The organism is Thermomonas fusca, assembly GCF_005862345.1.
Lineage (GTDB): Bacteria > Pseudomonadota > Gammaproteobacteria > Xanthomonadales > Xanthomonadaceae > Thermomonas > Thermomonas fusca.
In genome coordinates, this window is the sequence record NZ_SROY01000003.1 from 55,341 (window position 1) to 166,389 (window position 111,049).

Annotated in this window: 111 protein-coding genes, 5 tRNA genes, 1 pseudogene and 1 riboswitch (2 of these 118 only partly in view); of the genes and pseudogenes, 48 read left to right on the top strand and 69 right to left on the bottom strand. The window is 68.4% G+C overall.

All coding sequences use genetic code 11. The annotated features are described in order from the left end of the window. Window positions 1-350 carry the start of a DNA repair protein RadA gene (gene radA / locus E5S66_RS08105; RefSeq protein WP_138348771.1) on the bottom strand. It extends 1,057 nt beyond the left edge of the window, so only the first 350 of its 1,407 coding nucleotides appear in the window; the start codon lies at window positions 348-350; the stop codon falls past the left edge of the window. A gap of 126 nt (window positions 351-476) precedes the next feature. On the opposite strand from radA, the gene E5S66_RS08110 reads away from it, so the two are divergent. Then, entirely contained in the window at window positions 477-1,601 is a 1,125-nt protein-coding gene (locus E5S66_RS08110) for a hypothetical protein (protein WP_138348772.1), read from the top strand. A 63-nt stretch (window positions 1,602-1,664) separates the two neighbouring features. Here the strand turns inward: E5S66_RS08110 and E5S66_RS08115 are convergent. The 6 genes from E5S66_RS08115 to murJ all read right to left on the bottom strand — a co-directional run bounded on the left by E5S66_RS08115 (window position 1,665) and on the right by murJ (window position 8,755). Further along, window positions 1,665-1,740, bottom strand: a tRNA-Thr gene (locus tag E5S66_RS08115). 28 nt (window positions 1,741-1,768) lie between these two features. Next, window positions 1,769-2,719 carry a 4-hydroxy-3-methylbut-2-enyl diphosphate reductase gene (ispH, locus tag E5S66_RS08120; protein WP_138348773.1) on the bottom strand — a complete coding sequence of 317 codons (951 nt, stop codon included), beginning with the start codon at window positions 2,717-2,719 and terminating at the stop codon, window positions 1,769-1,771. A 9-nt stretch (window positions 2,720-2,728) separates the two neighbouring features. Beyond that, window positions 2,729-3,226 carry a signal peptidase II gene (lspA, locus tag E5S66_RS08125; RefSeq protein ID WP_138348774.1) on the bottom strand — a complete coding sequence of 166 codons (498 nt, stop codon included), beginning with the start codon at window positions 3,224-3,226 and terminating at the stop codon, window positions 2,729-2,731. Then, window positions 3,226-6,015, bottom strand: coding sequence for an isoleucine--tRNA ligase (gene ileS / locus E5S66_RS08130; protein WP_212745341.1), 2,790 nt, complete (start codon window positions 6,013-6,015; stop codon window positions 3,226-3,228). The genes lspA and ileS overlap by 1 nt, the downstream gene beginning before the upstream one ends. A gap of 105 nt (window positions 6,016-6,120) precedes the next feature. Further along, window positions 6,121-7,110 (bottom strand): bifunctional riboflavin kinase/FAD synthetase, encoded by a 990-nt coding sequence (locus tag E5S66_RS13645; protein ID WP_138348776.1) that lies wholly within the window; start codon window positions 7,108-7,110, stop codon window positions 6,121-6,123. Between the two features lie 55 nt (window positions 7,111-7,165). Continuing rightward, window positions 7,166-8,755 (bottom strand): murein biosynthesis integral membrane protein MurJ, encoded by a 1,590-nt coding sequence (gene murJ, locus E5S66_RS08140; protein WP_138348982.1) that lies wholly within the window; start codon window positions 8,753-8,755, stop codon window positions 7,166-7,168. A gap of 188 nt (window positions 8,756-8,943) precedes the next feature. Here murJ and rpsT point away from each other — a divergent pair, with 188 nt between their 5' ends. Next, window positions 8,944-9,213, top strand: coding sequence for a 30S ribosomal protein S20 (rpsT, locus tag E5S66_RS08145; protein ID WP_138348777.1), 270 nt, complete (start codon window positions 8,944-8,946; stop codon window positions 9,211-9,213). A gap of 148 nt (window positions 9,214-9,361) precedes the next feature. On the opposite strand, the gene obgE is transcribed toward rpsT, so the two are convergent. The 3 genes from obgE to rplU form a co-directional block, all read right to left on the bottom strand. Further along, window positions 9,362-10,420, bottom strand: a complete 1,059-nt coding sequence (gene obgE / locus E5S66_RS08150; protein ID WP_138348778.1) for a GTPase ObgE — start codon at window positions 10,418-10,420, stop codon at window positions 9,362-9,364. 127 nt (window positions 10,421-10,547) lie between these two features. Beyond that, a complete protein-coding gene (rpmA, locus tag E5S66_RS08155; protein WP_028839735.1) occupies window positions 10,548-10,808 on the bottom strand; it encodes a 50S ribosomal protein L27 in 261 nt (86 codons plus the stop codon). 23 nt (window positions 10,809-10,831) lie between these two features. Then, the gene (gene rplU / locus E5S66_RS08160; RefSeq protein ID WP_028839734.1) at window positions 10,832-11,140 is read right to left on the bottom strand and encodes a 50S ribosomal protein L21; all 309 of its coding nucleotides are present in this window, start codon (window positions 11,138-11,140) and stop codon (window positions 10,832-10,834) included. 235 nt (window positions 11,141-11,375) lie between these two features. Here rplU and E5S66_RS08165 point away from each other — a divergent pair, with 235 nt between their 5' ends. The 4 genes from E5S66_RS08165 (at window position 11,376) to E5S66_RS08180 (ending at window position 16,223) form a co-directional block, all read left to right on the top strand. Beyond that, window positions 11,376-11,972, top strand: a complete 597-nt coding sequence (locus E5S66_RS08165) for a hypothetical protein (protein ID WP_138348779.1) — start codon at window positions 11,376-11,378, stop codon at window positions 11,970-11,972. A gap of 118 nt (window positions 11,973-12,090) precedes the next feature. After that, window positions 12,091-14,991 carry an excinuclease ABC subunit UvrA gene (uvrA, locus tag E5S66_RS08170; RefSeq protein ID WP_138348780.1) on the top strand — a complete coding sequence of 967 codons (2,901 nt, stop codon included), beginning with the start codon at window positions 12,091-12,093 and terminating at the stop codon, window positions 14,989-14,991. Then, window positions 14,988-15,407 carry an acyl-CoA thioesterase gene (locus E5S66_RS08175; RefSeq protein WP_138348781.1) on the top strand — a complete coding sequence of 140 codons (420 nt, stop codon included), beginning with the start codon at window positions 14,988-14,990 and terminating at the stop codon, window positions 15,405-15,407. Before uvrA ends, E5S66_RS08175 begins: the two co-directional genes overlap by 4 nt. Before the next feature lie 57 nt (window positions 15,408-15,464). Then, window positions 15,465-16,223, top strand: a complete 759-nt coding sequence (locus E5S66_RS08180; protein WP_138348782.1) for an enoyl-CoA hydratase/isomerase family protein — start codon at window positions 15,465-15,467, stop codon at window positions 16,221-16,223. A 4-nt stretch (window positions 16,224-16,227) separates the two neighbouring features. Here E5S66_RS08180 and arsC read toward each other — a convergent pair whose 3' ends face one another. The 4 genes and pseudogenes from arsC to E5S66_RS08205 all read right to left on the bottom strand — a co-directional run bounded on the left by arsC (window position 16,228) and on the right by E5S66_RS08205 (window position 19,072). After that, entirely contained in the window at window positions 16,228-16,584 is a 357-nt protein-coding gene (gene arsC, locus E5S66_RS08185; RefSeq protein WP_138348783.1) for an arsenate reductase (glutaredoxin), read from the bottom strand. Between the two features lie 2 nt (window positions 16,585-16,586). After that, entirely contained in the window at window positions 16,587-17,444 is an 858-nt protein-coding gene (locus tag E5S66_RS08190) for a sulfurtransferase (protein ID WP_138348784.1), read from the bottom strand. Beyond that, window positions 17,432-18,249: pseudogene (locus E5S66_RS08195) on the bottom strand (CoA pyrophosphatase). Before E5S66_RS08195 ends, E5S66_RS08190 begins: the two are co-directional and overlap by 13 nt. A 94-nt stretch (window positions 18,250-18,343) precedes the next feature. Beyond that, entirely contained in the window at window positions 18,344-19,072 is a 729-nt protein-coding gene (locus E5S66_RS08205) for an FKBP-type peptidyl-prolyl cis-trans isomerase N-terminal domain-containing protein (protein WP_038053697.1), read from the bottom strand. Between the two features lie 209 nt (window positions 19,073-19,281). Here E5S66_RS08205 and E5S66_RS08210 point away from each other — a divergent pair, with 209 nt between their 5' ends. From E5S66_RS08210 to nth, 3 genes are read left to right on the top strand one after another with little or no spacing between them, the layout of a single operon-like run. Beyond that, the gene (locus E5S66_RS08210; RefSeq protein WP_138348787.1) at window positions 19,282-20,064 is read left to right on the top strand and encodes an enoyl-CoA hydratase/isomerase family protein; all 783 of its coding nucleotides are present in this window, start codon (window positions 19,282-19,284) and stop codon (window positions 20,062-20,064) included. Window positions 20,065-20,104: 40 nt separating this feature from the next. Next, window positions 20,105-20,476, top strand: coding sequence for a hypothetical protein (locus tag E5S66_RS13870; protein WP_138348788.1), 372 nt, complete (start codon window positions 20,105-20,107; stop codon window positions 20,474-20,476). Beyond that, window positions 20,473-21,168, top strand: coding sequence for an endonuclease III (nth, locus tag E5S66_RS08220; protein ID WP_138348789.1), 696 nt, complete (start codon window positions 20,473-20,475; stop codon window positions 21,166-21,168). Before E5S66_RS13870 ends, nth begins: the two co-directional genes overlap by 4 nt. 55 nt (window positions 21,169-21,223) lie before the next feature. Here nth and E5S66_RS08225 read toward each other — a convergent pair whose 3' ends face one another. Next, window positions 21,224-22,417 (bottom strand): porin, encoded by a 1,194-nt coding sequence (locus tag E5S66_RS08225; RefSeq protein ID WP_138348790.1) that lies wholly within the window; start codon window positions 22,415-22,417, stop codon window positions 21,224-21,226. A gap of 272 nt (window positions 22,418-22,689) precedes the next feature. On the opposite strand from E5S66_RS08225, the gene pstS (E5S66_RS08230) reads away from it, so the two are divergent. The 10 genes from pstS (E5S66_RS08230) to rnt all read left to right on the top strand — a co-directional run bounded on the left by pstS (E5S66_RS08230) (window position 22,690) and on the right by rnt (window position 31,317). Next, a complete protein-coding gene (gene pstS, locus E5S66_RS08230) occupies window positions 22,690-23,712 on the top strand; it encodes a phosphate ABC transporter substrate-binding protein PstS (RefSeq protein WP_138348791.1) in 1,023 nt (340 codons plus the stop codon). A gap of 157 nt (window positions 23,713-23,869) precedes the next feature. Beyond that, on the top strand, window positions 23,870-24,937 hold the full coding sequence (gene pstS, locus E5S66_RS08235; protein WP_138348792.1) for a phosphate ABC transporter substrate-binding protein PstS: 1,068 nt from the start codon (window positions 23,870-23,872) through the stop codon (window positions 24,935-24,937). A gap of 67 nt (window positions 24,938-25,004) precedes the next feature. Continuing rightward, the gene (pstC, locus tag E5S66_RS08240; RefSeq protein WP_138348793.1) at window positions 25,005-25,976 is read left to right on the top strand and encodes a phosphate ABC transporter permease subunit PstC; all 972 of its coding nucleotides are present in this window, start codon (window positions 25,005-25,007) and stop codon (window positions 25,974-25,976) included. Continuing rightward, a complete protein-coding gene (pstA, locus tag E5S66_RS08245) occupies window positions 25,973-26,836 on the top strand; it encodes a phosphate ABC transporter permease PstA (protein WP_138348794.1) in 864 nt (287 codons plus the stop codon). Before pstC ends, pstA begins: the two co-directional genes overlap by 4 nt. After that, complete coding sequence (gene pstB, locus E5S66_RS08250; RefSeq protein WP_138348795.1) at window positions 26,829-27,665, top strand: phosphate ABC transporter ATP-binding protein PstB; 837 nt, start codon at window positions 26,829-26,831, stop codon at window positions 27,663-27,665. Before pstA ends, pstB begins: the two co-directional genes overlap by 8 nt. Before the next feature lie 82 nt (window positions 27,666-27,747). After that, window positions 27,748-28,452 carry a phosphate signaling complex protein PhoU gene (phoU, locus tag E5S66_RS08255; RefSeq protein ID WP_138348796.1) on the top strand — a complete coding sequence of 235 codons (705 nt, stop codon included), beginning with the start codon at window positions 27,748-27,750 and terminating at the stop codon, window positions 28,450-28,452. 95 nt (window positions 28,453-28,547) lie between these two features. Beyond that, on the top strand, window positions 28,548-29,012 hold the full coding sequence (locus E5S66_RS08260; RefSeq protein ID WP_138348797.1) for an EF-hand domain-containing protein: 465 nt from the start codon (window positions 28,548-28,550) through the stop codon (window positions 29,010-29,012). A gap of 3 nt (window positions 29,013-29,015) precedes the next feature. After that, window positions 29,016-29,837 (top strand): HvfB family MNIO-type RiPP peptide maturase, encoded by an 822-nt coding sequence (locus E5S66_RS08265; RefSeq protein ID WP_138348798.1) that lies wholly within the window; start codon window positions 29,016-29,018, stop codon window positions 29,835-29,837. After that, the gene (locus tag E5S66_RS08270) at window positions 29,834-30,583 is read left to right on the top strand and encodes an HvfC family RiPP maturation protein (protein ID WP_138348799.1); all 750 of its coding nucleotides are present in this window, start codon (window positions 29,834-29,836) and stop codon (window positions 30,581-30,583) included. The genes E5S66_RS08265 and E5S66_RS08270 overlap by 4 nt, the downstream gene beginning before the upstream one ends. Before the next feature lie 41 nt (window positions 30,584-30,624). Continuing rightward, window positions 30,625-31,317, top strand: coding sequence for a ribonuclease T (gene rnt, locus E5S66_RS08275; protein WP_246037186.1), 693 nt, complete (start codon window positions 30,625-30,627; stop codon window positions 31,315-31,317). A 66-nt stretch (window positions 31,318-31,383) separates the two neighbouring features. Here the strand turns inward: rnt and E5S66_RS08280 are convergent, their stop codons facing one another. The 3 genes from E5S66_RS08280 to rnr all read right to left on the bottom strand — a co-directional run bounded on the left by E5S66_RS08280 (window position 31,384) and on the right by rnr (window position 34,941). Then, window positions 31,384-31,653: a CBU_0592 family membrane protein gene (locus tag E5S66_RS08280; protein WP_138348800.1), complete on the bottom strand. Its 270-nt coding sequence runs from the start codon at window positions 31,651-31,653 to the stop codon at window positions 31,384-31,386. After that, the gene (rlmB, locus tag E5S66_RS08285; RefSeq protein WP_138348801.1) at window positions 31,653-32,399 is read right to left on the bottom strand and encodes a 23S rRNA (guanosine(2251)-2'-O)-methyltransferase RlmB; all 747 of its coding nucleotides are present in this window, start codon (window positions 32,397-32,399) and stop codon (window positions 31,653-31,655) included. Before rlmB ends, E5S66_RS08280 begins: the two co-directional genes overlap by 1 nt. Before the next feature lie 130 nt (window positions 32,400-32,529). After that, window positions 32,530-34,941: a ribonuclease R gene (gene rnr / locus E5S66_RS08290; RefSeq protein ID WP_138348802.1), complete on the bottom strand. Its 2,412-nt coding sequence runs from the start codon at window positions 34,939-34,941 to the stop codon at window positions 32,530-32,532. Window positions 34,942-35,038: 97 nt separating this feature from the next. On the opposite strand from rnr, the gene E5S66_RS08295 reads away from it, so the two are divergent. Then, window positions 35,039-35,123 (top strand) — tRNA-Leu (locus tag E5S66_RS08295). A 106-nt stretch (window positions 35,124-35,229) separates the two neighbouring features. On the opposite strand, the gene E5S66_RS08300 is transcribed toward E5S66_RS08295, so the two are convergent. The 4 genes from E5S66_RS08300 to lexA are packed head-to-tail and all read right to left on the bottom strand — an operon-like array spanning window position 35,230 to window position 40,974. Further along, entirely contained in the window at window positions 35,230-38,337 is a 3,108-nt protein-coding gene (locus E5S66_RS08300; protein ID WP_212745342.1) for an error-prone DNA polymerase, read from the bottom strand. Further along, entirely contained in the window at window positions 38,313-39,746 is a 1,434-nt protein-coding gene (locus E5S66_RS08305) for a Y-family DNA polymerase (protein WP_138348804.1), read from the bottom strand. Before E5S66_RS08305 ends, E5S66_RS08300 begins: the two co-directional genes overlap by 25 nt. 3 nt (window positions 39,747-39,749) lie before the next feature. Beyond that, entirely contained in the window at window positions 39,750-40,364 is a 615-nt protein-coding gene (gene imuA / locus E5S66_RS08310; protein WP_138348805.1) for a translesion DNA synthesis-associated protein ImuA, read from the bottom strand. A 1-nt stretch (window position 40,365) separates the two neighbouring features. Beyond that, a complete protein-coding gene (gene lexA, locus E5S66_RS08315) occupies window positions 40,366-40,974 on the bottom strand; it encodes a transcriptional repressor LexA (RefSeq protein ID WP_212745336.1) in 609 nt (202 codons plus the stop codon). Between the two features lie 263 nt (window positions 40,975-41,237). Here lexA and E5S66_RS08320 point away from each other — a divergent pair, with 263 nt between their 5' ends. The 3 genes from E5S66_RS08320 (at window position 41,238) to pnuC (ending at window position 45,323) form a co-directional block, all read left to right on the top strand. Next, window positions 41,238-42,374, top strand: coding sequence for a phosphotransferase enzyme family protein (locus tag E5S66_RS08320; protein ID WP_138348807.1), 1,137 nt, complete (start codon window positions 41,238-41,240; stop codon window positions 42,372-42,374). A 40-nt stretch (window positions 42,375-42,414) separates the two neighbouring features. Next, window positions 42,415-42,510: riboswitch (TPP riboswitch) on the top strand. Window positions 42,511-42,567: 57 nt separating this feature from the next. Continuing rightward, window positions 42,568-44,730: a TonB-dependent siderophore receptor gene (locus E5S66_RS08325; protein ID WP_138348808.1), complete on the top strand. Its 2,163-nt coding sequence runs from the start codon at window positions 42,568-42,570 to the stop codon at window positions 44,728-44,730. Then, window positions 44,727-45,323 carry a nicotinamide riboside transporter PnuC gene (pnuC, locus tag E5S66_RS08330; RefSeq protein WP_342777286.1) on the top strand — a complete coding sequence of 199 codons (597 nt, stop codon included), beginning with the start codon at window positions 44,727-44,729 and terminating at the stop codon, window positions 45,321-45,323. The genes E5S66_RS08325 and pnuC overlap by 4 nt, the downstream gene beginning before the upstream one ends. Before the next feature lie 3 nt (window positions 45,324-45,326). Here pnuC and E5S66_RS08335 read toward each other — a convergent pair whose 3' ends face one another. The 16 genes from E5S66_RS08335 to prmB all read right to left on the bottom strand — a co-directional run bounded on the left by E5S66_RS08335 (window position 45,327) and on the right by prmB (window position 60,011). Next, entirely contained in the window at window positions 45,327-45,563 is a 237-nt protein-coding gene (locus E5S66_RS08335; protein WP_138348809.1) for a hypothetical protein, read from the bottom strand. 100 nt (window positions 45,564-45,663) lie between these two features. Continuing rightward, window positions 45,664-45,748 (bottom strand) — tRNA-Leu (locus E5S66_RS08340). Window positions 45,749-45,804: 56 nt separating this feature from the next. Further along, complete coding sequence (gene secG / locus E5S66_RS08345) at window positions 45,805-46,224, bottom strand: preprotein translocase subunit SecG (protein ID WP_138348810.1); 420 nt, start codon at window positions 46,222-46,224, stop codon at window positions 45,805-45,807. 21 nt (window positions 46,225-46,245) lie between these two features. Continuing rightward, the gene (gene tpiA / locus E5S66_RS08350; RefSeq protein ID WP_138348811.1) at window positions 46,246-46,992 is read right to left on the bottom strand and encodes a triose-phosphate isomerase; all 747 of its coding nucleotides are present in this window, start codon (window positions 46,990-46,992) and stop codon (window positions 46,246-46,248) included. 10 nt (window positions 46,993-47,002) lie between these two features. Next, window positions 47,003-47,956, bottom strand: a complete 954-nt coding sequence (locus E5S66_RS08355) for an isopenicillin N synthase family dioxygenase (RefSeq protein ID WP_138348812.1) — start codon at window positions 47,954-47,956, stop codon at window positions 47,003-47,005. 43 nt (window positions 47,957-47,999) lie between these two features. Next, window positions 48,000-49,358, bottom strand: coding sequence for a phosphoglucosamine mutase (glmM, locus tag E5S66_RS08360; RefSeq protein ID WP_138348813.1), 1,359 nt, complete (start codon window positions 49,356-49,358; stop codon window positions 48,000-48,002). Further along, the gene (gene accD, locus E5S66_RS08365) at window positions 49,355-50,245 is read right to left on the bottom strand and encodes an acetyl-CoA carboxylase, carboxyltransferase subunit beta (protein WP_028839071.1); all 891 of its coding nucleotides are present in this window, start codon (window positions 50,243-50,245) and stop codon (window positions 49,355-49,357) included. Before accD ends, glmM begins: the two co-directional genes overlap by 4 nt. Window positions 50,246-50,330: 85 nt before the next feature. Continuing rightward, entirely contained in the window at window positions 50,331-51,146 is an 816-nt protein-coding gene (trpA, locus tag E5S66_RS08370; protein ID WP_138348814.1) for a tryptophan synthase subunit alpha, read from the bottom strand. After that, window positions 51,143-51,559: a DUF3144 domain-containing protein gene (locus E5S66_RS08375; RefSeq protein WP_171033510.1), complete on the bottom strand. Its 417-nt coding sequence runs from the start codon at window positions 51,557-51,559 to the stop codon at window positions 51,143-51,145. The genes trpA and E5S66_RS08375 overlap by 4 nt, the downstream gene beginning before the upstream one ends. A 156-nt stretch (window positions 51,560-51,715) precedes the next feature. Then, complete coding sequence (trpB, locus tag E5S66_RS08380; protein WP_138348816.1) at window positions 51,716-52,954, bottom strand: tryptophan synthase subunit beta; 1,239 nt, start codon at window positions 52,952-52,954, stop codon at window positions 51,716-51,718. A gap of 202 nt (window positions 52,955-53,156) precedes the next feature. Beyond that, the gene (locus tag E5S66_RS08385; RefSeq protein ID WP_138348817.1) at window positions 53,157-53,822 is read right to left on the bottom strand and encodes a phosphoribosylanthranilate isomerase; all 666 of its coding nucleotides are present in this window, start codon (window positions 53,820-53,822) and stop codon (window positions 53,157-53,159) included. Between the two features lie 3 nt (window positions 53,823-53,825). Continuing rightward, window positions 53,826-54,620, bottom strand: coding sequence for a tRNA pseudouridine(38-40) synthase TruA (truA, locus tag E5S66_RS08390; RefSeq protein WP_138348818.1), 795 nt, complete (start codon window positions 54,618-54,620; stop codon window positions 53,826-53,828). Window positions 54,621-54,643: 23 nt separating this feature from the next. Then, window positions 54,644-56,758: a type IV pilus assembly protein FimV gene (locus E5S66_RS08395; protein ID WP_138348819.1), complete on the bottom strand. Its 2,115-nt coding sequence runs from the start codon at window positions 56,756-56,758 to the stop codon at window positions 54,644-54,646. Window positions 56,759-56,791: 33 nt separating this feature from the next. Next, window positions 56,792-57,832 (bottom strand): aspartate-semialdehyde dehydrogenase, encoded by a 1,041-nt coding sequence (locus E5S66_RS08400; protein WP_138348820.1) that lies wholly within the window; start codon window positions 57,830-57,832, stop codon window positions 56,792-56,794. A gap of 120 nt (window positions 57,833-57,952) precedes the next feature. After that, a complete protein-coding gene (gene aroC / locus E5S66_RS08405) occupies window positions 57,953-59,062 on the bottom strand; it encodes a chorismate synthase (protein ID WP_138348821.1) in 1,110 nt (369 codons plus the stop codon). A 4-nt stretch (window positions 59,063-59,066) separates the two neighbouring features. After that, the gene (gene prmB, locus E5S66_RS08410) at window positions 59,067-60,011 is read right to left on the bottom strand and encodes a 50S ribosomal protein L3 N(5)-glutamine methyltransferase (RefSeq protein ID WP_246037187.1); all 945 of its coding nucleotides are present in this window, start codon (window positions 60,009-60,011) and stop codon (window positions 59,067-59,069) included. A gap of 81 nt (window positions 60,012-60,092) precedes the next feature. Here prmB and E5S66_RS08415 point away from each other — a divergent pair, with 81 nt between their 5' ends. Both E5S66_RS08415 and asd read left to right on the top strand, forming a co-directional pair. Further along, the gene (locus E5S66_RS08415) at window positions 60,093-60,731 is read left to right on the top strand and encodes an SCO family protein (RefSeq protein WP_138348823.1); all 639 of its coding nucleotides are present in this window, start codon (window positions 60,093-60,095) and stop codon (window positions 60,729-60,731) included. Then, complete coding sequence (gene asd / locus E5S66_RS08420; RefSeq protein ID WP_138348824.1) at window positions 60,728-61,570, top strand: archaetidylserine decarboxylase; 843 nt, start codon at window positions 60,728-60,730, stop codon at window positions 61,568-61,570. Before E5S66_RS08415 ends, asd begins: the two co-directional genes overlap by 4 nt. 6 nt (window positions 61,571-61,576) lie before the next feature. Here the strand turns inward: asd and E5S66_RS08425 are convergent, their stop codons facing one another. Further along, window positions 61,577-62,791: an NAD(P)/FAD-dependent oxidoreductase gene (locus tag E5S66_RS08425; protein WP_138348825.1), complete on the bottom strand. Its 1,215-nt coding sequence runs from the start codon at window positions 62,789-62,791 to the stop codon at window positions 61,577-61,579. Between the two features lie 139 nt (window positions 62,792-62,930). Between E5S66_RS08425 and E5S66_RS08430 the strand changes: the two genes are divergently transcribed. Next, a complete protein-coding gene (locus E5S66_RS08430; RefSeq protein ID WP_138348826.1) occupies window positions 62,931-65,036 on the top strand; it encodes a catalase in 2,106 nt (701 codons plus the stop codon). Window positions 65,037-65,221: 185 nt separating this feature from the next. On the opposite strand, the gene E5S66_RS08435 is transcribed toward E5S66_RS08430, so the two are convergent. The 4 genes from E5S66_RS08435 to E5S66_RS08450 all read right to left on the bottom strand — a co-directional run bounded on the left by E5S66_RS08435 (window position 65,222) and on the right by E5S66_RS08450 (window position 68,247). Then, entirely contained in the window at window positions 65,222-66,970 is a 1,749-nt protein-coding gene (locus E5S66_RS08435; RefSeq protein ID WP_138348827.1) for an ABC1 kinase family protein, read from the bottom strand. A gap of 123 nt (window positions 66,971-67,093) precedes the next feature. Continuing rightward, window positions 67,094-67,432 carry a hypothetical protein gene (locus tag E5S66_RS08440; RefSeq protein ID WP_138348828.1) on the bottom strand — a complete coding sequence of 113 codons (339 nt, stop codon included), beginning with the start codon at window positions 67,430-67,432 and terminating at the stop codon, window positions 67,094-67,096. 101 nt (window positions 67,433-67,533) lie between these two features. Next, entirely contained in the window at window positions 67,534-67,758 is a 225-nt protein-coding gene (locus E5S66_RS08445; RefSeq protein ID WP_028839055.1) for a hypothetical protein, read from the bottom strand. Window positions 67,759-67,869: 111 nt separating this feature from the next. After that, complete coding sequence (locus tag E5S66_RS08450) at window positions 67,870-68,247, bottom strand: nuclear transport factor 2 family protein (protein ID WP_138348829.1); 378 nt, start codon at window positions 68,245-68,247, stop codon at window positions 67,870-67,872. Window positions 68,248-68,408: 161 nt separating this feature from the next. On the opposite strand from E5S66_RS08450, the gene E5S66_RS08455 reads away from it, so the two are divergent. Further along, window positions 68,409-69,074 carry a dienelactone hydrolase family protein gene (locus E5S66_RS08455; RefSeq protein ID WP_138348830.1) on the top strand — a complete coding sequence of 222 codons (666 nt, stop codon included), beginning with the start codon at window positions 68,409-68,411 and terminating at the stop codon, window positions 69,072-69,074. Between the two features lie 261 nt (window positions 69,075-69,335). Here E5S66_RS08455 and E5S66_RS08460 read toward each other — a convergent pair whose 3' ends face one another. After that, window positions 69,336-70,328: a DUF4062 domain-containing protein gene (locus E5S66_RS08460; protein WP_138348831.1), complete on the bottom strand. Its 993-nt coding sequence runs from the start codon at window positions 70,326-70,328 to the stop codon at window positions 69,336-69,338. Between the two features lie 123 nt (window positions 70,329-70,451). Continuing rightward, the gene (locus tag E5S66_RS08465; RefSeq protein ID WP_138348832.1) at window positions 70,452-71,564 is read right to left on the bottom strand and encodes an FRG domain-containing protein; all 1,113 of its coding nucleotides are present in this window, start codon (window positions 71,562-71,564) and stop codon (window positions 70,452-70,454) included. A 188-nt stretch (window positions 71,565-71,752) separates the two neighbouring features. On the opposite strand from E5S66_RS08465, the gene E5S66_RS08470 reads away from it, so the two are divergent. Beyond that, the gene (locus tag E5S66_RS08470) at window positions 71,753-72,727 is read left to right on the top strand and encodes an IS110 family transposase (protein ID WP_281278272.1); all 975 of its coding nucleotides are present in this window, start codon (window positions 71,753-71,755) and stop codon (window positions 72,725-72,727) included. Window positions 72,728-72,865: 138 nt separating this feature from the next. On the opposite strand, the gene E5S66_RS08475 is transcribed toward E5S66_RS08470, so the two are convergent. The 4 genes from E5S66_RS08475 to E5S66_RS08490 form a co-directional block, all read right to left on the bottom strand. Continuing rightward, complete coding sequence (locus E5S66_RS08475; RefSeq protein WP_138348834.1) at window positions 72,866-73,138, bottom strand: hypothetical protein; 273 nt, start codon at window positions 73,136-73,138, stop codon at window positions 72,866-72,868. Window positions 73,139-73,279: 141 nt separating this feature from the next. After that, a complete protein-coding gene (locus E5S66_RS08480) occupies window positions 73,280-73,711 on the bottom strand; it encodes a hypothetical protein (protein ID WP_138348835.1) in 432 nt (143 codons plus the stop codon). A gap of 229 nt (window positions 73,712-73,940) precedes the next feature. Next, a complete protein-coding gene (locus E5S66_RS08485; protein ID WP_138348836.1) occupies window positions 73,941-74,288 on the bottom strand; it encodes a TfoX/Sxy family protein in 348 nt (115 codons plus the stop codon). Window positions 74,289-74,373: 85 nt separating this feature from the next. Next, on the bottom strand, window positions 74,374-75,873 hold the full coding sequence (locus E5S66_RS08490; protein ID WP_138348837.1) for a lytic transglycosylase domain-containing protein: 1,500 nt from the start codon (window positions 75,871-75,873) through the stop codon (window positions 74,374-74,376). 125 nt (window positions 75,874-75,998) lie between these two features. Between E5S66_RS08490 and E5S66_RS08495 the strand changes: the two genes are divergently transcribed. Both E5S66_RS08495 and greB read left to right on the top strand, forming a co-directional pair. Beyond that, window positions 75,999-77,504, top strand: coding sequence for a helicase HerA-like domain-containing protein (locus E5S66_RS08495; protein WP_138348838.1), 1,506 nt, complete (start codon window positions 75,999-76,001; stop codon window positions 77,502-77,504). A gap of 7 nt (window positions 77,505-77,511) precedes the next feature. Further along, window positions 77,512-78,018 (top strand): transcription elongation factor GreB, encoded by a 507-nt coding sequence (gene greB, locus E5S66_RS08500; RefSeq protein WP_138348839.1) that lies wholly within the window; start codon window positions 77,512-77,514, stop codon window positions 78,016-78,018. 36 nt (window positions 78,019-78,054) lie between these two features. Here the strand turns inward: greB and E5S66_RS08505 are convergent, their stop codons facing one another. Beyond that, window positions 78,055-78,402: a hypothetical protein gene (locus tag E5S66_RS08505; protein ID WP_138348840.1), complete on the bottom strand. Its 348-nt coding sequence runs from the start codon at window positions 78,400-78,402 to the stop codon at window positions 78,055-78,057. Window positions 78,403-78,712: 310 nt separating this feature from the next. On the opposite strand from E5S66_RS08505, the gene E5S66_RS08510 reads away from it, so the two are divergent. The 6 genes from E5S66_RS08510 (at window position 78,713) to E5S66_RS13650 (ending at window position 84,564) form a co-directional block, all read left to right on the top strand. Continuing rightward, on the top strand, window positions 78,713-80,035 hold the full coding sequence (locus E5S66_RS08510) for a DEAD/DEAH box helicase (RefSeq protein WP_138348841.1): 1,323 nt from the start codon (window positions 78,713-78,715) through the stop codon (window positions 80,033-80,035). A gap of 108 nt (window positions 80,036-80,143) precedes the next feature. Further along, a complete protein-coding gene (locus E5S66_RS08515; protein ID WP_028839047.1) occupies window positions 80,144-80,332 on the top strand; it encodes a hypothetical protein in 189 nt (62 codons plus the stop codon). Between the two features lie 52 nt (window positions 80,333-80,384). Beyond that, on the top strand, window positions 80,385-80,855 hold the full coding sequence (locus tag E5S66_RS08520) for a hypothetical protein (RefSeq protein WP_138348842.1): 471 nt from the start codon (window positions 80,385-80,387) through the stop codon (window positions 80,853-80,855). Window positions 80,856-80,953: 98 nt separating this feature from the next. After that, window positions 80,954-82,747 (top strand): acyl-CoA dehydrogenase C-terminal domain-containing protein, encoded by a 1,794-nt coding sequence (locus E5S66_RS08525; protein WP_138348843.1) that lies wholly within the window; start codon window positions 80,954-80,956, stop codon window positions 82,745-82,747. 77 nt (window positions 82,748-82,824) lie between these two features. Then, a complete protein-coding gene (locus E5S66_RS08530) occupies window positions 82,825-83,496 on the top strand; it encodes an HNH endonuclease (protein WP_138348844.1) in 672 nt (223 codons plus the stop codon). Window positions 83,497-83,592: 96 nt separating this feature from the next. After that, window positions 83,593-84,564: a hypothetical protein gene (locus E5S66_RS13650; RefSeq protein ID WP_212745337.1), complete on the top strand. Its 972-nt coding sequence runs from the start codon at window positions 83,593-83,595 to the stop codon at window positions 84,562-84,564. Window positions 84,565-84,673: 109 nt separating this feature from the next. On the opposite strand, the gene rlmKL is transcribed toward E5S66_RS13650, so the two are convergent. After that, window positions 84,674-86,809: a bifunctional 23S rRNA (guanine(2069)-N(7))-methyltransferase RlmK/23S rRNA (guanine(2445)-N(2))-methyltransferase RlmL gene (rlmKL, locus tag E5S66_RS08540; RefSeq protein ID WP_138348845.1), complete on the bottom strand. Its 2,136-nt coding sequence runs from the start codon at window positions 86,807-86,809 to the stop codon at window positions 84,674-84,676. Window positions 86,810-86,813: 4 nt separating this feature from the next. Continuing rightward, the gene (locus tag E5S66_RS08545) at window positions 86,814-87,338 is read right to left on the bottom strand and encodes a hypothetical protein (protein WP_138348846.1); all 525 of its coding nucleotides are present in this window, start codon (window positions 87,336-87,338) and stop codon (window positions 86,814-86,816) included. A 22-nt stretch (window positions 87,339-87,360) separates the two neighbouring features. On the opposite strand from E5S66_RS08545, the gene E5S66_RS08550 reads away from it, so the two are divergent. The 3 genes from E5S66_RS08550 to E5S66_RS08560 are packed head-to-tail and all read left to right on the top strand — an operon-like array spanning window position 87,361 to window position 89,640. Continuing rightward, a complete protein-coding gene (locus E5S66_RS08550) occupies window positions 87,361-87,918 on the top strand; it encodes an N-acetylmuramoyl-L-alanine amidase (RefSeq protein ID WP_138348847.1) in 558 nt (185 codons plus the stop codon). A gap of 58 nt (window positions 87,919-87,976) precedes the next feature. After that, window positions 87,977-88,840, top strand: a complete 864-nt coding sequence (gene tesB, locus E5S66_RS08555) for an acyl-CoA thioesterase II (protein ID WP_038053097.1) — start codon at window positions 87,977-87,979, stop codon at window positions 88,838-88,840. Then, complete coding sequence (locus E5S66_RS08560; protein WP_051246812.1) at window positions 88,837-89,640, top strand: hypothetical protein; 804 nt, start codon at window positions 88,837-88,839, stop codon at window positions 89,638-89,640. Before tesB ends, E5S66_RS08560 begins: the two co-directional genes overlap by 4 nt. Window positions 89,641-89,712: 72 nt before the next feature. Here E5S66_RS08560 and E5S66_RS08565 read toward each other — a convergent pair whose 3' ends face one another. Next, the gene (locus tag E5S66_RS08565) at window positions 89,713-90,297 is read right to left on the bottom strand and encodes an EF-hand domain-containing protein (RefSeq protein WP_138348848.1); all 585 of its coding nucleotides are present in this window, start codon (window positions 90,295-90,297) and stop codon (window positions 89,713-89,715) included. A 111-nt stretch (window positions 90,298-90,408) separates the two neighbouring features. Here E5S66_RS08565 and E5S66_RS08570 point away from each other — a divergent pair, with 111 nt between their 5' ends. Beyond that, a complete protein-coding gene (locus E5S66_RS08570) occupies window positions 90,409-91,128 on the top strand; it encodes an arginyltransferase (protein WP_138348849.1) in 720 nt (239 codons plus the stop codon). A gap of 1 nt (window position 91,129) precedes the next feature. Here E5S66_RS08570 and E5S66_RS08575 read toward each other — a convergent pair whose 3' ends face one another. Then, a complete protein-coding gene (locus E5S66_RS08575; RefSeq protein WP_138348850.1) occupies window positions 91,130-91,474 on the bottom strand; it encodes a hypothetical protein in 345 nt (114 codons plus the stop codon). 75 nt (window positions 91,475-91,549) lie between these two features. On the opposite strand from E5S66_RS08575, the gene E5S66_RS08580 reads away from it, so the two are divergent. The 7 genes from E5S66_RS08580 to E5S66_RS08610 all read left to right on the top strand — a co-directional run bounded on the left by E5S66_RS08580 (window position 91,550) and on the right by E5S66_RS08610 (window position 96,597). Further along, complete coding sequence (locus tag E5S66_RS08580; protein ID WP_138348851.1) at window positions 91,550-92,461, top strand: SdiA-regulated/phytase-like domain-containing protein; 912 nt, start codon at window positions 91,550-91,552, stop codon at window positions 92,459-92,461. Between the two features lie 92 nt (window positions 92,462-92,553). Beyond that, the gene (locus E5S66_RS08585; protein ID WP_138348852.1) at window positions 92,554-93,438 is read left to right on the top strand and encodes an SPFH domain-containing protein; all 885 of its coding nucleotides are present in this window, start codon (window positions 92,554-92,556) and stop codon (window positions 93,436-93,438) included. Between the two features lie 3 nt (window positions 93,439-93,441). Continuing rightward, window positions 93,442-93,621 carry a type II toxin-antitoxin system antitoxin gene (locus tag E5S66_RS08590; RefSeq protein WP_028839033.1) on the top strand — a complete coding sequence of 60 codons (180 nt, stop codon included), beginning with the start codon at window positions 93,442-93,444 and terminating at the stop codon, window positions 93,619-93,621. Next, a complete protein-coding gene (locus E5S66_RS08595) occupies window positions 93,618-93,788 on the top strand; it encodes a DUF4177 domain-containing protein (protein WP_138348853.1) in 171 nt (56 codons plus the stop codon). Before E5S66_RS08590 ends, E5S66_RS08595 begins: the two co-directional genes overlap by 4 nt. Window positions 93,789-93,801: 13 nt before the next feature. Then, the gene (locus tag E5S66_RS08600; protein ID WP_138348854.1) at window positions 93,802-95,118 is read left to right on the top strand and encodes an alpha/beta hydrolase; all 1,317 of its coding nucleotides are present in this window, start codon (window positions 93,802-93,804) and stop codon (window positions 95,116-95,118) included. A gap of 2 nt (window positions 95,119-95,120) precedes the next feature. Beyond that, entirely contained in the window at window positions 95,121-95,666 is a 546-nt protein-coding gene (locus E5S66_RS08605) for a hypothetical protein (RefSeq protein ID WP_138348855.1), read from the top strand. A gap of 97 nt (window positions 95,667-95,763) precedes the next feature. Further along, window positions 95,764-96,597: a M15 family metallopeptidase gene (locus E5S66_RS08610; RefSeq protein WP_138348856.1), complete on the top strand. Its 834-nt coding sequence runs from the start codon at window positions 95,764-95,766 to the stop codon at window positions 96,595-96,597. Here E5S66_RS08610 and rfbD read toward each other — a convergent pair. From rfbD to uvrB, 15 genes are all read right to left on the bottom strand, one after another. After that, window positions 96,585-97,487, bottom strand: coding sequence for a dTDP-4-dehydrorhamnose reductase (gene rfbD / locus E5S66_RS08615; protein ID WP_138348857.1), 903 nt, complete (start codon window positions 97,485-97,487; stop codon window positions 96,585-96,587). The genes E5S66_RS08610 and rfbD overlap by 13 nt on opposite strands. After that, the gene (gene rfbC, locus E5S66_RS08620; protein ID WP_138348858.1) at window positions 97,484-98,044 is read right to left on the bottom strand and encodes a dTDP-4-dehydrorhamnose 3,5-epimerase; all 561 of its coding nucleotides are present in this window, start codon (window positions 98,042-98,044) and stop codon (window positions 97,484-97,486) included. The genes rfbD and rfbC overlap by 4 nt, the downstream gene beginning before the upstream one ends. Continuing rightward, complete coding sequence (rfbA, locus tag E5S66_RS08625; RefSeq protein WP_138348859.1) at window positions 98,041-98,958, bottom strand: glucose-1-phosphate thymidylyltransferase RfbA; 918 nt, start codon at window positions 98,956-98,958, stop codon at window positions 98,041-98,043. Before rfbA ends, rfbC begins: the two co-directional genes overlap by 4 nt. Then, a complete protein-coding gene (gene rfbB, locus E5S66_RS08630; protein WP_138348860.1) occupies window positions 98,955-100,010 on the bottom strand; it encodes a dTDP-glucose 4,6-dehydratase in 1,056 nt (351 codons plus the stop codon). Before rfbB ends, rfbA begins: the two co-directional genes overlap by 4 nt. 107 nt (window positions 100,011-100,117) lie before the next feature. After that, window positions 100,118-100,194: transfer RNA gene (locus tag E5S66_RS08635), tRNA-Pro, on the bottom strand. Window positions 100,195-100,245: 51 nt separating this feature from the next. Then, window positions 100,246-100,602: a MerR family transcriptional regulator gene (locus E5S66_RS08640; RefSeq protein WP_138348861.1), complete on the bottom strand. Its 357-nt coding sequence runs from the start codon at window positions 100,600-100,602 to the stop codon at window positions 100,246-100,248. Continuing rightward, window positions 100,595-100,897 (bottom strand): integration host factor subunit alpha, encoded by a 303-nt coding sequence (locus E5S66_RS08645; RefSeq protein ID WP_028839024.1) that lies wholly within the window; start codon window positions 100,895-100,897, stop codon window positions 100,595-100,597. Before E5S66_RS08645 ends, E5S66_RS08640 begins: the two co-directional genes overlap by 8 nt. 12 nt (window positions 100,898-100,909) lie before the next feature. Further along, a complete protein-coding gene (gene pheT / locus E5S66_RS08650) occupies window positions 100,910-103,294 on the bottom strand; it encodes a phenylalanine--tRNA ligase subunit beta (RefSeq protein WP_138348862.1) in 2,385 nt (794 codons plus the stop codon). A 9-nt stretch (window positions 103,295-103,303) separates the two neighbouring features. Then, window positions 103,304-104,314: a phenylalanine--tRNA ligase subunit alpha gene (pheS, locus tag E5S66_RS08655; protein WP_138348863.1), complete on the bottom strand. Its 1,011-nt coding sequence runs from the start codon at window positions 104,312-104,314 to the stop codon at window positions 103,304-103,306. A gap of 158 nt (window positions 104,315-104,472) precedes the next feature. Beyond that, on the bottom strand, window positions 104,473-104,832 hold the full coding sequence (gene rplT, locus E5S66_RS08660) for a 50S ribosomal protein L20 (RefSeq protein ID WP_028839021.1): 360 nt from the start codon (window positions 104,830-104,832) through the stop codon (window positions 104,473-104,475). Between the two features lie 11 nt (window positions 104,833-104,843). Continuing rightward, window positions 104,844-105,041, bottom strand: coding sequence for a 50S ribosomal protein L35 (gene rpmI, locus E5S66_RS08665; protein ID WP_027083463.1), 198 nt, complete (start codon window positions 105,039-105,041; stop codon window positions 104,844-104,846). Window positions 105,042-105,403: 362 nt separating this feature from the next. Further along, on the bottom strand, window positions 105,404-105,928 hold the full coding sequence (gene infC, locus E5S66_RS08670) for a translation initiation factor IF-3 (RefSeq protein WP_246037199.1): 525 nt from the start codon (window positions 105,926-105,928) through the stop codon (window positions 105,404-105,406). 90 nt (window positions 105,929-106,018) lie between these two features. Beyond that, entirely contained in the window at window positions 106,019-107,920 is a 1,902-nt protein-coding gene (gene thrS / locus E5S66_RS08675) for a threonine--tRNA ligase (protein WP_138348864.1), read from the bottom strand. Between the two features lie 244 nt (window positions 107,921-108,164). Next, window positions 108,165-108,239: transfer RNA gene (locus tag E5S66_RS08680), tRNA-Val, on the bottom strand. A 133-nt stretch (window positions 108,240-108,372) separates the two neighbouring features. Further along, window positions 108,373-110,421, bottom strand: a complete 2,049-nt coding sequence (gene uvrB, locus E5S66_RS08685) for an excinuclease ABC subunit UvrB (protein ID WP_138348865.1) — start codon at window positions 110,419-110,421, stop codon at window positions 108,373-108,375. Between the two features lie 172 nt (window positions 110,422-110,593). Here uvrB and E5S66_RS08690 point away from each other — a divergent pair, with 172 nt between their 5' ends. Further along, on the top strand, window positions 110,594-111,049 hold the 5' portion of the coding sequence (locus E5S66_RS08690) for a GspH/FimT family pseudopilin (RefSeq protein WP_171033511.1). The gene runs 75 nt beyond the window's last position; 456 of the gene's 531 nt are visible here — the first part of the coding sequence; it begins with the start codon at window positions 110,594-110,596; the stop codon falls past the right edge of the window.

Consider the following 111,049-nt stretch of genomic DNA (forward strand, 5'->3'; position numbering starts at 1 on the left):
TTGCCGATGCCGGGATCGCCGCCCACCAGCACCACCGCGCCCTCCGCCAGCCCGCCGCCCAGCACCCGGTCGAATTCGCCGATGCCGGTCGATGCACGCGCACGCGCGTCCAGCTGCACGTCCGCCAGCGCCATGATCTTCGGCGCATCCACCTTGCCGGCCCAGCCGCTGCGCCGCGACGCCGGCGACTTGGCCTGCGCCGCCGTTTCCAGCGCGATCTCCGCCAGCGTATTCCACGCCCCGCAGGCCTCGCACTGGCCCTGCCATTTGGCGTAATCGGCGCCGCATTCCGCGCAGACATAGGCGCTGCGGCGTTTGCCGGCGGACGGAGTGGTTGCGGGCTTCGACATCGGTAACTCGGCAAGCGGGAATGCGTTCACTTTAGCCGGCGCGCGTCGCATCCGGCGCGACGAACGGCGCTCAAGTTTCCGCGTGCGTGGGCGCTAACGATTCTGAGCCCCCAGCTCCCCTCGCCCATGATCGTCACCGCCTCCAACCTGCAGCTCACCGGCAGCCATGCCTCGCTGGAATACCAGCGCCGTCACGAATCTCTGGACGCATGGCGCGACGGGCCGAACGGTCGCAGCCAGATCCAGCTGGAATCCACCAGCGAGTCGCTGCGCCTCGAAGCCAGCGCCACCCGCCTGACCTTGAGCCAGGAGGCACTGCGCCCGCCGATGGACCTGCCGCAAGCGCCACCGGCGGTGGATGCTCCGGCTGCCAGCAGCGAGGTGGATGCCAGGGCGGAAGATATCGGCGAACTCAAGGTCACCCTGCTGCGCCTGCTGGTGGAACAGCTCACCGGCCGCAAGGTGGAGGTGGTCGATGCCGGGAAGCTGGGCAAAAGCGATGCCGACACCCAGCCCCCGGCGGAGTTGGGCGAGGCCGCGTCCAGGCTGGGCACGCCGCCAGCGGCCGCCGGCAACGGCCGCGCCGGCTGGGGCGCCACCTATTCGCTGGAGGAAGTCCGTTACGAAAGCGAGGCCAGCCGCTTCACCGCGCAGGGCATCGTCCACACCGCCGACGGCAAGGAGATCCGGCTGGCTCTGGAGCTGGACATGAGCCGGGAGTTCGCCAGCCACACCCGCGTGTCGGTACGCGCCGGCGATGCGCTGAAGGATCCGCTGGTGATCAACTTCAACGGCGGCGCAGCGCAGCTGGCGCAGACGACGTTCAAGTTCGACCTGGATGCCGACGGCGCGGCCGACGCCACGCGCTTCGTCGCCCCCGGCAGCGGTTTCATCGCCCTCGACCGCAATGGCGATGGCCGGATCAACGACGGCCGCGAGCTGTTCGGCGCGCTGAGCGGCAACGGGTTTGCCGACCTTGCGCAGCACGACGACGACGGCAACGGCTGGATCGACCAGAACGATGCGGTGTTCGACCGGCTGCTGGTCTGGACCCGCGACGGCGACGGAAAGGACAGCCTGCAGGGCCTGCTGCAGCACGGCGTCGGTGCCCTCTACCTGGGCAACGCGGACACCCCGTTCGCACTCAAGGACGGTGCCAACGCGCTGCAGGGCGCGATACGGGCCAGCGGCCTGTACCTGCGCGAGGACGGTGGCACCGGCACGCTGCAGCAGCTCGACCTGGTGGTGTAGCCGCGGCATTGCGAACCCCGCAAACAGAAAAGCCGCCCCGAAGGGCGGCTTTTCTGTTGCTGCTGGTGCCGGAGATAGGAATCGAACCTACGACCCCATCATTACGAATGACGTGCTCTACCAACTGAGCTACTCCGGCGTGGCCGGCGATTGTAGCGGCTGCCGGGTCAGGGCGCCAGCTGGCGCAGCTCCTTGGGCAGGGCGAACACCATGCTTTCCGGCTCGCCGCGCAACTCGCGCACATCGCCGGCGCCCAGCGCGTGCAGGCGTTCCAGCACGCCCTGCACCAGCACTTCCGGGGCGGAAGCGCCGGCGGTCACGCCGATCCGCTTGTGACTGGCGATCCAGGCCGGGTCGATCTGGCTGGCGTTGTCGATCAGCCATGCCGCCGCGCCTTCGCGCTCGGCCAGCTCGCGCAGGCGGTTGGAGTTGGAGCTGTTGGGCGAGCCGACCACCAGCACCGCGTCGCAACCATCGCGAACCAGGTCGCGCACGGCATCCTGGCGGTTCTGGGTGGCATAGCAGATGTCGTCGTGCTTCGGCCCCTGCAGGGCGGGATATTTCGCCCGCAGGGCGGCGATGATGTCGCGGGTGTCGTCCACGCTGAGCGTGGTCTGGGTGGTGTAGGCGCAGTTGTCGGGCTGCCTCAGCACCAGCGCGGCGACATCGTCGATGTCCTCGACCAGGTGGATCTGCCCGGCTTCGGCATCCCCGCGCCACTGTCCCATCGTGCCTTCGACCTCGGGATGCCCGGCATGGCCGATCAAGACCATGTCGCGGCCGCGCCGGCTGGTACGGCTGACTTCCAGATGGACCTTGGTGACCAGCGGGCAGGTGGCGTCGAACACCTTCAGCCCGCGCCGCGCGGCTTCCGCACGCACCGCCTGCGAGACGCCGTGGGCGCTGAAGATGACAGTGGCGCCGTCCGGCACCTCGTCCAGTTCTTCGACAAAAATCGCCCCGCGCGCCTTCAGGTCATCGACCACGAACTTGTTGTGCACCACTTCATGGCGCACGTAGATCGGCGCGCCGAACACTTCCAGGGTGCGCTTTACGATCTCGATGGCGCGGTCGACGCCGGCGCAGAAGCCGCGGGGGTTGGCAAGCAGGACATCCATGCGTCGATTCTACCCTGCGGCCTTGGGCTTGCCGCCCAGCAGGCCGAACAGGCCGATGCCGATTGCGCCGCCCACCACCGCACAGTCGGCGATGTTGAACGCCGGCCAGTAATGCTGGCCGATATGCCACTGGATGAAATCGACCACGTGGCCGTGCAGGAAGCGGTCGATCACGTTGCCGATCGCGCCGCCGATCACCAGCGACAGCGGCAGCGCCTGCTTCCAGTCGCCGCGACGGGTCTTCGCCAGCATCCACGCCATCAGCCCGCTGATGGCGAACGCCAGCACCATGAAGAAATACTTCTGCCAGCCGCCGGCGTCGGCGAGGAAGCTGAACGCCGCACCGGTGTTGTAGGTGCGATACCAGTTCCAGAAGCCGTCGATGACCGGCACCGCGGTGTATTCCGGCAGCGACGCCAGCACCCAGGCCTTCGACCACTGGTCAAGGACCAGGACGAGGGCCGAAACGGCCAGCCAGGCAAGCGCGTTGGGCTTGGCGGACGCCATCAGAACCACTTCCTCTCTTCGCCCGGGCCTTCCACGTTCGCCACGCAGCGCCCGCACAGCAGCGGGTGCGCCGCGTGCGCGCCGACGTCCTCGCGGTGGTGCCAGCAGCGCACGCACTTGGGCTTGGTGGTGGGCTGCGCGAACACGCCGATCACGCCCTTCGCCTCCGTGTCCGGCACCACCTTCACGTCGCCGCTGATCAGCAGGAAACGCAGCTCGTCGGCCAGCGGCGCCAGCCAGTTCTGGTCGGCCACGCTGCAGCGCAGTTCGATCTCGGCTTCCAGCGCGGCGCCGATCTGCCCCGCCGCACGCATCGGCTCCAACGCGCGGGTCACCTGCTCGCGAAGTTCCAGCAGGCCCTCGAAGTCCTTGGCGGACAGCGCTGCATCGTCAGCCAGCGGCGCCAGGCCGTCGTACCAGGTGGTGAACAGCACGTTGCCGGGATGTTCGCCGGGCAGGTGCGCCCACATCTCGTCGGCGGTGAAGCTGAGCACCGGCGCGATCCAGCGCACGAAACCCTCGGCGATGCGGTACATCGCCGACTGCGCGCTGCGGCGGCCGCGCGAATCCTCGCGCATGGTGTACAGGCGATCCTTGGTGACATCCAGGTACAGCGAACCCAGGTCGACGCTGCAGAAATTCATCAGCGCCTGCACCACCGCGGCGAAATCGTAGTTTGCATACGCCGCCGCGATCTCCTCCTGCACCTGCCAGGCGCGGTGCACGATCCAGCGGTCCAGCGCCACCATGTCGTCCGGCGCCAGCAGGTCGCGGGCCGGCTCGAAGCCATGCAGGTTGCCGAGCAGGAAGCGCGCGGTGTTGCGGATGCGGCGGTATGCATCGGCATTGCGCTTGAGGATTTCCCGCGACAGCGACATCTCGTTGCTGTAGTCGGCGCTGGCGATCCACAGGCGCAGGATGTCCGCGCCCAGCGTCTTCATGATTTCCTGCGGCTCGATGCCGTTGCCCAGCGACTTCGACATCTTGCGGCCGTGCTCGTCCACGGTGAAGCCGTGGGTCAGGCACTGCCGGTAAGGCGCGGCGTTGTCGATGGCGACGCCGGTGAGCAGCGAACTCTGGAACCAGCCACGGTGCTGGTCGGAGCCCTCCAGGTACAGGTCGGCCGGCTTGCCGAGACCGCGCTCCAGCAGCACGCCTTCGTGGGTGACGCCGGAATCGAACCAGACGTCGAGGATGTCGGTGATCCGGTCGTAGTCCCTGGCTTCCTCGCCCAGCAGCTCGGCGGCGTCCAGCGAATACCAGACGTCGATGCCGGCCTGCTCGACGCGTTCGGCCACCTGCCGCATCAGCTCGACGCTGCGCGGATGGATGTCGCCGGTCTCACGATGCACGAACAGCGCGATCGGCACGCCCCAGGTGCGCTGGCGCGAAATCGTCCAGTCCGGGCGGCCCTCGACCATGCCGGCGATGCGCGCCTGGCCCCACTCGGGATACCACTTCACGGTTTCGATCGCGGCCAGCGCGTCGCGGCGCAGGTTCGCCTGTTCCATCGAGATGAACCACTGCGGGGTGGCGCGGAACGCGATCGGGGTCTTGTGCCGCCAGCAGTGCGGGTAGCTGTGCCTGAGCGGCGCGAACGCCAGCAGCGCGCCGTTGCCGCGCAGCACTTCGACGAGGGCGTCGTTGGCCTTCCACACGTGCAGCTGGGTCAGGTCGACATCGCCCGCCGGTGGCGTCGATGGCAGGTAGACGCCGCGGCCATCGACCGGGTTGAGCTGGGCCGCGCTGTACTTCTCGATCAGGCCGTACTTCTGGCCCACCACGAAGTCCTCCTGGCCGTGGCCTGGCGCGGTGTGCACGGCGCCGGTGCCGTCCTCGGCACTGACGTGGTCGCCGAGCAGGATCGGGATGTCGCGCTCGGCATAGAACGGGTGCGCGAACAGCATGCCTTCCAGCTTTTCACCCTGCGCACGACCGAGCACGACGACTTCGTCCACGCCGTAGCGCTTGAGCGCCTTCTCGGCCAGCGCCTCGGCCAGCACCAGCCAGCGACGGCCGCCATCAGCCTTGGCCGGGCCTTCCACCAGCACGTAGTCCAGCTCCGGCCCCAGCGAGATCGCCAGCGAGGCCGGCAGCGTCCACGGCGTGGTGGTCCAGATCGGAACGGCCACCTCCACGCCTTCCGGCAGTTCGCTGCCGAAGGCGCGGCTGAGCTGCTGCGGATTGCGCGCGGCATAGGCCACGTCCACCGCCGGCGAGGTCTTGTCCTGGTATTCGATCTCGGCCTCGGCCAGCGCGCTGCCGCAGTCGAAGCACCAGTACACCGGCTTCACCCCGCGCAGCAGGTGGCCGTTCTCCACCACCTTGGCCAGCGCGCGGATCTCGTCGGCCTCGAACTTGAAATCCAGCGTGCGGTACGGCCGTTCCCAGTCGCCAAGCACGCCCAGGCGCTTGAAGTCGCGGCGCTGTACCTCGATCTGCTCGCTGGCGTATTCGCGGCACTTCTGCCGGAACGCGACCGCGTCGAGCTTCACCCCGACCTTGCCGAACTTCTTCTCGATGGCGATTTCGATCGGCAGGCCGTGGCAGTCCCAACCCGGGATGTAGGGCGCATCGAAGCCGGCCAGCGTCTTCGACTTGACGATGATGTCCTTCAAGATCTTGTTGACCGCGTGCCCGAGGTGGATCGCGCCGTTGGCATACGGCGGGCCGTCGTGCAGCACGAACTGCGGACGCCCCTTGGCCGCCGCGCGGATCTGCGCGTACAGGCCTTCGGATTCCCAGCGCGCCAGCGTTTCCGGCTCGCGCTTGGGCAGGTCGCCGCGCATCGGGAACGCGGTTTCCGGCAGCAGGATGGTGGATTTGTATGGGTTATCGGTTTTGTCGGTCTTGTCGGTCACGGACAGCGTCTCGAACGGAGTGCAGGAGCGCCTTCAGGCGCGACAGGATTGAACGGCGGCGGCCGCACCGGAAGGCGCGTCGTGTTGCAGGATCGCACGCGCGCGCGCTTCGTCGTGGTGCATCTGCGCCACCAGCGACGGCAGGTCGGGGAATTTCTCCTCGTCGCGCAGGTGGGCGACGAACTCGACCTCGATCCGGCGCCCGTACAGGTCGCCCTCGAAGTCGAACAGATGCGCTTCCAGCAGCGGCTCCTGCCCGTCCACCGTAGGACGGGTGCCGAAGCTCGACACCGATGGCCACGGTCGCCCGCCGATCCCGTGCACCCAGGTGGCAAAGATCCCGCGCAGTGCCGGCGTCTTGCCGCCGTAGCGCAGGTTGGCGGTGGGATAGCCAAGGGTGCGCCCCAGCTGCTGGCCGCGCACCACCCGCCCGCCGATTGCATAGGGCCGGCCCAGCAGGCGCGCGGCCTGGTCGAAATCGCCCAGCACCAGCGCAGCGCGGATGGCCGTACTGGACACGCGCTCGCCGTCGACATGCACCGGCGCGATCTCGTGCGCAGTGAAGCCGCACGCCTCGCCCAACGCGCGCAGCAGCGCGATGTCGCCGGCGCGGCCGCGGCCGAAATGGAAACCCGGGCCGACCCACACTTCACGCACGCCCAGCCGCGCAACCAGCACCTGGCGCACGAAGTCCTCCGCGGACATCGCCGCCAGCGTGGCGTCGAAGCGCAGCAGGCCGACGCCATCGCAGCCCAGCGCGCACAACCCTTCCAGCTTGGCCCGCGGCAGCATCAGCCGCGGCGGCGGCGCACCCCTGGCGAACAGTTCGCGCGGCATCGGCTCGAACGACAGCGCTACCGCCGGCACCCCGACCGCGCGCGCGCGCGCCACCGCGTGGCCGACCAGCGCGCGATGGCCCAGGTGGAGGCCGTCGAACGCGCCGATGCAGACCACGCTGCCCTGCGGGCAAAGTGCCCGCCCGTGCCCCGCTGCGGGGCTGGCATCGCGGAAAAAGAGTGTCATGACAGCCCCGCAGTATAGCGGTGGCGCCGCCGACGGACCCGGCCGGACGCGCCCATCAGTGCTCGCGGAAATCGCGCGGGCGGAAGCCTAGCGCAAGCATCGCCAGCGCGTAGGTCGCCGCGCCCCCTGCCACCAGCAGCGCCAGCCAGCCGATCCGCTGCCACTTGCCCACCTCGGTGAACTCGGGTGCCAGCTGCAGCGTGAACAACAGCATCGCCGCCATCGCCGCGTTCGCCAGCAGCGCACGCAGCAGGAACCGGCCCCAGCCCGGCTGCAGCTCGAACACATCGGCCTTGCGCAGCCAGCGCCACAGCAGCACCAGGTTGAGGTAGCTGGAAAGCGCCGACGCGATCCCCAGCGCGAAATGCAGACCCGGCACCGCCGCCAGCGCCGCCATCACGCCCCCGGCCTTGGCCGCATCCGGCACCCACAACACGTACATCAGTGCCAGCAGGCCGACGTTGAACACCATGTTGGCCACCATCGACACCAGGCCCGCGCGCACTGGCGTCCTGGTGTCCTGGCGCGCATAGAACGCCGGAAGCACCGTCTTGACCAGCGCGAAGGCCGGCAGCCCGAAGCTCAGGCCGAACACCGACAGCGCAGTCATACGCGCCGCCTCCGCGGTGAACTTGCCGTACTGGAACACCGTGCTGACCAGTGGCAACGCCAGCAGCATCAGCCCCAGCATCGCCGGCAGGATGATGATCAGGGTGGTGCGCAGGCCCCAGTCCAGCGATTTCGAAAAGCCGGCGCGGTCGGTATTGACGTGGTGACGGGACAGGGTGGGCAGGATGACCGTGCCCAGGGCGATGCCGAACACGCCCAGCGGGAATTCCAGGAAGCGGTCGGCGGTGGACAGCCAGCTCTGCGAACCATGCACCAGCATGGCCGCGATGAAGGTGTCGAACAGCAGGTTGATCTGCGCCACCGACGAGCCCAGCAGGGTGGGCACCATCAGCCGCATGACCTTGCGGATGTCGGCATTGCGCCAGCCCCAGCGCGGCCACGCCAGCAGATCGAGCTGCGCCAGCTGCGGCAGCTGGAACAGCAGCTGCAGAACCCCGGCGGCCAGGATCGCCCAGCCCATCGCGATGATCGGCGGCTCGGTGAACTTCGAGCCCCACAGCGCGCCGGCGATCATGCACAGGTTGAGGATGATCGGGGTGAACGCCGGCCAGCCGAAGCGGTTGTAGCTGTTGAGGGCGCCCGCCGCCAGCGCGGTCAGCGAGACGAACAGCAGGAACGGGAAGGTCAGCCGCAGCAGGTCGGTGATCAGCTGGTCCTGGCCCGGTGCGCGGTCGGCCTGGGTGAAGGCGGTGGCGATCTGCGGGGCGAAGATCAGCCCCAGCGCCGTCACCAGCAGCAGCACCCCGCCCAGGGTGCCCGCGGTACGCGCCACCAGCGCCCGCAGGTCGTCGTGGCTACGGGTTTCCTTGATCTCGGTGAACACCGGCACGAACGCGGTGGAGAACGAACCCTCGGCGAACAGCCGGCGCATGAAGTTGGGGATCCGGAACGCAACCCAGAACGCGTCGGTCATCCAGTTGGTGCCGAAGGTGGTGTTGAACACCTGATCGCGCACCAGCCCGAACACCCGGCTGAGCATGGTCATGCCGCCGAACGAAAGCACGCCCCGCGTCATGCTGCGCGGCTTGCCGCCGGCCTTGTTGCTCCCGCTCATGCGCTCCCCGCGCGGGCCGGGCCCGCTTTGTTGACCCAAGCCATTGAATCGTCCATAATTCTTGGTCTTCCCGAATCCTTCGTTCGTGGGCAATTGTGCCAGCGGACGATCTCCGTAGCCAAAACCCCAGACTTCCCAGGATCTCCCACGTGGCCAACATCAAGTCCGCCAAAAAGCGCGCCAAGCAGACCGTCGTGCGCAATGCCCGCAACGTCGCCCAGCGCTCGCAGCTTCGCACCGCCGTCAAGAAGGTGATCAAGGCGCTCGACGCCAATGACGCCGCTGCTGCGACCGAAGCCTTCGTCACCGCCCAGCCGCTGCTGGATCGTTTTGCCGCCCGCGGCCTGATCCACAAGAACAAGGCCGCCCGCCACAAGGCCCGCCTGACCGCGCGCATCAAGGCGCTCAAGGCCGCCTGAACCACGGCATCCGGATTCGGCAAAAAGCCCCGCTTCGGCGGGGCTTTTTGTTTGCGGCGGGCGGATCGGGTCGCTACCGGCGCAGGCAGGCCAAACGGCTCTCCCGCGACGTGGCCGGACGCCCTGCCCGGCCGCCCGGCCTCCTGCTTCAGGCATCGCCCTGTTCCTTGGCCTCGAGTTCCGCCTCGCGCAGTCGGTCGAAGAAGGTCTGCACGGCGAGCATGATCGGCCAGGTGCCTTCGCGACCCAGGGCCGAGACCAGATACCACGGCCCGGTCCAACCCAGTTCGGCGACGACCTTCTCTGCGGCTTCGCGGGCTTCGTCCTCGAACATCAGGTCGGCCTTGTTCAGCACCAGCCAGCGCGGCTTTTCCAGCATCCCCGGGTCGTACTTGCGCAACTCGTGCTCGATCGCGCGCACCTGCTCGGCGGGCGACACCGCGCTGCCTTCGTAGTCCATTGGCGCGATGTCCACCAGGTGCAGCAGCAGCCGGGTGCGCTGGACGTGGCGCAGGAACAGGCTGCCGAGGCCGGCGCCGTCGGCAGCCCCCTCGATCAGGCCGGGAATATCGGCAATCACGAAGCTGCGCCCGGTTTCCACGCTGACCACGCCGAGGTTCGGGTAAAGCGTGGTGAACGGATAGTCCGCCACCTTAGGCGTGGCCGCCGATACCGCGCGGATGAAGGTGGACTTGCCGGCATTGGGGAAGCCCAGCAAGCCGACATCGGCCAGCAGCTTCAGCTCCAGCCGCAGCGCCCGGCTCTCGCCCTCGCCGCCCGGCGTGGCCTTGCGCGGCGAGCGGTTGACCGAGCTCTTGAAATGCATGTTGCCGAGCCCGCCGTGGCCACCCTTGGCCACCAGCAGGCGTTGGCCGTGCTCGGTGAGGTCGCCGATCACTTCATCGGTATCGACGTTGTGGATCACGGTGCCGATGGGCACGGTGATGACGGTGTCCTCGCCGGCCTTGCCGTACCGCTGGCTGCCCATGCCGTTCTCGCCGCGCTGCGCCTTGAACCGGGTCTGGTGGCGGAAATCCACCAAAGTGTTGAGGTTCTCGTCCGCCTGCAGCCAGACGTCGCCACCGGCGCCGCCGTCGCCACCGTCCGGCCCGCCCAGCGGGATGAACTTCTCGCGGCGGAAGCCGATGCAGCCATTGCCGCCATTGCCGGCAGTGACGGTGATTTCAGCTTCGTCGACGAGTTTCATGGGCGTGATTGTGCAGTGTTGGGGTGGAGTTTGGCGCGCCGGCCCGCATTCGCGGGCGCCGCAGCCGGAAACACAAACGAAAAACCCCGCCGAGGCGGGGCCCTTCGCATCGCATCGTCGCCTGCGCTTACTGCGCGGCGACGATGTTGACGGTGCGGCGCTGCTTCGGGCCCTTGGTGGTGAATTCCACCTTGCCATCGATCAGCGCGAACAGGGTGTGGTCGCGGCCGAGGCCGACGCCGGTGCCCGGATGGAACTGGGTGCCGCGCTGGCGAACGATGATGTTGCCCGCTTCGATGGCCTGGCCACCGTAGATCTTGACGCCCAGGTACTTCGGGTTGGAATCGCGGCCGTTACGGGTACTGCCGCCTGCCTTTTTGTGTGCCATTGCTTAGTTCTCCAGGCTGACGATCAGGCGTTGATGCCGGTGATTTGGATTTCGGTGTAGTGCTGACGGTGACCCATCTGCTTGCGGTGGTGCTTGCGACGACGGAACTTGACGATCCGCACCTTGTCGGCGCGGCCGTGGCCGACAACCGTCGCGGTGATGGAAGCGCCCTTCAGCGCGTCGCCCAGCTTGATGCCGTCGGCATCGCCCAGCATCAGGATGTTGTCCAGCTTGATCTCGCTGCCGGCTTCGGCTTCGAGCAGTTCGACGCGGAGCGTTTCGCCCTGCATCACGCGGTATTGCTTACCGCCGGTGACCAGTACTGCGTACATGTTGGTATCTCTCGGTTCTGTAGTTCTTCTGGGTACCCTGAGCAGGGTCTGCCGCCATCGAGGGCGGACAGGAGCGGAATTGTAGGGGATTCAGCGGCTTAGGGTCAACCCGCCCGGCGCCCATGGCCGAACGGAACTTCGCGCGGCGATCCGCGTCCAAGGCGCTGCCGCGGATTCGGAACCCCGAGGGAGTGGGATGCACAGCAACGGACCTGCGCGGGCCTGGCCCATCGACATGCCTGCGAAAGGCGGCGCCTGGCTGCTGGTCGCCCTGCTCCACCTGCTGGCCGCCTGGACGCTGACCCGGCCCAAGGCGGATGCCGGCACCGCCGGCCCGCCGATGACGCTGGTGTACATCACCCTGCCACGGCTGCTGCCGTCACCTGCAGCGGCACGCACGCCACCAGCCAGGACTGGTGGCAGGAGGACCACGCGCCCACTGGCCAGCGCCGGCCCCCGTGCGACGGACCCGGCCGGCACCAACGTTCCCCCTGCCGCGGTGCCGACGGTGTCCAGCGACGACTGGTCGATGCCGGCAGCACCGCGACACGACGACGGCATCCGCTTCGAGCGCAAGAGCCCGATGACCAGCATCCATCCGATCCGCCGCCCCCCGCCGGAGCGGTTCCGCATGCGCCAGCGGGAGGCGAGCCTGGGCGATTACGTGCGCGCCCTGTCGCAGATGCTGCTGTGGCCGGTGGGCTATACCGACGCCCCCTGCGACGGGCTTGCGGAAGCCGCGGAGGAACTGCGCCGGGACGCCTCCACGAAGGGCAAACAGGCGCTGCTGGAAGATGTGGTGCGGCAGCAGGGGCAGTACTGCAGCCCCTGAACGGTTGGCTTGCCGCGCGCTGGAGATGCCGGCATTTGCCCCCAAATCAGCGGCTCGCTACGCTTCCTGATTGGCCGACGGCATGCCGCCGGCCGTCCCCCACCGCAGGACACCCCCGATGGCCCTGGACTACATCCGCATCCGCGGCGCACGGACGCACAACCTCAAGAACATCGACCTCGACCTGCCGCGCGACAAGCTGATCGTGATCACCGGCCTGTCCGGTTCCGGCAAGTCGTCGCTGGCGTTCGACACCATCTACGCCGAGGGCCAGCGCCGCTATGTCGAGTCGCTGTCGGCCTACGCGCGGCAGTTCCTCAGCGTGATGGACAAGCCCGACATCGACCATATCGAAGGGCTGTCGCCGGCGATTTCCATCGAGCAGAAATCGACCAGCCACAACCCGCGCTCGACGGTCGGCACGATCACCGAGATCCACGACTACATGCGCCTGCTGTACGCGCGCGTGGGCAGCCCGCGCTGCCCCGACCACCACTTCCCGCTGGAAGCGCAGACGGTCAGCCAGATGGTCGACCAGGTGCTGGAGATGGAGGCCGACGAGGCGCTGGCCGGGCAACGCTGGATGCTGCTGGCGCCGGTGGTGCGCGAGCGCAAGGGCGAACACCTGCAGGTGTTCGACCAGCTGCGCGCGCAGGGCTACGTGCGGGTGCGGGTGGACGGCGTGCTGCACGAGATCGACGCGGTGCCGCCGCTGGCGCTGCGCGTCAAGCACACCATCGAGGCGGTGATCGACCGCTTCAAGCCGCGCGCGGACATTCGCCAGCGGCTGGCGGAATCGTTCGAGACCGCGCTCAAGCTGGGCGACGGCATGGCCAGCGTGCAGTCGATGGATCAGGCGGAGCGCGAACCGCTGCTGTTCTCCTCGCGCTATTCCTGCCCGGTCTGCGACTACGCGCTGCCGGAGCTGGAACCGCGGCTTTTCTCGTTCAACTCGCCCACCGGCGCCTGCCCGGGCTGCGACGGGCTGGGCGTGGCGCAGTTCTTCGATCCGGCCAAGGTGGTGGCGCATCCCGAGCTGTCGCTGGCGGCCGGCGCGATGCGCGGGTGGGACCGGCGCAACAGCTATTACTTCTCGATGATCGCCTCGCTGGCCAAGCACTACGGTTTCAAGGTCGATGTGCCCTGGCAGCAACTGCCCGAGCACATCCGCGAAATCGTGCTGCGCGGCAGCGGTGGCGAGGTCATCAACCTGTCCTACGTCGGCGAGAACGGCAACAAGTACCAGCGCAAGCACGCCTTCGAGGGCATCCTGCCCAACCTGGAGCGGCGCTATCGTGAAACCGAAAGTGCGGCGGTACGCGAGGAGCTGGCCAAGTACATCAGCGAGCATTCCTGCCCCGAATGCGGCGGCGCGCGACTGAACCGTCAGGCCCGCAACGTGTTCGTGGCCGACCGTCCGCTGCCCGAAATCGCGGTGCTGCCGATCGACGCCTGCCTGGCCTTCTTCGACACCCTGACCCTGCCCGGCTGGCGCGGCGAGATCGCCGCCAAGATCGTCAAGGAGATCCGCGAGCGGCTCGGCTTCCTGGTCGACGTCGGCCTCGACTACCTGACCCTGGAGCGCAAGGCCGATTCGCTGTCCGGCGGCGAGGCGCAGCGCATCCGCCTGGCCAGCCAGATCGGCGCCGGGCTGGTGGGGGTGATGTACGTGCTGGACGAGCCGTCCATCGGCCTGCACCAGCGCGACAACGAGCGCCTGCTCGGCACCCTGACCCGCCTGCGCGATCTCGGCAACACGGTGCTGGTGGTGGAACACGACGAAGACGCGATCCGGCTGGCCGACTACATCGTCGACATCGGCCCCGGCGCCGGCGTGCACGGCGGCGAAGTGGTGGCGCAGGGCCAGCTGGCCGACGTGCTGAAGGCGCCGCGCTCGCTGACCGGGCAGTACCTGTCCGGCAAGAAGCGGATCGAGGTGCCGGCGCACCGCAATCCGCCCAACCGCAAGCTGCTGCTGAAGCTGAAGGGCGCCAGCGGCAACAACCTGAAGAACGTCGACCTGGAGATTCCGTCCGGGCTGCTGACCTGCGTGACCGGCGTGTCCGGCTCCGGCAAGTCCACCCTGATCAACGACACCCTGTACGCGCTGGCGGCGAACGAGATCAACGGCGCTTCGCATACGCCGGCGGCGCACAAGGACGTGATCGGGCTGGACCTGTTCGACAAGGTGGTGGACATCGACCAGTCGCCGATCGGCCGCACCCCGCGTTCCAACCCGGCTACCTATACGGGTTTGTTCACGCCGCTGCGCGAGCTGTTCGCGCAGGTGCCGGAGGCGCGCGCGCGCGGCTATTCGCCGGGCCGCTTCAGTTTCAACGTGCGCGGCGGCCGCTGCGAGGCCTGCCAGGGCGATGGCCTGATCAAGGTGGAGATGCACTTCCTGCCGGACGTGTACGTGCCCTGCGACGTCTGCCAGGGCAAGCGCTACAACCGCGAGACGCTGGAGATCCGCTACAAGGGCTTCAGCATCCACGACGTGCTGGAGATGACCGTGGAAGCGGCACTGGAGCTGTTCCAGCCGGTGCCCAGCATCGCCCGCAAACTGGAGACGCTGGTGGACGTGGGGCTCTCCTACATCAAGCTGGGCCAGAGCGCGACCACGCTTTCGGGCGGCGAGGCGCAGCGGGTGAAGCTGTCGAAGGAGCTGTCGCGGCGCGATACCGGCCGCACCCTGTACATCCTCGACGAGCCCACCACCGGCCTGCACTTCCACGACATCGAGGCGCTGCTGGCGGTGCTGCACAAGCTGCGCGACGACGGCAACACGGTGGTGGTGATCGAGCACAACCTCGACGTGATCAAGACCGCCGACTGGGTGGTGGACCTGGGCCCGGAAGGCGGCCATCGCGGCGGCCAGATCATCGCCGTGGGCACGCCCGAGGAGGTGGCGGCGAACCCGGCCTCGCATACCGGCCGCTTCCTTGCGCCATTGCTCGAAAAACATCCGGCAAGCTCCGCTGCCGCCCCGCGCAAGAGCAAGAAAAAGGCAGACGCATGACCGACCGCCCCGTGTTCCGCATGTCCATCCCGCTGCGCTGGAGCGACCTGGACGCGTTCAACCACGTCAACAACGCGCGCTATCTGACCTTCCTGGAGCAGGCGCGCATCGAATGGTTCGAATCCATCGGCGAGCCGTGGGTGACCGACGACGCCGCGCCCGTGGTCGCATCGGCCACGCTCAACTTCAAGCGTCCGATCGAATACCCGACGGAAGTTTCCGTGGAACTGTTCACCGAGAAGCTGGGCAACAGCAGCGTGGTGATCGGTCATCGCATCGTCGCCGCCGATGGCACCCTGCACTGCGACGGCAACGTGGTGGCGGTCTGGGTGGGTCGCCGCGATGGCCGGCCGACGCCGCTGCCGGATTGCGTGCGGCGCGCTTCGGAGCGGCTGCTGGCCGCGCCCGCCGCCTGATCCCGCATCGCCGACGCGCACGCCTATGATGGCCGCACGTCGCCCAGGAGCCTGCCCATGTCGCTGATCGAATCCACCGTCCACGGCCAAGTCCACGAGCTGCGGCTGGCGCGGCCGCCGGTCAACGCGTTGAATCCCGAGCTGTGCGCCGACCTGGTGCAGGCGCTGCACGAAGCGCCGGCGCGCGGCGCCCGCGGGATCGTGCTGGTGGGCGGGCCGAAGGTGTTTTCTGCAGGCCTGGACGTGCCCTATCTGCTGTCGCTGGGCGAAGATCAGGACGCGCTGCTGCGGGCGTGGACGGTGTTCTTCTCCGCCGCCCGCGCGCTGGCGGAATGCCCCGTGCCGGTGGTTGCGGCGATGGCCGGCCACGCGCCGGCCGGCGGCTGCGTGCTGGCGCTGTGCTGCGATTACCGCATCCTCGCCGACGGCCCCTATCGGATCGGCCTGAACGAAACCCAGGTGGGCCTGGTCGCGCCGGAAGGCATCCAGGCGCTGCTGGCGCGCGTGGTCGGCCCGCATCGCGCCGAACGCCTGCTGGTGGCCGGGGCGATGCCGGACGCCCAGCAGGCCCTGCAGATCGGGCTGGTGGACGAGCTGGTGCACATCGACGACGTCGCCACCCGCGCACGGGTCTGGCTGGAGGAGCTGCTGCAGCTGCCGCACATGCCGATGCTGGAGACGCGCGCGATCGCCCGCCGCGACGTCATCGCGGCGCTGGCGGACGAACGCATCGACCTGCCCCGCTTCGTCGCCCAGTGGTCGCATCCCGACACGCAGGCGGCACTGCGCGCGATGCTGGCACGGATCGGGAAGTAAGCGCCTACAGCAGCTCCAGCACCGTTTCCGGCGGCCGGCACAGGCGCACGCCCTTGGGCGTGAACACGAACGGGCGGTTGATCAGGATCGGCGCAGCCACCATCGCCTCCAGCAGCGCGTCGTCGGACAGGGCCGGATCGGCCAGCCCGCGCGCCGCGTATTCGGCTTCCTTGCTGCGGATCGCCTCGCGCACGCTGAGCCCGGCATCGGCAATGGCCTGATGCAGCCGCGCCTTGGTGGGCGGGTTGGCCACGTAGTCCACGACCACCGGTTCGATGCCGGCCTCGCGCAGGATCTCCAGCGCGCCGCGGGATTTGCTGCAGCTGGGGCGATGCCAGATTTCCACCTTGCTTGCCGCCATGTTCATGCCCCGGTTGCCACCGGCCGCCGCTGGTCGGCCAGCCACCCGCTCCAGGAACCAGTGAACAGCTTGGCGCCACGCAGCCCGGCGCGCTCCATCGCCAGCAGGTTGTGGCAGGCGGTGACCCCGGAGCCGCACATCGCCACGACCTCGGAAGGGTCGCGCCCGGCCAGCAGCGCGCGGTATTCGTCGGCCAGCTGCATCGGCGATTTGAAGCGGCCGTCGGCCATGTTGTTCGCGTAGGGCCGGTTGACCGCACCCGGTACGTGCCCGGCGACCTTGTCCAGCGGCTCTTCCTCGCCGCGGAAGCGCGCCGCCGCGCGCGCATCGACCAGCATCCCGCCAGCGGCAAGATGGGCTTCGACGGCGTCGGCATCGAGCAGGCGCGAGGCGTCGAAGCTGGCGACGTAGCGCTGGCTGGCAGGCTCCCGCGGCAGCGACGAGACGGGCAGTCCCAGCGACGTCCAGCGCGTCCAGCCGCCGTCCAGCACCGCCACCTTTTCGTGGCCGAGCGTGCGCAGCAGGAACCACAGCCGCGCGGCGTAGGCACCGTCGGCATCGTCGTAGGCCACTACCTGCGAACTGGGCGCGATGCCCCAGCGGGTCAGCTTGGCGCAGAAGGTTTCGGCATCGGGCCAGGGATGGCGCCCCTCGCCCTTGCGCGACATGTCGGAGAGGTCGCGCTCCAGGTGCGCGTATGCGGCACCGGGGATGTGCGAACGCCGCCAGGACTGTTCGCCCAGGTTCGGGTCGATCAGGGAAAAACGACAGTCGACGATCACCAGGTCGGGACGCTCCAGCGCCACCGACAGGATGTCCGCCTGCACCACGGTAGTCCATCCGGCCATCACACCCTCCATTGGTTCGAGCCAGCCAGCCGTTCGCGCAGGTTGTACAGGATCGAGGCGGTCGCGCCCCAGATCCGCTGCGGCTGGTAGCGGTATTGGAACACGTGGCGGGCGCGCCCGCCGAACTCCAGCTCGATGGTGTCCAGCTGCGCCGGGTCCATCAGCAGTTCCAGCGGCACCTCGAACACTTCGGCCACCTCCCCCGGTTCCGGCACCGGCTGGAAGCCGGGATCCACCAGCACCACCGTCGGCAGCACGCGGAAGCCGGTGATGGTGAGCAGCGGATCGAGGTAGCCCAGCATCCGCGCCTGCGCGGCCTGCAGGCCCACTTCCTCGCGCGCTTCGCGCAGCGCCGCGGCGGCCGGGCTGGGGTCATCAGGCTCGATGCGGCCACCGGGGAAGCTGACCTGGCCGCCATGGTGGCGCAGGCCGTCGGTGCGGCGGGTCAGCAGCACCCCCGCGCCGGCCGCCCGCGGGATCACCCCCACCAGCACCGCCGCCGGATGCGGCGCCCGCGGCTGCACCAGACCGGTCAGGTCGGACAGGTTCCACGGCGCCACCGCGGGTGGCGCATCCAGCGGATGCAGCGCGCCGCGCAGCCAGTCGGCCAGCGCCGCGGCGTCCATCAGGCGTCCTCCGCCGCTGCCGGGCGCGCCGGCAGGATCACGTCCATCAGGTGCAGGCGGGCGGCATCGCCCAGCGTGGTCCACGCGGCGATTTCATTGCCGGTACGGCGGCAACCGCGGCACAGCCCGGCTTCGTCCAGCGTGCAGACACCAGTGCAGGGACTGAGCACGGCGCGGAACAGGTCACTCATGCCGCATATGTTAGCGCCGCAAACGCGATGCGCCGGCACATGGCCGGCGCATCGGGACTTGCCGCGGTGGCGCGCCGGGGCGCGGCCAACCGGATTACTTGACCGCGCCCAGCTCGATCTGCATGGCCACGGCCTGCTGCGCGAACTGCTGGTTCTGGTTGCCGCCCAGGCCCTTGCCCGGCGGGATGACCACTTCCCACACCGCGCCCTGCTGCATCAGCGGCAGGGTTTCCTTCAGCGCCGGGATCGGCGCATCGGCCACCTTGAACGCCGGCGGGGTCTGCACGCCGCTGAGCGGCACGCCCACGGCAGCCAGGAAGCTGCGGAAAGCGATCTGCACTTCGCTGGTGGCGGTGGCCTTGGCGCCGGTGCCGGCCTTGGCGATCCGGTACATGATGCCGCTGGGCAGGGTGATCACGCCCTGTTCGGCCTTGAACTTGGTGACGAACGCGGCGGACTGCGCCTGGTTGTCGGCCAGCGCCTTGCGGAAGGCTTCCTGCGCCTTCAACTCCATGCGCTGCTGGAAGCCGGAATAGGCGGCGCCCAGCTGCTGTTCGGTGTAGGCCGGCTGCTTCTTGGCGAAGGCATCCTGCACGCCACGCACCACGGTGGCGATGTCGACCGGCTCGCCGGTGTTGACCAGTTCCTGGCCGAGCTGCCAGCCGAAGGCGTAGCTGGCGTGGGTCTTGTCGACCACCGGCGCGGCGGCGGGCGCAGCAGTGGCGGGCTTGGCGGGGGCCGCGGCCGGCTTGGTCTGCGCCGAGGCGATGCCGGCGGTCAGGGTCAGGGCCGCCGCACTGGCAGCAATCGCACGCAACTTCATCCACAACCTCGTATGTCGAATGAGGCCGCCAACGCGGCCCGCAGGAATCCGGCGCAGGCCGGAAGGATTCGTCGACGCCGGGCGGAACGCCCCGACGCGACACGTTAGGATACTGGCCCCGGCACTTGACGGCTACCGGCACCCCTCTGCGACCCGGGCCGGCCCTCGAAGTTCCCTCCCGGCACACGAAAATCCGACTGGACCCCCGCATGACCAACAATCTGCTGCTGATCGACACCGCCGATGGCGTGCGCACCATCCGCATCAACCGCCAGGACAAGCTGAACGCGCTGAACGCCGCCACAATCGACGCCCTTGATGCGGCCTTTGCCGAGGCTGCCACCGACGACGCGGTGCGGGTGGTGGTGCTGACCGGCGCCGGCCCCAAGGCGTTTGTGGCGGGCGCCGACATCGCCGAGATGAATGCGCTGACGCCGGTGCAGGGCCGCGATTTCTCGCTGCGCGGCACCCGCATGATGCGGCGGGTGGAGAAGCTGTCGAAGCCGGTGATCGCGATGGTCAACGGTTTCGCCCTGGGCGGCGGGCTGGAGCTGGCGATGTGCTGCCACCTGCGCGTGGCCGCCGATACCGCCAAGGTGGGCCAGCCGGAAATCAATCTCGGCCTGATTCCCGGCTTCGGCGGCAGCCAGCGCCTGCTGCGCCTGTGCGGTCGCGCGGCAACGCTGGAACTGTGCCTGACCGGCGCCCCGGTCAACGCCGAGCGCGCGCTGCAGCTGGGCATCGTCAATCGCGTGGTGCCGGCCGCGGAGCTGGAGGCGGAAACCATGAAGCTGGCGGCGCAGCTGGCCAACGCCGCGCCGCTGGCGCTGCGCGGGATGCTGGACTGCGTGAACATCGGCGGCGAATGCGGCATCGAGGAAGGGCTGGAATACGAGTCGGCGCAGTTCGGCCTGATGTTCGCCACCGAGGACATGCGCGAAGGCACCTCCGCGTTCCTCGAAAAGCGCAAGCCGGCGTTCGCCGGGAAATGAAGCCGCTCACTCCCGCCTTCGCGGGAGTGGCGAACGAGACATGGATACCGCCTGCCCGACCTGCAGCTGCGCCGCGAAGCACCCGGCCCATCGGCTGCTGGCTGCGCTGTGCGAGGGCGATCTCGACGCGGCGATGACCTTGGGCCTGCTTGACGCCGCGCCCTGCCCGTCCTGCGCGTCCGCCTGCAGCGCGCGGTTGACCGAAGCGCGCGACGCGCGGCGCTTCGCGCTGGCCGCGCGGCAGCGCCACCGCGCCCGCGCCGAACGGCTGGCGCGGATCAAGGCTGAACGGGACGCCGCGCGTCGCACCGCCGTTGTGACAACGGCGCAGCAGGCCACACCCGCGCTGCCCGCGGCCGCCGCCGATGCGCTGGCGCGGGCGCTGGCGAAAGCCAAGGCACGCCACGCATGAACGCAACGCCCAAGCCGCGCGCCGCGCGCGGCAGCAAGCTCGCGCCCGCCGAAATCACCGAGCTGTTCACCCGCCTGCGCGCGGGCGACCCGCACCCCACCACCGAGCTGGAATACACCACCCCCTTCGAGCTGCTGGTGGCGGTGGTGCTGTCGGCGCAGGCCACCGACGTCGGCGTCAACAAGGCCACCCGCCGGCTGTATCCGGCCGCCAACACGCCCGCCGCGATCCTGGCGCTGGGCGAAGACGGCCTGAAGGGTTACATCAACACCATCGGCCTGTACAACGCCAAGGCGGCCAACGTGATCGCGCTGTGCCGGCTGCTGCTGGAACGCCACGGCGGCGAGGTGCCGCGCACGCGCGAGGCGCTGGAAGCCCTGCCCGGCGTGGGCCGCAAGACCGCCAACGTGGTGCTCAACACCGCGTTCGGCGAGCCCACCATCGCGGTGGACACGCACATCTTCCGCGTCTCCAACCGCACCGGGCTGGCGCCGGGCAAGGATGTGCGCACGGTCGAGGACAAGCTGGTGCGACTGGTGCCGGCCGAGTTCGCGCGCGATGCGCACCACTGGCTGATCCTGCACGGACGCTACACCTGCAAGGCGCGCAAGCCGGACTGCGCGCGCTGCGTGCTCCACGACCTGTGCCGCTGGCCGGACAAGGGACCGTCGGCGCAGCCCGCAGCGCCCTGAAAAAACAACGCCCCGCAGAGGCGGGGCGTCGTGTCCTGCATGACTAACGCGGCGATCAGAAGCGGAACTCGCCCCACACGCCGAACTCGTCGGTCTTGAGGTCCGTGCTGCGAGTGTCGTTGCGACGATCGGTGTGCTTGTACACGGTCGCGACCTTGACGCCCGGTGCGATCGGGAACTCCACGCCGAGGTTGTAGTAGGTGTCCTGCAAGCTCGGATTCAAGGTCTTGCTGACGTCACTGCGGTCGTAGCGGCCGAACACGGTCACGCCCTTTTCGTTGAGGCCCATGCTGCCCCACACCGACCAGCCGCTGGCTTTGTCGCTGGCCAGGGTGGTGACGTTGTTCCAGTTGTTGGCCTGGAAGTATTCGACGCCGAAGCGGGTTTTGCCGGACATGTAGGCCGCCAGGAAGTCCAGGCGGTTGGCGGTGTGGTTGGCATCGACGGTCTGCTTTTCCTTGCCCAGCGTGCCCGAATAGGCGCCGATGCCGACCACGGTCTGCTCGGTCGGGGCGAAGCTGAGGCGGCCTTCGAAATCCAGGCCTTTGCTGCGGCTCGGGTTCTTGTAACCGTTGCCGTTGAGCGCGGCGACCGCGTATTCCATCGAACCGCCGGCAACCTTGCCGCCCGCGTGCAGACCCCAGTCGGTCGAGGTACCGAACTTCAGGCGGTCGGTCAGGGTATTTTCGATGTAGCGCATGCCGTAGTAGTTCTCGGCGAAGGGCACCCAGGGCAGATCGGTGGCACCGGCGCGCAGCACGAACGCATCGTTGTGCTTGTATTGCACGTAAGCCTTCTTCAGATAGATCTCGGTCGCACCGATCGCCGACGAATACTGGAAGTCGGTGGTCAGGTTCATCGACCACTGGTCGTTGAACTTGTGGTCCACGCCCAGGTAGAAGCGCTTGATGTCGAACGCGAAGCCGGACTTGTCGGTCTTCACGCCCTTGCTGCTGTCGTCGATGTTGGTCAGGTCGTAGTACAGGCGGCCACTGAGCTTGGTGCCGTTGACCAGCTTCTTCAGGCTCGCGACGTCGTCCAGTTGCTCGTTGGTCTTGGCCTGGGCCACGTTGACGTCGGACTGCGCATCGTTGCGCTCCTCCAGGCTCTGGATCTGGGCCTGCAGCGCGGCGATCTGCGCCTTCAGCTCGGCGATGTCCTGGGCGCTGGGGGCACTCTGCGCGGCGGCGTTGAAACTGACGGTGCCGGCGATCAGGGCGATCGCGACGGCCAGACGGGTGGGACGCATGTGGGAACTCCGTTGTGATGGAAAGCTGTCTGGTGGGCAGCGCGCGGGTCTCCGCCTCGCGTCACCTGCAGCACGCATTTGACCCGCCATCGATTGCAGTTTTATTTCCCTTGCGCGCTTTTCTTCACGCGGCCGCCGTCCGCGCGCCACGCGTACCCCGCGCAACCGTCATGCCACCGTCACACGACTGACCCGCGGTCGTCACGCAAGCGCGATGGAATGCGCCACGAACCGGGCATCGCCCCGTCGCATCCGCTCACCAGGAGTTCTTCGTGTCCAAGTCCTTCAAGATCCGCATCGCCGCGCTCGCGCTGGCGACCAGTCTCTCTGCCGCCCTGTCCGCCAGCGCCTTCGCTTCCGACGTCACCGGCGCCGGCGCTTCCTTCGTCTACCCGGCGATGTCCAAGTGGTCGTCCGACTACAAGGCCGCGACCGGCAAGGAAGTGAACTACCAGTCGATCGGCTCCGGCGGCGGCATCGCCCAGATCAAGGCCGGCACCGTTGACTTCGGCTCCTCCGACAAGCCGCTGCCGCCGGCCGAGCTGGCGCGCTCGGGCCTGGCGCAGTTCCCGTCGGTGATCGGCGGCATCGTGCCGGCGTTCAACCTGCCGGGCATCGCCGCCGGCGCCATGAAGCTGGACCCGGACGTGCTGGCCGACATCTTCCTCGGCAAGATCAAGATGTGGAACGACCCGCGCATCGTCGCCAGCAACCGCGGCCTGAACCTGCCGGCGCAGAAGATCACCGTGGTGCACCGCTCCGACGGCTCCGGCACCACCTTCAACTTCACCAACTACCTGTCCAAGGTCAGCCCGTCGTGGAAGACCGAGGTCGGTGAAGGCACCGCGGTGAAGTGGCCTGCCGGCATCGGCGGCAAGGGCAACGAGGGCGTGTCCGCCTACGTCAAGCAGATCCGCGGCAGCATCGGCTACGTCGAGCTGGCCTACGCGATCCAGAACAAGGTCGCCTATTCGCGACTGAAGAACGCCGCCGGCAATTACATCAACCCGAGCGACGACAGCTTCGCCGAGGCCGCCGCCAGCGCCGACTGGAAGTCGACCAAGGACTTCTTCCTGATCGTCACCAACGCCCCCGGCCAGAACGCCTGGCCGATCACCGCCACCAACTTCATGCTGGTGCACAAGAACAGCAAGCCGGGCACCAAGGCCGCGCTGGAGTTCTTCCGCTGGGTCTATGCCAACGGCGACGCGTCCGCCGCTTCGCTGGGCTACGTCCCGCTCCCCGACTCGCTGGTCCAGCAGATCGACACCTACTGGACCCAGAACGTCAAGTAAGCCGCATTCCGCATAACCCCCTGTTGCGGGCCTTCGGGCCCGCTTTTTTTTGGTCGTCTCCCGGCGGGAACCATGACAAAACGCCTGCGATGGTCATCGGCCTGTCACAAAAACATCGTTTGATGTGCGCATCCGGCCATAGCCCTCGAGATACGCCATGTTCCGCTCCGCCTTCCGCCTCACCGCCCTTTGCCTGACCCTGGCCACCGGCCTGGCCGCGTGCTCCGGCGGCAATGACCGCACCGGTGCCGATGCCACGCAGGCTGACCGGGTTGCCGACGTCGTCACCGGCGCCGGCGCCAGCTTCGTCTATCCGTTGTTCTCGAAGTGGTCGTCGGACTACGCCAAGCTGAACGGCAAGCGCATCAACTACCAGTCCATCGGCTCCGGCGGCGGCATCGCCCAGATCAGGGCCGGCACCGTCGACTTCGGTTCCTCCGACAAGCCACTGCCGACCGAGGAACTGGTCAAGGACGGGCTGATGCAGTTTCCGTCGGTGATCGGCGGGGTGGTGCCGGTGGTCAACCTGCCCGGCATCGCGGCCGGCAAGCTGCGCCTGACCGGCGCGCTGCTGGCCGACATCTACCTCGGCAGGATCACGATGTGGAATGACGCCGCGATTGCCGCCGCCAACCCCGGCGTCGCCTTGCCGGCCGAACGGATCAACGTGGTGCGCCGCTCCGACGGTTCCGGCACCACCTTCAACTTCACCAATTACCTGTCCAAGGCCAGCCCCGACTGGAAGCGGCTGGTCGGCGAAGGCACCACCGTGAACTGGACCGGCACCAGCGTCGGCGGCAAGGGCAACGAAGGCGTGGCGTCCTACGTCAAGCAGCTGAAGGGCGCGATCGGCTACGTCGAGCTGTCCTACGCGCTGCAGAACGACATGGCCTACACCGCGATGCGCAACGCCGCCGGCAGCTGGGTGCAGCCCAATGCGGCAAGCTTCGCCGCGGCTGCCGCCAGCGCCGACTGGAAGAACGCGCGCGACTTCGCGCTGGTCATCACCGACGCGCCGGGCGCCGAGGCATGGCCGATCGCCGCCACCAACTTCATCCTGATGCGTCGCCAGCCGCGCGACGCCGCCAGCGCCGAGGCCGCACGCGAGTTCTTCCGCTGGGCCTGGACCAACGGCGGCGCGCAGGCGTCGGCGCTGGATTACGTACCGTTGCCGCCGGAGCTGGTGCGCCAGATCGAGGCGTACTGGGCCGGGCAACCGGGCTGACCCCGGCGCTGGCAGGTCCTTCCGCCCCCAACCGATGCCCGCCCCGCGGGCATGACGAGCAGACCGAATGAGTGCCACCACCACCGACCTTCCGATCGCCAGCCGCCGCGACGCCGCCGATGCGCGCCACGACCGCTGGTTCCGCTGGCTGCTGACCGCCACCGCGGTGTTCGTCCTCGTCACCCTGGCCGGCGCCGCGCTGTCGATGCTTTGGGGCGGCCGCAGCGTGCTCGCGCACGAAGGCCTGGGCTTTTTCTTCTCCACCGACTGGAATCCGGTGGAGGACAAGTACGGCGCGCTGGTGCCGATCTACGGCACCCTGGTCACCGCGCTGATCGCGATGCTGATCGCGGTACCGGTGAGCTTCGGCATCGCCTTCTTCCTCACCGAGGTGGCGCCGCGCTGGCTGCGCACGCCGGTGGGCACCGCCATCGAACTGCTGGCCGGCATTCCCTCGATCATCTACGGCATGTGGGGCTTCTTCGTGCTGATGCCGGTGATGCGCGAGCACCTGATCCCGTGGATGGACGCGCACCTGGGGCCACTGCCGGTGATCGGCCCGCTGTTCCAGGGCCCGCCGATCGGCGCCGGCATGCTGACCTCCGGGCTGGTGCTGTCGATCATGGTGATCCCCTTTATCTCCTCGACCATGCGCGAGGTGTTCCTGACCGTGCCGGCGCGGCTGAAGGAATCGGCCTACGCGCTCGGCGCCACCAAGTGGGAAGTGAGCTGGGACATCGTCCTGCCCTATACCCGCTCGGCGGTGATCGGCGGCGTGTTCCTCGGCCTTGGCCGCGCGCTCGGCGAAACCATGGCGGTGGCCTTCGTGATCGGCAACAGCGTGTCGTTCACGGCGTCGCTGCTGGAGCCCTCGACCACCATCGCCGCGCTGATCGCCAACGACTTCGGCGAGGCCACCGAAACCTATCGCGCCGCGCTGCTGCTGCTGGGCTTCGTGCTGTTCATCGTCACCTTCATCGTGCTGGCGCTGGCCCGGCTGATGCTGCTCAACCTCGAACGCAAGGAGGGCAACCGGTGAACGCCCCGTCCGCTTCGCTTTACCGTCGCCGCCGGATCAAGAACGCCGTCGCCATCGGCCTGGCCTGCGTGGCCGCGGTGTTCGGCCTGGCCTTCCTCGGCTGGATCCTGTGGACGCTGCTGGCCAAAGGCCTGGCGCACCTGAACCTGGCGCTGTTCACCCAGGACCAGCCGCCGCCGATGGAAGCCGGCGGCCTGCGCAACGCCATCGTCGGCAGCCTGCTGATGTGCGGCATGGGCGTGGCCATCGGCACCCCCCTGGGCATCGCCGCCGGCACCTGGCTGGCGGAGGTCGGCGGCCACCGCAAGCTCGGCACCGCGGTGCGCTTCGTCAACGACATCCTGCTGTCGGCGCCTTCCATCGTGCTGGGTCTGTTCGTGTACGCGGCCTTCGTGATGAACACCGGCGGCAACTTCTCGGCTCTCGCCGGCGCGCTGTCGCTGGCCTTCATCGTGCTGCCGGTGGTGGTGCGCACCACCGACGAGATGCTGCGGCTGGTGCCGGTGCAGATGCGCGAAGCCGCGCTGTCGCTGGGCGTGCCGCAGTGGAAGGTGACCCTGCAGGTGCTCTACCGCAGCGCCCTGCCCGGCATCGTCACCGGCGTGCTGCTGGCACTGGCGCGGATCAGCGGCGAGACCGCGCCGCTGCTGTTCACCGCGTTCGGCAACGAATTCTTCAGCCTCGACATCGGCGGCGCGATCAGCGCGGTGCCGCTGACCATGTACAAGTTCGCCGGCTCCGGCTTCGAGAACTGGGAGCAGCTGGCCTGGGCCGGCGCGCTACTGATCACCCTGTTCGTGCTGACCACCAGCCTGCTGGCCCGCTTCATCCTCCTGCGCAAGCGCGCTGCCCATGACTGACCTCCGGACCATTCCGATGAATTACGCCCAAGCCGCCATGCAAGCGCCGCACGATGACGCCCTGCCCCAGTCGCCGCCGGTGAAGCTGTCCGCCCGCGGGCTGAACTTCTGGTACGACAAGTCCCTGGCGGTGCGGAACATCGACCTCGACATCCCCGAGAAGCGCGTCACCGCGCTGATCGGCCCTTCCGGCTGCGGCAAGTCCACCCTGCTGCGGGTGTTCAACCGCATCTACGCGCTCTATCCCAAGCTGCGCGCCGAAGGCGAGGTGCTGCTGGACGGGGAGAACATCCTCGATCCGAAGTACCCGATGAACCGCCTGCGCAGCCGGGTGGGCATGGTGTTCCAGAAGCCGGTGCCGTTCCCGATGACCATCCACGAGAACGTGGCCTACGGCATCCGCCACCACGAGCGCCTGAGCAAGGCCGAACTGGACGTTCGCGTCGAGCAGGCGCTGCGCCAAGCGGCGCTGTGGGACGAGGTCAAGGACAAGCTGAAGGAAAGCGGGCTGGGCCTGTCCGGCGGCCAGCAGCAGCGCCTGTGCATCGCCCGCGCGGTGGCGCTCAAGCCCGACGTGCTGCTGCTGGACGAGCCGACCTCGGCGCTGGACCCGATCTCCACCGGCCGCATCGAGCAGCTGGTGGAGGAACTCAAGCAGGAGTTCACCATCATGATCGTCACCCACAACATGCAGCAGGCCGCGCGCGTGTCCGACTACACCGCGTTCATGTACCTGGGCGACCTGGTCGAGCACGGCGCGACTTCGCAGATTTTCTCCAACCCGGCCAAGCAGCAGACCGAGGACTACATCACCGGTCGCTTCGGCTGACCACGGCCGATCCACGCACACGCGACGACCCCTCGCCCCCTTGCGGGGCACTTCCCCGGACATCGGGCGGAAGGAGCAAAAGATGAACGAGCAATACAACCACATCGTCAAGAGCCTAGACGACGAACAGCGCGCGCTGCAGGGCGAGCTGATCCGCATGGGCCTGATGGCCGCCGCCCAGCTGGAGGCCGCGCTGGACGTGGTGGAGCGCCGCGACGACGGCGCCGCCGAGCGCGTGATCGCCAACGACGAGGCGATCGATACGCTGGAACAGCAGGTCAACCACGACGTGATCCGCCTGATCCAGCGCGGCCCGCTGGCCACCGACCTGCGCCTGATCCTGGCCGCGTTGCGGGTGGCCTCGGACATCGAGCGGATCGGCGACTATGCCGCCAACATCGCCAAGCGCTCGCTGGTGCTGAACCAGCTGCCGCCGCTGCCGCTTACCCGCGGCCTGGGCACGCTGGGGCGGATGGCGGTGCAGCAGGTGCGCGACGTGCTGGAGGCCTACCGCGAACGCGACGGCGAGGCCGCACTGCGCGTGCGCGCCCGCGACGCCGAGCTGGACACCCTCTACACCGGGCTGTTCCGCGAGCTGCTGACCTACATGATGGAAGACGCGCGCGCGATCACCGCCTGCACCCACCTGCTGTTCATGGCCAAGAACATCGAGCGGATCGGCGACCACGCCACCAACATCGCCGAGAACGCCTGGTTCCTGATCCACGGCGAAGAGCTGCTGCCGCAGCGCGACAAGCGCGACGACAGCAACACCACCGCCGTCTGAACCGTCCGGAACGACGCGGGCCGGTGACTGGCCGCCCCGTGCCGCAAGCGGTAGCATCGGCCCACCATCAGGCGCTATCGCGCAAGGAGTCGACCATGTCGCAGTCCCGTAACCCCCTGGCGCTGGTGCTTGGCGCCGCCGTCGCCACCGGCGCGCTCGCCGGCCCGCTGTTCTCCATGGACGCGATGGCGCACGGCTACCTGCAGGATCCGCCGAAGGCCGCCGCCGCCGAGGGCAAGTGCGGTGAAGGCAAGTGCGGCGCCGGCATGATGGGCGCCGACAAGCCCGCCAAGGCCGACAAGGCCAAGCACGAAGGCAGCTGCGGCATGGCGCAGAAGGACACCGACAAGGACGGGCGCATTTCACGCGCCGAGTTCGCCGCCGCCCACGGCGGCAAGGACACGATGTTCCCGAAGATCGACACCGACGGCGACGGCTTCATCAGCCAGGCCGAAATGGACGCACACCACGCCGCCATGAACAAGGACGGCAAGGCCGCCGGCGAAGGCAAGTGCGGGGAAGGCAAATGCGGCGAGGGCAAATGCGGCGGCAGCATGTGAGCCGTGGCTGACGCCCTGCCCCCGCGCGGCGCCGGCCTTGGCCTGCGCCGCGCGCTGCTGGACGAATTGATCGGGGCGCCTGCGGGCGCCTTCGATTTTCTGGAATGCGCGCCGGACAACTGGATCGGCGTCGGCGGCGCGCTCGGCGAGCAGCTGCAGACGCTGACGGCGCGGCACCCGCTGAGCTGCCACGGCCTGTCGCTGTCGCTGGGCGGGCCGGACCCGCTGGATCACGCGCTCCTGCGACAGACCCGCGATTTCCTCGACCGTCATCAAGTGGCGCTGTACAGCGAGCACCTGAGCTACTGCGCAGCAAACGGCCACCTCTACGACCTGCTGCCACTGCCGTTCACCGAGGAAGCGGTGCTGCACGTCGCCGCGCGCATCCGCCAGGCGCAGGACGCGCTGGGCCGGCGGATCGCGGTGGAGAACGTCAGCTACTACGCCGCGCCGTTCCGGCAGCTCGCCGAAATCGACTTCATCAATGCGGTGCTGGCGGAGGCCGGCTGCGACCTGCTGCTGGACGTCAACAACGTCTACGTCAACGCGATCAACCACGGCTACGACGCGCGCAGCTTCATCAAGGCGATGCCGACGCAGCGCATCGCCAGCTACCACGTTGCCGGTCACTTCGACGAGGCCGACGACCTCAAGATCGACACCCACGGCACCGCCGTGAAGGACGAGGTGTGGGCGCTGCTCGGCTTCGCCTACGCCAGCCACGGCGTGCGCCCCACCCTGCTGGAGCGCGACTTCAACTTCCCGCCGCTGCCCGTGCTGGTGGACGAGGTGGCGCGCATCCGCGCGCTGCAGGCCGCGGCATGAGCACACTGCACGACCAGCTGCACGTGCTGGCCGCGCACGTGCGCGATCCGGCCACGCACCCCGGCCCGCCGGGCATCGAAGACCGGCGGCTGGCGGTCTATCGCGAGCTGGTGGCCAGCAACCTCGACGGCCTGCTGGCCGGCACCTTCCCGGTGATCCGCCGGACCCTGGGCGATGTGGAGTGGCAGGCGCTGCTGCGCCGCTTCCTTGCCGGGCATCGCAGCGAAACCCCGCTGTTCACCCGGCTGGGGCTGGAGTTCATCGCCTTCCTCGAGGCCGCGGAAGATCCCGCACGGCCGTGGCTGGCCGAGCTGGCGCACTACGAATGGGCCGAACTGGGCCTGCAGCTCAGCGACGCCGCGCTGCCTGCGCACGATCCCGATGGCGACCTGCTGGACGGCGTGCCGCTGCTGTCACCGCTGGCCTGGCCGCTGGCCTACCGCTGGCCGGTGCACAGGCTTGGCCCGGACTGCCAGCCCACCGAACCACCGCCCGCACCCACGCTGGTGCTGCTGCGCCGCGATCGCGGCGGCCGCGTCCATTTCTCGATACTGTCGCCGCTGCTGTATCGCTTGTTGGCGCTGGCCGGCGCCAACGACGGGCGCAGCGGTCGCGCGCTGCTGCGCCAGCTGGCCGAGGAAGCCAGCCATCCGGACTTCGACGCATTCCTCGGCGAAGCGAGGCCGATGTTGCAACGGCTGCGCGCCGAGGGCGTGCTGGTGGGCACCGCGCCTGCCGCGTGCTGAAAACGACGTGGGCCGGCGCGCCGCTCTGCTAGGCTTTGCCGATGACCGATACGCAAGATGCACCAGCCTTCGCGGCGATGGCCGAGCGCTTCCGCGGCTACCTGCCGGTGGTGGTGGACGTGGAAACCGGCGGCTTCGACTGGAACAAGCACGCCCTGCTGGAGATCGCGGCAATCCCGATCGAACTGGATGCGGCCGGCAACTACGTGCCGGGCGAAGTCGCGCACGCGCACATCGCCCCCGCGCCCGGCACCAGCATCGACCCGAAGTCGCTGGAAGTCACCGGCATCAAGATCGGCCACCCGCTGCGCGGCGAGGTGGACGAGCGCAGCGGGCTGGACGCGATCTTCGCGCCGGTACGCGCCGCGGTGAAGAAGCACGGCTGCCAGCGCGCCATCCTGGTGGGCCACAACGCCCACTTCGACCTCAATTTCGTCAACGCCGCGGTGGCGCGGGTGCAGCACAAGCGCAACCCGTTCCACCCGTTCAGCGTGTTCGACACGGTGACGATGGCCGGCCTGGCCTACGGCCAGACCGTGCTGGCGCGCGCGGCGATGGCGGCCGGGCTTGGCTGGGATCCCAGCCAGGCACATTCAGCGGTATACGACACCGAGCAGACCGCGAAGCTGTTCTGCGCGATTGCCAACGCATGGAAAAAGCCATATCCCGCAGCGCAGGTCGCTCCGTCCGCATCGAGCGCAGGGACAATCGGCGCCATGGATGGCGCCGATTAGCCTACATGGACGTACTTGCGGCGTGTCCCAAGCCGATGTGGGCGGAGCGCCCTGCGCGTAAGGGACTCACGTCAGCTTCACCTGTGATTTCACCCTGAGCGTGCGCACGATCCCGTACGCGCTGATCGCCATCCACACGGCTTCCAGCACGAACACCGACACGTTGAACTTGCCCAGCAGCGACACCAGCACGCCGCCGGAGCCGAACAGATTCAACAGCTGATAGACGATGCCAGTGCCGGACAGCTTCCCGGCCTGCAGCAGGAAAAACGCCACCAGCACCGCCAATGTCCCGGCGATGCCCACCCAGTCGTACCACATCAGGTTCAACGCCATCACGCGCTCCTTTGCCGCACGGCTTCGAACAGCGCCACGCCGCTGGCGACCGAGACGTTGAGGCTCTCGAAACCGCCCGGCATGGGGATCTTCACCAGCTGGTCGCAGTTTTCGCGGGTGAGCCGGCGCAGGCCTTCGCCTTCGCTACCCATCACCAGCGCCACGTTGCCCTTCAGGTCGATGGCGTACAGCGAGGCGTCGGCTTCGCCGGCCAGCCCGTAGATCCACACGCCGGCCTTCTGCAGGTCGCGCAGGGTGCGCGAGAGATTGGTCACGCTGAAGATCGGCAGCGTGTCCGCCGCGCCGGCGGAAGTCTTGCGCACGGTGGCGTTGACCTGCACCGCCTTGTCCTTCGGGAACACCACCGCCGTGGCGCCCGCCGCGGCGGCGCTGCGCAGGCAGGCGCCGAGGTTGTGCGGGTCCTGCACGCCGTCCAGCACCAGCAGCAGCGCGCGGCCTTCGGCGGCTTCGATCAATGCCGGCAACTCGTGCTCGTCCCAGGTCTTGGCCGCGGCGTAGCGCGCCGCCGCGCCCTGGTGACGCACGCCGCCGGCCACGCCATCCAGCGCCTGCTGGGCGACCCGGCGCACGTCGATGTCCTTGCGCCGCGCCTGCTGTTCGATTTCGGTGATGCGCGGGTTCTTGCCGCCGGCTTCCAGCAGCACTTCGCGCACGTGTTCGGCGTCGTGCTCCAGCGCGGAGGCGACCGCGTTGATGCCGACGATCCATTGGGAGGGTTTGCTCATGCGGGTATTGTGCCTTAGCACCTCCCCTGCGAATGCAGGGGGAGGTTTCGGGAAGGCGTGCTTTTCAAGACCAAGAGCACCCTCCAGCCCTCCCGTGCTTCGCAAGGGAGGGAGCAAAGCGCGCAGACCCTCAGTACCTCTTCTTCTTCCGCTTGCCCGGCTGGCCGCGCTCCGGTGACGCCGGCAGGCCGGCGTCTTCCTCGGCCAGGCGGAAGTCGATCTTGCGCTCTTCCACGCTGGCCTTGAGCACCACGATGCGGACGCGGTCGCCGAGCCGGAACTCGCGGCCGCGGCGCTCGCCGGTGAGCGTCTTGCGCACCGCGTCGAAGTGGTAGAAGTCGCGCGGCAGCTGGGTGACGTGGACCAGGCCGTTGACCTTGGAATCGTCCAGCTCGATGAACAGGCCGAAGCTGGTCACGCCGCTGATGGTGCCGTCGAACTCCTTGCCGACGTGGCTTTCCATCCACGCCGCGCGGTAGCGCTCGTCGACTTCGCGCTGGGCCTCGTCGGCGCGGCGCGAGCGCTCGGAACACTGCAGCGACAGGCTGGTCATTTCGTGCGGCGAGTATTCGTACGCTTCCGGCCGGCCGCCGGCCAGCGCGTGCTTGATCGCGCGGTGCACCAGCAGGTCGGGATAGCGACGGATCGGCGAGGTGAAGTGCGCGTAGGCCTCCAGCGCCAGCCCGAAGTGGCCGATGTTGTCCGGCGCGTACACCGCCAGCGACTGGCTGCGCAGGATCACCGACTCCAGCAACGCGGCGTCGGGGCGCTCGCGGATCTTTTCCAGCATTGCGCGGAAGTCCTTCGGCCTGACCTTCGCCCACGGCGGCATGCGCAGGGTGAACTCCTTGAGGAATTCCTCGAGGTCGGCGTACTTGGATTCCGGCGGCTTGTCGTGGTCGCGGTAGGGCGCCGGGACGCGCGCCTGCATCAGGTACAGCGCGGCCTGCACGTTGGCCGCGATCATGCATTCCTCGATCAGCTTGTGGGCATCGTTGCGCTGGAGCATGCCGGCCTGGGTGACCACGCCCCTGGCGTCCAGCACGAAGCGCACTTCGCTGCTCTCGAACTCGATCGCGCCGCGCTTGGCGCGCGCCTTGTCCAGCACCTTGTAGAGCTGGTGCAGGCGCTGCACCTGCGGCAGCAGCGCGCCGATCTTCGCCAACGCGGCGTCGTGGTCGTCCTCCGGGATGCCCTCGCCGACCGCGTTCCACACGTCGGTGTAGGTGAGACGCGCGTGCGAATGCATCACTGCTTCATAGAACCGGCTCGACGTCACGATGCCGTCGCGGCCCACCTGCATGTCGCAGCAGAAGCACAGCCGGTCCACCGCCGGCATCAGCGAGCAGATGCCGTTGCTCAGCGTCTCCGGCAGCATCGGCACCACGAAACCGGGGAAGTAAACCGAGGTCGCGCGCAGCTGCGCCTCGTCGTCCAGCGGGGTGCCGGGCCGCACATAGTGCGAGACGTCGGCGATCGCGACGATCAGGCGGAAGCCGTCGGCATTGGGTTCGCACCACACCGCGTCGTCGAAATCCTTGGCGTCCTCGCCATCGATGGTCACCAGCGGCACGCGGCGCAGGTCGACCCGCGCCGCGATCTCCGCGTGCTGCACTTCCAGCGGCACCTCGGTGGCCTGCGCCAGCACTTCGGGCGGGAATTCGTGCGGGATGTCGTGACCATGGATCGCCGCTTCCACCGCTTGCGAGGCGGTGAGCTTGTCGCCCAGCACCACCAGCACGCGGCCGATCGGCGGGCGATGCGCGTCCTGCGGGGTGGTGATTTCCACCACCACCAGCTGGCCGGCCTTCGCATCGTTGCGCGCGTCCTGCGGCACCATCACGTTGCGCTGGATGCGCTTGTCGTCCGGCACCACGTAGGCGATGCCCAGCTCTTCTGTATAGCGGCCCAGCAGCCGGGTCAGGCGGCGCTCCAACACCTCGACGATGGTCGCTTCGCCGCGACCGCGCCGATCCATGCCGGTGATGCTGACCAGCACGCGGTCGCCGTGGCTGACCTTGCGCATTTCATACGGCGGCAGGAACAGGTCGTCGCCGCCCTTCTCGGGGCGCAGGAAGCCGAAGCCGTCGGGGTTGGCGATCACGCTGCCGGGGATCAGTTCGGCCTGCGCCGCCGGCACGTAGCCACCGCGCCGGTTCTGCAGCAGCTGGCCGGCGCGCAGCATCGCGCCGAGGCGCTTCTGCAGGGCATCGAAACGGTCCGGTTCGGTCAGCGCCAGCTTCTGCGCCAGCGCCTGGTCGTCCATCGGCCCATCCTGCGCGGCCAGCATCTGCAGGATCATTTCGCGGCTGGCGATCGGGTGTTCGTAACGCTGTGCTTCGCGATGCGCATGCGGGTCGGCGACCGGCGCCGATGCCGGCCGCGGCGCGCGCCGGCCCGGTCCGCCCGCCGGCGGTTCGGGCATCCAACCCGGCCGCTTGCCGGCACCCTTGGCAGGTGATCCACTGGACTTGCCGGCGCCTTTTGTGGTGCCGGCCCCCTTGTCGCGGCCCTGGCCGCGCTTGCTGGGAGGTTTGCTCATGCCGCGATGTTACAGGCCCAAAGTGAACCGCATGCAGGCCGGCAAATAACTGTTGACAGTCCCGGCGCATCTCTGGAGAATGCGCGGCTCACCACCGGCCCAGGTGGCGGAATTGGTAGACGCACTAGTTTCAGGTACTAGCGGGTAAAACCGTGGAGGTTCGAGTCCTCTCCTGGGCACCAAAGTGGTTCTGAAGAAGCCCGCGCAAGCGGGCTTTTTTGTTGCCTGTCGCAGCCGCATCGCGGGTGCGGGCAGCGGCACCAAATTGCGTCGCGGGTTGCGGCCGGCTCAGTGGAAATCGCGGCTGCGCACGTCCAGGCTGCCGAGCAGCGGGGTCAGGTCATGCAGGCGCTTGGCGATCAGGTGGCGCACGCCGTGTTCTGCTTCCAGCCGGCCTTCCACCATCATCAGCTTCGACTCCAGGAACGGCTGCCGCTGCTGGTCGGCCACCTGCTTCCAGACCACCACGTTGATCATCCCGTGCTCGTCCTCCAGGGTCACGAAGGTGACGCCGCTGGCGGTCTGCGGGCGCTGCCGCCCCACCACCAGCCCGGCCGCGGCGATGTGCCGGCCCGATGGAATCCGCGGCAGCTCCCGCGAGCTGCGGCAGCGGCGCGCCCGCAGCTGCGCGCGCAGCCGCGCCAGCGGGTGCCGGCCCAGCGTGGTGCCCACGGTGGCGTAGTCGGCGAACAGGTCTTCGCCCGCCGTCGGCAGCGGCAGCGCCACCTGGATTTCGCGCGGCCGGGTCGCCGCAACCAGCAAGGGACGCTGCTCTTCCACGCCGGCCACCTCCCAGCGCGCGCGATGGCGATGGCCGGCCAACCCGCGCAGCGCGCCGGCATCGGCCAGCGCTTCGCGGGCACGGCTGTCCAGCGCGGCGCGCTCGGACAGATCGGCAACATCGGTGAAGGCCTGCGCCGCCCTAGCCCGTTCGATCCGTCGCGCACTGTCCTCGTTGAAACCCTTCACCATGCACAGCCCCATCCGCAGCGCGAACGCGCCGCGTCGGTCCGGCTCCAGCGTGCAGTCCCAGTCGCTGTGGCGTACGTCCACCGGGCGCACTTCCACCCCGTGCCGACGCGCGTCCTGCAGCAGCTGGTCGGGGCTGTAGAACCCCATCGGCTGGCTGTTGAGCAGGGCGCAGGCAAAGGCCGCGGGATAGTGGCATTTGAGCCAGCTGCTGGCATAGGTGAGCAGGGCGAAGCTGGCCGCGTGCGACTCCGGGAAGCCGTAGCTGCCGAAGCCCTTGATCTGCTCGAAGATGCGCGCCGCGAACTCCGCGCTGTAGCCGCGCGCCAGCATCCCCTTGGTCAGCTTGTCGCGGTGGTGCTCCAGCCCGCCGTGGCGCTTCCATGCCGCCATCGAACGACGCAGGTCGTCGGCCTCGCCGGGCGTATAGCCGGCGGCGACGATGGCCAGCTCCATCACCTGCTCCTGGAACAGCGGCACCCCCAGCGTGCGCTCGAACACGCGCTCCAGTTCCTTCGAGGGATAACGCACCGGCTCATCGCCGGTACGCCGGCGCAGATAGGGATGCACCATGTCGCCCTGGATGGGCCCCGGGCGCACGATCGCCACCTCGATCACCAGGTCGTAAAACGTGCGCGGCTGCAGCCGCGGCAGCATCGCCATCTGCGCGCGCGATTCGATCTGGAACACGCCGATGGTGTCGGCGCGGCAGACCATCTCGTAGGTGGCCGGGTCTTCGGCCGGGATCGTCGCCAGCGCCAGGTCGCGGCCGTGGTGGGCGCGCAGCAGGTCGAGGCAGCGCCGCAGCGCGGTGAGCATGCCCAGCGCGAGGATGTCGACCTTGAGCAACCCGACGGCATCCAGGTCGTCCTTGTCCCACTGCACCACGGTGCGCCCGTCCATCGCCGCGTTCTCCACCGGCACCAGCGTGGACAGCGGCTGCTCGGAAATCACGAACCCGCCCGGATGCTGCGACAGGTGGCGCGGAAATCCCACCAGTTCCCCGGCCAGCACCAGCACCCGCCGCAACAGCGGGCTGTCGGGGTCGAAGCCTTTTTCGCGCAGGCGCTCGGGCGGCGGCAACGCATCACTCCAGCGGCCGACGCAGCCGGCCAGCGCGTCGACCTGGTCCGGCGGCAACCCCAGCGCCTTGGCCACGTCGCGGATCGCACCGGCGCCGTGGTAGCTGCTGGCCACCGCGGTGAGCGCGGCGCGGTCGCGGCCGTAGCGCTGGAAGATGTACTGGATGACCTCCTCGCGCCGCTCGTGCTCGAAATCGACGTCGATGTCCGGCGGCTCGTCGCGCTCCTTCGAGACGAAACGCTCGAACAGCATGCCGATCCGGTCGGGGTCGATCTCGGTGATGCCCAGCGCATAGCAGACCACCGAGTTCGCTGCCGAGCCGCGGCCCTGGCAGAGGATGCCGAGGCTGCGGGCGTGGCGCACGATGTCGTGCACGGTCAGGAAATAGCCCTCGTAGCGCAGTTCGGCGATCAGGCCCAGTTCCTTGTCGGCCAGTGCGCGCGCCTTGCGCGGAACCGCCTGCGGCCAGCGCCAGCGCAGGCCCTGTTCGGTCAACGCACGCAACCAGCTGGCGGGCGTCTGCCCGGCCGGTACCAGCTCCTGCGGATACTGGTAGCGCAGCTGGCCCAGGTCGAAGGTGCAGCGCTTGGCGATGCGCACGGATTCGGCGAGCAGTTCCGGCGGATACAACCCGGCCAGTGCGTGCAGCGGGCGCAGGTGGCGCTCGCCGTTCGGGAACAACCGCAGCCCGGCTTCCGCCACCGTGGTGCGATGACGGATCGCGGTCATCACGTCCTGCAGGGCGCGGCGCCCGCGCGCGTGCATGTGCACGTCGCCGGCGGCGACCAGCGGCAGGCCCAGCGCGTTGCCGAGTGACTGCAGGGCCGCGAGTTTCTCCGCATCGCGCTGGCCGCGATGCAGTTCCGCCGCGATCCACAGCCGCGCCGGGAAAATCCCCCGCAACCAGTGCCCGTCCCGGCAATCGGCCGGATCGTCCGGAATCCACAGTGCGGAAAGTCCGTCCAGCGGGCCGGAAACATCCTCGCGCAGCAGTCGGTATTCGCCCTTCGGTGCGCGTCGGCGGGCGGTGGTGACCAGCCGGCACAACGCCTGGTAGCCGGCGAGGTTCTCGACCAGCAGCACCAGTTTCGGGCCGCCCTCGATGCGCATCTCGCTGCCGACGATCAGCGGCAGGCCAACTTCCTTCGCCGCCTGCCAGGCGCGCACGATCCCGGCCAGCGTGCACTCGTCGGTGATCGCCAATGCCGTGTAGCCGTGCTGGCGGGCGCGCTCGAACAGCTCGCGCGCACTGGAGGCGCCGCGCTGGAACGAGAAGCTCGACAGGCAGTGCAGTTCGGCGTAGTGCATTCGGGCCAGACTCATGCGAACCAGCCGTGCAGCCAGTAGCCGCCGTCACCGCCGACAGGTTGGTACACCCAGGCGCGCTGGCCGGTGGCCAGCTGGGCGACGGCGTAATCGCGGCGGATATCGCCGTTCCACCAGCCGGACTCGATGCGTTCGGGACCCGCCAGCAGGCGCGGCGTCGGACCGCGCAGCGGGATGGGCCTGGCCAGCAGCCAGCCGGGGCGCTGCGGCGGCAGTGATTGGGCCGGAAGCCGCGCCGAGCCGTGACGGGTCGGAGGCGCCGCGACATCGCGCCACGCCGCTTCCGGGCGATGGTCGTCATGGGCGGACAGACCGTGCACGGCCGTTTCGCCCAGCCGTGCGCGCAGGCGTTCGCGCAGCTGCTCCCACGAAGTCGCCTGCTGCGGGCGCGCATCGAACAGCTCGCGGTGCGCCGGCATGAACGGCGGCAACTCCTCCGCCACCAGCGCCAGCGCGCGCACGGGCGCGGCCACCTGCGCCTGCTCCAGCCGGGCACGCGCCAGCTCGAACAGCAGCGCGGCATCGCGTTCCGGCGCAAGCAGCCCGACCGCCACCTCGGTCGCCGCGCCGCCCTCGTGTTCCAGCTGCAGGGCGAACCGCTGCACGCCGCCATCGCGGCCGGCCAGGAAGGCGGCAAGATCCGCGGTCAGCCGCTTCAGCGGAAACAGCAGCGCCTGCGAGGATTCGACTTCGTAACCGAGCTCGATCCGCATCGCGAACCGGTCCGGCGGGCGATACCAGGCCAGCGCCAGTTCGTGCTCGCCCAGCAACGCATCCAGATGCCGCAGGACATCCGCCGGGAAGCGCCGCGCCAGCCCGGCGCGCGGCAGCGCCATGACCTGGCGCAGCGTGCGCAGGCCCATGCGCTGGAAGGCGGTGGCGACGTCCGGCGCGAAGCCGGCGCGCTGCACCGGCAGCTGCCCGAGGGCATGGCGCATCGGCTCGACGCCCGCCACCGCCAGCCCGTCGTGGACATTGGCCAGCGCCCGCGCCGCCGCCGGGTTCGGCGCGGCGACGATCCGGTGGCGGAAGCCCAGCTGCGCCAGTTCTTCCCGCAGCCGGGCCTCGAAACGCGGCCAGGGGCCGAACAGACCCAGGCTGCCTTCGATCTCGACGATCAACGCATGGCCGTATTGGGCGCTCACCTGCGAACTGAAGCGGTAGGCCCAGGCGGCGAGGAAGCGGTGCCAGCGGGCCTCCTCATGCGGGTCGTGTTCGATGATGGCGAAGCTGCCGGCGAGCGCCTGCGCCGCGGCCAGTGACATGCCCCGGCGCAGGCCGAGCGCACGGGCCGCCGGATTGACCGCATGCAGCACGCGCCGCTGCGGCGCCCCCGCGACCAGCGCCAGCGGCGCATCGGGTTCGGCGCAACGCCGCAGCACGCCGTCCAGCGCGAGCTGCGGCAGCAGGATGCAGGCCCAGCGCATGGCCTAGCCTGCAAGCGGGATCGGCCGCGGCGGTGCCAGCCCGCCGCGGCACTTGAGCACGCGCAGCTGCGCGGGGCGTGCGTCGATGGCGATGCGCAGCGCCGCCGGCGAGGGATTGCGCGCGGCGGTGAGCGGCCGGGTTGCGAATGCCAGCGTGCGCCCCGACTCGGCGGCCACCTGCAATCGCCGCAGGGCGCGGTCATCGGCCTTCAGCGGCCAGCACAGCACCGCGCCGCAGCTGCCCGAACGCAGGCACTGTTCGGCCGCCCACAGGGCATCGCGGGGCGACCCGGCCTCGACCACCTGCAGCTGGCGCAATTCAATGCCCGCCGCCTGCCAGGCCGGCGCGAACGGGATATAGGGCGGCGCCACCAGCACGATGCGTTCGCCGGCTTGCGACAGCCGCGCCAGCGTCGGCCACAGCAGCTGCAGTTCACCCACCCCGTCCACCGGGATCAGCAACTCGCTCAGCGCCGCCTCCGGCCAGCCGCCGCTGGGCAGCGCCGCGTCCAGCCCGGCATGCCCGGTGGGCTGTGTGCTCGGCGGCAATGCCGCCGGCTGGCCTTTCCAGACGCGCCGCTGTTGCAGCAGCGCATCGATCGCAACCACCGCGCCCATGTCATCCCCGCCTGACCAGGCCGCAGAACACGCCTTCGACCGCGAAGTCCTGCCCTGCCTCGACCTCGATCGGCGCATAGGCCGGATTGCGCGGCAGCAGGCGCAGCGTGCCGGCAGCGCGCGCCAGCCGCTTGATGGTCAGCTCGCCGTCCAGCCGCGCCACCACCACCTGCCCGTCGCGGGCCTCCGGGGTGCGCTTCACCCCGACCAGGTCGCCATCGAGGATGCCGTCTTCGATCATCGAATCGCCCTGCACCCGCAGCAGGTAGTCGGGCGTAGCCGAAAACAGCCGCGCGTCCAGGGTCAGGGTGTCGGCCAGCCCGGCATCGGCACCGATCGGCGTACCGGCCGCCACCCGGCCCAGCACCGGCACCCGCAAGAGGTCGGCGCGCGCCCGCATCCCGGCCGGGCGGATGCCACGCGCCTGCCCGGCGGTGACTTCCACCAGCCCGGCCTCGGCCAGCGCCAGCACGTGCTTGCGCGCCGACGCGCGGGTCGCCAGCCCGCAGGCGGCGGCGATCTCGGCCAGGGTCGGCGGCTGGCCATAGCCGGCCACCCGGTCACGGATGAAACCGAGGATGGCGGCGCGGCGGGGAGGAAGACTGGACATAGGATACATTTGTATCCCAATTCGTTCGAACAGCCAAGTACCGGCGGACGCGCATCCAGCGCCCCGGCCGCGGCATCTGGCCGTGCTGGATAGCGACTTCCGGGAACGCCCCCCCCTGTCGCTTATGATCTGAACCCCATGACGACAGAGTCATTCGCTGGCAGAAAGCTCTGGCACCATCCGCAACGCCCAGCCTCGGACAGGTTGGGCGTTTTGTTTCGTGAGCATTGCCGGCCGCGCTCCGCGCCGGAGCGAGGACCGCCATGACCGCCAGCAACCACCCCCTGCACGGCTGGGACAGCGAGCAGATCGCCCTGCATCGGCCGCAGCTGGAGGATGCGGATGTGCATGCACTGCTGGCACGCTTTCCCGGTCTGCGCGGGCCGATGCAGATCCTCTGGCGCAGCCCGCGCCCGTTCTCGGCGGTGGCGCGGGTTGGCACGGCGGCGGGCGAAGTTTTCGTCAAGCGCCAGCACCTGCGCGTGCGCACGCCGGTCGCGCTGGGGGAGGAACACGCTCTGCTCGTCCATCTGCGCCGCCGCGACATCCCGGTTCCGCAGATACTGGCCGACGCCGACGGCATGACCGCCATCGCGATGGGCGAATGGGTGTACGAAGTCCAGGCGCCGGCCGCCGGGCTGGATCTTTATCGCGACACGCCCTCGTGGACGCCGCTGCGCCAGCTCGCGCATGCCCGCCACGCCGGCCGCATGCTGGCACGGCTGCACCGGGCCGCGGCGGACTTCGATGCCACCCAGCGCAGCGCCACCTTGCTGGTTGCCCGCGACGACGCCCTGCGCGCGCCCGAGTTGCACGCCGCCATCGAATCGCAATGGGTCTGGCGCCCAGGGCTCGCGGCCTACCTCGCCGGCCGCGGCGACTGGCGCGACGAACTCGCCCCGCTGGCGGCGCGCCACCGCGCCCTGCAGCCGCACCTCGACGCACTGCCGCGGCTGTGGACGCACGGCGACTGGCACGCCTCCAATCTCTGCTGGACCGGCGCCGGCGACAATGCCGAAGTGGCCGCCGTGCTCGACTTCGGCCTGTGTGCGCCGACCTTCGCCCTGTACGACCTGGCCACCGCCATCGAGCGCAACGCCATCGCCTGGCTGCAGCTGGAGCGCGGCATGCAGGCCATCCATCCGGACACCGCGCGGGCGCTGGTCGCCGGCTATGCGGAAGTGCTGCCGTTGGCGACCGCCGAACGCGCCCTGCTCGCCGACCTGCTGCCGCTGGTGCACATCGATTTCGCGCTGTCGGAAATCGACTATTACCAGGCCGCATTCGGCGCGCGCGCACAGGCGGACCAGGCCTGGGACGGCTTCCTGCTGGGCCATGCGGCATGGTTCCAAACCCCGCCGGGGCTGGCTTTGCTGACAGCGATCCACGAACCGGAATGAGCCGGCGCTGGCCCGCCACAGGCCGTTCATGGTTCAATTGCAACAGAAGCGGGGGTGCCCGGCGTTGCCGGGCTGAGAGAGTCCCTTGGAACCTGATCCGGTTTGCACCGGCGTAGGGAGCTTGATTGGACGGTCATGTCCCGCGCGGACGGCTGTCCGCCGTCGCTTCGCTCTCCTCCCTGAGACGACGACGATGAAATTCTCCCGCACCCCCCTGCTGCTTGCCCTGCTGCCGCTGCTGGCCACCGCTGCGCCGGCCGACGAGGCCGATGGCCAGTCGAAGATCACCCGCCTCGCGCCGGTCCGCGCCACCACCGATGCCGACGGCAAGACCCGCGATGCCGGCATCGACGGCTGGGGCAATGCCACGCCGCGCGACACCCCCGCCGCCATCCACGTGGTGGGTCGCCAGCAGCTGGACGACCGCCAGGTCCGCACCCTCAGCGAACTGGCGCGCGAGGACGCCTCGCTGGGCGACAACTACGCACCGGTGGGCTACTACCAGAGCATCGCCATCCGTGGTTTCGCACTGGACGCCGGCACCGGCTACCGCGTCAACAACCTGGCCATGACCGGCGAGCAGGCCATCGCGCTGGAGGACAAGCAGCAGGTCGAGGTGCTGAAGGGCCTGGCCGGCCTGACCGCGGGGGTGATGGAACCCGGCGGGGTGGTGAATTTCGTCAGCAAGCGCCCAGCCGAGGTGCGTGACCTGGTGCTGGGCACCGATTCGCGTGGCTCGCGCTACGTGGCCTTGGACATGGGCGGCTGGCTCAGCCCCAGCTTCGGCCTGCGCGCCAACGTGGCCTGGGAAGACATGCAGTCGCATGTGCATCACGCCGATGGGCGGCGCAATTTCTACGCGCTGGCCGCGGACTGGAAGATCGCCCCCGGCACCACGCTGGAGCTGGACAGCAACTACCAGACCAGCGCGCAGCGCTCGGTCTCCGGCTACCAGCTGCTGGGCGGCACCACGCTGCCGCAGGACCCCGATCCCGGCCTGATGCTGGGCTATCAGCCCTGGCAGCAGCCGGTGTCGATCCGCGCCAGCAACACCAGCGCGCGCCTGCGCCACGCCCTCGGCGAGGACTGGACGCTGCGCGTGGCCGCCGGCCGCAGCCGCAGCGTGATCGACGACAACGTCGCCTTCGCCTACGGCTGCTGGTACGTGGACGCCTGCTGGAACGGCAATCCGCCCTGGTACTTCGCACCGGACGGCAGCTACGACATCTACGACTACCGCAACCCGGACGACACCCGCACCGGCGACAACGCCCGCGCCAGCCTGGAAGGCCGCTTCCGGACCGGCAGCGTCGGGCACGCCTTGAGCATCGGCGCCAGCGCCTTCCACCGCAGCATCGACCGCCACCGCAACGTCAACGAATACGTGGGCAGCTGGAACATCGCCGACGGCGATCCGCCCGCCTTCGCGCCCTCGCCCGAACAGATCGGCCCCAAGGTGCGCCGCCTCGACAGCTGGCAGCGCAGCGGCTTCGCGATGGACCGGCTGGCGCTGGGCGACCGCTGGCAGCTGTTGCTGGGTGCGCAGTTCGTGCGCCTGCATGAGCGCGCGCGCAACAAAGCCGGCGCGATCGAGCGCGAAACCCGGCTGTCGCGGACCCTGCCGCAGGTCGCGCTGCTGTGGCAGCCGGACCCGGCGATGCGCGTGTACGCAAGTTTCAGCAAGGGACTGTCGCTGGGCAAGGAAGCCCCCTACTGGACCAGCAACGACGGCGCGATGCTGGCACCGCGCATCACCCGCCAGCTGGAAACCGGGGTGAAGTACCGCTTGGGCGAGCGGCTCGACCTCGATGCCAGCCTGTTCCGCATCCGCCAGCCCTACCAGTACGCACAGCCGGATGCGTCCGCCGCCGGCTTCACCTTCGTCCAGCGCGGCGATGAAGTGCACGACGGCCTGGAGCTGTCCGCCAATGGCCGCCTGACCGACGCGCTGGGCATCAACGCCAGCGTGGCGCTGATCCGCGCACAGGCGGAAGGCACCGACACTGCGGCGTTCGACGGCCAGCAGGTGGTCAACGTGCCGCGCATGCGCGCCAGCCTGCACCTCGACTACACGCTGCCGGCGCTGCCGCGGCTGACGCTGCTCGCGGGCTGGCGCCATGCCGCCGCCAATCCGGCCACGCCCGACGGCGCGGTGGAGGTGCCCGCCTACGACGTGTTCGACGCCGGCCTGCGCTACACCGGCCAGCTGCGCGAACGCGCGTTCGTGGTGCAGCTGGGGATCGACAACCTGTTCAACCGCAGCTACTGGCGCGACACCGGCAGCTCGCTGGGCGACAACTACCTGTTCCCGGGCGCGCCGCGGCTGGCGCGCCTGACGGTGCGCATGGGCCTGTGATCACCTTCCACGAAACCGCCGCGGCCGTCCTCAGCGCCAGCGCCGTGTGGCTGACCACGCGGCGCAGCCCCTGGTGCTTCCCGGTCGGGCTGTTGTCGGTGTCGGTCTACATCTGGGTGTATGCCGGCGCGCGGCTGTATTCGGAAGTGCTGCTGCAGTGCTTCTGGGTGGTGATGCTGGTGGCGGGTTGGCTGCGCTGGCTGCGCAACCTGGATGCCACCGGCCATGTGCGGGTGGCATCGCTGGACGCGCGGTCGGCCGGCATCCACCTGCTGGCCGGGCTGGCCGGCGGGCTGGCGCTGGGCTACACCATGCATACCTACACGAACGCCGCCCTGCCCTGGCTGGACGCCATGCTCACCGCGTTCAGCCTGGTCGGGCAGTTCTGGCAGAACCGCCGCCATATCGCCGCTTGGTGGATGTGGATCGCGGTCGACGTGATTTACATCGGCATGTTCGCGAACAAGCAGCTGTTCGTCACCGCCGTGCTCTATGTCGGCTTCGTGGGGCTTGCCGCGAAGGGCCTGCGCGACTGGCGGCGCGCGGCGCTGCAGCAAACACGTTCGGACACCGCGCAGGTGGCGTCGGGCTGAGATTCAGAACCCTTCCACCCCCGGCTCCCAGGGGTCGGCCTCCAGCAGCATCGCCCGCAGGCCGTCCTCATCCAGTCCCGCCAGCATGGCCATGGCTTCGGCCATGGTCGATACCTGCAACGCGCGGCGCCGGATCATGCCCGACTGCATCGGGCTGAAGACCAGCATGATGTTGCCGTAGGAGCCATCCAGCAGCGCCGCCTGCCAGTGCTGCCCGTGGGAATCCTCGAAACTGCGCATGGCCTGCTATCGCATCCGGAATGATCGGCGACAGTCTAGCCCGGTCGCTGCGCTGAATGCCGCCCAAGAAAAAACCCCGCCGAAGCGGGGTTTTCCGGATTGGTGCCCAAGAGGGGACTCGAACCCCTACGACCTAAATCGCTACCACCTCAAGGTAGTGCGTCTACCAATTCCGCCACCTGGGCAAAATTTTCGGCCTTGCGACCGCGAACCGTGATTCTAAAACGTGTCTCGCCGACCGTCACTCGCCCTGTGCGGGCGCCGGCGGCTGCGTGGCGGCGGGCGGAACCTGCGCGGGCGGAACCTGCGCGGTCGGAACCTGTGCGGTCGGAACCTGTGCGGTCGGCACCTGCGCCGCCGGCTGGGCCGGTGCCGGCTGCTGCGCCATCACGCCGAGATCGGCCTTGGCCGGGCCCTGGCGGGTGGCCTGCCGGCTGGCGTACATCGCCATGCCCATGCTGATCACGAAGAACGTGATCGCCAGCCACTTGGTGCTCTTGCTCAGGAAGTTGGACGCGCCGCGCGCGCCGAACACGGTGGCCGATGCGCCGCCGCCGAAACCGGAGCCGGCCTGCGCGCCGGAACCCTGCTGCAGCAGGACGAAGGCGATGATGGCGATGGCGACCAGCACGTACAGGATCTGGATGAATTGCAGCAACATCTGCGCGTTCTCTATGGGTGTTCAGGCCGCCGCGCGGGCGATGGCCAGGAAGTCCGCGGCCGCCAGCGAGGCGCCACCGATCAGTCCGCCGTCCACGTCGGCCTGATTGAACAGGCTGGCCGCGTTGTCGGGCTTGACGCTGCCGCCGTACAGCAGGGGCAGGGAATCGGCAATTCTAGCATCGAGCGCGGAGATTTGGCTACGAATGAAGGCGTGCACGGCCTGCGCCTGCTCCGGGCTGGCGGTGCGGCCGGTGCCGATCGCCCACACCGGCTCGTAGGCCACCACTGCATCGGCGAACGCGGCCACGCCGGCCAGCGCCAGTACCGGCGCCAGCTGCGCGGCGATCACTTCCTCGGTGCGGCCGGCTTCACGCTCTTCCAGGCTCTCGCCCACGCACAGCACCGGCACCAGCCCCGCGGCCTGCGCGGCGACAAACTTGCGCGCCACCAGCTCGCTGCTTTCGGCGTGGTACTGGCGACGCTCGGAATGACCCACCAGGGTATAGCGCGCGCCGACATCGGCCAGCATCGCCGCCGCCACTTCGCCGGTGTAGGCACCCTTGTCGTGCGCGCTCACGTCCTGCGCGCCGAAGGCCACGCCGTTGCCGTCGAACTTCGCCACCAGCTCGCCCAGGTACGGGTACGGCGGCAGCACCACCAGTTCCACCCCGGCGACACCGGCATCCACGATATCGGCGACCAGCGCATGGGCGAATTCGCGGCTGCCCTGCAGCTTCCAGTTGCCGGCGACGAGTTTGCGACGCATGTGACGCTCCTTACTTCAGCTTGATTTCACGCAGGCGTTCCTGCAGGTAGCCTTCGGCGGTAATCGCTTCCGGATAGCGGCTGGGATTGTCCGGGGTGATGCAGGACGGCAGCACGTCGATCAGGAAATCCGGGTTCGGGTGCAGGAAGAACGGGGTGGAATAGCGCGGCTGGCGCGCCTTCTCGCCCGGCGGGTTGACCACACGGTGGGTGGTGGACGGATACACGTGGTTGGTCAGGCGCTGCAGCATGTCGCCGATGTTGACCACGATGGTGTCGGCATCCGCCGTGAACGGCACCCACTCGCCCTTGCGCGACAGCACTTCCAGTCCTTCCGCGCTGGCGCCCACCAGCAGGGTGATCAGGTTGATGTCCTCGTGCGCGCCGGCGCGCACGTTGGGAATGTCGTCGGTGGTGATCGGCGGGTAGTGGATCGGACGCAGGATCGAGTTGCCCGAGTCGGTCTTGTCGGCGAAATAGTTCTCCGCCAGGCCGATGTGCAGCGCCAGCGCCGACAGCACCTGCGAGCCCAGCGCATCCAGCGACTGGTACAACCCGTAGCCGACCCGCTTGAATTCGGGAATCTCCGCCGGCCACTGGTTTTCCGCCATGTCGGCGGCGTACTTCGAGTCGCGCGCGATCTCGCGGCCGATGTGCCAGAACTCCTTCAGGTCGAAGTGCTTGGAGCCCTTCGCAGTCTCCACGCCGAACGGCGTATAGCCGCGCGCACCGCCGCCGCCCGCCACGTGGTAGCGCTTCTTCACCTCTTCCGGCAGCGCGAAGAACGCCTTGAAGGTGGCGTAGGCCTCGTCGATCTGCGCCTGCGGGATGCCGTGGTTGCGGATGCCGGCAAAGCCCCATTCGCGGTAGGCCGCGCCGAGTTCATCCACGAAGGCCTGGCGGTCGCCGGGGCTGGCGGGGTGGGTGAAACGGCGGATGTCGAAGCTGGGAATCTGCGAAGTCATGGCGTTTTTCCTTCCCGCAGGCGCGGGAGTCACGGCGTCTGGATCAGGCAGCGGCGCGCACGGCGTCGGCCAGCGCGGACAGGGTGGATTCGACCAGCGCGGCATCGTCGGCTTCCACCGTCACCCGCACCACCGGCTCGGTGCCGGACGGGCGCAGGAAGGCGCGGCCGCGGCCTTCGACCGCGCGCTGCGCCTGCGCCAACGCGGCCTGCACGCTGGCCGCTTCGGCCGGCTTGCTGCCGGTTGCAAAGCGCACGTTGACGGTCTTCTGCGGCACCTTGCGCAGGTCCTTCAGCGCATCGGCCAGGCCGATGCCGCGGCGCTGCAGCACTTCCAGCACCTGCAGCGCGCTGACGATGCCATCGCCGGTACCGGCGCGATCCAGGCACAGGATGTGTCCGCTGGCTTCGCCGCCCAGCACGCCGTCGTGGGCCAGCAGCTGCTGGTGGACGTAGCGGTCGCCGACCTTGGCGCGCACGAACGCGATCCCGCGCGTAGCCAGCGCCTGTTCGAAGCCGTAGTTGGTCATCAGGGTGCCGACCACCGGGCCGCGCAGGCGGCCGCTTTCCTGCCAGTCGCAGGCCAGTACGTAAAGCAGGTCGTCGCCGTCGCAGACGCGGCCCTGCGCATCGACGAACAGCACCCGGTCGCCGTCGCCATCGAAGGCGATGCCCAGCTCGGCGCCGCTCTCGCGCACCCGCGCGGCCAGCGCCTCGGGGTGGGTGGAGCCCACGCCTTCGTTGATGTTGACGCCGTTGGGGTCGATGCCGATGGCGTCCACGCGCGCTTCCAGTTCGCGCAACACCAGCGGCGCCAACTGGTAGGTGGCGCCATTGGCGCAGTCCACCACGATGCGCATGCCGCCGAGGTGGAAACCCTTGGGCACCGAATTCTTGCAGGCCTCGACGTAGCGGCCGATGGTGTCGCGGGTGCGCACCGCCTTGCCCAGTTTTTCCGAAGGCACGGTTGCGAACGGCGCGTCCAGCGCGGCCTCGATCGCCAGCTCGGTGGCGTCATCCAGCTTCTCGCCCTGCGCGGAGAAGAACTTGATGCCGTTGTCGTGGTGCGGGTTGTGCGAGGCGGAAATCACGATGCCGCCGTCTGCACGCATCGAGTGGGTCAGGTGGGCCACCGCCGGGGTGGGCATCGGCCCCATCAGCTGCACGTCCACGCCGGCGGCAACGAGTCCGGCTTCCAGCGCCGCCTCGAACATGTAGTTGGAAATGCGCGTGTCCTTGCCGATCACCACCATCGGCTTGCGCCATTCCTGGCGGTCGCACGCGGCGGCCACCAGCGCGTGGCCGTAGGCGTTGCCCAAGCGCAGCACGAAGTCGGCCGAGATCGGGCCTTCGCCGACCCGGCCGCGGATGCCGTCGGTGCCGAAATACCTGCGCGCGCTCACGCCGCCTCCGCGCCGCCGGCCGGGGCCGCACGCTTCATCAGCATCGCCAGCAGGTGCGCCAGCCGCTCGCGCATCTCCCGGCGGTCGACGATCTGGTCCACGGTGCCGTGCTGGAGCAGGAACTCGCTGCGCTGGAAGCCTTCCGGCAGCTTCTCGCGGACGGTCTGCTCGATCACCCGCTGCCCGGCGAAACCGATCAGGGCGCCCGGCTCGGCGATATTCAGATCGCCCAGCATCGCGAAGCTGGCCGACACGCCGCCGGTGGTGGGATGGGTCAACACGGAGATATAAGGCAACCCGGCTGCACGCAGCCGGCCCAGCGCAGCGGAGGTCTTGGCCATCTGCATCAGCGAGAACAGGCTCTCCTGCATGCGCGCGCCGCCGCTGGCGGAGAAGCACACGAACGGGCAGCGCAGTTCCAGCGCGCGTTCGGCGGCCAGGGTGAAACGCTCGCCCACCACCGAGCCCATCGAGCCGCCCATGAAGGCGAAGTCGAACGAGGCGGCGACCAGATCATGCCCGGCGAGCTTGCCTTCCAGCGCGACCAGCGCATCGCGCTCGCCGGTGGATTTCTGCGCAGCCTTGATGCGGTCGGAATATTTCTTCTGGTCCTTGAACTTGAGCACGTCGGTCGGGCCCAGCTCGGCGCCGATCTCGCGCGTCGCGCCATCGTCCAGCAGCGCCACCAGCCGCGCGCGGGCGCGGATCGGCATGTGGAAAGCGCACTTCGGGCAGACCTCGAGGTTCTCTTCGAGTTCGGGCCGGTACAGCACCGAGCCGCAGCGCTCGCACTTTTCCCACAGGCCTTCGGGCACGCTGCGCTTGCGCTCGCTGCCCGCGTCGGTGCGGATGCCGGTGCCCGGCATCAGTTTCTTAAGCCAGCTCATTCGTTTCGATCACCGCAGGTTGCGTCGCGCGCACGATTGCCCACTCCCATCCCGGCCGCGGCCCGGATGGCGCCCAGTCTACTACTCAGGCCGGAACGGCCAGCCCGTCCAGCGCCTCGCGCAGGGGGCGCAGGAATGCGTCCGCGCGCGCGGCGGCATCCACCTCGTCGGCAGCGGCATCCATCGCCGACACCAGCGCACTGCCCACCACCACGCCGTCGGCATGCATCGCCATCGATGCCGCACTGGCGGCATCGCGGATGCCGAAACCGGCGAACACCGGTGCCTTCGCCATCGCCCGCACCTCCGCCAGGTGGCGGCCCGCATCGCCCACGTCCAGGTGCGCCGCACCGGTGACGCCGGCGTAGCTGACGTAATACAGATAACCGTCGGCCTGTTCGCACAGCCGCTGCAGGCGGGCATGCGGCGTGGTCGGCGAGGCCAGCGAGATCAGCGCCAGCCCTTTGTGGGCGAATGCGGCGCGGTATTCCTCGGCTTCTTCCGGCGGCAGGTCGACCAGCAGCATGCCGTCCACGCCGGCCGCCGCCGCATCGGCGGCGAACGCCGCCGCACCGCGGATCTCGACCGGATTCAGATAGCCCATCAGCACCACCGGCGTAGCCGCATCTTGCGCGCGGAACGCGCGCACGCAGTCCAGCACCCAGGCAAGTCCCGCCCCGCGCGCAAGCGCGCGCTCGGAACTGCGCTGGATCACCGGGCCGTCGGCCATCGGGTCGGAGAACGGCACGCCGAGTTCGATCACGTCCGCGCCGGCATGGGCCAGCGCGTGCATGACCGGCACCGTCGCCGCCAGCGACGGATCGCCAGCGGTGATGAACGGCACCAGGCCCTTGCGCCCGGCCGAACGCAGCGCGTCCAGCCGTTGTTGCAGACGGGTCATTCGTTGGCCGCAGCCGGCGCGTCCTTGAGACGGCCGATCTTGACACCGGCAGCCCTGTACTCGTCGGCCAGCTCGGAATCACCGACGTCGATGCCGCGCTCTTCGCCGATGCCGTCGATATGTTCGTTGAGCATGCGGCGGTACATGGTGCTCATGTAGTCGAGGAATGCGGTGCGCTCTTCGGCGGCGGCGATCGGCTTGACGTTGGCCAGGAACACGTGCGAGTTGAAGCGCGCGCTGGCGAACAGCGCGGCCAGGCTGATGTTCTTTTCGCCGTACTTCTGCGCCTGCTTGTTGGTCAGCTCGAGGTACTCGTTGACGCAGTCGAAGAACTGCGGCGGGAACTGGGTGCCGTTCTGCTGTTCGGCCGCGGGCTGGGCCTGCTGCTCTTGCTGAGCGATTTCTTCGGCCATGGCCGGACTCCTGGATAGTTGGGATGAAGTGGAACCGGGCATTCTCGCCGAAACAGGGCCACAGGCCAAATCCGGTCAAATGACGCGGAAGTGGGCAACCTGTCCCGGCGGCCCGTGCCGCGGCGTATGGTCCACCGCGGTAAGGCCGGCCAGCGGCTAGAGCGAGAGCCCCTCGCGGGCGGCGATGGTATGCACGTCCTTGTCGCCGCGGCCGGACAGGTTGCACAGCACCAGCTTGTCGCCGGGCAGCTCGCGCGCCAGCTTGATCGCCTGCGCCACCGCGTGGCTGGATTCCAGCGCCGGCAGGATGCCTTCGGTACGGGTCAGGCGGTGGAAAGCGGCCAGCGCCTCCTCGTCGGTCACGCCCAGGTACTCGGCTCGGCCCATGTCCTTCAGGAAAGCGTGCTCCGGGCCGACGCCGGGATAGTCCAGACCGGCGGAGATCGAATGGGTTTCGGTGATCTGGCCGTCGTCGTCGCAGATCACGTAGGTGCGGTTGCCGTGCAGCACGCCGACCCGGCCCGCCGCCAGCGACGCCGCGTGGCGCCCGGTGTCGATGCCCTCGCCCGCCGCTTCCGCACCGACGATGCGCACGCCCGGATCGTTGAGGAAGGCATGGAACAACCCGATGGCGTTGCTGCCGCCGCCGACGCAGGCGGTGATGGCATCGGGCAGGCGGCCGTATTCGGCCAGCATCTGCGCGCGCGCCTCGCGGCCGACCACGGCGTTGAAGTCGCGCACCATGCGCGGGTACGGGTCGGGGCCGGCCACGGTGCCGATGATGTAGAAGGTGTCGCGCACGTTGGTCACCCAGTCGCGCATCGCCTCGTTCAGCGCGTCCTTGAGCGTGGCCGAACCGCTGGTCACCGGCACCACCGTCGCACCCAGCAGCTTCATCCGGTAGACGTTGATCTTCTGCCGCTCGATGTCGGTGGCGCCCATGTAGACCACGCATTCCAGCCCCAGCCGCGTGGCCACGGTGGCGGAGGCCACGCCGTGCTGGCCGGCGCCGGTCTCGGCGATGATCCGGGTCTTGCCCATGCGGCTGGCCAGCAGCGCCTGGCCGATGGTGTTGTTGATCTTGTGCGCGCCGGTGTGGTTCAGGTCCTCGCGCTTGAGCAGGATCTGCGCGCCGCCGACCTCGCGGCTCAGGCGCTCGGCGTGGTAGATCGGGCTGGGCCGGCCCACGTAGTGCGCCAGGTCCTTGTAGAAGGCGGCGATGAAGGACGGATCGACGCGCGCGGCGTCGTAGGCGTCGGCCAGTTCCTGCAGCGGCCCCATCAGGGTCTCGGCGACGAAGCGGCCGCCGTGGCGGCCGAAGTGGCCGTTGGCGTCGGGCCAGGCGTGGAAATCGATGGGCGCGGCGGGCGCGGCCTGCGGGCTGGAAGTGGTCACGCTGAAGTCTCCGGTGTCGGAACGCGCGCGGCGCAGACGCCGCTGGCGCAGGTCGAAACGAAATGGCGTGCGCCCGGCGGACGGGCGCGCAACAAGCAGCAGCGTTATCTCACCGCGGCCGCAGGCACGCGCCGCCATCGCCGCAGCGAGCGGCCGAAGGGTGCGCGGGGGCGGTTGGAAGTCTTCATGGCGTGGCCATAGCCTACCTGATCGTCGCAGCCGCGGCGTCCGCGTCGGCCGCACGCACGGCCTCCACGAAGCGGCGCATCCGCTGCCCGTCCTTGACCCCCGGCGCCAGCTCGATGCCGCCGGCCACGTCCACGCCCCAGGGGCGCACGGCGCGCACGGCCTCGCCGACGTTGTCCGGGTCCAGGCCGCCGGCCAGCAGCCACGGCCGGTCCAGGTCGGCGGGGATATTGGCCGTCTCCAGCCGCTGCCCGCTGCCACCGGCCGCGCCGGGCGCGTGGCCGTCCAGCACGAAACCGGCCGCATGCGGCCAGCGCGCCCGCAACGTGCCGGCATCCACGCGGGCACCGCCCAACCCCAGCCCCTTGAGGTACGGCAGGCCGAAGTGGCGGCAGAACGCATCGTCCTCGCCACCGTGGAACTGCAGCAGGGTCGGCCGCGCTTCGGCAATCGCCGCGCGCACCTCGCGTTCGTCGTTGTCCATGAACAGCGCCACCAGCGTGACCAGCGGCGACAGCGCCGCGCGCACCGCCGCGGCCCGCGCCGGCGCCACCCGGCGACGGCTGCGCGCGGCGAAGATCACCCCCACCGCATCCACGCCCAGCTCGCAGGCCAGGCGTGCATCGCCGGGACGGGTCAGGCCGCAGAACTTGATGCGGGTGCGGAAGTGCGGGCCGGCCATCGTTTACTCGAAGTCACCGCAGGCTTCCGCCGGCAGGTTCCAGTGCCGCGGATACCTTGGCCCGAGGAACAGCAGCCCCGCCGACGGCGCGGTGGGGCCGGCGACGGTGCGGTCGCGGCCTTCCAGCAGTTCGGCGATCCAGGCCACCGGCCGCTCGCCGCGCCCCACCACCAGCAGCGAGCCGACGATGTTGCGCACCATGTGGTGGAGGAAGGCATTGGCCTGCACCTCCACCACCACCTCGTCGCCCTGCCGGCTGACCACGATGTCCTGCAGGTTGCGGCGCGCATGGGTGGCCTGGCACTGGGCGCTGCGGAAGGCGGAGAAGTCACGCTCGCCGGGCAGCGCCTGCGCGGCTTCGTGCATGGCGTCGGCGTCCAGCGGCATGCGCTCCCACCCCAGGTACTGGCGCTCCAGCCCCGGCCGCGTGCTGCGGTTGAGGATGCGGTAGCGGTAGCGGCGCGCGCGCGCCGAGAAGCGCGCGTTGAAATCGTCGGCCACCGGCACGCACCAGCGCACCGCCATGGTCGGCGGCAGGTTGGCGGTGGTGCCGAGGATCCAGCCGCGCGCGTCGCGCGTGGCCCCGGTGTCGAAATGCACCACCTGGCAGCGCGCGTGCACGCCGGCATCGGTGCGGCCCGAACAGATGGTGTCGATGGACGCGTCGGCCACCTTCGACAGCGCCATCTCCAGCGCCGTCTGCAGGCTGCCGTCGGCCTCCAGCGCACCAGCCGGGCTCAGCCGCTGCCAGCCGGAAAAGCCGCCGCCGTCGTATTCGACCCCCAGTGCCAGCCGCATCGCTTCGCTCTCGCCGGGGCGCCTCAGCCCACCAGCTTGCTGAGCATGCGCGCGGCTTCATCGCTGACCGCTTCGTCGTCATGGTCAAGCAGCTCCAGCAGCAGCTGCTGGGCGGAGAATTCGTCGCCCACGTCAAGGAAGGCGCGCGCCAGCTTGAAGCGCTGCTCGGGGCTGGCCTGCGCGGGCACGGCCGCCGGGCTGGGCAGATCGTCTTCCGCCAGCTGCACCTCTGCGACGGCAACGTCGGTGGCGACTTCCACTGGCGCTTCCTGCTCAGCGACCAACTGTACCGACGGCGCGACCGGCGCTGCCGGCTCGACCTTCATCCAGCTCGAATGCCAGGCGGGCGTCTCCGCCTCTCCCTGAGGCACAACGCGCGATATGTCGATGGTCGCCTCGGCGTGGGCCTTGGGTTCGGTTGCCGGGGATACGTCGATGGGCGCTGCCGCATCGGCAACGTCGGGTGCATCGTCCAGCGGGATTTCCTCGCCCACGTCCTGCTGCACCGGCTCCACCTGATGCAGCGTGGGCGCGGCCATGCCGGCGGCCAGCGCCTCACTGTCGAACACGCTGCGCCGCGGCGCCGGGGCCTGCTTGCGGCGGCCGGCCACCAGCCACGCCAGCAGCGCCAGCGCAACCACGCCCAGGCCACCCCACAGCCACGGCATCATCGCGCCCTTGTCTGCCACTTCGGCGGGCGCGGCCTGCTCGGTGCCGGCCTTGGTGGCGACCGCTGCGGCCTTGGCCTGCGCCGCCTGGTTGCTCGCGGCCAGTCGCGCCTGCGCGGCGGCCAGCTCGCTGTCCTTCAGCGACAGCAGCTTCTGCTGTTCGTCCTTGAGCTTTTCCAGATCCGCCAGACGCTCCTTCAACTCGCCGATCTCGGCCGACTTGGCCGCGATGTCCTCGTCGCGCTGACGCAATTCCTGTTGCAGCATGCTGCCCTCGCCACCGGCGCTGGTGCCGGATTTGTTGCCCGTGGCCTTGCCCGGTGCCGTTGGCGGCACGATCTGCAGGCGCGCTCCTTCCCGCCGCGGCGCTGCCGCCGGGGCCGGCTTGGGCGCTGCAGCCACCGCCGCGGGCTTGACCGCGGGTGTTTTCTCGTTCGCAGCCGGCGCCGGTTTCGGCGCCGCCGGTTTGCTCGCCGCAGTGGCGCTGGCGGCATTCGCTGCCGACGGGGCGTCGGGCTGGCGCACCGCGCGCCGCGCCTGCCGCCACTGGCGGGCCTGCTGGCGCACCACCTGCGCGGCTTCCTCGGCGCCGATCTTCGCCACGTCTTCGCGGCTCGGCACCCGCAGCACCGCGCCGCTGCGCAGGCGGTTGACGTCATCGCCCAGGAAGGCGTCGGGGTTGGCCTGCAGCAGCGCCAGCATGGTCTGCTCGAGGCTGAAACTGCGGCGCAGATCCATGCCGCTGGCGATCTTCGACAGCGATTCGCCCGGCTTGATCGGGCCGTACTGCATGGAATCCGCAGCCGGCTCGGGTTCGAACGCGGGGATTGGCGCCGCCGCAACCGGCGCGGCCCGGTCCGGCTGCGACACCGGCACCGCGCCCGAAGGCGCTGGCGCTTCCACCGGCATCCGCGCAGGCGCAGGCGCGGGTGCAGGCGACGGCCGGTTGGTGGCGGCAACCGGCGCAGGCGCCAGCGGCGCCGGAGCGACCGCCACCCGCTGCGGGCGCTGCACCAGCGCCGGCGCCGGGATTTGCGGCACGCTCACCTGCGGCGGCAGCACCGCGCCGGCGGTATTGGGGGCGTCCATCAGCGCCGAGTACTCGCGCACCAGCCGGCCTGCGCCCCAATCCACCTCGATCAGGAAACTCAGCACCGGCTGTTCGATCGGCCGGATCGTGGTCACGCGGATGACCGGCCGCCCCTTGGCATCGCTGCCGAGACTGAACTGGAGGTCGGCGGCGACACCGCTGGGCGGCGCCAGGCCGACCCGGCGGAAGGTCTCCGGCGAAGCCAGCCGCGCCTGCAGCGCCGCCAGCTCACCGGGGGTGGTGGAGACGATGGGGATTTCCGCCAGCAGCGGCTGGTTGCGCTTGCTCTTGACCTGGATCTGGCCCAGGCCGAGCGCCCACGCATTCCCCGCCGCCAGCAGCAGCGCGGCTGCCACCGCCGTTCGCAATGTTCCGATCACGTGTGCTCCATCCCCCGCCTAGGCGTCGTGACTCTAGCTGCGCGCGGGCTTCGGCGGCAAGCCTTCCGCCACCAGCAGCTCGGCGATCTGCACCGCGTTGAGGGCCGCGCCCTTGCGGATGTTGTCGGCCACCACCCACAGGTTCAGCCCGCGCGGATGCGAAAAATCCTCGCGGATGCGGCCGACGAAGACCGGGTCCTTGCCCGAAGCGTGGGTCACCGGCGTCGGATAGCCGCCGGCCTTGTGCTCGTCCACCACTTCCACGCCGGGCGCTTCGCGCAGCAGCGCGCGCGCTTCGTCCGCGGTGATCTTCTTCTTCGTCTCGATGTTCACCGCTTCGGAATGGCCGAAGAACACCGGCACCCGCACCGCGGTGGGGTTCACCTGGATGGACGCATCGCCGAGGATCTTCTGCGTCTCCCACACCAGCTTCATTTCTTCCTTGGTGTAGCCGTTGGGCTGGAACTCGTCGATGTGCGGGATCAGGTTGAACGCGATCTGCACCGGGAACTTCGACGGCTGCGGGTCCTGGAAACTGAGCAGCGCCGCGGTCTGCCGGCCCAGCTCCTCCATCGCGCTGCGGCCACCGCCGGACACCGACTGGTAGGTGGCCACGTTGACCCGCTCGATGCCGTACAGCTTGTGGATCGGCGCCAGCACCGGCATCAGCTGCATGGTGGAGCAATTGGGATTGGCGATGATGCCGCGCGGGCGGTTGCGCACCTGCTCCGGGTTCACCTCGCTGACCACCAGCGGCACGTCGTCGTCGTAGCGGAAGGTCGAGGAGTTGTCGATCACCACCGCGCCGGCAGCGGCGAACTTCGGCGCGTACTCCTTCGACACCGAACCACCGGCGGAGAACAGCGCGATGTCGACGCCCGAGGGGTCGAACGTCGCAAGATCCTGCACCACCAGCTCTTCGTCGCCGAACTCGACCTTGCCGCCGGCGCTGCGCTCGCTGGCCAGCGCCACCAGCTCGCCAACCGGGAAATCACGCTCGGCCAGGATCGAGAGCATCGTCTCGCCCACCGCGCCGGTCGCGCCGACCACGGCCACCTTGTATTGCTTGCTCATCTGTTGCCTGCCCTGGAAATTGGATGCGGCGCGTGAAAGCGCCTGCGGGGAATGGGGTTTGCCTGCGTATGCCGCTGCGGCGCGCTGCTGCCCGTGGGGGGCGAAGCCAGCGGCGCGCCGCTATCGTTTGGCGTCGGTAATGGAGGTGGTGCCGGCGATGCGCGGCGCGACTTCGCCCACGTCGCCGCACTGCGCGCGGTGGCGCAGCGCCTGGTCCATCAGCACCAGCGCCAGCATCGCCTCGCAGATGGGCGTGGCGCGGATGCCGACGCAGGGGTCATGGCGGCCGGTGGTGACCACGTCGACCACGTTGCCATCCACGTCCAGCCCCTGCACCGGCAGGCGCAGGCTGGAGGTCGGCTTGAACGCCACCGATACCGACACCTGCTGGCCGGTGGAGATGCCGCCGAGGATGCCGCCGGCATGGTTGGACAGGAAGCCCGCCGGCGTCATCACGTCGCGGTGCTCGCTGCCTTTTTGCGCGACGGAGGCAAAGCCGTCGCCGATCTCCACGCCCTTGACCGCGTTGATCGACATCATCGCCGCCGCCAGCTCGCCATCGAGTTTTCCGTAGATCGGCTCGCCCCAGCCCGGCGGCACGCCGTCGGCCACCACCAGCACGCGCGCGCCGACCGAGTCGCCGGATTTGCGCAGCGCGTCCATGTAGGTTTCCAGCTCCGCCACCTGTTCCGCGCAGGGCCAGAAGAACGGGTTGTCCTCGACCGCGCTCCAGTCGTGCGAGCGCGGCACGACATCGCCGATCGCGGTCATGCAGCCGCGCACCGTGACGCCGCGCTGGGCCAGCCACTTCCTGGCGATGACCGCCGCGGCCACGCGCATCGTGGTTTCGCGCGCGCTGGAACGACCGCCTCCGCGCGGATCGCGGATGCCGTATTTCTGCCAGTAGCTGTAGTCGGCATGACCGGGACGGAACTGCGCGGCGATGGCGCTGTAATCCTTGCTGCGCTGGTCGGTATTGCGGATCAGCAGGGCAATCGGGGTGCCGGTGGTGACACCCTCGTACACGCCGGAGAGGATTTCCACCTCGTCCGCCTCGTGTCGCGCCGAGGTATGCCGGGTCTTGCCGGTGGCGCGCCGCGCGAGGTCATGGGCGAAGTCTTCCGGTGCGATGGCGATGCCCGGCGGGCAGCCGTCGAGGACGCAGCCGATGGCCGGCCCGTGCGATTCGCCGAAGGTGGTGACGCGCAGCAGGTGGCCGAAGCTGTTCATCGAATCAGAACAGCCCCGCCGGCGGCGCGCCCGCTTCACGCGCGGCGGCCAGCTGGGTGATGCGGGCGTTGTGCTCGATCAGGTCGGCGCACTCGGCCACGAAGATGCCCATCTGCCCGACCTTGAACTCCACCCACGCCAGCGGCAGCTCCGGCAGCAGCTTGACCAGCGCCTGCTCGGCCTCGCCCACTTCGCAGATCAGCAGGCCGTCTTCCGACAGGTGCAGCGGCGCGTCGCGCAGGATGCGCAGGCACAGGTCCAGGCCGTCATCGCCCGCGCGCAGGCCCAGTTCCGGCTCGTGCGCGTATTCGCGCGGCAGCGCGTCGGTTTCGTCGTTGGTGACGTAGGGCGGGTTGGTGACGATCAGGTCGTAGCGCTCGCCGGCCAGGCCGGCGAACAGGTCGGACTTCAGGAAGCGCACGTTCTGCACGTGCAGGCGCTTCTCGTTCTCGCGCGACAGCGCCAGCGCGTCGTCGCTGATGTCCACGCCGTCCACGTGCCAGTCCGGGTTGTAGTGCGCCATCGCAATCGCAATACAGCCGGAGCCGGTGCACAGGTCCAGCGCGCGGCGCACGTCGCGGTCGCCCAGCCAGGGTTGGAAGCCGGATTCGATCAGCTCGGCGATCGGCGAGCGCGGCACCAGCGCGCGCTTGTCGGACCTGAAGCTCAGGCCGGCGAACCAGGCTTCGCCGGTCAGGTAGCAGGCCGGGATGCGCTCTTCGATGCGGCGCAGGAACAGGCCCAGCACCTCTTCCTTTTCCGCCTCGGTGACGCGGGCGTTGCCGTACACCGGCGACAGGTCGTGCGGCAGGTGCAGGGCGTGCAGGGTCAGCTGGGTCGCCTCGTCCAGCGCATTGTCGAAGCTGTGGCCGAAGCTCAGGCCCGCCGCGTTGAACCGGCTGGCGCCGTAGCGGATCAGGTCGATGATGGTCTGCAGTTCCTGGGACATGGCGGCAACAGCTGGGCAAGGCGCTGAAGTATAGCGGTGGCACCCCGGTATCATGGCGGGCCGCTTCCATGCCAGACGTTCATGTCCCGACGCCTTGTCCCCGTGTTGATCGTCGCCGCCCTCGCCGCCGGGCTGGGGCTGTGGGCCTCGCAGCGCCTGCACGCGCCGGCCGCGCCCGCCCTGCCCGCTACCCGCGCGGTGACCCTGCTGCCCACCCCGCGCGAGCTGCCGGCGTTCGCGCTGCAGCAGGACGGCGGCAAGGTGCTGGACAAGGCGGCGCTGGAAGGCCACTGGACGGTGGTGTTCCTGGGCTTCACCCACTGCCCGGACGTCTGCCCCACCACCCTGGCCGAACTGGCCGGCGCGCAGAAGCAATGGGCGGCGCTGCCCGCGGAGATCCGCCCGCGCGTGCTGTTCGTCTCGGCCGATCCGGAGCGCGACACCCCGCAGCTGGTGGCCCAGTACGCCCGCGCCTTCCACCCCGACTCGCTGGCCGCCACCGCGCCGCTGCCGCAGCTGGAGGCGTTCGCCCGCTCGCTGTCGCTGGTGTTCATGAAGGTGCCCGGCGCCAGCGGCGATCCGGCCGACTACAGCATCGACCACAGCGCCGCGCTGGTGCTGCTGGATCCGCAGGCGCGCATGGCCGGGGTGACCCAGCCGCCGTTCGACGTGAAGGGCATTGCCGCCGACCTTGAAATGCTGACCAAGGCTGCCCGATGAGCCCGATCACCGCCCTCACCTATGTCCTGCCGCACCGCCTGCTGTCCTCGCTGGCGCGGCGGCTGGCCTATTCCACCAACCGCGGGCTCAAGCAGTGGCTGATCGACACCGTCACCCGTCGGTTCGGCGTGGACCTGTCGGAAGCGGCGGAGCCTGATCCCACCGCCTACCCGAGCTTCAACGCCTTCTTCACCCGCGCGCTGAAGCCCGGCGCGCGCACGCCCGACGCCGACCCGCGCGCCCTACTGATGCCGGCGGACGGCCATATCAGCCAGTGCGGGCCGATTGTCGATGGCCGCATCTTCCAGGCCAAAGGCCAGGGCTTCAGCGCCGCCGAACTGCTGGGCAGCGAGATGGACGCCGCGCCGTTCCGCGACGGCAGCTTCGCCACCGTGTACCTGTCGCCGCGCGACTACCACCGCGTGCACATGGCGTGGACCGGCACCCTGCGCGAGACCGTTCACGTACCCGGCCGGCTGTTCTCGGTGGGCACCGACGCGGTGGCCAGCGTGCCCGGCCTGTTCGCCCGCAACGAGCGGCTGGTCTGCCATTTCGATACCGACTTCGGCCCGATGGTGCAGGTGATGGTGGGCGCGCTGCTGGTCTCCGGCGTGGAAACCGTGTGGAGCGGCGTGGAGATCCCCGCCTACGGCGATGCCATCACCCGCAGGGACTACCGCGGCAAGGGCATCACCCTGGAACGCTTCGCGGAAATGGCGCGTTTCAACTACGGCAGCACGGTGATCGTGCTGCTGCCCCCGGGCGTGGCCACGCTCAGCCCCGACCTGCACGCGGAATCCCCCGTGCGTCTGGGCCAGCGTCTGGCCATCCGCGGCTGAGGCGGATCAGCGCGCCGCCCGTTCGAAGCCGAACAGCGCCCCCAGCGGATGCTTGCGGCGCTCGATGATGGCGCGCAGCAGGCCGGCACCCAGCATCGAATAGGTGATGCCGTTGCCGCCGTAGGCCATCGCGAACAGCACCCGCGGGCCGTGCTGCGGGTGCGGCCCGAACCACGGCAGGCCGTCTTCGGTTTCGGCGAAGGTGCCACCCCAGGCGAACGCGGGCGTGACCGGCAGGTGCGGGAGCATGGCGGCGACCCGTTTGGCCAGCTTGCGCGCCCTGCGGTCCACCACGGCATCGCGACGGGCGGGGATATCGATCGCGTCGTCTTCGCCCCCCACCAGCAGGCGGCCGTCGCTGGTGGTGCGCAGGTACAGATAGGGCCGCGCGGTTTCCCAGACCAGCGTGTTGCGCAGCGGGCCCAGCAGGTCCGGGGCGATCGGATCGGTGACGAAGGCATAGCTGCTGCGGTTGACCGCGACCTTCTGGTCGATCAGGCACTGCGCTTCGTAGCCGGTGGCCATCACCAGATGCTTCGCCTTCACGCGGGTGCCGTCGGCGCACTCCAGTTCCACGCCGCGCGCACGCGGGGTGAAGCCCACCACCGTGGTGCGGTCGTGCACCGCCACACCGCGCTGCTCCAGTTTCACCAGCAGGCGGTAGGCCAGGCGGTAGGGATCCACGCGTGCGGCGTCGGCGGACAGGATCGCGGCGGGCGCGTCGAACCCGAAGCGTTCGCGCACCCGCCCGGCATCCATCCATGCGACGTCGAAACCATGTTGCCGCCGTAGTGCGAATTCCGATCGCAGCGACGGCAAGTCGCGCCGGCGGCTTGCGAAATACAGGCTGCGGGCGCGCGCGAAGCCGACGTTGCCGGCGTATCGCGCCACATCCTGCAGACGGTCGATGGCCTCCACGCAGCTGCGGTAGGCCAACACCGCGTCGGCCTCGCCGTAGCGGTCGCGCAGGTCGGTCATGTGGGTGTCTATCTCGTACTGCAGCATCGCCGTGCTGGCGGCGGTACTGCCCCAGCCCACGTCGCGCGCGTCCAGCACGCACACGGAATGGCCATGGTTGGCCAACTCGCTGGCGATCAGGGCGCCGGTGATGCCCGCACCCATGATGGCCACGTCGCAGTGCGTGTCCCGCGCCAGCGGCGGGAAGGCGTGCAGCAGTCCATTGCTGACCGCCCAGAAGGGATAGCCGCTTTTCAGGTCCATGGGATTCGCTGTGCTCCGGCCTCGCCGCAGCGGCGATTAGCCGGCATGCCGCGTGCAAAGGACGTCAACAAGCCGCGTCGTTTCCCCCGCTTCACATGCCGTGGCGGACCCTTGGGAACTCCCCGCCAAGGAAACGCGCATGGCCACCAGGAAGCCCCCCGCCCGCCCCGAGCAGAAACCGCGCAAGGCCGACGCGCCGCGCCGCGGCAACGGCGGCGAACCCCGCCAACAGGCCGAGGACGGCTACGACACGTTGACCACCGCCCAGGGCATCCCGGTCTCGGACAACCAGAATTCGCTGCGCGCCTTCGAGCGCGGGCCGACGCTGCTGGAGGATTTCATCCTCCGCGAGAAGATCACCCACTTCGACCACGAGCGCATTCCCGAGCGCGTCGTGCACGCGCGCGGCTCCGGTGCCCACGGCTATTTCCAGCTCAACAAGTCGCTGGCGAAGTACACCACCGCGCGCCTGTTCACCGAGACCAAGGTGCGCACGCCGGTGTTCGCCCGCTTCTCCACCGTCGCCGGCGGCGCCGGCAGCGTGGATACCCCGCGCGACGTGCGCGGCTTCGCGGTGAAGTTCTACACGCAGGAAGGCAACTTCGACCTGGTGGGCAACGACTTCCCCGTGTTCGCCATCCAGGACGCCATGAAGTTCCCGGACCTCGTCCACGCGCTGAAGATGGAACCGGACCGCGCCTTCCCGCAGGCCGCCAGCGCCCACGACACCTTCTGGGATTTCGTTTCGCTGACCCCGGAAACCTGGCACATGACCCTGTGGGCCATGTCCGACCGCGGCCTGCCGCGCAGCCTGCGGATGATCGAAGGCTTCGGCATCCACACCTTCCGCCTGGTGGACAAGAACGGGCGCTCGACCTTCGTGAAGTTCCACTGGCGGCCGCACCTGGGCGTGCAGTCGCATATCTGGGACGAGCACATGAAGATCCAGCATGCCGACAACGACTTCCATCGCCGCGACCTGTTCGAGGCGATCCAGGCCGGCGACTTCCCGGCATGGGACCTGGGGGTGCAGCTGTTCACCGAGGAACAGGCGGCCGAATTCCCGTTCGATCATCTGGACGCCACCAAGCTGATCCCCGAGGAACTGGTGCCGGTGCAGCTGATCGGCACCATGGTGCTGGACCGCTGGCCCGACAATTTCTTCGCCGAGACCGAACAGGTGGCCTTCTGCCCGGCGAACATGATCCCCGGCATCGACTTCTCCGACGATCCGCTGCTGCAGGGTCGCCTGTTCTCCTACCTCGATACGCAGCTGCTGCGCCTGGGTGGGCCGAACTTCACCCAGCTGCCGATCAACGCGCCCAAGTGCCCGTTCGCCAACCACCAGCGCGACGGCCACATGCAGATCACCACGCCCAAGGGCCGCGCGGCCTACGATCCGAATTCGCTTTCGCAGCCCGGCGACACCACCGCGCGGGAAACCGCGGCCGGGTTCCGCAGTTTCCGCGCCGCCGCCGGGGAAGACGGCAAGCAGCGCATCCGCGCCGAACTGTTCGCCGACCACTTCAGCCAGCCGCGCATGTTCTGGAACAGCCTGACCGACATCGAACGCGCGCACGTGGTGTCCGCGCTGGTGTTCGAGCTGTCGAAGGTGGAGAACGAGCACATCGTCGTGCGCACCGTGGCCCAGGCGCGCAACATCGATGAGGCGCTGGCGAAGCGCGTCGCCGACGGCCTGGGCATGCCGCTGCCGGCGCGCATCCCGCCAGCGCGCGAACCGATCGACATGCTGCCCTCCCCGGCCCTGTCCATCCTGCGCAACGCCAAGGAAACCCTGCAGGGCCGCGCCATCGGCATCCTCGTATCGGAAGGCAGCGACGTCGCGCAGGTCAACGCGCTGCGCAAGGCCGCGGAGAAGGCCGGCGCGCAGGTCAAGCTGATCGGCCCCAAGCTGCACGTCGCATTGTCCGACGGCAAGCGCCGGCGCCTGGACGGCAAGGTCGATGGCATGCCATCGCTGGTCTTCGACGCGGTGGGCAGCGTGCTGTCGCTGGACGAGGCCAGGAAACTGGCGAAGGAAAGCGCGGTGATCGACTTCTTCCGCGACGCCTTCGGCCACCTCAAGGCGATTGCCGCCTGTGGCGGCACCCGCGCGCACATCTTCAAGGCCGCCGGCATCAAGCCGGATGCCGGCGTGGTGGAGCCCGAGGACACCGCAGGCTTCGTCGCCGCAGCCAAGGTGCGGCAGTGGGCGCGCGAGCCCACCCTGCGCACCCTGCCGTGAGGTGATGTGCAAAGGCCCGCTTCCTTCGGGAAGCGGGCCTTTGCTTTTCCGGGGGAACCGGAGGCGCGTTGCCGCCGGCGCGGGCGCGAAATCAAGGAGGAGATGCCGACGCCATGTCGGCATCGGAGGACATTCGCGTCCGCGCCGGCGGCAACGCGCCCTCCCAACCCACGGTCGTCGGCGTCTCAACCCGTACCCGGGGTTTCCTTCGGCTTGGCCTGACGGTCGCGCAGCAGCGCACTGACCACGATGCCCAACCCCAGCACGGCCGCCACGATGAAGAAGACCAGCGCGATCGCCGGATAGCCGAACAGGCGCGCGCCACCTTCGTGGCGCATGAGCATGGCCGATGCCACGATCAGCGCGGCCACGATGATGCCGGTGCTGATCCGGTTGGCGATCTTCTGCATGTTTTCCATCAGCCGGGATTCTTCCAGCCCGGTGACCTTCACCTGCAGCCGGTTGTCGGCCAGCAGGCCGAGGATGTCGGAGACGCGGCGCGGCGCACCGCGCACCAGCGCCTGCAGCTCCATCGCCTCGCTGGCGAGGTTGGCGGGCGAGAACGACTTCTTCAGCCGCTGGCGCATGACGTGCTCGAGGTGGTCCTCCACCACCCGCTTCACGTCCAGCTGCGGATCCAGCCCGTTGCAGACGGCTTCCAGGTTGAGCAGCGTCTTGCCCAGCAGGCTCAGCTCCGGCGGCGTGCGCAGGCCGCAGGCGCTGCCCAGCAGCACCAGGTCCAGCACCATCCGGCCCTCCGGCTGCGTGCGTCCGCCGGTCATGGCGGCGTAGCGGGCGATCATCTGCCCCACTTCGCGGTGATAACGCTCGTTGTCGAAGTTTTCCAGCCGCGTGCCCATGGCGATGGCCTCGGCGGCCACGTCCTCGCCACGGCCGTCCACCGCGGCGAACAACAGCTTCAGCAGCTGCTCGCGCCGGCGCGGCGGGATGTGCGCCACCATGCCCAGGTCCAGCAGCGCGATGCGATTGTCGCGGGTGAGCAGCAGGTTGCCCGGATGCGGATCGGCATGCACCTCGCCATGCACGAACACCATGTCGAGGTAGGCGCGCATCACCGTCTCGGCCAACGCGCCCAGGTCCTGCTCGGTACGGCGCAGGCCGGAAATCGCGGTGACCTTGATGCCGTCGGCCAGGTCCATCGTGAGCACGCGCTCGCGGGTGTAGTCCCACACCGGCTGCGGCACCACGATCTCCGGGTACTTGGCGAAATGGTTGCCGAAGCGCACCAGATTGTCGGCCTCCACCCGGTAGTCGAGTTCAGCCAGCAGCGACTTGCGGAATTCGTGCACCCAGTCGGCAAAGCCCACGCGGCGGCCGACGTCGGTCCAGCGGTCTGCGCGGGCAGCAATGTCCGCCATCGCATCAAGATCGGCCACGATGGCCTGCAGCACGCCGGGGCGCTGCACCTTGACCGCCACCGGGCGGCCGTCACGCAGGCGGGCGCGGTGCACCTGGGCCAGCGAGGCGGCGCCCAGCGGTTCGGGATCGAACTCGGCGAAGGCCTGCGACAGCTTCACCCCCAGTGCCTCCTCCACCAGCGCGCGCACGTCCTCCACCGGCATGGGGGACACATCGTCCTGGATGCGCTCCAGCGCGACCAGGTACTCCGGCGGCAACATGTCGGGCCGGGTGGAGAGCGCCTGCCCCAGCTTGATGAAGGTGGGACCCAGTGCCTCCAGGTCGTCCACGAAGGCCTCGGGCCCGGCCTCGCTGTCCGACTGCACGGCGGGGGCTTCACCGAGATCCCCATCCAGTCCCGCGAACACGCCGGCACGGCGGTACTTCAGCAGGAAGCCGAGGATCTGCGCGGTGCGCGCAATCCCGGTGGACGGAGTGGCAGTGGCGTTGCTGGGCACCTCGAACGGTGCGATCGGGGTTTCCGGCACGTCCTGCGAATGATGCGGATCTGGCATGGCGGGTCCATTCGATGAGTGGGCCGCCACGCGCTGCAGCGTGCGTGGCACGTGCGCGGCGTGGCGCTGGTGCCAGCCTGCGACAGCGCCGGTGTGACCTGCGTGAAGCAGCTGGCCGCCGGGTCAGTGCCGACGCCGCCCCAGGCGCGCGGCATTGGCGCCCACCCGCCTGGCGTAGGGCGCCAGCACGGCGCGGCCGGCGCGCTCGACCTGGGCGGGGCTCAACGGCTGTCCCAGCAGGCATTGCGTCCACGCCAGCAGCGCATGGGTGTTCAGTGCTGCCCAACTTTCCATCGCCGCGGCCTGCTTCTCCAGCACCATCCGGCTGGCTTCGCGACGGGTCCGAGCGGACGGCGGCACCATCGGGACCATCCAGTCCCCCATCCGCGCCGCCATCACCAATGGCGCCTGCAGCGCCATGTGCATCATCTGGCCGGCAAGCCCTGCGTAAGGAAACAGCATCGCCCTGCTCCGTGGAATCGGACGCCAGTGTCCGTGCCGCGGGCTCAATGCCGCGTGAGGTGCGGGCGCCTCGATGTCCGTGGGCGTCAACGGTGCCCGGATCAGGCCCCTGCCGCGCGGGCCGCGGGACGCCAGCCCAGCAGCCGCGCAGGCAGGAAGAGAACCGCCCGCAGGAAGGCGAACAGCGCAGCAAAAGTGATGCCGAGCAGACGGAATGGCAGGGCGATCAGCCAGACCAGCGGCCACAGGACCAATGCCAGCAACGCAAGCGGCCAGCAAAGAACGAACAGGACGCACCAGACCAGCAGTGCCAACAGCGCTCCCATGTGGGCGCTCCCGAGGTGGACGGAGGGCCTACGTTGCCGCCGGCGGCAGTCAGCGCCAACCGCGGCGCGACGAACCTGCCGGAATCCGCGACGGAACCGGGACCGCGACGGCTAGAACATTCCCAACGCGTTCGGCGAATCCTTCGGAATCATCTGCCCCACGTCCCACATCTCCACGATCCTGCCGCCGGAGAACCGCAGGATATGCACCACCGCGATGTCGATGTCGGCCTGCTCCCGCCGCACATGCGACAGCACCGCCACCCGGTCGCCGCTCTCGATGGTCTGCTTGACCTCGAACGACCTGTTCGGCTCGCTGCGTGCGCTTTCCTCCATCCCCCGCAGCAGCGATTCGCGGTCGCCCGGGAACCAGGCGTTGTGGTGGCGGAAATCCTCCGCCACATGGCGGTCGTAAGCCTCCCGCACCTGCCCGGAAGCACACAGGCACAGGAACTCGGTGGCGATGGACGCAAGGGACGCAGGGGACATGGCGGCACGCTTCGAGGGTGAAACCGCCGCCAGTCTCCCGCATCCGCCGTCGTGACAGAAGCAGGCGCGGACCGGCGCCACTGGAAGGGAACCTGGCTCGCTACTATCGGGCAACGCCATCACCGGTGGTCCGCCATCGCAAGCAGCACGCGGGAGTCACGATGGGCAACTGGCACACCCTCTACACCCCCTGCGGCGCGGTGCAGGCCTGGCGCGCGGATCCCGCCGGCGCGCCGCGCGGCGCGGTGGTGGTGGCGCATGAAATCTTCGGCCTGCTGCCGCACTACCAGCGCCTGTGCGAACGGCTGGCCGATGCCGGCTTCATCGCGCTGGCCCCGGCGTATTTCGACCTGATCGAGCCCGGACTCGTGCTGCCCACCGACCAGACCGGCGCCGACCGCGGCCGTAGCGTGGTGAACCGGCTGGGCCTGGACTGCGGCCTGGATACCACCGAAACCGCCGCGCAGCTGCTGCAGGCGGAAGGCCACCAGGTGGGCGTGGTGGGGTTTTCCTGGGGCGGCACGGTGGCGCTGCTGGCCAATACCCGGCTGGGCCTGCCGGCGGTCAGCTATTACGCCACACGCAACCCGCCCTATCTGGACGAACCCGCGCAGGCGCCGCTGATGTTCCACTTCGGCGCGCTGGATGCGGCCATCCCGCCGGAAACCGTCGAACTGCACCGGGAGAAACAACCGCAGGCGCAGTTGTTCGTGTACGCCGACGCCGATCATGCTTTCAACCGCGAGCCGGACCTGCCTTATCACCCGCAAGCGGCTGCACTGGCGTGGGAGCGCACTTTGGGGTTTTTTGGTGAGGCTCTGCGGTAAGCAGCTCTGGCGCTAACACTAAAGTGAACCTGACCCCGTTCTTTAGAAAAGTGAACCTGACACCGTTACCGACGCCTTCAACCGAGACCCGGACCCGCCCTACCAACCGCAGGCGGCTGCGCTCGCTTGGGAGCGGACGCTGGGATGCATAGGTGAGAGTCTGCGATGAGCAGCTAGGACATCAACAGAAAAGTGAACCTGACCTCGCTCCTCCCATCACATTAGAAAATTCGACTCTGACCCCAGTTTTGCCGGTTTTGGTTAGCCTGTTGCTCGGATTGCACGTAGTTCAAGCATTGTCGCTTCACCATTTGCTGTAAGGCTCCAGAAGAGTGCCATGCCACCTTGAGTTGTCTTAAGGTAGTTGATTCTTACGAGTCCAAGCGCCTTCAACTGGATCTTGATCGTTTGGTAGTCATGATCAGCAATGCGAGAGTCGTAATAGTTGATTTTCTTGTGCTTGAGAATCGCTTTTTTTAGTTCTAGCTTGACGTTCGCATCACTTGGGTGCGAGAGCAGATCGGGGGAAATCAAGCCGAATATTTCTCCCCAAGTCAGGTCCGCAGTCCACGGTCGCCACCCGTAGTCATGTGCTGGTTTGAGCTCACCATGTACTGTGAAGCTTTCCGTCAATCCAGCTAAGTTCAACGTAGGGCTTGCTTCATTCTTTTGACTTTGCTCAAGCGATGCTCGTAGCTCTTCGTTTTCCTTGCGAATTACGTTGATCTCATTGAGTAGCTCACTCGAGCCCACTTGATTGGCACGAACCCAGCCGATGGCGGGGTACGTCTTGATTGTTTTTGACAGACTGAGTGCAACGAGGCCTGGCAAGTCAGTCGCTGTGCGCCAATACTTAACCAGGCGTCCCGTTTCTACTTTGTCTCGGAAATCAATGAGTCTTTGTGCGAGCTCGGGATCCTTGTCTGTCTTTCCGACAATGATTTCGTCAGGATTTTCATGAATGAATGCAACTACCTTCAGACCTATTGAGACCGCATAGTCATATTCTTTCTCTGTGTAGCTAATGCCTTCATTGGTAGTGCTTCCATATCGGCCGCCAATGATCAAAATGTAGTAGTCACAGTCATTAATGACGCGCTTGATGAACTCAAATTGCTCTTCATCTGTGGCGGGAAATAGCTCCATCCCTGAGGGGATGCAATCCATCTCCATTAGGGTCTGGATGACATGCTGCCTTTCTTCTTTAAGATCGGCATACGTTGAGCTCACGAAGACTTGATATCTCTTGTCCATGCGATGAAGTCTCAAAAACAGGCTAACGCCTGAGTTAAGCCGCACCGCTTTGCGGCGGCGACAGAGTCACAATCCTACGGGACTTTGCCGACGCCGCGAAGCGGTGTCGGCTTGAACGAATTGTTAGGGCGCGGCGTATGGAGTGATTTGGGAGCCTTGGAGTTTCGCCACAAGATCGCTCAGATCTCTGGTGGCTTCTTTCAGGGAATTCCCCTTCTGGTCCAGTGGATTATGAACGACGTGGTTCCTCAATTTTCTCAAGCGGTTGATGCGCTCAATCATTGAGCTATCAAGGATCTCCATTGATTGGATTGCGTGGATCGCATCAACCGTATTTATCACGCGTTTCTTGCTTAGACGTGCAACGGTCATTAGGTACGATTCGAGATGAGACCACGCCTGCAAGAAGCTCCCAATATCTGCGCTGCTGGTCGATTGGGCGCTGGCGGTGATTTGCCCGCAAATCTTGGCGATTCTGTCACCTGCGGGATAAAGTGCGCTCCGTGGGATTGGTGAAAATCCCTTGCTCCAGAATTTGGCTAAACGAGAGATACGAAATTTGGCGATTAGGCGCCGATTGAAATCCAACTCGCTCTTAGAATCGTAGTCATCTGGTGATTCATCGGTCCCTGCAAGGTATCCCTCCTGGAAGTACGGGCGGAGCGCATCCGGGGGGCAGATGCTCAGAAGACGTACATTGACGAGGTCATGTTCTGAGTTAAGGGATACCCTATTTGTTAGATAAGGAAGGCCGAAAACATAAATGAATGGATCCGTCGTTGCGCCGTCCAACGCAAAGCTGCATGCCACGCGAAGAGACTGGGTGAAGTCTATAAGCGGGGTGGGGCAAACCTCGTAGTGTTGGAGGATGCTCCACTGTACGTATTTCCTTCGTTTGACTTCTGGCGCTCCCTCAATGCCGTCTTGCGTAAGCAATTCAATGAGCGTGGATGAGGCGCTATTCAGGGCGCTTATTCGTAGCTCTAACTCATCCTTGCTTATTCGCTCGCCACGATAAATCGTTGGATAAAAGGTCGAGGAATTCGTCTTGTTCAGATAGTCATTGTTCTGCCCGCGAAATAGCAGGACATGGTCTTTGTTAAGACAAGAAAGTCTTGCGACGTGATGGACGAGCTTGGTGAACGAACTAATGTAATAAGCGTCAGCTTTTGATGGGTGAAGTTCGCCGTAGTGATCTGACAAATCAGTTGTTAGCTGTCCTACGATTTCGCGCATGCGATTTCCTTCAGTCGCGCCCTAACGCCTTATGTCTTGAACACTCCCTACTCTAGGCGCCGAGAGCCCGGCGTACGTGCCCGATAACGCCTCGGTGTCAGCACCACCGTAATTCAGCAGGGGCCGCACGCCGGATCTCGCGCCCTGCGCCCGAACAGTTGATCGAGGTTTCCCTCGAACTGATAAGCGTGGGCCTCGGGCGCGATGCTCTCGGCCACTCAACTGTAGCGGAGAACGGGAATGGCGGCAGTCGGGATCGGTGTGGGCAAGACCAATCTGGACGTTGCGGTGGAAGGTCGCCAAGGCGTCACGCGTACGCGAACACCCCCAGTGGCATAACGAAGCTCGTGAAATGGTTGCGGGGGCTTGATGCGCCCCGCATCTTGGTGGAGGCCACGGGCGGTTATGAAGAGCCAGTGCTCGAGGCCTGTTGCGATGCGGGCCTGTGGATCTGCCGGGTCAATCCGCGGCAAGCGCGCAACTTCGCCAGGGCGACCGGTGAGCTGGCCAAGACGGATGCGATTGATGCCCGCCTGCTGGCCCTCATGGCACGGTTGCTGAGTGACCGGCTTCGTCCTTACGCGGCGCCACTGGCGTGGCAACAGGAACTGCGCGACTGGCTGCGTCGTCGTGGCCAGATCGTCATGACGCTGCAGGCCCAGAAGCAGCAGGCTGCGATGGCCCCGCCTGCAGTGCGAATCCTGACGCTGCGTACCATCGCCGCGCTCGCCCGCGAGCTGAAGGCTGTGGAACAAGCGATCAGCGGATTGATCAAACAGCACGCTACCCCTGCCGTATGTTCCAGCAAGGGGTTGGGACCGGTCTTCCAGGCGAGCATGCTGGCGCTGCTCCCTGAGCTGGGCGAGCTGAGCCGCCGCGAGATCGCGAAGCTGGTGGGTGTGGCGCCGATGAATCGCGATAGTGGCCAAGGACAAGGAAAGCGCCGGATCCACGGCGGGCGGGCGCCGGTGCGAGTTGCCCTGTACATGGCAACCCTGTCGGCCGTGCGATGGGACCCGTTGATGAAAGCGCACTACCAGCAGCTGCGTGTCCGCGGAAAACTGGGCAAGGTGGCGCTGGTGGCCTGCATGCGCAAACTGCTTGGAATCGTCAATGCACGGCGCCGGGATGAGCTGCGTGCTGAGGGCAAGCTCCTGGCCTGAAAGGCAGGATCACAAGACAGTTGCTGAGTTAAGCCGAACCGCGTAGTGGAGGCAAAGGCATGGCAAGCTTTTTCTGCCATGCCTTTGCCGTAACGAAGCGGTTTCGGCTTGAACGAATTGTTAGGCCGCGCCCCATGACTACATGCAATGAGAGCAGCGAGTCAGTGACCGGCCGTACTTGGTTTGCGAGTACTGCTCCAGAGCGCTCAAGTCAGTGCCGCAGAACTTGACATAGTCACCAGTTGTGAAATTGCCAATCTTGGGGCTGGACATTGAGCCGTGTGTTGCCGCGTGAACCATCGGGTACTGCGGAACTGACCCGGCCCGATCGACGTTTGCGACGAAGCCATGCGGATTGGCCTGAACCCACTTGAGATAGCCGGTCTCATCATTGTCAAACAGCTCGACCATGATTGTCTCCAATTGCCTGGACGGTTGTTAGCGGCCTAACGCCTGAGTTAAGACGCGTAGCGTAGTGCAGGTGGCAGGCATGGCAAGCTCTTTATGCCATGCCTGACGCCGGAACGAAGCGGAGTCGGCTTGAACGAATTGTTAGCCTTTACCGTCATCAAATATGATTTGAACCGCATGGTCGGTTAACCACTTGTCTGCATCGGAGGCGAGCCATGTAACGACAGTTGCGGTAGACCAGCTTGTCAGTTGCTCGACCGCCTCGATGGTGGATGCCGGAGCCCACAGGGCAAGGTAGGAATCTGCGTACTTGTGGTTCTTTAGGGTTGCGATTGAACAGAGTTGAATCGTCGCTCCATCCTGCAGAGTGATTTCACGATTCTTGATCAACTGACGTGACAAGTCCTCGCCAAGAACGTCAACTAGGATCGTGTCTTTTACATTGGATAGCGTAGGTACGACGATTACACCCGTAGTCTTGGGTTGTAAGTTTTCGAGAAAGCTGCGAAGCCCTGCCCGAGTTCCATCGCGATTGTCGCCAAACGATTTTGCAAGAAAGCGTGTTCGAGCCACTAAATTCTCCAGTAAAGGCTAACGCTTGATTAGCCCTCAAAAGCGAAGACTAATCCAGATGGTGCAATTCCCCACCCACCCCGCCAACGCGAAGCAGGCACCCCGTGCTTCGCTAACCAAAAGCCAAGCGCTGGAACTCTCCCCAACGTTCACGCCCCCGAAATCAGGTCAACACAAAACCCCGTTCGCGAAACATATCGCCCCAATAAAGCCGCTGCAAATCCCCGCCCTACTTCTTCTTGGCTTTCCCATCCGCTTTCGCCTTCTTCACCTTAGGCGCCGGCATCAACACCGCCGTCTCCAGCAGCAATTCCCGCAGGCGCTCGCCGTCGTCCAGCAGCTCGTCGGCCACCGGGTAATCCTTGGCGCCGGGGTACGGCGGGCGTTGCGGCAGGTCCGGGGCCAGGCGGGTGACGGCGGCGGAAGGCTTGACGAACAGGCTGTTGTCGCAGGCGAAGGCCACCACCTTTTCGTCCACGTACAGGGCGAATTCCCCGAACATGCGGCGGTGGGTCAGGCGGGCGCCGAGGCCGGCCTGTTCTTCGAGATAGGCGATGAAATCGGTGTCGGTGGCCATGGCGCGGGGCGTGCGGCCGGGCTGGCCGGCGGGGCCCCACGATAGCGCCGGACGGCGGGTGCCGTCCGGGCTGTGCGCGGCGGGATCAGCCGCAGCCGTCCAGCTTCAGGGTCTGGCCGGGCTTGATGGCGTACTTGGGTTTCTTCAGGCGGTTGGCCTTGGCCAGGTCGCCGATGTCGCAGCGCAGCTTGCGGGCGATGCCGCCAAGGGTGTCGCCGCGCTGCACCTTGTAGGTCTTCTGCTTGGTCACGGCGCGTGCGGGGGCGGCGGGCGGCGGGGGCACGGCGGTGGGCATGGGGTCGCCCACCCGCACCAGCGCGGAGCGCACGTCGCTGGTCATCAGCTGCTGGGCCAGTTCCAGGCGCTTGCCGCGGGTGCAGTTGAAGCGGTACAGCCAGGAGATGCGGGTGGTGGCGTTCAGCGCGGTGCCGGCCGGCAGGATCTGGCCGGGTTCCCAGCGCGGGTTGAGGTTGCGCAGCGCGCGCAGGTAGCCGTCGCGCGAGCCCCAGTTGCCCAGGCAGATGGTGAGCTGGTACAGCGAGGCCGGCTGCGACAGGGTGACGGTGGCCGGGCGGGCGCTGACCCGCGGCCAGCGGATGCCGTAGTCCTTCGGATGCAGGAACAGCCACGCCGCGGCGATCACCATCGGCACGTAGTCCTTGGTTTCGGCCGGGAACTGGTTGTACACGTCCACATCCCAGAAGCTGCGCCCGCCGGTCTCGCGGAACACGCGCAGGGCACGGCCCTCGCCACCGTTGTAGCCGGCCAGCGACAGCTCGATGCTGTTGTTGAGCTGGGCCATGCGTTCGGTCAGGTACTGCGCGGCGGCATCGGCGGAGGCGCGCGGGTCGTAGCGGGTATCGAAGCCGCTGCCGTCGTTGCCCAGGCCGAAGCGGCGGCCGGTGGCCGGCATGAACTGCAGCGGCCCCACCGCGCCGGCGCGCGAGCCGGCGTGCACCTTGCCGTTGGACTCCTTCGCCATGATCCCGAACAGCAGCGCTTCCGGCAGGCCGTGCTGCTTGAACGCCGGCGACATCAGGTGCTGCATGTAGCGGTAGTTCTCGTAGCTGTCCATCAGCGACGGCCGCATGTCGGTGAGCCAGCGGCGGATGCCGGCCTGCACCGCCGGGTTGAACTGCACCATCTTCACGAAGCGCTGGCCCTCCTCGCTGAGCAGCGAGGCGGCGCTGGCGGAATCGGGCACGTCGACGTCGTCCAGATCGGATTCGTCGATGGGGTCGGCATTGCCGTCCTCGGCGACGAGATCGTCGAACTGCGGAGTGGCCAGCAGCAGCCGCTCGTAGGTGGCCAGCATGGTTTCCACCGAGCAGCCGCGCTGCTTGGCGCAGGCATCCACCACGCCCTTCATTTCCGCCAGCGCGGCCTTGGTGGCGTTGGCCGCCGCTTCCTCGTCCACCGCCAGCATGGCATCGCGGTAGCGCTTCTCGGCGGCGTTCATGCGCTGCTGCAACACCGCCACCGCGGCCTGGTCGCGTTTGGACTCCGCCTGCGCGGCGGGCGCGCACAGCCCTGCCAGCAGCGTGAGGGAAAGCGTGGCGATCAGGGGCAACGGACGAAGGGACATCAGGCGTGGACTTGCGAAGGGGGCTGGCAGGGTAGCCGCGCCGGCTGCGCGGCGGCAACCCGCGCCATCCATGAATGCGCACGCGTTCGCATAGAATCCGGCGACCCTCCCGGATGACACACGCCATGGACCCCATTTTCGTCGGCAAGGCCATCACCACCGAGACCAGCGGCAACGTGGTGCTGCTGCCGAAGTACGGCAACCGCCACGGGCTGGTGGCCGGCGCCACCGGCACCGGCAAAACGGTGACGCTGATGACGCTGGCCGAAGGCTTCAGCCGGATCGGCGTGCCGGTGTTCCTGGCCGACGTGAAGGGCGACGTGGCCGGGCTGGCGGTGCCCGGCACCACCAGCGAGAAACTGCAGGCGCGCATCGACCAGATGGGCATCAGCGACTACCGCAACGAAGCGGCGACGGTGGTGTTCTGGGACCTGTGGGGCAAGGCCGGGCACCCGGTGCGCACCACCGTCAGCGAGATGGGCCCTACCCTGCTGTCGCGCATCCTCGAATTGAACGATACCCAGAGCGGCGTGCTCGACATCGTGTTCAAGCTGGCCGATGACCGCGGCCTGCTGCTGCTCGACCTGGAGGACCTGCGCGCGCTGCTGGGCCTGATCGCCGAGGAGCGCAAGGACATCAGCACCTCCTACGGGCTGGTCAGCGCGCCGTCGATCGGCGCCATCCAGCGCGCGCTGCTGCGGCTGGAGCAGGAAGGCGCGGAGCTGTTCTTCGGCGAGCCGGCGCTGGAGCTGGTCGACCTGATGCGCACCACCCCCGACGGCCGCGGCGTAGTCAACATCCTCGCCGCCGACCAGCTGATCCTGAAGCCGCGGCTGTATTCCAGCTTCCTGCTGTGGCTGCTCTCCGAGCTGTTCGAGAACCTGCCGGAAGTGGGCGACCTGGACAAGCCCAAACTCGTCTTCGTGTTCGACGAGGCGCACCTGCTGTTCGACGACGCCCCGCCCGCGCTGCAGCAGCGCATCGAACAGGTGGTGCGGCTGATCCGTTCCAAGGGCGTGGGCGTGTATTTCTGCTCGCAGTTCCCCGACGACGTGCCGTCCAACGTGCTGGGCCAGCTTGGCAACCGCGTGCAACACGCGCTTCGCGCCTATACCCCGCGTGACCAGAAGGCGGTCAGGACCGCCGCCGAAACCTTCGTCCGCAACCCGAACCTGGACGTGGCGCAGGCCATCGGCCAGCTGGGCACGGGCGAGGCGCTGGTGTCGATGCTGCTGGACAAAGGCGTGCCGATGCCGGTGGAGAAGACCCTGATCGCGCCGCCGCGCTGCCGGATGGGCGCCATCACCGATGCCGAGCGCATGCAGGTGCGCGCCGGCAGCCCGGTTGGGATGAAGTACGACACCCGCATCGACCGCGACTCCGCCGCCGAACTGCTGGCGCAGAAGACCGAGGCCAAGGCGGCGCAGGCACAGGCCCCGGCCGCGAAGACGGCGGAAGCGGACGACGGCAACGGCTTCGGCCAGACGGTAAAGGACGCGCTGTTCGGCACCAAGCGCCGCCAGGGCATGATCGAGACCATGGCCAAGCAGACCGCGCGCACGGTGGGCAGCCAGGTGGGGCGGCAGATCCTGCGCGGCCTGCTGGGCGGCATCTTCGGCGGCAAGCGCTGAGCCGCGCATGGGCCGCTGGCGTCCCCCCGCCGAGAAAAGCACGGCGCTCATCACCCGCGAAGGCCACGACCGCCTGAAAGCGGAGCTGGACGAGCTGTGGCGGGTGAAGCGCCCGGAAGTGGTCAGGGCGCTGGCAGCAGCCGCCGCCGAGGGCGACCGCTCCGAGAACGCCGAATACACCTACCGCAAGAAGCAGCTGGGCGAGATCGACCGCCGCGTGCGCTACCTCAGCAAGCGGCTGGAGGTGCTGAAGGTGGTGGACGCCGCGCCATCCGACCGCGAGGCGGTGTTCTTCGGCGCCGAGGTGGAGCTGGAAAACATCGCCAGCGGCGAGCTGGTGCGCTACCGCATCGTCGGCCCGGACGAAACCGACGCGAAGCTGGGCTGGGTCAGCATCGACGCACCGCTGGCGCGCGCGATGCTGAAGAAGCGCGTGGACGACGAGTTCGAAGCGCCGCTGCCCGGCGGCACGCTGCGCTACGCGATCATCGAAGTGACCTACCCGTCCGCGTAGGCGGGCGACACACGCCCGCCACGCACGGGCCCCGCGTCAGCGGCGCTTGGCGCCGCCGGCGCCGGACAGCAGCACCAGCCCGCCCACCAGCCCCATGTTCTTCATGAACTGCTGCAGCCTGCTCCACTGCGCGGCGCCGGAAAACTCCCAGAACGGATGCGACACCACGGCGTCGGTCAGCAGCAGGGCGGCGGCCAGCAGCGCCACCGCGCGCAGCTGCCAGCCGGCGGCCAGCAGCACGCCGATCAATACCTCGACGGTACTCAGCAGCAGCGCGTCGTTGCCGATCGGCACGCCGCGCAGCGCCTGCCACAGGCGGAACCCACCGGCGATGAGGAAGGCAGCGGCCAGCAGCCACTGGGCAAGACGGACTTCAAGCTTCATGCGGGGACCAGACCTTGCGGGAAGCCGGAAGAGTGGCACGCCAACCTGAACGGCGAAAGGGGTGCCTCGGCGCGTCGGGGCTTTTCGCGTAGAATGCCCGCTGTTCTGCGCACGGCTGATCTCCTTTCCTCCGAGAAAGGTGCGTTTTTCCTGATCGAGCCGGCCGCCCCTAGCGGCTTTCTTCCCGTACGCCTTTCGTCGCGCAGACACGGCCCGGATCACCGGCGTCGTGCCATCTGCCTGCGGCGCGGTTCAACAGGAACGCCCGGGCCGTCCCGTATTCCGTGCGGGGCACCAAAGGAGTTCCTCCATGTCGTTCGAATCCCTGGGCCTTGCGCCCGCGTTGCTGCGCGCGCTTGCCGACAACAACTACACCACCCCGACCCCCATCCAGCAGCAGGCGATCCCGCTGATCCTGGCCGGCCACGACGTGTTGGGCGGCGCCCAGACCGGCACCGGCAAGACCGCCGCGTTCGGCCTGCCGCTGCTGCAGAAGCTGGCCGAGATGCCCAAGCCCGAGGGCCTGCACCGCCCGCGCGTGCTGGTGCTCACCCCCACCCGCGAACTGGCCGTGCAGGTCAGCGAGAGCCTGCGCAGCTACGCCAAGCACCTGCGCATCAACGTCACCTCGCTGTTCGGCGGCGTCGGCATGCAGCCGCAGGTGGAAGCGTTCCGTCGCGGCGTGGACGTGCTGGTGGCCTGCCCGGGCCGCCTGATCGACCATCTGGATCGCGGCACCTGCAAGCTCGGCAGCGTGCAGATGCTGGTGCTGGACGAAGCCGACCGCATGCTCGACATGGGCTTTTTGCCGTCGATCAAGCGGGTCATGAAGCACGTGCCGGCGCAGCGCCAGACGCTGCTGTTCTCGGCCACCTTCGAACCGCGCATCAAGGCGCTGGCGCTGGAGTTCATGAAGGACCCGCAGCAGGTGCAGGTGGCCGCGCAGAACACCGTGATCGAGACCATCCGCCACCACGCCCATCCGGTTGACGGGTCGAAGAAGCGCGACCTGCTGATCGACATCCTGGCCCGCCGCCACACCGAGCAGGTGCTGGTGTTCGGCAAGACCAAGCACGGCTGCAACCGCCTGGCGGAGCAGCTGGAAAATGCCGGCCTGCCGGCGCTGGCGATCCACGGCAACAAGAGCCAGGCCGCCCGCCAGAAGGCGCTGAACGAGTTCAAGAGCGGCAAGACCCGCATCCTGGTCGCCACCGACGTGGCCGCGCGCGGCCTGGACATCCCCGACCTGCCGCTGGTGATCAACCACGACCTGCCGATGGTGGCCGAGGACTACGTGCACCGCATCGGCCGCACCGGCCGCAACGGCGCGACCGGCGAAGCGATTTCGCTGGTGTCGCCGGACGAGGCCAATCTGCTGCGCCAGATCCAGAAGCTGCTGGGCCGCGAGATCGCAATGGAAGTCGTGCCGGGCTTCGAGCCCTCGCGCTCGATCCGCAGCGATGCCAAACCGTTCGAGGCCGCCCCGCGCAGCCCGCGCCCCGCCCGCAACCGTCGCCCGCACGGCAAGCCGCGCACCGCCGAGGCGCATGCACACGCCGGCCCCAAGCAGCCGCGTGACGGCCGCCGCGGCAACGCGCCGGGCGCCGGCCGCCGCGATTCGCGCCAGGGCTGATCCGGCCCCAGCGCTGCACCATCACCGCCGGCACGGCAGACGCCTGCCGGCGGGTTCCTGCGGGCGCATCACGGGTGTATGTTCGCCACTTCCTCCGGGGAGCAACGCATGGACATCCACGACATCGCCCTGAACCTGTTCGCCCAGCTGGTGGGTGCCCATCGCGGCGCGCCGCTGGATGCCGATGCGCGCATCGAACTCGGCCGCGAAGCCTATCGCTGCGCCGAAGCCTTCATCGCCGCCAAGGACCTGTACATCCGCGAACTGCCCGTGCCCGGCGGCGAGCAGATCTACTGATGCCGGCGACACGCGCGGGTATGCTGCGGCCTTCGTCCCACGGAGCCACCGCATGATCCGCCGGCTTGCCAGTTTCACCGCCCTTGCCTTCCTGCTGGCCGCTTGCGGCAGCGGCCCGGTGCGGCGCGTTTCCGAACCCGCGGCCAGCATCCAGCAGCTCACCGTGCGCGCCGATGGCCGCTGGGACGTGGCGCTGCGGCTCAACAACTTCAGCAGCGTGGCGATGCGCTTCGACAGCACCGCGCTGGAGATCAGCTTCGACAACGGCGCCGCGGCGCGGCTGGACCTGCAGCCGAACCTGGAAGTGGCACCGGAATCCGCCGACGTGCATAGCGCCGTGGTCACCCCCACGCCGGCCGGGCGCGCGCGCCTGGCTACCGCGCTGGCCGACGGCCGCGGGCTGTCCTACAGCCTGCGCGGCACCCTTCAGGCCGGCCCTTTGGACGGCAAGCCGCGCAGCTACGAGATCAAGCGCGAAAGCGCACTGTCGCCGGTGCCCGGGCTGCCCGGCGCGCTGCGCTGAGCCCGCCCCGGCAGGCATTCCACCAAAACCATACGCTGTAGTATGCTCAGGGTTCCCGCGGGCCGGATGGCGGCCCGCCCATGCCAGGAACCGCACGCATGAGCACCTACAAGGCCCCCCTCGACGATCTTCGCTTCGCCCTTTACGACGTGCTGGGCGCCGAGGCGCTGTTCGCCCGGCTCGGCCACGCCGACGCCAACCGCGAGCTGGTGGACGCGGTGCTGGACGAAGCCGCGCGCTTCAGCGAAACCGTGCTGGCCCCGCTCAACCGGATCGGCGACGAGATCGGCTGCAGCTACGACAAGGCCACCGGCAACGTCACCCCGCCGCCGGGCTTCAAGGACGCCTTCGACAAGTTCGTGGAAGGCGGCTGGACCGGCCTGACCAACGCGCCCGAACACGGCGGCCAGGGCATGCCGGCGCTGCTGGGCGGCGTGCTCACCGAGATGGTGGACAGCGCCAACCTGGCCTGGGGCAACTTCCCGATGCTCAGCCACGGCGCGGTCAAGGCGCTGGAGACCTACGGCGAGGACTGGCAGAAGACGGTGTTCCTGGAACCGCTGGTGGCCGGCACCTGGACCGGCACCATGTGCCTGACCGAACCGCACTGCGGCACCGACCTCGGCCTGCTCAAGACCCGCGCCGAACCCATTGCCGACAACAAGTACGCGATCACCGGCACCAAGATCTTCATCACCGCCGGCGAGCACGACCTGGTCCCCAACATCATCCACCTGGTGCTGGCCAAGCTGCCTGACGCGCCGCCCGGCGCCAAGGGCATCTCGCTGTTCGTGGTGCCGAAGTTCAAGGTCGCCCGCGACGGCAGCGTCGGCGAGCGCAACGCGGTGCGCTGCGGCGCGATCGAACACAAGATGGGCATCCACGGTTCCGCCACCTGCGTGATGAACTTCGACGGCGCCGAGGGCTATCTGCTGGGCCAGCCGCACAAGGGCCTGCAGGCGATGTTCGTGATGATGAACTCGGCTCGCCTCGGCGTTGGCGTGCAGGGCCTTGGCCTGTCCGAGCGCGCCTACCAGAACGCGCTGCGCTACGCGCGCGAGCGCCTGCAGTCGCGCTCGCTGTCGGGCCCGAAGTATCCCGACAAGCCGGCCGATCCGATCCTCGTGCAGCCCGACGTGCGCCGCATGCTGCTGTCGCAGAAGGCGCTGATCGAAGGCGGCCGGCTGCTGTCGATGCAGGCCTATGCGCTGCTGGACACCGCCGAGAAAGCCGGTGATCCCGCCGAGCGGGAACGCGCCGAGACCCTGGTCAGCTTCCTCACCCCGATCTCCAAGGCCTGCCTGACCGAGTGGGCGATCGAGAACACCTACAACGCGGTGCAGTGCTTCGGCGGCCACGGCTACATCGCCGAACACGGCATCGAGCAGCTGGCCCGCGACGCCCGCATCACCACCCTGTATGAAGGCACCACCGGCATCCAGTCGCTGGACTTGATCGGCCGCAAGACCGCAGCAACGCAGGGCGCGGGGCTGAAGCTGTTCATCGCCGAGGTGGAAGCCTTCGCCAGGCAGCACGAAGGCGACGAAGCGCTGACCGAGTTCATCGCGCCGCTGCGCGCCAAGTGCGGCGAGTGGGGCAAGCTCACCATCGAGACATTGACCCGCGCCGCCGGCAACCCGGAGGAGCTGGGTGCGGCAAGCACCGACTACCTGTTCTATTCGGGCTACGTGGTGCTGGCCTACTGGTGGGCGCGCAGCGTCGCCGCCGCCAATGCATCCGACCGCCCGCAGGCGTTCAAGGACGCCAAACGCGACACCGCCCGCTTCTACTTCGCCCGCATCCTGCCGCGCACGCTGGCGCACAAGGCGGCCATCGAAGCCGGCGCGGCCACGTTGATGGCGATGCCGGACGCAGGCTTCGGCGCGAACTGAGCATCACCACGCGCCGGGCGCGTGGGCTGCGCCTCGGTACACAAACCGTCATCGAAGGCGTATAAGCTGGTTTCCCGATGGAGACCGATACAGCGACATATCGCACGGCCCATACCGGCGACCCCACCGCTGCGCTGCACGCGGACAGCTTCGTTTTCCCCGGCGCCGCCGGCTTCTTCCCCAATCTGCGCCTGCTCGGGCTGGATGCACATGGCCGCGCGCTGGACTGGATGAGCTGGCAGGATGCCACCTGCCTGTACGCCCGCGGCGCGGTGGCGTGGACGCTGGGCGAACCCTGCCTCAGCGTCCACGGCGGCATCAACCGCCGCAGCGGCGAGCGCAGCATCCTGCGCCTGCACCCCATCATCGCCGCACGCGGCCACGTCCGCCCGGCGGCCATCGACCCCACCCCCACCCTGACCAACCAGGCGTTGTTCGCCCGCGACCAGCAGCTGTGCCTGTACTGCGGCCGCCAGTACCACCGCGGCACGCTGACCCGCGACCACGTGCAGCCGGTGTCCAAGGGCGGCCGCGACATCTGGGAAAACGTGGTCACCGCCTGCTTCCACTGCAATTCGCGCAAGGGCAACCGCACCCCGCAGCAGGCCGGCATGCCGCTGCTGGCTGTGCCGTACCGGCCCAGCTGGATCGAGCACCTGATCCTGTCGAACCGCAACATCCTGGCCGACCAGATGGCCTTCCTGAAGGCCCAGCTGCCCGCCAAGAAGCCCCGCAGACTTGCCGTGTAGCGCCGGTGCATTGACGCGCGCGCCCCGCTTGGCAACACTCGACCGTGTTTTTCTGCTGCGGGGATGGCGATGGCGCTGACGTTGGGCACTACCGGGATGGATCGCGCGACCGAGGCGGAGGTTGCCGCCGCGTTCAAGATCGCCAACGCCGAAACCGGCCACCGCTGGAGCTTCGTCGAAGGCGACGCGGCCGACTACATCATCATCGACATGGACAGCCTGTACGGCCCGATGAGTTGGCTGCGCCTGCACGGCATGGGCCGCAAGGTGATCGCGCTGGCCGCCGCCGACCGCCAGCAGACCGACTACCGGCTACCGCTGCCGATCAACGCGACCGACCTGGCAGTGTTGCTGAGCGAGATCGCCGGCGATGCGCAGCGGACGCCCGACGAAACGCCGCCGCCGCGCGGGCCCGCACCGGCGGTCGAGCCGGCGCCGACCATCGTCGCGCCGGAACCGCAACCGGCGCCGGAACCGCCCGCGACCCCGCAGCCCGAACCCGAGCCGGAACCAGTACCGCCGGCCGCGCGCACGCTGCAGCAGTGGCTGGCGAACGGCGCCCTTCGCCAGCGCGTGCGCCTGCAGTGCGCCGATGCACCGGCGCTGCTGATCGACCCGCAGGCCGGCAGCTGGCACGGCCCGGCCATGCTCAAGCCGCTGGCGCCCTGTTTTGCCGGCGAACTGCCGGAAAGCGACTTCACCATGCCCGACGCCGCGGCCTGGGACGCCGAGGCGGCTGCGCTGGGCCCTGCGCAGCCACTGCAGCGCCTGCAGTGGCTGGGTGGGCTACTGTCCGGCGCGGCCATCGACGGCCGCTACCTGCTGAAGAAGTGGCCGCAGACCGAGCGCGAGTATCCCAAGCATTTCCGCATCGCCACGGTGATGATGAAAGGGCCGGCCGGGGTTGCCGACATCGCCGAAGCAAGCGGCGTCAGCGCCGAGGAAGTGACAGGCTTCATCAACGCCAACCTCGCCACCGGCTATGCCGAACCGGCCGATGCACCGCCGCCATCGGCCCCGGCATCGCCGCGCACTACCGGCCTGTTCGGGCGCATCCGCGGCCACTGACAACGCGCCGGCTCACGCCGCGCCAGCACCGTAAACTCCGGCATGGTGATGCGCCGGCGCCGGCGCACGCCCCCGAGAAGCGGAGTTTGCTCCACTGCCTTCTGCGTGGTCAGGAACCCGATGCCAGGATCCGCCACGCCCGGTGGATGCGCGCGTTGCGGGCGAAATCCGGCGGAATGGTGGATGCACTGATGTCTTCCACCTGCGCGAACTCCGCCAACGCCGCCTCGTCCAGCTTGAAGCGGCGGAAGTTGTTGCTGAAGTACAGCACGCCCCCCGGCGCCAGCCGCGCCACCGCCGCGCGCAGCAGGCGCACGTGGTCGCGCTGCACGTCGAAGTCGTCGGCGCGCTTGGAGTTGGAGAACGTGGGCGGGTCGCAGAACACCACGTCGTATTCGCCGGAATCGGCTTCCAGCCACTTCAGCGCATCCGCCTGGGCGATGCGGTGGCGGGTGCCGCCGATGCCGTTGCCGCGCAGGTTGTCGGCCAGCCATTCCAGATAGGTCGCCGACAGGTCGACGCTGGTGGTCTGCGCTGCGCCCTCCACCGCCGCCTGCACGGTGGCAACGCCGGTGTAGCAGAACAGGTTGAGGAAGCGCTTGCCGCGCGCTTCCCGCGCCATCCGCGCGCGAAGCGGGCGGTGGTCGAGGAACAGCCCGGTGTCGAGGTAGTCGAACAGGTTGACCTGCAGTTTCGCCGCGCCCTCCTCCACCGTGAGGAACTGCCCCCGATGGTCGAAGTGGCCGTACTTGCTGCCGCCCTTGCCGGTGCTGCGGGTCTTCACGGCGACCCGCTCGCGTGGCAGGGCGAACACCTCGCGCACCGCCAGCAGCAGGTCGTTCAGGCGCTTGCGGGTGGTGGTTTCGGGGATCTCGGCCGGCGCGGCGTATTCCTGCACATGCAGCCACATCTCGCCTTCAACCGTGGTGTACACGTCCACCGCGCAGGCGTATTCGGGGATGTCGGCGTCGTAGGCGCGGAAGCAGCTGACCTGCTCCTGCTGCCGCCAGCGCGCCAGCTTGTCGAGGTTCTTGCGCAGGCGGTTCGCCACCATCTGCGCGCCTTCCGGCAGCGCGCGCTTCTCGATGCCTTCGCGCTGCGGCGGCGCGATCGGATCCACCGCGATCAGGCTGCATTCGATCGCGCCGTTGAACAGCTGATAACTCTTCTTCGCACGCAGCCCGGTGGCCCGCGCCAGCTCGCCGTCGCCGCACAGCAGCGCCGCGCGCCACTGCGGCGCCACGCGCTTGAGCGCATCGCCCAGCGCGCGGTACAGCGCCGGGTCGGCGGCCAGGCGGGCGTCGTAGGGCGGATTGCAGGCGACCACCCCGCGCGGGTTTTCCATCGGCGCCAGGTCGGCGATGTCGCGCACGGAGAAGCCGATGGCGTCGTCCACGCCCGCCGCCTGCGCGTTCTCGTGGGCGGCGCGGATGGCGTGCGGGTCCACGTCGCTGCCGTGGAAGCACGGCCGCAGCGTGGCGCGGCCGCGCGCTTCACGCGCGATGGCCTCCACCCGCAGACCCGCCCAGGCTTCGCCATCGAAACCGGTCCAGCGGGTCGGCATTGCGTCACCGTGGCGGCGCAGGCCCGGCGCCACGTCGGCGGCCATCAACGCGCCCTCGATCAACAGCGTGCCACTGCCGCACATGGGGTCCAGCAGGTCGCCACCTTCGGCATAGGCCTGCGCCCAGCCGGCGCGCGCCAGCACCGCCGCGGCCACGGTTTCCTTGAGCGGCGCCGCACCCTGCACGCGCCGCCAGCCGCGCCGGTGCATCGGCCCGCCGGACAGGTCGATGGACAGCGTGGCGCGGCCCTTGCGGACGACCAGGTTGATGCGGACATCCGGCGACTCCACGTCCACGTCCGGCCGCTGGCCGGTGCTGGCGCGCAGGGTGTCGACGACGGCGTCCTTCACCCGCTGCGCGGCGTAGCGCGCATGGGTGATGGCGCTGCCGGAGACGTGTGCGTCGATGGCGAAGGTGTGGTTGGGCGAGAGATGGCGCGTCCAGTCCACCGCGGCCGCACCGGCGTACAGCGCATGCTCGTCGGCGCATTCGAACTCGGAGATGGGCCAGAGGATGCGACTGGCCAGGCGCGACCACAGCACCGCGCGCTGGGCATCCAGCAGGCTGCCCTCGACGTTGGCACCGGCGATGGTGGCGGTGGCGCGCGCGCAGCCGAGGGCGACCAACTCGTCCGCCAGCAGGTATTCCAGGCCCTTGCCGCAGGAAGCGAAGAATTTCATGGCGTCACAGCGCCGCCAGCAGCGCGGCGAAAGCTTCGGCGCTGGCCTGCACGTGGTCGGACAGGCGGTGGGAATCGTTCACCAGCAGCAGCCGCGCGTCGCGCGCCGCCGCCCATTCCACCACCTGCGCGGCCGGGATCAGCTCGTCGTGCCAGCCGTGGATGATCGAGGTCGGCACGCCTGCGGCCTGCATCGGCGGCGCGCCCTCCATGACCACCGGCGGCGCCATCAGGAACAGGCCGGCCACCGGCAGCTGCAGCGACACGTGGCCGCTGATGTAGGCGCCCAGGCTGGAGCCGGCCAGCACCAGCGGGCCGCGCGCGGCGGCGGCCTGCGCCAGCGCCTGCAGGCGGGCGATGCGGGCGGCCACGTCGCCCAGCGGCGTCACCTCGCGGCGGGCGTCCAGGTCGGTGTAGTCGGGGCGTTCGTGGGTCCAGCCCAGGCGCTCGGCCACATCGGCCAGCGCGGTCACTTTGGTCGCATCGGGGCCGCTTTCGAAGCCGTGCGACAGGATGCAATGTCCTCTCATGGGTGAATGCTAGCATCGGCGCATGCCCGCCCCGACGATCCACGCGCACCACCTGCCCTATGCGGCGCTGCTGGCCGCACGTGCGCCGGACGCCGTCGACACCGTGGTCATCCACTGCACCGAGCTGCCCGACCTCGCCACCGCGCGCGCATACGGCGAGCGGGTCCTCTACGACTCCGGCACCGGCAACAGCGGGCATTACTACATTGACCGCGACGGCCGCATCGAGGAGTACGCGCCACCCGCGCGCAGCGCCCACCACACCCGCGGCTGGAACGCGCGCAGCATCGGCATCGAACTGGTCAATACCGGCCGGTTCCCCGACTGGCTGGATTCCCGCCGGCAGGCGATGGGCGAGCCGTACACCGACGCGCAGATCGCCGCGCTGACCGCCCTGCTGCAGCGGCTGTGCAGGGAAATCCCGTCGCTGGCGCAGATCGCCGGCCACGAGGACCTGGATCGCGACGAGGTCGAAGCCAGCGACGACCCCGCCCTGAAGGTGCGGCGCAAGCGCGACCCGGGGCCGCTGTTTCCTTGGCATGCCGTGCTGGCTGCGGTGCCGCTGCGGCGGATCGCATAGCGGCGCCCACCCTGCCCGCAAAGGGAAGCGTCATGGCCGCCCCGTATAATTCCAGCCCATGAACGCCCCCGTCTCCGAACTGATCGAACTGCTGTCGCTGGAACGTCTGGAAGACGACCTGTTCCGCGGCCAGAGCCGCGACATCGGCACCAAGTACGTGTTCGGCGGGCAGGTGCTGGGACAGGCGCTGTCGGCGGCGCAGGCCACCATGACCGAGCCGCGCAACGCGCATTCGCTGCACGCCTATTTCCTGCGCGCCGGCAACATCGAGGCGCCGATCGTCTACCACGTGGACCGCACCCGCGACGGCGGCAGTTTTTCGGTACGCCGCGTCACCGCGATCCAGCACGGCAAGGTGATCTTCTTCTGCGCCGCCTCGTTCCAGGACGAGGAGCCGGGCGCGGAGCACCAGCTGTCGATGCCGGACGTGCCCAAGCCCGAAGACCTGGAGCCCGCGCCCACCATCCCGCCCGAAAAGCTCGCCCTGCTGCCCACCAAGGTGCAGCGCTGGCTGGATCGTGCCGGCCCGTTCGAGTTCCGCCACGTCTATCCGCGCGACGAGCTGAACCCGCCCAAGCGCCCGCCGTTCCAGCAGGTGTGGTTCCGCCTGACCGAGAAGGTCGGTGATGCGCCGGAGCTGCATCGCGCGCTGCTGGCCTACGCATCCGACTTCCACCTGCTCGGCACCGCCACCTTCCCGCACGGCATCAGCTACTACCAGCCCAACGTGCAGATGGCGTCGCTGGACCACGCGCTGTGGTTCCACCGCAGCTTCCGCGCCGACGACTGGCTGCTGTATTCGATCGACAGCCCCAGCGCGCAGGGCGCGCGCGGGCTGGCGCGCGGGCAGGTGTTCGACCGCAGCGGCCGGCTGGTGGCCAGCACTGCGCAGGAGGGCATGATCCGGGTGCTGCCGGCGTGAGGAAGGTCTTCTCCAGCCAGCGCCTGGAAAACGTCGAGGCGGTGGCAGAGCTGCTGCGCGCCGAGGGCATCGCGGTCAAGATCGCCAACGGCCGCTCGTATCGCGGCCGTCGCCGCGGCGGCTTCAGCTACGACAGCCGTCGCATTCCCGACGACATCCCCGCGGTCTGGATCGTCCATTCCGAAGACCAGCCACGCGGCCGCCAGCTGCTGCGCGAGTTGGGGCTGCTGGAAAACACCCGCGATCCGGGATCCAGCTACCTGCCCAGCGGCCGCCACGGCGAGGCGTCGGGCGGCGGCTACTTCAACGCCAAGCGGGTGAAGGTGGGGCTGCTGTTGCTGATCGCCGGCGGCATCGCGCTGATCGTTTTCACCACCCGCAAGCAGGCGCCGGAGGCAATCGTCGCCGCGCCTGCCGCGCCCGCGGCCCCATCGGCGCCGCCGCCACTGGTGCCAGAGGCCATCACCGACGTGCAGGTCCATCGCGTCGATGTCCCCACCGCGCTGGCGCAGTTGCTGGTGGCCGACACGCTGGATAGGCGCAAGCCGGCGCAGGCCTGCCTCTCGGTGGATGGCGGCGATCCATCGGCGAAGCTGCTGCAGGCACTGCCGACCAAGCCTGTCGCCCTGTTCCCGGCGTCGGCCTGCCCCGGCAAGGACGCGCTGGCCATCGCGGTGGAGGATTACCGCACCGATGGCAGCGGCAGCGGCGAGGTGCAGCTGACGGTGGGCAGCGGCAAGCCGCGCGTGCTCGAGGTGGAACGCAACGGCACCGTCTGGCGGGTGCTGCGCCGTCGCTGATACACGCGGTACCCAGCAACAAAAAAACGGCCCGCATCGCTGCGGGCCGTTTTCGTTACCGGTGCCTCCGATTCAACGCTTCGGCATCTGCGCCGGATGGCCGTCGTGCGACATCCGCCCCGCTTTTCCGTCGCGGCCGTGGCCGCACACCTCGCCCATCCTGTCGAACTCGGCGCGGCTGAGCTGGCCATTCTTGTCGGCATCGGCCTTGCCGAAGCACTCCGCGCGTCGCTGGGCCATGCGCGCCTGACGATCCGCCTTGTCGATGTACCCATCCTTGTTCACGTCCATCTGCGCGAAACGCTGGTCCATGCCGCTCTTGCCGGCCTGCATCTCGGCGCGGCTGATGCGGCCGTCGCCATCGCTGTCCAGCGCGCGCATGCCGTCGTGCTGGCCACGCATGCCACCCGCCTGCCCGCGCATTCCGGCGCGATGCATCGGCAGCTCCCCGCCGCTCAACTTGCCGTCCTTGTCCTTGTCCAGCTGTGCGAACTTCTCCGCAAGGCGCGGGAACTTCGCAGCCTCTTCCTTGGTGATCACGCCATCAGCGTTGGCGTCGGGCTTGGCCTGCATGCGCGGCGCGGCGGTCTGGGCGAACGCCAGGGTCGAAACCAGCGCGGCGGCGATGGCCAGGGTCAGGATGTGCAACTTCTTCATGGGTCGTCTCCTCCCGGCACCAACCGGGCTTGTCATGGAAAACGCCGCTGCGTCGCCGCGGTTGACCGCGCAAGCCTGCCCGCCGCTGAACGTCGGCGCTATCCTGCGGCCATGGGCAGCGACGACGACAACCTGCGACTGTTCCACAGCACTCCGCACCCCTGCGGTTACTGGCCGGGCCGCGAAGCCCGCGACCTGGTGCTGGACCCGCGCGACGAACGCCTGCCGAAGCTCTATCCGACCGCGCTGGCGTGGGGCTTCCGTCGCAGCGGCGACATCGTCTATCGCCCGAGCTGCAGCGGCTGCCGCGCCTGCGTGCCGGTACGGGTGCCGGTGGCCGCCTTCGTTCCCGACCGCAGCCAGCGGCGCTGCCTGGCCCGCAATGCGGATGTGGACGCGCACGTGGTCGCACCGGCCTGCACCGACGAATACCTGGCGCTGTATCGGCGCTATCTGTCTGCCCGCCACCCCGGCGGCGGCATGGACGACCACGGCGCGCACGAGTTCGAGCAGTTCCTGATCGGCGCGTGGAACGACAGCCGCTTCCTGGAGCTGCGCGAACGCGCCAGCCACCGGCTGCTGGCGGTGGCGGTCACCGATCTGGCGCCGGAAGCGCTGTCGGCGGTCTACACCTTCTACGAGCCGGACGAAGCGGCGCGCGGTCTCGGCACCCTTGGCGTGCTGCGCCAGCTGGAATGGGCGCGTCGCGACGGCCGCACGCACCTGTACCTGGGTTACTGGATCGCCAGCCACCCGAAGATGGACTACAAGCGGCGCTTCCGTCCGCTGGAAGGCTTCGACGGCCGCGGTTGGCGGCGGCTGGAAGCCTGATTCAGGGCTTGGCTGCAGGTTCCGTCGGCGACACCGGCGGCATGCCGGGTTCCAGCGTCACCGCGCCGCCGCGATTGCGGTCGTAAAAACCGAATTCGGCATCGCTGCGCACCGACACGATCATCCGCACCATGTTGCCCGGCACCATCAGCTCCAGGTCCACCGCGCGTCCGTCCGGGGCGCGACCCTCCAGGGTCATCTCGATGAAGGCGCCGCCGGTGTCAACCTCACGACACTGCACGAACGGCCCCGCCGGCCCCTCCTGCAGGTAGGGCTTGACGGCATCGCCCAGCGCTTCCAGCGCGGGGGGGAAGAAGAACACGGCATATCCGGACCATTCGCTCATTCAGACATCCTTGCATACCTGCGGTGATGGCCGGATGTGCTTCGTCCGGCGGGCAGGCCATGCGATCCTGTGCGGATGCCGATTTCGCTCCTCCCGCGGATCTCGCTCCTGGCCGCGCTGCTGCTCGGCATCGTCGCCTGTGCGCCGCCGTCGCTGCCGTTCGCGCGGCTGGCCGGGCTGGTGACCAGCGGCCAGCTGGGCGAAATCAGCGGCCTGGCCGCGTCGCACGTCCACGACGGCGTGCTGTGGGCGATCAATGACGGCGGCAACCCCGCCCGCCTGTTCGCCATCAGCCGGCGCGGCCGCCTGCTGGCCCGTTACGAGGTCGAAGGCGCCAAGAACCACGATTGGGAAGACCTGTCCAGCTTCGAGCTGGGCGGCCGCCGCTATCTGCTGGTGGCAGACACCGGGGACAACGCCGGGCGGCGCCGTGGCTTCACCCTGCATGTATTCGAGGAACCGGCCAAACTGGCCAACGGCAAGCTCAAGCCGGCGTGGACGATCCACGCACGCTGGCCGGACGGCCCACGCGACTGCGAGGCGGTGGCGGTGGACGCCGCCGCCGGGCAGGTGCTGCTGGTGTCGAAAAAGCGGGTGCCGCCGGAACTGTTCTCGCTGCCGCTGGCCGACCCGCGCGGCGCCGTGGTGGAGGCGCGCCGGATCGGCCGGCTGGCCGGCGTGCCGCAGGTGAGCGAGGAGCTGCGGCGCAAGGATCCGAAACTGGCGGCGCTGTTCTCGCAGGTCACCGCCGCGGACATCGCACCCGACCGCCGCAGCCTGGCGGTGCTGACCTACGGCAGCGTGCTGTTCTATCGCCGCAGTGAAGGCCAAAGCTGGGCGGACGCCACCGCCCGGGCGCCCGAAGCGCACGACATCCCGCCTATCCCGCAGGCCGAGGCGCTGGCCTGGAGCGCGGGCGGCGGCGGGTTGTATGCGACCGGCGAATTCGGCCCGGCGCCGCTGTTTTACCTCGTCCCGCAACAATGAGCCGGTCCCGCGGCTGACCGTTTGTCGGGCCCCACTTGCATGGGCTGATATCATTTTGATATCAATACAGCACACGAACCTTGGGGCCCACCATGAAAGAGAATCCCGTTTCCTCGCTGCCCGGCATCCCGTTCCTGCTGGCGGTCATCGCCGTGGCCGTGGTCTCGGTGTGGCTGGTCGCCACCGGCATCGGCCCGGACCCGGACAACCTTGGCGTCGCCTCCGGTGCCAGCATCCTGGGCGGCCTGCTGCTGGGCGCGCTGTCCTTTCTCAGCCTGATCGGCCTGTACAAGGTCGAGCCCAACCAGGCGGCGGTACTGAGCCTGTTCGGTCGCTATGTGGGCACGGTCAAGACCGACGGCCTGCGCTGGAACAACCCGTTCTTCAGCAAGAAGAAGATCTCGCTGCGGGTGCGCAACTTCGAATCCGGCAAGCTCAAGGTCAACGAGCTCGACGGCAGTCCCATCGAGATTGCCGCGGTCATCGTCTGGCAGGTGCAGGACAGCGCCGAGGCCGTCTACAACGTGGACGACTACGAAAGCTTCGTCCACATCCAGTCCGAATCCGCGCTGCGGGCGATGGCCACCAGCTACCCCTACGACCAGCACGAGGAAGGCCAGCTGTCGCTGCGCAGCCACGCCGCCGAGATCAGCCTGCATCTGCTGAACGAACTGCAGGAGCGGCTGGCCGATGCCGGCGTGCAGATGCTCGACGCGCGCATCAGCCATCTTGCCTACGCACCGGAAATCGCCCAGGCCATGCTGCAGCGCCAGCAGGCCAACGCCATCATCGCCGCGCGCACGCGGATCGTCGCCGGCGCGGTGGGGATGGTCGAAATGGCGCTGGCCGAGCTGCAGAAGAACGGCGTGGTGCAGCTGGACGAGGAGCGCAAGGCGGCGATGGTCAGCAACCTGCTGGTGGTGCTCTGCGGCGAGCGCAGCACCCAGCCCATCGTCAACGCCGGCACGCTGTACTGAGCCATGTCCGAGAAGAAAGCCTATCCGCTGCGCATCAACGCCGAGGTACTGGCAGCGGCGCAGCGCTGGGCGGACGACGAACTCCGCAGCCTCAACGCGCAGATCGAATACGTGTTGCGCGACGCGCTGCGCAAGGCCGGGCGGATGCCCGCGCCAAAATCGAAACCGGAGGATGAAGCGTGAGCAAGCGTTGGCTGTACAAGGTGGTGCTGGTCAAGCCGCAGTTCCTCGGGCTGAAGCCGGAACAGATCGAAGCCACCCTGGCATCGCTCGGCCAGCAGGGCTGGGAGCTGGTGTCGGTGATCCAGAACGGCATGAACGTCAATCTTTACCTGAAGAAGGAAGCCTGAGATGCGCCCAGCGATGCTTTCCCTGCTCCTCGCAAGCTCGCTCGCGCTGTCCGCGGGCACCAGCGCGCAATCCGCCGATCCGGCCGCGCTCGCCAGGCAGGCACTGGACCGTCTCGACGCCGGCGACTACGCGCAGGTCGAGGCGCTGTTCGGCGCGCAGATGGCCGCGGCGGTGCCGGCGGACAAACTGAAGGCGGTGTGGGAATCGCTGCCGGCGCAGGTCGGCAAGGCCACCGGGCGCGGCGAAGCCGCCGTGTCCGCGCAGGGCGACGCGACGCGGGTGAAAGTCCCGCTGCATTATGAAAAGGCCGAGCTGGTGGCGACCTTCACCATCGACGCCGAAGGCAAGATCGCCGGCTTCGTGGTGCAACCGGCGCAGTCTGCCGCGCCTGCACCGGCGGTGGCTGCCGATGCTTCCTACGTCGAACGCGAGCTGACGGTCGGCGATGGCGAGCGCGCCCTGCCCGCCACGCTGGCGCTGCCGAAGGACGATGGGCAGGCCCCTGCAAAACTGGTCCCCGCCATCGTGCTGGTGCACGGCTCCGGCCCGCACGACCGCGACGAAACCATCGGCCCGAACAAGCCCTTCCTCGACATCGCCCGCGGCCTGGCCGCGCAGGGCATCGCCGTGCTGCGCTATGACAAGCGCACCAAGGCACGCCCGCAGGACTTCACCGGCGGCCAGTTCGGCGTGGACGAGGAAACCACCTTCGATGCGGTGCTGGCGGTGGACGCCCTGCGCAAGATCGAAGGCATCGATCCCGAGCGCCTGTTCGTGCTCGGCCACAGCCAGGGCGGGATGATGGCGCCGCGCATCGCCGCGATGTCGGGCCACGTTGCCGGCCTGGTGCTGCTGGCCGCACCGGCGCGGCCGCTGCTGGACATCCTGATCGAACAGAACCGCCGCCTCGCCGTGCTCGACGACGGCAACACCAGCGATGCCGAGCGCGACGCGATCAACGCGCTGATCCGGCAGGTGCAGACCACTCGCGCAGCGGCCACCGATGTCGCGACGAAGGGGCCGATGGGCCTGCCCGTGGGCTACTGGCGCAGCATCGATGGCGTGGACGCGGTGGCCGAAGCGCAACAGGTGAAGCTGCCGATGCTGGTGCTGCAGGGCGCGCGCGACATCCAGGTGGTGGACGCCGACTGGCAACACTGGAAGAGCGCCTTCGACCGCGACCCCAAGGTCACGTTCAAGCTGTACGGCAAGCTCAACCACCTCGGCATCGCCGGCGAAGGCGAAGGTTCGCTGGCCGAATACCAGCAGCCGGGGCACGTCGATTCGCAGCTGATCATTGATGTGGCCCGCTGGCTGCAGGCGCACTGAAGATGGCCACGGCATTGCCGCAGCGCTTCGAAGTCAGCCCGCCCAGCCTGTGGGCACCGCTGTCGATGATCCTGCTTGCGGGGGTTTTTCCGCTGGCCGCGATGGGATACGCGCTGTGGCAAGGCGCGGCGCAAGGGGAAATGGCACGCTGGGGATTGGCATTCCCGGCCGGCTTCGTCATCGTCCTGCTCATCGGCCTGCTTTTGCTGATGCGCAGGCGCGCGGTGGAATGGCAAAACGGGGTGCTCTGCATTCGCGCCACGATGTACACAAAGCGCGTCGCCGCCTCGGAACTGGATCTGCAGCGCGCGCGGGTGGTGGATCTGGAGGAGCGCACCGAGCTGCGTCCCGGGCTGAAAAGCAACGGCTACGCCACCATCGGCTTCAGCGCCGGCCATTTCCGCATGCGCAACGGGCTGGGCAGCGCCTTCTGCCTGTTGACCCAGCGCCAGCGGGTGCTGTGGCTGCCGCAGCGTGACGGCAAGCATCACCTCCTGCTCAGCCTGGAGCGGCCGCAGGCGCTGCTGGACGCGCTGCGCAAGACATAGCGAACGCCATGCAGGCGCAGGGTCGGTTGCGGCCCGCGCGGGCAGATCGGATTGCTGATTCGCAGCCGGTCGCGTCCCTCCGGTCTATGCTTGCAGCATGTCGCGAACGCCCCCGCTCCCGCTCCGTGCCGTGCTGCTCAACACGGCGGATATCGAACTGTGGCCGGCCGGCCTGCTGCGCGCGCGCGGCAATGGCCACGCCCGCCTGCTCGCCCGCGCCCGCCGCGTGCTGCGGCGCAAGCGCGACGGCGCGTGGCTGGCCGCCGAGCTGGAGGATGGCCTGCATCCGCTGCGGCCCGGCCTGCAGCGCGAACCCGGAATGGTCGCGGCGATGCGCGCACTGGGCACGCATCCTGCGCATCGCCGCAATGGCCTTGAACACGTCGATACGCTGCCGCTGCATCGCCTGCACCAGCGACTGGCCGCGCTTGGGCTGGATGCCGACGCTTATGCCACGCGCACCTGCCTGACGCTCACCCATGAACCGGACTGGCTGGCGCTGGCGGACTTCGACCGCTGGCAGCGCCCGCTGTGGCTGCGCATCGACGCCGCCCGCGCCTGGCGGCACCTGCGGGATGCCGCGCTGGCCGACGGCATCGTGCTGGAAGCGATCTCCGGCTATCGCAGCCACGACTATCAGCTGGGCATTTTCGCGCGCAAGCTGGCGCGCGGGCTGACGGTGGAGGAGATCCTCGCAGTCAATGCCGCCCCGGGTTTTTCCGAGCACCACTCCGGGCTGGCGCTGGACATCGGCAGCACGGACGAACCGCCTGCAGAAGAATCGTTCGAGCGCACGCCGGCGTTCGGCTGGCTACGCGACAACGCGGGCGGCTACGGGTTTTCGATGAGCTATCCGCGCGACAACCCGCACGGCATCGTGTACGAGCCGTGGCACTGGCGCTTCTACGCCAACTTCAATCAGGCCGCGTAGGCGCGACTCGCGGCAAGCTCGGCGATCACCGCATGCATCCCGTCGCGCCAGTCCGGCGCGGTGATGCCGAAATCCTTGCGCAGGCGGTTGGTGTCGAGGACGGAATAGGCGGGGCGACGCGCCGGCGTCGGATAGTCCGCCGTGGTGATCGGCAGCACGCGCGGACCGCGCGCCAGCAGGCCTGCCGCCAGTGCCTCGTCCATGATCGCCTCGGCGAACCCGTGCCAGCTGGTTTCGCCGGCGGCAACCAGATGCCAGGTGCCGGATGCCGGCAGGCCCTGCGCAATGATCCGCGCGCTGGCATCGGCAATCCACGCGGCCGGCGTCGGCGCGCCGATCTGGTCGCCGACCACGCGCAGCTCGTCGCGTTCGTGCGCCAGCCGCAGCATGGTGTGCAGGAAGTTCTTGCCGCGCGCGGCGTACACCCACGCCGTGCGCAGGATCGCGTGACGCGCGCCGCTGGCGCGAACCGCTTCCTCGCCGGCCAGCTTGCTGGCGCCGTAGACGCCCAGCGGCGCGGTGGCATCGTCCTCGCGATACGGGCGTGACGCGCTGCCGTCGAACACGTAGTCGGTGGAGTAATGCAGCAGCAGCGCACCGGTCGCGGCGCAGGCCTGCGCGATGGCTGCAGGCGCCAACGCATTGACCCGGAACGCGGCGTCCGGCTCGCTTTCGGCGCGGTCCACCGCGGTGTAGGCGGCCGCATTGACCACCACGTCGGGGGCGATGCGCCGCACCAGTTCGCCCACGCTGTCGGGCACGTCGAAATCGGCGGCAAGCGCGCCCTCGGCGCCCGCGCGCGTGGCCACCACCACTTCGCCCAGCGCCGGCAGCGCGCGCCGCAGCTCGCGCCCGACCTGGCCGTTGCCGCCCAGCAACAGCAGCTTCATGCGGGGTACTGCGGCAGCCGTTCCGGCGCGATGTCGGCCAGCAGCGGCGCGGCCGCGTCCTTGGCCGAGAGCGAGACTTCCGCCAGCGGCCAGTCGATGGCCAGCGCGGGGTCGTCCCAGCGCAGCGAGTTGTCGCTGGCGCGGTCGTAGGGCGCGGTGCACAGATAGGTGAACAGGGCCGTCTCGCTGAGCACCAGGAAGCCGTGGGCGAAGCCTTCCGGCACCCAGAAATGCCGCTTGTTGTCGGCGCTCAGGATCGCCGCGGCATGCCGGCCGAAGGTCGGCGAGCCGCGACGGATGTCCACCGCCACATCAAACACCTCTCCCTCCAGCACGCTGACCAGCTTGCCCTGCACGTTGTCCGGCCACTGGTAGTGCAGGCCGCGCAGCACGCCCTTCTGCGAGCGGCTGACGTTGTGCTGCACGAATGCGGTGGGCAGGCCGTGTTGGGCGAAGCGCTGCGCGTTCCAGCCCTCGTAGAAGAAGCCGCGCTCGTCGCCGTGCACGGCCGGCTCGATCACCACGCAGCCGGACAGATTCGTTTCGATGATCTTCACGCGACGCGTCCCTGCTCCGCCAGCCCCAACAGATACTGCCCGTAGCCGTTCTTCGCCAGCGGCTCCGCCAATTCACGCAGGCGCCCGGCATCGATCCAGCCGTTGAAGAAGGCGATTTCCTCCGGGCAGCACACCCGCAGCCCCTGCCGTGCCTCGATCGTCTCGATGAAGGTGGAAGCCTCCACCAGCGATTCGTGGGTGCCGGTGTCGAGCCAGGCATAGCCTCGCCCCATCTTCTCCAGATGCAGGCTGCCGTCGTCGAGGTAGCACTTGTTGAGGTCGGTGATTTCCAGCTCGCCGCGCGGCGACGGTGCAAGCTGAGCGGCGTAATCGCAGACGCGACCGTCGTAGAAATACAGGCCGGTGACGGCGTAGCTGGACTTCGGCTTCGCGGGCTTTTCCTCCAGACCCACCACCTTGCCGTCGGCATCGAACTCCGCCACGCCATAACGCTGCGGATCGCGCACCCAGTAGCCGAACACGGTGGCGCCGTGCTCGCGCGCATCCGCGCGCTGGAGCAGGTCGGTCAGGCCGTGGCCGTGGAAGATGTTGTCGCCCAGCACCAGGCAGGACGGCCCGCCAGCCAGGAACTCGCGACCGATCAGGAACGCCTGCGCCAGCCCGTCCGGGCTCGGCTGCACCGCGTATTCGATCTTCATGCCCCATTGCGAGCCGTCGCCCAGCAGGCGCTGGAACAAGGCCTGCTCGTGCGGGGTGTTGATGATCAGCACCTCGCGGATGCCCGCCAGCATCAGCACGCTGAGCGGGTAATAGATCATCGGCTTGTCGTACACCGGCAGCAGCTGTTTGCTGATCGCCTGGGTGATCGGATACAGCCGGGTGCCGCTGCCGCCGGCAAGGACAATTCCCTTTCGAAGCGGGCCCTTGCGGCCGCCACTGCTCACCGGGCTCATGCCGCCACCCCGATCCGCTCAAGGCGATAGGAGCCGTCGAGGACGCGCTGCACCCACGGCTGGTTGTCGAGGTACCAGTCCACCGTCTCGGCGATACCTCGCTCGAAACTGTACTTCGGCGCCCAGCCCAGCTCATCGCGCAGCTTGCTGGCGTCGATGGCGTAGCGGCGGTCGTGGCCGGGGCGGTCTGCAACATGGGTGATCTGCGATTCGCGCGGCTTGCCATCCTCGCGCGGACGGCGCGCGTCCAGCAGCGCGCAGATCGCCTTCACCACCTCGATGTTCTGCTTCTCGGCATTGCCGCCGACGTTGTAGGTCTCGCCCACCCGGCCCTTGGCCAGCACGGTGCGGATGGCCTCGCAATGGTCGGCCACGAACAGCCAGTCGCGCACCTGTTTGCCATCCCCGTACACCGGCAGCGGCTCGCCGGCCAGCGCCTTGGCGATCACCAGCGGGATGAGCTTCTCGGGGAAGTGGTACGGACCGTAGTTGTTGCTGCAGTTGGTGGTCAGCACCGGCAGCCCGTAGGTGTGGTGGAAGGCGCGCACCAGATGGTCGGACGCGGCCTTCGACGCCGAATACGGCGAGTTCGGCGCGTACGCCGTGGTCTCGGTGAACAGGCCGGTTTCGCCCAGCGTGCCGTACACCTCGTCGGTGGACACGTGCAGGAAGCGGAAGCCGTCCTTCGACCGGCCTTCAAGCGCCTTCCAGTAATCGCGCACCGCTTCCAGCAGCGCCAGCGTGCCGACCACATTGGTCTGGATGAACGCGGCCGGGCCATCGATGGAGCGGTCGACGTGGCTCTCGGCGGCGAAGTTCACCACTGCGTCGGGCCGGTGGTCGGCCAGCAGCTGCGCCACCAGCGCGCGGTCGCCGATGTCGCCGTGCACGAACACGTGGTTCGGGTCGCCTTCGATCGATGCCAAGGTGTCGCGATTGCCGGCGTAGGTCAGCGCGTCGAGGTTCAACACCTTGATGCCGCGCGCCACTGCCTCCAGCACGAAATTGCCACCGATGAAACCGGCGCCGCCGGTAACCAACCATGTCGTCATGCGTGAACGATCCCTGTGATGCAGCTTGCAAGTATCGCCCAAACGCGAAAACCCCGCCTGAAAGGCGGGGTTTCGGAAGCGGTTCCGGCATGGCCGAAACGCGTGTTTGGTCGGGGTAGCCGGATTTGAACCGACGACCACTTGTCCCCCAGACAAGTGCGCTACCAGGCTGCGCTATACCCCGAAGATTGGCCGGCGATTATACCCGAGCCCGCCCGCTTTCGGCGAGGCGGCTTCAGCGGCGCAGGATCTGCAGCACTTCCTCCAGCTCGACGCGCACCTGGCGGACGATCTGGTTGCTCAACGCCGATTCCTGCTTGCCGTCCTCGCCCTCCAGGCGCAGGCGGGCACCACCGATGGTGTAGCCCTGTTCGTACAGCAGGCTGCGGATCTGCCGCACCATCAGCACGTCGTGTCGCTGGTAGTAGCGGCGGTTGCCGCGGCGCTTGGACGGCTCCAGGCTGGGGAACTCGGTTTCCCAGTAGCGCAGCACGTGCGGCTTGACCTCGCACAGCTCGCTGACTTCGCCGATGGTGAAGTAGCGCTTGGCCGGGATCGGCGGAAGCTCGCGGTTGCTGCCGGGATCAAGCATGGACGCCCCCGACGAAGGCTTCCACGCGTTCCTTCAGCTTCTGGCCGGGACGGAAGGTGACCACGGTGCGGGCGGAAATCGGGATTTCCTCGCCGGTCTTGGGGTTGCGGCCGGGGCGCGGGTTCTTGCGGCGCAGGTCGAAATTGCCGAAACCGGACAGCTTGATCTGCCGCCCCTGCTCCAGCGCTTCGCGCAGTGCGTCGAAGAACGCATCCACGAACTCCTTGGCCTCGCGCTTGTTCAGGCCGACTTCCTCGTACAGCTTTTCGGCCATTTCCGCCTTCGTCAACGCCATTACCGCCCCCTGTCAGCCCCGCATGCTCGCGCCGTGCTCCTTGCCCAGCGCGGCAATCACGCCTGCCAGCACCGCATCCACGTCACGATCCTCCAGCGTGCGCGATTCATCCTGCAAAATCAAGCCGATGGCGAGACTCTTGAAACCCGATTCGATGCCCTTGCCGGCATAGCGGTCGAACAGCCGCAGCTCGCGCAGGATCGGGCCCGCGGCGGTTTCCGCGGTCGCCTTCATGGCCGCCCACGACACCGCTTCCGGGACGACGAACGCGAGATCCCGGCGGACGGACGGATACTTCGACAGCGCCTTGGCGCGCGGCAGCGGGCGCGCCAGCAGCGCGTCCAGCGCCAGTTCGAAGCCGTAGACATCCACGTCCAGGCCCAGCGCCTGCTGCAGGCGCGGATGCAATTGGCCGATCCAGCCGATGCACGCGCCTTCGCCCGCTTCATCGAGACGATAGACGTCTGCGCTGCGGCCCGGATGGGCAAACGGCTGCTTTGAGGCGCGGTATTCCAGCACCGCGCCGGACAGCGCGGCCAGGCTGTCCAGATCGCCCTTGATGTCGTGGAAATCGAGCGCGCGGTCGGCCACGCCCCACTGCTCGGCGGCGGCCTTGCCACAGGCAACGGCGGCGACGCGGCGGGTCTCCTGCGGCGCGTCTTCGCTCGCCGCGAACGTGCGGCCCAGCTCGAACAGGCGCACGCGCGGCTGCTGGCGCGCCACGTTGCGCGCCAGCGCCGCCGCCAACCCTGGCAGCAGGCGGGTGCGCATCACGCCCAGCTCGGCGCTGAGCGGATTGGCCAGCGCGACGCCGCCGGCGTCCAGCTGCCACGTCTTCAGCAGATCGGCATCGACGAAGGCGAAGTTGATCGCCTCAAGATAGTCGCGCGCCACCAGCTGGCGACGCAGGTCGTGTTCGCTGCTGCGGCTTTCGCTGGGCGCGATCAGCCGGGTGGAGCCGCCCGGCAGGGTGGCCGGAATCGCGTCGTAGCCGTGGATGCGGGCGATTTCCTCGATCAGGTCTTCCTCGATGGCGAGGTCGAAGCGGCGCGCCGGCGGCGTCACCTGCCACCCGTCAGCGATGGCTTCCACCGCCAGCCCAAGCGCGGTGAGGATGCGCGTCACTTCCGCGTCCGCGACCTGCGTGCCCAGCACGCGCGCCAGCCGCGCGCGGCGCAGCAGAACCGGCTGTGGCTGCGGCAGGTGTTCGGCCAGCAGCGCTTCCTGCACCGGACCCGGTTTGCCGCCGGCGATGTCGAGGATCAGGCGGGTGGCGCACTCGATGGCGATCCGCGGCAGCTCCGGGTCCACGCCACGCTCGAAACGGTGCGCGGCATCGGTATGCAGGCCCAGCTTGCGGCTGCGGCCGATGATGGCCGAAGGCGCGAAGTGCGCGGCTTCCAGCAACACGTTGCGGGTCGCTTCGCCCACCTTGGTGTCGTTGCCGCCCATGATCCCGGCCAGCCCGACCACGCGGTCGGCGTCGGTGATGACGAGGAAGCCAGCGTCCGGCTTCGCTTCGTCGCCGTTGAGCAGCGTCACGGCTTCGCCAGCGCGCGCATGGCGCACGCCGACCGGGCCCTTGAGCAGGTCGCGGTCGTAGGCATGCATCGGCTGGCCGAGCTCCAGCATCAGGTACTGGGTGACGTCGACGAGGAAGCTGACCGGGCGCACGCCGCTGCGCACCAGCCGCTGCGCCATCCACACCGGCGTCTTCGCCGCCGGGTCCACGCCCTCGATCACGCGGGCGACGAAGCGCGGCGCATCGCTGCCCGCGTTCAATTCCACCGCCATCGCACTGTCGCTGACCGCCGCCACCGGCTCGGCCTGCAGCGGTTCCACCTCGCAGCCGGTGGCTGCCGCCACGTCGAAGGCGATGCCGCGCACGCCGAAGCAGTCGGCGCGGTTGGGGGTGAGCTTGAGTTCGATGGCCGCGTCCGGCAGGCCCAGGTAATCGGCCAGCGGCGTGCCCACCGGCGCATCGTCCGGCAGCTCCAGCAGGCCCGAAGCATCGGCATCGATGCCCAGCTCCTTCGCCGAGCACAGCATGCCGTTGGAATCCACGCCGCGCAGCTTGGCAGCCTTGATGGTCAGCGTGCCCACCGTGGTGCCGATGGTGGCCAGCGGCGCCACCAGCCCCGCGCGCGCATTGGGCGCACCACAGACGATCTGCAGCGGCGCATCCAAGCCGGCGTCCACCTGGCAGACCTGCAGCTTGTCGGCCTGCGGATGCTTTTCGGCGGACAGGATCCTCGCCACCACCACGCCATCGAGCGCTTCGCCCAACGGGGTCAGCTCTTCCACTTCCAGGCCGATGGCGGTCAGGGTGGCGGCCAGTTCTTCGCGCGTCGCCGTGGTCTTGACGTGCTGGCGCAGCCAGTTCTCGGAGAATTTCATCGCACTACCTCAGGCGAACTGGCGCAGGAAGCGCACGTCGTTGTCGAAGAAGGAACGCAGGTCATCCACGCCGTAGCGCAGCATGGCGAAGCGCTCGACGCCGAGGCCGAAGGCGAAGCCGGTGTACTTCTCCGGGTCGATGCCCACGCTCCTGAGCACGTTCGGGTGCACCATCCCGCAGCCCAGCACCTCCAGCCAGCGGGTGCTGCCATCGGCCTGCTGCCAGGCGATGTCCACCTCCGCCGACGGCTCGGTGAAGGGGAAGTAGCTCGGACGGAAGCGCATCTCGAAGTCGCGCTCGAAGAACGCGCGCACGAATTCCACCAACGTGCCCTTGAGGTCGGCGAAGCTGGCGTGTTCGTCCACCAGCAGGCCTTCCACCTGGTGGAACATGGGCGTGTGGGTCTGGTCGGAATCGCTGCGATAGACCTTGCCGGCCGCGATCATGCGCAGCGGCGGCTGCCCGCCGCGCGCCAGCAGGTCCTGCATGTAGCGGATCTGCACGCCGGAGGTGTGGGTGCGCAGCAGGCGGCCGTCCGGGAAATAGAAGGTGTCGTGCATGGCGCGCGCCGGGTGGTGCGGCGGGAAATTCAGCGCCTCGAAGTTGTGCCAGTCGTCCTCGATTTCCGGGCCGTCGGCGGACTCGTAGCCCAGCCGCCCGAAGATCTCGCTGATGCGCTCCAGCGTGCGGCTGACCGGGTGCACGCCGCCGCGGGCGGCACCGCGGCCGGGCAGGGTCACGTCGATCGATTCGCCGGCCAGGCGCGCGTCCAGCGCGGCGGCGTCCAGCGCGGTCTTGCGCGTGGCGAGCGCCTCACCGATCACGTCGCGGGCGCGGTTGATCGCCTCGCCCGCGGCCTTGCGCTGGTCGCCCGGCAGCGCGCCAAGCGCCTTCAGTTGCGCGGTGATGCTGCCGTTCTTGCCCAGCAGCGCCACGCGCAGGGCTTCCAGCGCATCGGGGGTCGCCGCGGCTTTGATCTCGGACAGCGCCGCGGCGGACAGGGATTCGATATCGCTCATGTGCTTGATGACTCCAGGACCACTGCGTCCTCATTCCCGCCCTTGCGGGAATGACACGAAGAATTCAGTGCCACAAAAACAAACATGGGGAAGGACTTGCGCCCTTCCCCACGTGATGGCGACCGAAGCCGCCGCTACAACTGCTGTGGAGTGACGGCTTAAGCCGCCAAAGCGCCCTTGGCCTTTTCGGTCAGGGCGGTAAAAGCAGCTGCGTCGTGCACGGCAATGTCCGCCAGCACCTTGCGGTCCAAGGTGATGCCGGCCTTCAGCAGGCCGTTCATGAAGCGGCTGTAGCTCATGCCGTTGGCGCGGGAAGCAGCATTGATACGCGCAATCCACAGGGTGCGGAAATGGCGCTTCTTCTGCTTGCGGCCGATGTATGCGTACTGCAGGGCCTTGGTGACGGCCTGCTTGGCGACGCGGAAGACCTTGCGGCGGGCGTGGTAGTAGCCCTTGGCAGCCTTCAGAACCTTCTTGTGGCGCGCGCGCGCCGTAACACCACGTTTGACTCGTGCCATTTCTTATCTCCTCACAAATACGGCAGCATGCGGTCCAGACGGCCCGCGTCCTCGGCACGAACATGGTTCGTCTGCCGCAGGTTGCGCTTCCGCTTGGTCGCTTTCTTGGTGAGGATGTGGCTCTTGTTGGCGTGGCCGCACTTGTACTTGCCGGAAGCGGTCTTCCGGAAGCGCTTGGCCGCCGCCCGATTGGTCTTGATCTTGGGCATTGGGAATCCTTGCGAAATCTAGAACTGGCCTGGGCGGCGGTGTTGCCTTGCGGCGCCACCACGCTTTCCATCCTGCCCGACCGGTGGGTAAGCCCTTGATCCGAAACGGATCTGGGCGGGTCCATGAGTACAACTGACTGCAACCCCGGCGAACCGGGCCGCGCATTATGGCGGATTTCCCGATAACTCTCAAATCGCCTTGAGTTGCGAAGCGGCCCCCGGCGGGGCCCGCCAACCAAGCGAGTATCGGGGAGCGACTTGGCGGGCTCCGTCGGGGTCCGCTTCGCGGCCAGCCAACCGATGCCGCGCTCGTCCGTCCGGCCACCACACCGGCCGCCCCTGCGGGCGACCGGCCGCGCGCCTTACTTCTTCTTCGGCGCGATCATCATCACCATCTGTCGCCCTTCCAGGCGCGGACGCGATTCGATGACGATGTCTTCGCCAAGATCGCCCTCGATCCGCGCCGCCATCTCGCGGCCCAGTTCCTGGTGGCTCATCTCGCGGCCACGGAAGCGGATGTTGACCTTGATCTTGTCGCCTTCCAGCAGGAATTCGCGCATCTTGCGCAGCTTGATCTGGTAGTCGCCCTCGTCCGTGACCGGACGGAACTTCACTTCCTTGATCTCGACCTGCTTGGTCTTCTTCTTGGCTTCGTTGGCCTTCTTCTGCAGTTCGAACTTGAACTTGCCGAAGTCCATGATCTTGCAGACCGGCGGATCCGCGTTGGGCTGGATCTCGACGAGGTCGAGTTCCTCTTCCTCGGCCATGCGCAGCGCTTCGTCGCGCGAGAGCACGCCGATCATTTCGCCGTCGCTGCCGATGACGCGTACGCGCGGGACGCGGATTTCGCCGTTCCGCCGGTTCTGCTTGTTGTCAGGGATGCTGATTGTGGCTGTCTCCAAGGGTTGGCCCCTGCGGGCCGGTTCGCCCACCGGTTCCGGAACCGATGGGCGGGTTTGCACGAACAGGCGGGGCGGTCAGCCGGCGCCTTCTTCCCGCAGTCTGGCGGCGAAGGCGTCAACGGTCATGCTGCCAAGGTCTTCCCCACCCCGCGTACGCACCGAGAGCATGCCATTTTCCTTCTCGCGGTCACCGACCACCAGCAGGTACGGCACGCGCTGCAGCGTGTGCTCGCGGATTTTATAGCCGATTTTTTCGTTCCGCAAATCGGAAACAACCCGGAATCCTTGATTCGCAAGGGTTTTCCGCGCCTCTTCCACGGCATCGGCCTGCGCATCGGTGATATTCATCACAATCGCCTGCACCGGGGCCAGCCAGGCCGGGAACTGGCCGGCGTGATGTTCGATCAGGATGCCGATGAATCGCTCCATCGAGCCCACGATGGCACGATGCAGCATCACCGGGTGGCGGCGCTGGCTGTGTTCGTCCACGTATTCCGCGCCCAGCCGGCCCGGCATCATGAAGTCCACCTGCATGGTGCCCAGCTGCCAGGTGCGGCCGATCGCATCCTTCAGGTGGTACTCGATCTTCGGGCCGTAGAACGCGCCCTCGCCCGGCAGCTCCTCCCATTCCACGCCGGAAGCACGCAGCGCGTTGCGCAGCGCATCCTCGGCCTTGTCCCAGGTGGCATCGTCGCCCAGCCGCGAATCCGGGCGCAGCGCGATCTTGATCTGGATGTCGCTGAAACCGAAGTCGGAATACACCTTCAGCGCCTGCGCGTGGAACGCACGCACCTCGGATTCGATCTGGCCTTCGGTGCAGAACACGTGACCGTCGTCCTGGGTGAAGCCGCGCACGCGCAGGATGCCGTGCAGCGCGCCGGACGGTTCGTTGCGGTGGCAGGCGCCGAACTCGCCGTAGCGGATCGGCAGGTCACGGTAGCTGTGCAGGCCCTGGTTGAACACCTGCACGTGGCCGGGGCAGTTCATCGGCTTCAGCGCATAGGTGCGCTTCTCCGATTCGGTGAAGAACATGTTGTCCTTGTAATTGTCCCAGTGGCCGGACTTCTTCCACAGCTCCACGTCGAGGATCTGCGGGCAGCGCACCTCGCCGTAGCCGGTGTCGCGGTAGACCTTGCGCATGTACTGCTCGACGGTCTGCCAGATGCTCCAGCCCTTGGGATGCCAGAACACCAGCCCCGGACCCTCTTCCTGCAGGTGGAACAGGTCCTGGACCTTGGCGATCTTGCGGTGGTCGCGCTTCTCGGCTTCCTCGATCTGGTGCAGGTAAGCCTTGAGGTCCTTGTCGTTCAGCCAGGCGGTGCCGTAGATGCGGCTGAGCATCTGGTTGTTATGGTCGCCGCGCCAGTAGGCGCCGGCCACCTTCATGAGTTTGAACGCGCGCAGCTTGTCGGTGCCGGGCACGTGCGGACCGCGGCACAGGTCGGTGAACTCGCCCTGCGAATACAGCGACAGCGCCTGATCGGCCGGGATGCTTTCGATGATCTCGGCCTTGTAGGCCTCGCCCATGCCCTTGAAGAAGGCCACCGCGTCGTCGCGCGACTTGACGCTGCGGCTGACCGGCAGCGCTTCCTTGACGATCTTCTGCATTTCCGCCTCGATCGCCGGCAGGTCTTCCGGCGTGAACGGGCGCTCGAAGGCGAAGTCGTAATAGAAGCCGTTGTCGATCACCGGGCCGATGGTGACCTGCGCGCCGGGGAACAGGCGCTGCACGGCCTGCGCCAGCAGGTGCGCGGTGGAGTGGCGGAGGATGTCCAGCGCCTCCGGCGACTTGTCGGTGATGATGGACAGCGCCACGTCATGGTCGATGACGTGGCTGGCGTCGACCAGCCGGTCGTCCACCTTCCCGGCCAGGGTGGCCTTGGCCAGGCCCGCGCCGATGGAGGCGGCAACGTCCTGCACGGACACGGGAGCATCGAACTGGCGCTGGGAGCCGTCGGGGAGCGTGATCGAGATCATGGGATTTGCTCTTCTGGAAAGCCCGGCCGCGGCGGCGGGACTCTTGGTTCAGGGACGAACGAACAAAACGAAAAAAGGCGCCGAGGCGCCTTTTCGATCATCCACATTGAAGGGAGCGCGAATGCGTCGGCAGGATCAGCAGTGGGCGCCGGTAGTGTCCATGTCGCACGCTCGGCCGGCGTTGCCGCGGGCCACCTCTCTCCGTTTCGTTGCCACGCCGGCGCTCCATGTTTGAGAGCTGGCGTGGTGGGCGGTACAGGGTTCGAACCTGTGACCCCTACCATGTCAAGGTAGTGCTCTACCGCTGAGCTAACCGCCCGAAGGGGCGCGAATTGTAGCCTGACAAATCCTGCGTCGACAAGAGAAAACGGAAGAAAAGGCAAGGAAAGGGAAGGAAAGGGGGTCAGAGTGGCTTTTCCGGAGCGAAAAGCCACTCTGCCCCCCCCTTTCCACTACAAACTCGCCTCGCGCAGCCTGCGGATCTGGTCGCGCACCCGCGCCGCATCCTCGAACTCGAGGTCGCGGGCGTGCTGGTGCATCTTCTGCTCCAGCTCCTTGAGTCGCGCCGCCTGCTGCGCGGGCGACAGCCGCAGGTATTCCAGCTCCGGCTCGGCCACGCGCTTGGCCTTGCCGCGCCCCTTCAACTCGCCCGGTTCCGCGCGCGCGCCCTCCATCACGTCGCGCACGGCGCGCTGCACCGACTGCGGGGTGATGCCGTGTTCGGCGTTGTATTCCACCTGCCGGCTGCGGCGGCGGTCGGTCTCGTCGAGCGCGGCGCGCATCGAATTGGTGACCCGGTCGGCGTACAGGATCGCCTTGCCGCGCAGGTTGCGGGCGGCGCGGCCGATGGTCTGGATCAGCGAGCCGGTGCTGCGCAGGAAGCCTTCCTTGTCGGCATCGAGGATGGCGACCAGCGAGACCTCCGGCATGTCCAGTCCCTCGCGCAGCAGGTTGATGCCGACCAGCACGTCGAACACGCCCAGCCGCAGGTCGCGGATGATCTCCACCCGCTCCACCGTGTCCACGTCGGAATGCAGGTAGCGCACCTTCACGTCGTGTTCGGACAGGTATTCGGTGAGGTTCTCGGCCATCCGCTTGGTCAGCACGGTGACCAGCACGCGGTCTTCCAGCGCCACCCGCGCGCGGATCTCGCTGAGCAGATCGTCCACCTGCGTGGCCACCGGGCGGATTTCCACCGGCGGATCCACCAGCCCGGTCGGGCGCACCACCAGCTCGATGATCTCGTCGCCGGCCTCGCGCAATTCGTAGGGGCCTGGCGTGGCCGAAACGTAGACGCTGCGCGGCGCGCGCGCCTCCCATTCCTCGAACTTCAGCGGCCGGTTGTCCAGCGCCGACGGCAGGCGGAAGCCGAACTCCACCAACGTCTCCTTGCGCGAGCGGTCGCCCTTGTACATCGCGCCGATCTGCGGAATGGTCACGTGCGATTCGTCGATCACCAGCAGCGCGTCCGCCGGCAGGTAGTCGAACAGGGTCGGCGGCGGGTCGCCGGGCGCGCGCCCGGTCAGGTGGCGGGAGTAGTTCTCGATGCCGTTGCAGTAGCCCACCTCGGCCATCATTTCCAGGTCGAACTGGGTGCGCTGGCTCAGGCGCTGCACCTCGACCAGCTTGTTCGCCGCGTACAGCTGTTCCTGACGCTCGCGCAGCTCGGCCTTGATCGTGTCCACCGCGCTCAGGGTGCGCTCGCGCGGGGTGGCGTAATGGGTCTTCGGATAGATCACGTAGCGCGGCAACCGGCGCAGGATCTCGCCGGTCAGCGGGTCGAACATCGACAGCTGCTCGATCTCGCCGTCGAACAGCTCGATGCGCAGCGCCTCCAGGTCCGATTCGGCCGGAAACACGTCCACCGTTTCGCCGCGCACGCGGAAGGTGCCGCGGTCCAGCACCATCTCGTTGCGCGAATACTGCAGCGTGGTCAGGTGGCGCAGCAGCTCGCGCTGGTCGATGCGTTCGCCGCGCGACAGGATCAATCGCATCGCCAGATAGTCTTCGGGCGCACCGAGGCCGTAGATCGCGGACACCGAGGCGACGACGATGGTGTCTCGCCGCGACAGCAGCGCTTTGGTCGCGGCCAGCCGCATCTGCTCGATGTGGTCGTTGATCGAGCTGTCTTTCTCGATGTAGGTGTCGCTGGACGGGACGTAGGCTTCCGGCTGGTAGTAGTCGTAGTAGCTGACGAAATATTCCACCGAGTTGTGCGGGAAGAACGCCTTGAACTCGCCGTACAGCTGCGCCGCCAGGGTCTTGTTGGGCGCCATCACCAGGGTCGGCTTCTGCACCTGCTGGATCATGTTGGCGATGGTGTAGGTCTTGCCCGAGCCGGTGACACCCAGCAGCACCTGCTTGGCCAGCCCGCTTTCGAAACCGGCGACGAGTTTTTCGATGGCCTGCGGCTGGTCGCCCGCGGGCGAATACGGCGACACCAACTGGAAGCCGGCGGACGCGGTGGTCAGGTCGAGGTCGGACGGGACGGACTGGGTCATCTGGCGGCGCGCAACAAGGCAACCTGCGAGTTTACGCCGCCGCCATGACGTCGTCCGTCACGGAAAAACCCACGGTCCGGCCGGGGACTTTTCCGACCCGTCCACCCGCCACCTGCCGATGTCGCCGCCGGCGCGGGCAGCCCAGGCTGTGCCCACCTGCCGGAGCACCGCCATGCCCAAACGCCCTGCCGGATTCACCTTGATCGAGCTACTGGCCACCACCTCCATCCTGGCCATCGTCGCCGGGGTCGCGGCATCGCCGATGAACGCACTGCTGGAGCGATATCGCGCTACCACTGTCGCGTCCTCGCTGGTCACACACATGCAGCTCGCCCGCATGGCAGCCGTCAACCACGGCCGCCGCACGGTGCTCTGCCCGAGCAGCGATGGCGCCCGCTGCGACGCCGGCACCGACTGGAGCCCCGGCTGGCTGCTGTTCGTGGACCAGGACGGCAACCGGCAGGCCGACGCCACCGACGCCATCCTGCGCGTCGACCGGCAGCCCACCAGCCGCCACCTCCGCATCATCAGCAACGCCGGGCGCCAGCAGCTGCGCTACCTGCCCGATGGCACCAGCGGCGGCAGCAACCTGACGCTCTCCATCTGCAGCCAAGGCGGCGAACTGCTC

Coding starts and splice junctions, on each gene's coding strand:
- E5S66_RS08110 (WP_138348772.1), top strand. CDS start 477: ATGATCGTCACCGCCTCCAACCTGCAGCTCACCGGCAGCCATGCCTCG.
- ispH (WP_138348773.1), bottom strand. CDS start 2,719: ATGGATGTCCTGCTTGCCAACCCCCGCGGCTTCTGCGCCGGCGTCGAC.
- lspA (WP_138348774.1), bottom strand. CDS start 3,226: ATGGCGTCCGCCAAGCCCAACGCGCTTGCCTGGCTGGCCGTTTCGGCC.
- ileS (WP_212745341.1), bottom strand. CDS start 6,015: ATGCGCGGCGACCTGCCCAAGCGCGAGCCGGAAACGCTGGCGCGCTGG.
- E5S66_RS13645 (WP_138348776.1), bottom strand. CDS start 7,110: ATGACACTCTTTTTCCGCGATGCCAGCCCCGCAGCGGGGCACGGGCGG.
- murJ (WP_138348982.1), bottom strand. CDS start 8,755: ATGACGCGGGGCGTGCTTTCGTTCGGCGGCATGACCATGCTCAGCCGG.
- obgE (WP_138348778.1), bottom strand. CDS start 10,420: ATGAAACTCGTCGACGAAGCTGAAATCACCGTCACTGCCGGCAATGGC.
- rpmA (WP_028839735.1), bottom strand. CDS start 10,808: ATGGCACACAAAAAGGCAGGCGGCAGTACCCGTAACGGCCGCGATTCC.
- rplU (WP_028839734.1), bottom strand. CDS start 11,140: ATGTACGCAGTACTGGTCACCGGCGGTAAGCAATACCGCGTGATGCAG.
- E5S66_RS08165 (WP_138348779.1), top strand. CDS start 11,376: ATGCCTGCGAAAGGCGGCGCCTGGCTGCTGGTCGCCCTGCTCCACCTG.
- uvrA (WP_138348780.1), top strand. CDS start 12,091: ATGGCCCTGGACTACATCCGCATCCGCGGCGCACGGACGCACAACCTC.
- E5S66_RS08175 (WP_138348781.1), top strand. CDS start 14,988: ATGACCGACCGCCCCGTGTTCCGCATGTCCATCCCGCTGCGCTGGAGC.
- E5S66_RS08180 (WP_138348782.1), top strand. CDS start 15,465: ATGTCGCTGATCGAATCCACCGTCCACGGCCAAGTCCACGAGCTGCGG.
- arsC (WP_138348783.1), bottom strand. CDS start 16,584: ATGGCGGCAAGCAAGGTGGAAATCTGGCATCGCCCCAGCTGCAGCAAA.
- E5S66_RS08190 (WP_138348784.1), bottom strand. CDS start 17,444: ATGGAGGGTGTGATGGCCGGATGGACTACCGTGGTGCAGGCGGACATC.
- E5S66_RS08205 (WP_038053697.1), bottom strand. CDS start 19,072: ATGAAGTTGCGTGCGATTGCTGCCAGTGCGGCGGCCCTGACCCTGACC.
- E5S66_RS08210 (WP_138348787.1), top strand. CDS start 19,282: ATGACCAACAATCTGCTGCTGATCGACACCGCCGATGGCGTGCGCACC.
- E5S66_RS13870 (WP_138348788.1), top strand. CDS start 20,105: ATGGATACCGCCTGCCCGACCTGCAGCTGCGCCGCGAAGCACCCGGCC.
- nth (WP_138348789.1), top strand. CDS start 20,473: ATGAACGCAACGCCCAAGCCGCGCGCCGCGCGCGGCAGCAAGCTCGCG.
- E5S66_RS08225 (WP_138348790.1), bottom strand. CDS start 22,417: ATGCGTCCCACCCGTCTGGCCGTCGCGATCGCCCTGATCGCCGGCACC.
- pstS (WP_138348792.1), top strand. CDS start 23,870: ATGTTCCGCTCCGCCTTCCGCCTCACCGCCCTTTGCCTGACCCTGGCC.
- pstC (WP_138348793.1), top strand. CDS start 25,005: ATGAGTGCCACCACCACCGACCTTCCGATCGCCAGCCGCCGCGACGCC.
- pstB (WP_138348795.1), top strand. CDS start 26,829: ATGACTGACCTCCGGACCATTCCGATGAATTACGCCCAAGCCGCCATG.
- phoU (WP_138348796.1), top strand. CDS start 27,748: ATGAACGAGCAATACAACCACATCGTCAAGAGCCTAGACGACGAACAG.
- E5S66_RS08260 (WP_138348797.1), top strand. CDS start 28,548: ATGTCGCAGTCCCGTAACCCCCTGGCGCTGGTGCTTGGCGCCGCCGTC.
- E5S66_RS08270 (WP_138348799.1), top strand. CDS start 29,834: ATGAGCACACTGCACGACCAGCTGCACGTGCTGGCCGCGCACGTGCGC.
- rnt (WP_246037186.1), top strand. CDS start 30,625: ATGACCGATACGCAAGATGCACCAGCCTTCGCGGCGATGGCCGAGCGC.
- E5S66_RS08280 (WP_138348800.1), bottom strand. CDS start 31,653: ATGGCGTTGAACCTGATGTGGTACGACTGGGTGGGCATCGCCGGGACA.
- rlmB (WP_138348801.1), bottom strand. CDS start 32,399: ATGAGCAAACCCTCCCAATGGATCGTCGGCATCAACGCGGTCGCCTCC.
- rnr (WP_138348802.1), bottom strand. CDS start 34,941: ATGAGCAAACCTCCCAGCAAGCGCGGCCAGGGCCGCGACAAGGGGGCC.
- E5S66_RS08305 (WP_138348804.1), bottom strand. CDS start 39,746: ATGCGCTGGGCCTGCATCCTGCTGCCGCAGCTCGCGCTGGACGGCGTG.
- imuA (WP_138348805.1), bottom strand. CDS start 40,364: ATGGGCGCGGTGGTTGCGATCGATGCGCTGCTGCAACAGCGGCGCGTC.
- lexA (WP_212745336.1), bottom strand. CDS start 40,974: ATGTCCAGTCTTCCTCCCCGCCGCGCCGCCATCCTCGGTTTCATCCGT.
- E5S66_RS08320 (WP_138348807.1), top strand. CDS start 41,238: ATGACCGCCAGCAACCACCCCCTGCACGGCTGGGACAGCGAGCAGATC.
- E5S66_RS08325 (WP_138348808.1), top strand. CDS start 42,568: ATGAAATTCTCCCGCACCCCCCTGCTGCTTGCCCTGCTGCCGCTGCTG.
- E5S66_RS08335 (WP_138348809.1), bottom strand. CDS start 45,563: ATGCGCAGTTTCGAGGATTCCCACGGGCAGCACTGGCAGGCGGCGCTG.
- secG (WP_138348810.1), bottom strand. CDS start 46,224: ATGTTGCTGCAATTCATCCAGATCCTGTACGTGCTGGTCGCCATCGCC.
- tpiA (WP_138348811.1), bottom strand. CDS start 46,992: ATGCGTCGCAAACTCGTCGCCGGCAACTGGAAGCTGCAGGGCAGCCGC.
- E5S66_RS08355 (WP_138348812.1), bottom strand. CDS start 47,956: ATGACTTCGCAGATTCCCAGCTTCGACATCCGCCGTTTCACCCACCCC.
- accD (WP_028839071.1), bottom strand. CDS start 50,245: ATGAGCTGGCTTAAGAAACTGATGCCGGGCACCGGCATCCGCACCGAC.
- trpA (WP_138348814.1), bottom strand. CDS start 51,146: ATGACCCGTCTGCAACAACGGCTGGACGCGCTGCGTTCGGCCGGGCGC.
- E5S66_RS08375 (WP_171033510.1), bottom strand. CDS start 51,559: ATGGCCGAAGAAATCGCTCAGCAAGAGCAGCAGGCCCAGCCCGCGGCC.
- E5S66_RS08385 (WP_138348817.1), bottom strand. CDS start 53,822: ATGGCCGGCCCGCACTTCCGCACCCGCATCAAGTTCTGCGGCCTGACC.
- truA (WP_138348818.1), bottom strand. CDS start 54,620: ATGCGGCTGGCACTGGGGGTCGAATACGACGGCGGCGGCTTTTCCGGC.
- E5S66_RS08400 (WP_138348820.1), bottom strand. CDS start 57,832: ATGAGCAAGCAATACAAGGTGGCCGTGGTCGGCGCGACCGGCGCGGTG.
- aroC (WP_138348821.1), bottom strand. CDS start 59,062: ATGAACAGCTTCGGCCACCTGCTGCGCGTCACCACCTTCGGCGAATCG.
- prmB (WP_246037187.1), bottom strand. CDS start 60,011: ATGTCCCAGGAACTGCAGACCATCATCGACCTGATCCGCTACGGCGCC.
- E5S66_RS08415 (WP_138348823.1), top strand. CDS start 60,093: ATGTCCCGACGCCTTGTCCCCGTGTTGATCGTCGCCGCCCTCGCCGCC.
- asd (WP_138348824.1), top strand. CDS start 60,728: ATGAGCCCGATCACCGCCCTCACCTATGTCCTGCCGCACCGCCTGCTG.
- E5S66_RS08425 (WP_138348825.1), bottom strand. CDS start 62,791: ATGGACCTGAAAAGCGGCTATCCCTTCTGGGCGGTCAGCAATGGACTG.
- E5S66_RS08430 (WP_138348826.1), top strand. CDS start 62,931: ATGGCCACCAGGAAGCCCCCCGCCCGCCCCGAGCAGAAACCGCGCAAG.
- E5S66_RS08435 (WP_138348827.1), bottom strand. CDS start 66,970: ATGCCAGATCCGCATCATTCGCAGGACGTGCCGGAAACCCCGATCGCA.
- E5S66_RS08440 (WP_138348828.1), bottom strand. CDS start 67,432: ATGCTGTTTCCTTACGCAGGGCTTGCCGGCCAGATGATGCACATGGCG.
- E5S66_RS08445 (WP_028839055.1), bottom strand. CDS start 67,758: ATGGGAGCGCTGTTGGCACTGCTGGTCTGGTGCGTCCTGTTCGTTCTT.
- E5S66_RS08450 (WP_138348829.1), bottom strand. CDS start 68,247: ATGTCCCCTGCGTCCCTTGCGTCCATCGCCACCGAGTTCCTGTGCCTG.
- E5S66_RS08455 (WP_138348830.1), top strand. CDS start 68,409: ATGGGCAACTGGCACACCCTCTACACCCCCTGCGGCGCGGTGCAGGCC.
- E5S66_RS08460 (WP_138348831.1), bottom strand. CDS start 70,328: ATGGACAAGAGATATCAAGTCTTCGTGAGCTCAACGTATGCCGATCTT.
- E5S66_RS08465 (WP_138348832.1), bottom strand. CDS start 71,564: ATGCGCGAAATCGTAGGACAGCTAACAACTGATTTGTCAGATCACTAC.
- E5S66_RS08475 (WP_138348834.1), bottom strand. CDS start 73,138: ATGGTCGAGCTGTTTGACAATGATGAGACCGGCTATCTCAAGTGGGTT.
- E5S66_RS08485 (WP_138348836.1), bottom strand. CDS start 74,288: ATGGCCACCGACACCGATTTCATCGCCTATCTCGAAGAACAGGCCGGC.
- E5S66_RS08490 (WP_138348837.1), bottom strand. CDS start 75,873: ATGTCCCTTCGTCCGTTGCCCCTGATCGCCACGCTTTCCCTCACGCTG.
- E5S66_RS08495 (WP_138348838.1), top strand. CDS start 75,999: ATGGACCCCATTTTCGTCGGCAAGGCCATCACCACCGAGACCAGCGGC.
- greB (WP_138348839.1), top strand. CDS start 77,512: ATGGGCCGCTGGCGTCCCCCCGCCGAGAAAAGCACGGCGCTCATCACC.
- E5S66_RS08505 (WP_138348840.1), bottom strand. CDS start 78,402: ATGAAGCTTGAAGTCCGTCTTGCCCAGTGGCTGCTGGCCGCTGCCTTC.
- E5S66_RS08510 (WP_138348841.1), top strand. CDS start 78,713: ATGTCGTTCGAATCCCTGGGCCTTGCGCCCGCGTTGCTGCGCGCGCTT.
- E5S66_RS08515 (WP_028839047.1), top strand. CDS start 80,144: ATGGACATCCACGACATCGCCCTGAACCTGTTCGCCCAGCTGGTGGGT.
- E5S66_RS08520 (WP_138348842.1), top strand. CDS start 80,385: ATGATCCGCCGGCTTGCCAGTTTCACCGCCCTTGCCTTCCTGCTGGCC.
- E5S66_RS08525 (WP_138348843.1), top strand. CDS start 80,954: ATGAGCACCTACAAGGCCCCCCTCGACGATCTTCGCTTCGCCCTTTAC.
- E5S66_RS08530 (WP_138348844.1), top strand. CDS start 82,825: ATGGAGACCGATACAGCGACATATCGCACGGCCCATACCGGCGACCCC.
- E5S66_RS13650 (WP_212745337.1), top strand. CDS start 83,593: ATGGATCGCGCGACCGAGGCGGAGGTTGCCGCCGCGTTCAAGATCGCC.
- rlmKL (WP_138348845.1), bottom strand. CDS start 86,809: ATGAAATTCTTCGCTTCCTGCGGCAAGGGCCTGGAATACCTGCTGGCG.
- E5S66_RS08545 (WP_138348846.1), bottom strand. CDS start 87,338: ATGAGAGGACATTGCATCCTGTCGCACGGCTTCGAAAGCGGCCCCGAT.
- E5S66_RS08550 (WP_138348847.1), top strand. CDS start 87,361: ATGCCCGCCCCGACGATCCACGCGCACCACCTGCCCTATGCGGCGCTG.
- tesB (WP_038053097.1), top strand. CDS start 87,977: ATGAACGCCCCCGTCTCCGAACTGATCGAACTGCTGTCGCTGGAACGT.
- E5S66_RS08565 (WP_138348848.1), bottom strand. CDS start 90,297: ATGAAGAAGTTGCACATCCTGACCCTGGCCATCGCCGCCGCGCTGGTT.
- E5S66_RS08570 (WP_138348849.1), top strand. CDS start 90,409: ATGGGCAGCGACGACGACAACCTGCGACTGTTCCACAGCACTCCGCAC.
- E5S66_RS08575 (WP_138348850.1), bottom strand. CDS start 91,474: ATGAGCGAATGGTCCGGATATGCCGTGTTCTTCTTCCCCCCCGCGCTG.
- E5S66_RS08580 (WP_138348851.1), top strand. CDS start 91,550: ATGCCGATTTCGCTCCTCCCGCGGATCTCGCTCCTGGCCGCGCTGCTG.
- E5S66_RS08585 (WP_138348852.1), top strand. CDS start 92,554: ATGAAAGAGAATCCCGTTTCCTCGCTGCCCGGCATCCCGTTCCTGCTG.
- E5S66_RS08590 (WP_028839033.1), top strand. CDS start 93,442: ATGTCCGAGAAGAAAGCCTATCCGCTGCGCATCAACGCCGAGGTACTG.
- E5S66_RS08600 (WP_138348854.1), top strand. CDS start 93,802: ATGCTTTCCCTGCTCCTCGCAAGCTCGCTCGCGCTGTCCGCGGGCACC.
- E5S66_RS08605 (WP_138348855.1), top strand. CDS start 95,121: ATGGCCACGGCATTGCCGCAGCGCTTCGAAGTCAGCCCGCCCAGCCTG.
- E5S66_RS08610 (WP_138348856.1), top strand. CDS start 95,764: ATGTCGCGAACGCCCCCGCTCCCGCTCCGTGCCGTGCTGCTCAACACG.
- rfbD (WP_138348857.1), bottom strand. CDS start 97,487: ATGAAGCTGCTGTTGCTGGGCGGCAACGGCCAGGTCGGGCGCGAGCTG.
- rfbA (WP_138348859.1), bottom strand. CDS start 98,958: ATGAGCCCGGTGAGCAGTGGCGGCCGCAAGGGCCCGCTTCGAAAGGGA.
- rfbB (WP_138348860.1), bottom strand. CDS start 100,010: ATGACGACATGGTTGGTTACCGGCGGCGCCGGTTTCATCGGTGGCAAT.
- E5S66_RS08640 (WP_138348861.1), bottom strand. CDS start 100,602: ATGCTTGATCCCGGCAGCAACCGCGAGCTTCCGCCGATCCCGGCCAAG.
- E5S66_RS08645 (WP_028839024.1), bottom strand. CDS start 100,897: ATGGCGTTGACGAAGGCGGAAATGGCCGAAAAGCTGTACGAGGAAGTC.
- pheT (WP_138348862.1), bottom strand. CDS start 103,294: ATGAAATTCTCCGAGAACTGGCTGCGCCAGCACGTCAAGACCACGGCG.
- pheS (WP_138348863.1), bottom strand. CDS start 104,314: ATGAGCGATATCGAATCCCTGTCCGCCGCGGCGCTGTCCGAGATCAAA.
- rplT (WP_028839021.1), bottom strand. CDS start 104,832: ATGGCACGAGTCAAACGTGGTGTTACGGCGCGCGCGCGCCACAAGAAG.
- rpmI (WP_027083463.1), bottom strand. CDS start 105,041: ATGCCCAAGATCAAGACCAATCGGGCGGCGGCCAAGCGCTTCCGGAAG.
- thrS (WP_138348864.1), bottom strand. CDS start 107,920: ATGATCTCGATCACGCTCCCCGACGGCTCCCAGCGCCAGTTCGATGCT.
- uvrB (WP_138348865.1), bottom strand. CDS start 110,421: ATGACCCAGTCCGTCCCGTCCGACCTCGACCTGACCACCGCGTCCGCC.